Annotated in this window: 105 protein-coding genes and 1 tRNA gene (1 of these 106 running past the window's edge); 22 read left to right on the forward strand and 84 right to left on the reverse strand. The window is 71.3% G+C overall.

Going from position 1 to position 115343, the window contains the following annotated elements:
• Window positions 1-127 precede the first annotated feature (127 nt).
• Window positions 128-1294: an ROK family transcriptional regulator gene (locus tag AB0L37_RS15490; protein ID WP_365504680.1), complete on the reverse strand. Its 1167-nt coding sequence runs from the start codon at window positions 1292-1294 to the stop codon at window positions 128-130.
• 96 nt (window positions 1295-1390) lie between these two features.
• On the opposite strand from AB0L37_RS15490, the gene AB0L37_RS15495 reads away from it, so the two are divergent.
• Both AB0L37_RS15495 and AB0L37_RS15500 read left to right on the forward strand, forming a co-directional pair.
• On the forward strand, window positions 1391-2590 hold the full coding sequence (locus tag AB0L37_RS15495) for an MFS transporter (RefSeq protein ID WP_365504682.1): 1200 nt from the start codon (window positions 1391-1393) through the stop codon (window positions 2588-2590).
• Window positions 2591-2735: 145 nt separating this feature from the next.
• Window positions 2736-4127 (forward strand): solute carrier family 23 protein, encoded by a 1392-nt coding sequence (locus AB0L37_RS15500; protein WP_365504684.1) that lies wholly within the window; start codon window positions 2736-2738, stop codon window positions 4125-4127.
• On the opposite strand, the gene AB0L37_RS15505 is transcribed toward AB0L37_RS15500, so the two are convergent.
• The 9 genes from AB0L37_RS15505 to AB0L37_RS15545 all read right to left on the reverse strand — a co-directional run bounded on the left by AB0L37_RS15505 (window position 4128) and on the right by AB0L37_RS15545 (window position 15104).
• On the reverse strand, window positions 4128-4688 hold the full coding sequence (locus AB0L37_RS15505) for a UbiX family flavin prenyltransferase (protein ID WP_365504686.1): 561 nt from the start codon (window positions 4686-4688) through the stop codon (window positions 4128-4130).
• A complete protein-coding gene (locus AB0L37_RS15510) occupies window positions 4685-6061 on the reverse strand; it encodes a UbiD family decarboxylase (protein ID WP_365504688.1) in 1377 nt (458 codons plus the stop codon). Before AB0L37_RS15510 ends, AB0L37_RS15505 begins: the two co-directional genes overlap by 4 nt.
• Window positions 6048-6791, reverse strand: coding sequence for a hypothetical protein (locus AB0L37_RS15515; protein ID WP_365504690.1), 744 nt, complete (start codon window positions 6789-6791; stop codon window positions 6048-6050). Before AB0L37_RS15515 ends, AB0L37_RS15510 begins: the two co-directional genes overlap by 14 nt.
• 80 nt (window positions 6792-6871) lie before the next feature.
• Complete coding sequence (locus AB0L37_RS15520) at window positions 6872-7801, reverse strand: amidohydrolase family protein (protein ID WP_365504692.1); 930 nt, start codon at window positions 7799-7801, stop codon at window positions 6872-6874.
• A 75-nt stretch (window positions 7802-7876) separates the two neighbouring features.
• Window positions 7877-10144, reverse strand: a complete 2268-nt coding sequence (locus tag AB0L37_RS15525; RefSeq protein WP_365504694.1) for a molybdopterin cofactor-binding domain-containing protein — start codon at window positions 10142-10144, stop codon at window positions 7877-7879.
• Between the two features lie 58 nt (window positions 10145-10202).
• On the reverse strand, window positions 10203-10916 hold the full coding sequence (locus tag AB0L37_RS15530; RefSeq protein WP_365504696.1) for a GntR family transcriptional regulator: 714 nt from the start codon (window positions 10914-10916) through the stop codon (window positions 10203-10205).
• Window positions 10917-10929: 13 nt separating this feature from the next.
• Window positions 10930-12372 (reverse strand): nucleobase:cation symporter-2 family protein, encoded by a 1443-nt coding sequence (locus tag AB0L37_RS15535; protein ID WP_365504698.1) that lies wholly within the window; start codon window positions 12370-12372, stop codon window positions 10930-10932.
• 87 nt (window positions 12373-12459) lie between these two features.
• Window positions 12460-13863, reverse strand: a complete 1404-nt coding sequence (locus AB0L37_RS15540; RefSeq protein ID WP_365504700.1) for an amidohydrolase — start codon at window positions 13861-13863, stop codon at window positions 12460-12462.
• Window positions 13864-13979: 116 nt separating this feature from the next.
• Window positions 13980-15104, reverse strand: coding sequence for a glycoside hydrolase family 6 protein (locus AB0L37_RS15545; protein ID WP_365505077.1), 1125 nt, complete (start codon window positions 15102-15104; stop codon window positions 13980-13982).
• A gap of 170 nt (window positions 15105-15274) precedes the next feature.
• Between AB0L37_RS15545 and AB0L37_RS15550 the strand changes: the two genes are divergently transcribed.
• The gene (locus AB0L37_RS15550) at window positions 15275-15991 is read left to right on the forward strand and encodes a DUF5995 family protein (protein ID WP_365504702.1); all 717 of its coding nucleotides are present in this window, start codon (window positions 15275-15277) and stop codon (window positions 15989-15991) included.
• Between the two features lie 119 nt (window positions 15992-16110).
• Window positions 16111-17040: an LLM class F420-dependent oxidoreductase gene (locus AB0L37_RS15555; RefSeq protein WP_365504703.1), complete on the forward strand. Its 930-nt coding sequence runs from the start codon at window positions 16111-16113 to the stop codon at window positions 17038-17040.
• An 11-nt stretch (window positions 17041-17051) separates the two neighbouring features.
• On the opposite strand, the gene AB0L37_RS15560 is transcribed toward AB0L37_RS15555, so the two are convergent.
• From AB0L37_RS15560 to AB0L37_RS15575, 4 genes are all read right to left on the reverse strand, one after another.
• Window positions 17052-18746: an NAD(P)/FAD-dependent oxidoreductase gene (locus AB0L37_RS15560; RefSeq protein ID WP_365504705.1), complete on the reverse strand. Its 1695-nt coding sequence runs from the start codon at window positions 18744-18746 to the stop codon at window positions 17052-17054.
• A gap of 58 nt (window positions 18747-18804) precedes the next feature.
• The gene (locus AB0L37_RS15565; RefSeq protein ID WP_365504707.1) at window positions 18805-19608 is read right to left on the reverse strand and encodes a carbon-nitrogen hydrolase family protein; all 804 of its coding nucleotides are present in this window, start codon (window positions 19606-19608) and stop codon (window positions 18805-18807) included.
• A gap of 176 nt (window positions 19609-19784) precedes the next feature.
• Window positions 19785-20237, reverse strand: coding sequence for an Lrp/AsnC family transcriptional regulator (locus tag AB0L37_RS15570; protein WP_338694364.1), 453 nt, complete (start codon window positions 20235-20237; stop codon window positions 19785-19787).
• A 10-nt stretch (window positions 20238-20247) separates the two neighbouring features.
• Entirely contained in the window at window positions 20248-21729 is a 1482-nt protein-coding gene (locus tag AB0L37_RS15575; protein WP_365504709.1) for an amino acid permease, read from the reverse strand.
• A 413-nt stretch (window positions 21730-22142) separates the two neighbouring features.
• On the opposite strand from AB0L37_RS15575, the gene AB0L37_RS15580 reads away from it, so the two are divergent.
• From AB0L37_RS15580 to AB0L37_RS15610, 7 genes are read left to right on the forward strand one after another with little or no spacing between them, the layout of a single operon-like run.
• Window positions 22143-23027, forward strand: a complete 885-nt coding sequence (locus tag AB0L37_RS15580) for an STAS domain-containing protein (protein ID WP_365504711.1) — start codon at window positions 22143-22145, stop codon at window positions 23025-23027.
• Window positions 23024-23425 carry an STAS domain-containing protein gene (locus AB0L37_RS15585; protein WP_365504713.1) on the forward strand — a complete coding sequence of 134 codons (402 nt, stop codon included), beginning with the start codon at window positions 23024-23026 and terminating at the stop codon, window positions 23423-23425. The genes AB0L37_RS15580 and AB0L37_RS15585 overlap by 4 nt, the downstream gene beginning before the upstream one ends.
• Before the next feature lie 28 nt (window positions 23426-23453).
• Entirely contained in the window at window positions 23454-23867 is a 414-nt protein-coding gene (locus tag AB0L37_RS15590) for an ATP-binding protein (protein WP_365505079.1), read from the forward strand.
• A complete protein-coding gene (locus AB0L37_RS15595) occupies window positions 23864-24877 on the forward strand; it encodes a SpoIIE family protein phosphatase (protein ID WP_365504715.1) in 1014 nt (337 codons plus the stop codon). The genes AB0L37_RS15590 and AB0L37_RS15595 overlap by 4 nt, the downstream gene beginning before the upstream one ends.
• Complete coding sequence (locus tag AB0L37_RS15600) at window positions 24874-26124, forward strand: PP2C family protein-serine/threonine phosphatase (RefSeq protein WP_365504717.1); 1251 nt, start codon at window positions 24874-24876, stop codon at window positions 26122-26124. The genes AB0L37_RS15595 and AB0L37_RS15600 overlap by 4 nt, the downstream gene beginning before the upstream one ends.
• A complete protein-coding gene (locus AB0L37_RS15605; RefSeq protein WP_365504719.1) occupies window positions 26121-26525 on the forward strand; it encodes an STAS domain-containing protein in 405 nt (134 codons plus the stop codon). Before AB0L37_RS15600 ends, AB0L37_RS15605 begins: the two co-directional genes overlap by 4 nt.
• 33 nt (window positions 26526-26558) lie before the next feature.
• On the forward strand, window positions 26559-26900 hold the full coding sequence (locus AB0L37_RS15610) for an ATP-binding protein (protein ID WP_365504721.1): 342 nt from the start codon (window positions 26559-26561) through the stop codon (window positions 26898-26900).
• Between the two features lie 19 nt (window positions 26901-26919).
• Here the strand turns inward: AB0L37_RS15610 and AB0L37_RS15615 are convergent, their stop codons facing one another.
• The 6 genes from AB0L37_RS15615 to rpe form a co-directional block, all read right to left on the reverse strand.
• Window positions 26920-27228 (reverse strand): hypothetical protein, encoded by a 309-nt coding sequence (locus AB0L37_RS15615; protein ID WP_365504723.1) that lies wholly within the window; start codon window positions 27226-27228, stop codon window positions 26920-26922.
• Between the two features lie 88 nt (window positions 27229-27316).
• Window positions 27317-28759: a GuaB1 family IMP dehydrogenase-related protein gene (locus AB0L37_RS15620; protein WP_365504725.1), complete on the reverse strand. Its 1443-nt coding sequence runs from the start codon at window positions 28757-28759 to the stop codon at window positions 27317-27319.
• A gap of 154 nt (window positions 28760-28913) precedes the next feature.
• The gene (locus AB0L37_RS15625; RefSeq protein WP_365504727.1) at window positions 28914-29258 is read right to left on the reverse strand and encodes a barstar family protein; all 345 of its coding nucleotides are present in this window, start codon (window positions 29256-29258) and stop codon (window positions 28914-28916) included.
• Window positions 29255-29608 carry a ribonuclease domain-containing protein gene (locus tag AB0L37_RS15630; RefSeq protein ID WP_365505081.1) on the reverse strand — a complete coding sequence of 118 codons (354 nt, stop codon included), beginning with the start codon at window positions 29606-29608 and terminating at the stop codon, window positions 29255-29257. Before AB0L37_RS15630 ends, AB0L37_RS15625 begins: the two co-directional genes overlap by 4 nt.
• 70 nt (window positions 29609-29678) lie before the next feature.
• Window positions 29679-30659 (reverse strand): sugar-binding domain-containing protein, encoded by a 981-nt coding sequence (locus tag AB0L37_RS15635; RefSeq protein ID WP_365505083.1) that lies wholly within the window; start codon window positions 30657-30659, stop codon window positions 29679-29681.
• A gap of 157 nt (window positions 30660-30816) precedes the next feature.
• Window positions 30817-31503, reverse strand: a complete 687-nt coding sequence (gene rpe / locus AB0L37_RS15640) for a ribulose-phosphate 3-epimerase (RefSeq protein WP_365504729.1) — start codon at window positions 31501-31503, stop codon at window positions 30817-30819.
• Between the two features lie 149 nt (window positions 31504-31652).
• Here rpe and AB0L37_RS15645 point away from each other — a divergent pair, with 149 nt between their 5' ends.
• Window positions 31653-33815, forward strand: a complete 2163-nt coding sequence (locus AB0L37_RS15645; protein ID WP_365504731.1) for an MMPL family transporter — start codon at window positions 31653-31655, stop codon at window positions 33813-33815.
• Here the strand turns inward: AB0L37_RS15645 and AB0L37_RS15650 are convergent.
• Together AB0L37_RS15650 and fmt are read right to left on the reverse strand one after the other, a co-directional pair.
• Window positions 33789-35246: a transcription antitermination factor NusB gene (locus AB0L37_RS15650; protein ID WP_365504733.1), complete on the reverse strand. Its 1458-nt coding sequence runs from the start codon at window positions 35244-35246 to the stop codon at window positions 33789-33791. The genes AB0L37_RS15645 and AB0L37_RS15650 overlap by 27 nt on opposite strands.
• A 118-nt stretch (window positions 35247-35364) precedes the next feature.
• A complete protein-coding gene (fmt, locus tag AB0L37_RS15655; protein ID WP_365504735.1) occupies window positions 35365-36294 on the reverse strand; it encodes a methionyl-tRNA formyltransferase in 930 nt (309 codons plus the stop codon).
• Between the two features lie 268 nt (window positions 36295-36562).
• On the opposite strand from fmt, the gene AB0L37_RS15660 reads away from it, so the two are divergent.
• Window positions 36563-37129 carry a hypothetical protein gene (locus AB0L37_RS15660; protein ID WP_365504736.1) on the forward strand — a complete coding sequence of 189 codons (567 nt, stop codon included), beginning with the start codon at window positions 36563-36565 and terminating at the stop codon, window positions 37127-37129.
• Window positions 37130-37240: 111 nt separating this feature from the next.
• Here the strand turns inward: AB0L37_RS15660 and AB0L37_RS15665 are convergent, their stop codons facing one another.
• The 14 genes from AB0L37_RS15665 to pyrR all read right to left on the reverse strand — a co-directional run bounded on the left by AB0L37_RS15665 (window position 37241) and on the right by pyrR (window position 53816).
• Window positions 37241-39394: a primosomal protein N' gene (locus AB0L37_RS15665; protein ID WP_365504738.1), complete on the reverse strand. Its 2154-nt coding sequence runs from the start codon at window positions 39392-39394 to the stop codon at window positions 37241-37243.
• A 102-nt stretch (window positions 39395-39496) separates the two neighbouring features.
• A complete protein-coding gene (gene metK, locus AB0L37_RS15670; RefSeq protein ID WP_365504740.1) occupies window positions 39497-40705 on the reverse strand; it encodes a methionine adenosyltransferase in 1209 nt (402 codons plus the stop codon).
• Window positions 40706-40956: 251 nt separating this feature from the next.
• A complete protein-coding gene (gene coaBC, locus AB0L37_RS15675) occupies window positions 40957-42156 on the reverse strand; it encodes a bifunctional phosphopantothenoylcysteine decarboxylase/phosphopantothenate--cysteine ligase CoaBC (protein WP_365504742.1) in 1200 nt (399 codons plus the stop codon).
• 105 nt (window positions 42157-42261) lie between these two features.
• Entirely contained in the window at window positions 42262-42534 is a 273-nt protein-coding gene (rpoZ, locus tag AB0L37_RS15680; protein WP_005319902.1) for a DNA-directed RNA polymerase subunit omega, read from the reverse strand.
• A gap of 53 nt (window positions 42535-42587) precedes the next feature.
• Window positions 42588-43145: a guanylate kinase gene (gmk, locus tag AB0L37_RS15685; RefSeq protein ID WP_365504744.1), complete on the reverse strand. Its 558-nt coding sequence runs from the start codon at window positions 43143-43145 to the stop codon at window positions 42588-42590.
• A gap of 61 nt (window positions 43146-43206) precedes the next feature.
• Entirely contained in the window at window positions 43207-43530 is a 324-nt protein-coding gene (locus AB0L37_RS15690) for an integration host factor (protein WP_026246651.1), read from the reverse strand.
• Window positions 43531-43827: 297 nt separating this feature from the next.
• Entirely contained in the window at window positions 43828-44676 is an 849-nt protein-coding gene (gene pyrF / locus AB0L37_RS15695; RefSeq protein WP_365504746.1) for an orotidine-5'-phosphate decarboxylase, read from the reverse strand.
• A complete protein-coding gene (locus AB0L37_RS15700) occupies window positions 44673-45776 on the reverse strand; it encodes a quinone-dependent dihydroorotate dehydrogenase (RefSeq protein ID WP_365505085.1) in 1104 nt (367 codons plus the stop codon). Before AB0L37_RS15700 ends, pyrF begins: the two co-directional genes overlap by 4 nt.
• A gap of 68 nt (window positions 45777-45844) precedes the next feature.
• Window positions 45845-49153, reverse strand: coding sequence for a carbamoyl-phosphate synthase large subunit (gene carB / locus AB0L37_RS15705; protein WP_365504748.1), 3309 nt, complete (start codon window positions 49151-49153; stop codon window positions 45845-45847).
• Window positions 49146-50288, reverse strand: a complete 1143-nt coding sequence (gene carA, locus AB0L37_RS15710; protein WP_365504750.1) for a glutamine-hydrolyzing carbamoyl-phosphate synthase small subunit — start codon at window positions 50286-50288, stop codon at window positions 49146-49148. The genes carB and carA overlap by 8 nt, the downstream gene beginning before the upstream one ends.
• Entirely contained in the window at window positions 50285-50857 is a 573-nt protein-coding gene (locus tag AB0L37_RS15715) for a hypothetical protein (RefSeq protein WP_365504752.1), read from the reverse strand. Before AB0L37_RS15715 ends, carA begins: the two co-directional genes overlap by 4 nt.
• Window positions 50854-52143 (reverse strand): dihydroorotase, encoded by a 1290-nt coding sequence (locus AB0L37_RS15720; protein WP_365505087.1) that lies wholly within the window; start codon window positions 52141-52143, stop codon window positions 50854-50856. The genes AB0L37_RS15715 and AB0L37_RS15720 overlap by 4 nt, the downstream gene beginning before the upstream one ends.
• 11 nt (window positions 52144-52154) lie before the next feature.
• The gene (locus tag AB0L37_RS15725; protein ID WP_365504754.1) at window positions 52155-53144 is read right to left on the reverse strand and encodes an aspartate carbamoyltransferase catalytic subunit; all 990 of its coding nucleotides are present in this window, start codon (window positions 53142-53144) and stop codon (window positions 52155-52157) included.
• Window positions 53145-53243: 99 nt separating this feature from the next.
• A complete protein-coding gene (gene pyrR / locus AB0L37_RS15730; RefSeq protein ID WP_365504756.1) occupies window positions 53244-53816 on the reverse strand; it encodes a bifunctional pyr operon transcriptional regulator/uracil phosphoribosyltransferase PyrR in 573 nt (190 codons plus the stop codon).
• Window positions 53817-54059: 243 nt separating this feature from the next.
• Here pyrR and bldD point away from each other — a divergent pair, with 243 nt between their 5' ends.
• A complete protein-coding gene (bldD, locus tag AB0L37_RS15735) occupies window positions 54060-54560 on the forward strand; it encodes a transcriptional regulator BldD (RefSeq protein WP_338694408.1) in 501 nt (166 codons plus the stop codon).
• Window positions 54561-54639: 79 nt separating this feature from the next.
• On the opposite strand, the gene AB0L37_RS15740 is transcribed toward bldD, so the two are convergent.
• The 15 genes from AB0L37_RS15740 to AB0L37_RS15810 form a co-directional block, all read right to left on the reverse strand.
• Window positions 54640-56085 (reverse strand): aspartate aminotransferase family protein, encoded by a 1446-nt coding sequence (locus tag AB0L37_RS15740; protein WP_365504759.1) that lies wholly within the window; start codon window positions 56083-56085, stop codon window positions 54640-54642.
• Window positions 56082-57464, reverse strand: a complete 1383-nt coding sequence (locus AB0L37_RS15745; protein WP_365504761.1) for an MFS transporter — start codon at window positions 57462-57464, stop codon at window positions 56082-56084. The genes AB0L37_RS15740 and AB0L37_RS15745 overlap by 4 nt, the downstream gene beginning before the upstream one ends.
• 111 nt (window positions 57465-57575) lie before the next feature.
• The gene (gene nusB, locus AB0L37_RS15750; protein WP_365504763.1) at window positions 57576-58010 is read right to left on the reverse strand and encodes a transcription antitermination factor NusB; all 435 of its coding nucleotides are present in this window, start codon (window positions 58008-58010) and stop codon (window positions 57576-57578) included.
• Window positions 58011-58012: 2 nt separating this feature from the next.
• Complete coding sequence (efp, locus tag AB0L37_RS15755; RefSeq protein ID WP_365504765.1) at window positions 58013-58579, reverse strand: elongation factor P; 567 nt, start codon at window positions 58577-58579, stop codon at window positions 58013-58015.
• A 60-nt stretch (window positions 58580-58639) separates the two neighbouring features.
• A complete protein-coding gene (locus AB0L37_RS15760) occupies window positions 58640-59758 on the reverse strand; it encodes an aminopeptidase P family protein (protein ID WP_365504767.1) in 1119 nt (372 codons plus the stop codon).
• A gap of 85 nt (window positions 59759-59843) precedes the next feature.
• Window positions 59844-60668: a Pro-rich N-terminal domain-containing protein gene (locus AB0L37_RS15765; protein ID WP_365504768.1), complete on the reverse strand. Its 825-nt coding sequence runs from the start codon at window positions 60666-60668 to the stop codon at window positions 59844-59846.
• Between the two features lie 134 nt (window positions 60669-60802).
• The gene (aroB, locus tag AB0L37_RS15770) at window positions 60803-61894 is read right to left on the reverse strand and encodes a 3-dehydroquinate synthase (protein WP_365504769.1); all 1092 of its coding nucleotides are present in this window, start codon (window positions 61892-61894) and stop codon (window positions 60803-60805) included.
• Window positions 61891-62409, reverse strand: coding sequence for a shikimate kinase (locus AB0L37_RS15775; protein ID WP_365504771.1), 519 nt, complete (start codon window positions 62407-62409; stop codon window positions 61891-61893). The genes aroB and AB0L37_RS15775 overlap by 4 nt, the downstream gene beginning before the upstream one ends.
• Window positions 62406-63590 carry a chorismate synthase gene (aroC, locus tag AB0L37_RS15780; RefSeq protein WP_365504773.1) on the reverse strand — a complete coding sequence of 395 codons (1185 nt, stop codon included), beginning with the start codon at window positions 63588-63590 and terminating at the stop codon, window positions 62406-62408. Before aroC ends, AB0L37_RS15775 begins: the two co-directional genes overlap by 4 nt.
• A 164-nt stretch (window positions 63591-63754) precedes the next feature.
• Window positions 63755-64585 carry a shikimate dehydrogenase gene (locus AB0L37_RS15785; protein ID WP_365504775.1) on the reverse strand — a complete coding sequence of 277 codons (831 nt, stop codon included), beginning with the start codon at window positions 64583-64585 and terminating at the stop codon, window positions 63755-63757.
• Window positions 64566-66203, reverse strand: coding sequence for an endolytic transglycosylase MltG (mltG, locus tag AB0L37_RS15790; RefSeq protein ID WP_365504777.1), 1638 nt, complete (start codon window positions 66201-66203; stop codon window positions 64566-64568). The genes AB0L37_RS15785 and mltG overlap by 20 nt, the downstream gene beginning before the upstream one ends.
• Before the next feature lie 128 nt (window positions 66204-66331).
• Window positions 66332-66796: a Holliday junction resolvase RuvX gene (gene ruvX / locus AB0L37_RS15795; RefSeq protein WP_365504779.1), complete on the reverse strand. Its 465-nt coding sequence runs from the start codon at window positions 66794-66796 to the stop codon at window positions 66332-66334.
• Window positions 66796-69468, reverse strand: coding sequence for an alanine--tRNA ligase (gene alaS, locus AB0L37_RS15800; protein WP_365504781.1), 2673 nt, complete (start codon window positions 69466-69468; stop codon window positions 66796-66798). Before alaS ends, ruvX begins: the two co-directional genes overlap by 1 nt.
• Window positions 69468-69803, reverse strand: a complete 336-nt coding sequence (locus AB0L37_RS15805; protein WP_365504783.1) for a DUF6167 family protein — start codon at window positions 69801-69803, stop codon at window positions 69468-69470. Before AB0L37_RS15805 ends, alaS begins: the two co-directional genes overlap by 1 nt.
• Window positions 69804-69811: 8 nt before the next feature.
• On the reverse strand, window positions 69812-70267 hold the full coding sequence (locus AB0L37_RS15810; RefSeq protein WP_365504785.1) for a DUF948 domain-containing protein: 456 nt from the start codon (window positions 70265-70267) through the stop codon (window positions 69812-69814).
• A 171-nt stretch (window positions 70268-70438) separates the two neighbouring features.
• On the opposite strand from AB0L37_RS15810, the gene AB0L37_RS15815 reads away from it, so the two are divergent.
• A complete protein-coding gene (locus AB0L37_RS15815; protein ID WP_365504787.1) occupies window positions 70439-72670 on the forward strand; it encodes an AAA family ATPase in 2232 nt (743 codons plus the stop codon).
• 53 nt (window positions 72671-72723) lie between these two features.
• Here the strand turns inward: AB0L37_RS15815 and rpsD are convergent, their stop codons facing one another.
• The 6 genes from rpsD to AB0L37_RS15845 form a co-directional block, all read right to left on the reverse strand.
• Complete coding sequence (gene rpsD, locus AB0L37_RS15820; protein ID WP_365504789.1) at window positions 72724-73338, reverse strand: 30S ribosomal protein S4; 615 nt, start codon at window positions 73336-73338, stop codon at window positions 72724-72726.
• A 326-nt stretch (window positions 73339-73664) separates the two neighbouring features.
• Window positions 73665-74387: an HNH endonuclease family protein gene (locus AB0L37_RS15825; RefSeq protein ID WP_365504791.1), complete on the reverse strand. Its 723-nt coding sequence runs from the start codon at window positions 74385-74387 to the stop codon at window positions 73665-73667.
• Between the two features lie 218 nt (window positions 74388-74605).
• Window positions 74606-75970 carry a replication-associated recombination protein A gene (locus AB0L37_RS15830; protein ID WP_365504793.1) on the reverse strand — a complete coding sequence of 455 codons (1365 nt, stop codon included), beginning with the start codon at window positions 75968-75970 and terminating at the stop codon, window positions 74606-74608.
• 45 nt (window positions 75971-76015) lie between these two features.
• Window positions 76016-76669 (reverse strand): vitamin K epoxide reductase family protein, encoded by a 654-nt coding sequence (locus AB0L37_RS15835; protein WP_365504795.1) that lies wholly within the window; start codon window positions 76667-76669, stop codon window positions 76016-76018.
• A 507-nt stretch (window positions 76670-77176) separates the two neighbouring features.
• On the reverse strand, window positions 77177-78439 hold the full coding sequence (gene hisS, locus AB0L37_RS15840; protein ID WP_365504797.1) for a histidine--tRNA ligase: 1263 nt from the start codon (window positions 78437-78439) through the stop codon (window positions 77177-77179).
• A 13-nt stretch (window positions 78440-78452) separates the two neighbouring features.
• Window positions 78453-79166, reverse strand: coding sequence for an MBL fold metallo-hydrolase (locus AB0L37_RS15845; protein ID WP_365504799.1), 714 nt, complete (start codon window positions 79164-79166; stop codon window positions 78453-78455).
• A 148-nt stretch (window positions 79167-79314) separates the two neighbouring features.
• Between AB0L37_RS15845 and AB0L37_RS15850 the strand changes: the two genes are divergently transcribed.
• Both AB0L37_RS15850 and AB0L37_RS15855 read left to right on the forward strand, forming a co-directional pair.
• Window positions 79315-80112, forward strand: a complete 798-nt coding sequence (locus AB0L37_RS15850) for a peptidylprolyl isomerase (protein ID WP_365504801.1) — start codon at window positions 79315-79317, stop codon at window positions 80110-80112.
• Between the two features lie 151 nt (window positions 80113-80263).
• Complete coding sequence (locus tag AB0L37_RS15855; RefSeq protein ID WP_365504803.1) at window positions 80264-81496, forward strand: DUF349 domain-containing protein; 1233 nt, start codon at window positions 80264-80266, stop codon at window positions 81494-81496.
• Window positions 81497-81607: 111 nt separating this feature from the next.
• On the opposite strand, the gene AB0L37_RS15860 is transcribed toward AB0L37_RS15855, so the two are convergent.
• From AB0L37_RS15860 to pgsA, 15 genes are all read right to left on the reverse strand, one after another.
• Window positions 81608-84130, reverse strand: a complete 2523-nt coding sequence (locus AB0L37_RS15860; protein ID WP_365504805.1) for a RelA/SpoT family protein — start codon at window positions 84128-84130, stop codon at window positions 81608-81610.
• A gap of 169 nt (window positions 84131-84299) precedes the next feature.
• Complete coding sequence (locus AB0L37_RS15865; RefSeq protein ID WP_365504807.1) at window positions 84300-84839, reverse strand: adenine phosphoribosyltransferase; 540 nt, start codon at window positions 84837-84839, stop codon at window positions 84300-84302.
• Window positions 84840-84979: 140 nt separating this feature from the next.
• Complete coding sequence (secF, locus tag AB0L37_RS15870) at window positions 84980-86098, reverse strand: protein translocase subunit SecF (RefSeq protein WP_365504809.1); 1119 nt, start codon at window positions 86096-86098, stop codon at window positions 84980-84982.
• A gap of 1 nt (window position 86099) precedes the next feature.
• Window positions 86100-87869: a protein translocase subunit SecD gene (secD, locus tag AB0L37_RS15875; RefSeq protein ID WP_365504811.1), complete on the reverse strand. Its 1770-nt coding sequence runs from the start codon at window positions 87867-87869 to the stop codon at window positions 86100-86102.
• Window positions 87870-88006: 137 nt separating this feature from the next.
• Window positions 88007-88471, reverse strand: a complete 465-nt coding sequence (gene yajC, locus AB0L37_RS15880; protein WP_365504813.1) for a preprotein translocase subunit YajC — start codon at window positions 88469-88471, stop codon at window positions 88007-88009.
• Between the two features lie 173 nt (window positions 88472-88644).
• Window positions 88645-89724 carry a Holliday junction branch migration DNA helicase RuvB gene (gene ruvB / locus AB0L37_RS15885; RefSeq protein WP_365504815.1) on the reverse strand — a complete coding sequence of 360 codons (1080 nt, stop codon included), beginning with the start codon at window positions 89722-89724 and terminating at the stop codon, window positions 88645-88647.
• Window positions 89725-89769: 45 nt separating this feature from the next.
• Window positions 89770-90381 (reverse strand): Holliday junction branch migration protein RuvA, encoded by a 612-nt coding sequence (gene ruvA / locus AB0L37_RS15890; protein ID WP_365504817.1) that lies wholly within the window; start codon window positions 90379-90381, stop codon window positions 89770-89772.
• Entirely contained in the window at window positions 90378-90926 is a 549-nt protein-coding gene (gene ruvC / locus AB0L37_RS15895; RefSeq protein WP_365504819.1) for a crossover junction endodeoxyribonuclease RuvC, read from the reverse strand. The genes ruvA and ruvC overlap by 4 nt, the downstream gene beginning before the upstream one ends.
• Before the next feature lie 113 nt (window positions 90927-91039).
• The gene (locus tag AB0L37_RS15900) at window positions 91040-91792 is read right to left on the reverse strand and encodes a YebC/PmpR family DNA-binding transcriptional regulator (RefSeq protein ID WP_365504821.1); all 753 of its coding nucleotides are present in this window, start codon (window positions 91790-91792) and stop codon (window positions 91040-91042) included.
• Between the two features lie 52 nt (window positions 91793-91844).
• The gene (pdxT, locus tag AB0L37_RS15905; RefSeq protein WP_365504823.1) at window positions 91845-92450 is read right to left on the reverse strand and encodes a pyridoxal 5'-phosphate synthase glutaminase subunit PdxT; all 606 of its coding nucleotides are present in this window, start codon (window positions 92448-92450) and stop codon (window positions 91845-91847) included.
• A gap of 8 nt (window positions 92451-92458) precedes the next feature.
• Window positions 92459-93376 (reverse strand): pyridoxal 5'-phosphate synthase lyase subunit PdxS, encoded by a 918-nt coding sequence (pdxS, locus tag AB0L37_RS15910; RefSeq protein WP_365504825.1) that lies wholly within the window; start codon window positions 93374-93376, stop codon window positions 92459-92461.
• 162 nt (window positions 93377-93538) lie between these two features.
• Window positions 93539-94084, reverse strand: a complete 546-nt coding sequence (locus AB0L37_RS15915) for a hypothetical protein (RefSeq protein WP_365504827.1) — start codon at window positions 94082-94084, stop codon at window positions 93539-93541.
• A 72-nt stretch (window positions 94085-94156) separates the two neighbouring features.
• A complete protein-coding gene (locus AB0L37_RS15920; RefSeq protein WP_365504829.1) occupies window positions 94157-95365 on the reverse strand; it encodes a glycosyltransferase family 4 protein in 1209 nt (402 codons plus the stop codon).
• Window positions 95362-96276 (reverse strand): phosphatidylinositol mannoside acyltransferase, encoded by a 915-nt coding sequence (locus AB0L37_RS15925; protein WP_365504831.1) that lies wholly within the window; start codon window positions 96274-96276, stop codon window positions 95362-95364. The genes AB0L37_RS15920 and AB0L37_RS15925 overlap by 4 nt, the downstream gene beginning before the upstream one ends.
• Window positions 96273-96941 (reverse strand): phosphatidylinositol phosphate synthase, encoded by a 669-nt coding sequence (gene pgsA, locus AB0L37_RS15930; protein WP_365504833.1) that lies wholly within the window; start codon window positions 96939-96941, stop codon window positions 96273-96275. Before pgsA ends, AB0L37_RS15925 begins: the two co-directional genes overlap by 4 nt.
• 247 nt (window positions 96942-97188) lie before the next feature.
• Here pgsA and AB0L37_RS15935 point away from each other — a divergent pair, with 247 nt between their 5' ends.
• Window positions 97189-99393 (forward strand): elongation factor G-like protein EF-G2, encoded by a 2205-nt coding sequence (locus AB0L37_RS15935; RefSeq protein WP_365504835.1) that lies wholly within the window; start codon window positions 97189-97191, stop codon window positions 99391-99393.
• Window positions 99394-99573: 180 nt separating this feature from the next.
• Window positions 99574-101334, forward strand: coding sequence for a hypothetical protein (locus tag AB0L37_RS15940; protein WP_365504837.1), 1761 nt, complete (start codon window positions 99574-99576; stop codon window positions 101332-101334).
• Here AB0L37_RS15940 and AB0L37_RS15945 read toward each other — a convergent pair.
• Window positions 101279-101959, reverse strand: a complete 681-nt coding sequence (locus tag AB0L37_RS15945; protein ID WP_365504839.1) for a hypothetical protein — start codon at window positions 101957-101959, stop codon at window positions 101279-101281. The two genes, AB0L37_RS15940 and AB0L37_RS15945, sit on opposite strands and share 56 nt — an antisense overlap.
• Before the next feature lie 108 nt (window positions 101960-102067).
• Between AB0L37_RS15945 and AB0L37_RS15950 the strand changes: the two genes are divergently transcribed.
• Complete coding sequence (locus AB0L37_RS15950; protein ID WP_365504841.1) at window positions 102068-103534, forward strand: PLP-dependent aminotransferase family protein; 1467 nt, start codon at window positions 102068-102070, stop codon at window positions 103532-103534.
• On the opposite strand, the gene AB0L37_RS15955 is transcribed toward AB0L37_RS15950, so the two are convergent.
• A complete protein-coding gene (locus tag AB0L37_RS15955; protein WP_365504843.1) occupies window positions 103505-104026 on the reverse strand; it encodes a hypothetical protein in 522 nt (173 codons plus the stop codon). The genes AB0L37_RS15950 and AB0L37_RS15955 overlap by 30 nt on opposite strands.
• Window positions 104011-104574, reverse strand: coding sequence for an HIT domain-containing protein (locus AB0L37_RS15960; RefSeq protein ID WP_365504845.1), 564 nt, complete (start codon window positions 104572-104574; stop codon window positions 104011-104013). Before AB0L37_RS15960 ends, AB0L37_RS15955 begins: the two co-directional genes overlap by 16 nt.
• Window positions 104575-104641: 67 nt before the next feature.
• Here AB0L37_RS15960 and AB0L37_RS15965 point away from each other — a divergent pair, with 67 nt between their 5' ends.
• On the forward strand, window positions 104642-105346 hold the full coding sequence (locus tag AB0L37_RS15965) for a potassium channel family protein (RefSeq protein WP_365504847.1): 705 nt from the start codon (window positions 104642-104644) through the stop codon (window positions 105344-105346).
• A 10-nt stretch (window positions 105347-105356) separates the two neighbouring features.
• Here the strand turns inward: AB0L37_RS15965 and thrS are convergent, their stop codons facing one another.
• The 3 genes from thrS to AB0L37_RS15980 all read right to left on the reverse strand — a co-directional run bounded on the left by thrS (window position 105357) and on the right by AB0L37_RS15980 (window position 109287).
• Window positions 105357-107336 (reverse strand): threonine--tRNA ligase, encoded by a 1980-nt coding sequence (gene thrS, locus AB0L37_RS15970; protein WP_365504849.1) that lies wholly within the window; start codon window positions 107334-107336, stop codon window positions 105357-105359.
• 133 nt (window positions 107337-107469) lie between these two features.
• Entirely contained in the window at window positions 107470-108684 is a 1215-nt protein-coding gene (locus AB0L37_RS15975; protein WP_365504851.1) for a hypothetical protein, read from the reverse strand.
• Between the two features lie 36 nt (window positions 108685-108720).
• Window positions 108721-109287 (reverse strand): DUF4365 domain-containing protein, encoded by a 567-nt coding sequence (locus tag AB0L37_RS15980; RefSeq protein ID WP_338694485.1) that lies wholly within the window; start codon window positions 109285-109287, stop codon window positions 108721-108723.
• A 214-nt stretch (window positions 109288-109501) separates the two neighbouring features.
• On the opposite strand from AB0L37_RS15980, the gene AB0L37_RS15985 reads away from it, so the two are divergent.
• Entirely contained in the window at window positions 109502-110227 is a 726-nt protein-coding gene (locus tag AB0L37_RS15985) for a 3'-5' exonuclease (RefSeq protein WP_365504853.1), read from the forward strand.
• A 79-nt stretch (window positions 110228-110306) separates the two neighbouring features.
• On the opposite strand, the gene AB0L37_RS15990 is transcribed toward AB0L37_RS15985, so the two are convergent.
• From AB0L37_RS15990 to AB0L37_RS16015, 6 genes are all read right to left on the reverse strand, one after another.
• A tRNA-Val gene (locus AB0L37_RS15990) sits at window positions 110307-110378 on the reverse strand.
• A gap of 39 nt (window positions 110379-110417) precedes the next feature.
• The gene (locus AB0L37_RS15995; protein WP_365504855.1) at window positions 110418-110876 is read right to left on the reverse strand and encodes an SRPBCC family protein; all 459 of its coding nucleotides are present in this window, start codon (window positions 110874-110876) and stop codon (window positions 110418-110420) included.
• A 40-nt stretch (window positions 110877-110916) separates the two neighbouring features.
• A complete protein-coding gene (locus AB0L37_RS16000) occupies window positions 110917-113661 on the reverse strand; it encodes a Tat pathway signal sequence domain protein (RefSeq protein ID WP_365504857.1) in 2745 nt (914 codons plus the stop codon).
• Between the two features lie 73 nt (window positions 113662-113734).
• Window positions 113735-114298: a hypothetical protein gene (locus AB0L37_RS16005; RefSeq protein WP_365505089.1), complete on the reverse strand. Its 564-nt coding sequence runs from the start codon at window positions 114296-114298 to the stop codon at window positions 113735-113737.
• A gap of 11 nt (window positions 114299-114309) precedes the next feature.
• Window positions 114310-115182 (reverse strand): carbohydrate ABC transporter permease, encoded by an 873-nt coding sequence (locus AB0L37_RS16010; protein WP_365504859.1) that lies wholly within the window; start codon window positions 115180-115182, stop codon window positions 114310-114312.
• Window positions 115179-115343 carry the end of a sugar ABC transporter permease gene (locus AB0L37_RS16015; protein ID WP_365504861.1) on the reverse strand. It continues 804 nt past the right edge of the window, so the window shows 165 of its 969 coding nt (coding positions 805-969); the start codon falls outside the window, past its right edge — the gene reads right to left on this strand; its stop codon occupies window positions 115179-115181. The genes AB0L37_RS16010 and AB0L37_RS16015 overlap by 4 nt, the downstream gene beginning before the upstream one ends.

A 115343-nucleotide genomic window follows, 5' to 3' on the forward strand; every position in this document is an offset into this window, starting at 1 on the left:
CCCCGCGCCCCTGAAGGCATGCGCTGCGCGCAGCCTTTACAGGGGAAATGCGACGCGAAGCGTCCGCATCTCAGGGGCGCGGGGAACTGCGCGACCAGCCACGACGAAAGCCGCACCCGACCACGGCCTAACCCGCCCCGAACACATCCTCCTGCGCCGCGCCCCGCGCCATGAGCAGGGCACCGCCCAACACCGCACCCCCGCCGAGCTCCCCCGCCCGCACCTCCGTCGGCAGCGGGGACATCCCGGCCAACCGGTCGGAGACCCGGCGCGCGAGGTCGTCGCCGCCGGCCCTCCCGACCTCCCCGGCCAGGACGACGCAGCCGGGGTCGAGCACCGCCACCACCGCGGCGGCGCCGAGGACGACCCGGTCGGCCAGGGCGTCGAGGAACGCGTCCGCGCCGGACGCCACCGCCTCCCGTACGACGGCCGCCGCCCGCTCCACCGGCGCGCCGGGTCCCACCAGGCCGTGTCCGACGGCGAGTTGGAGGATGGCGCCCGAACCGGCCAGGGAGTGGAAGCCCCCGTCGCACCCGGTCGCGGACGGCAGCGCGCCCGTGCCCGGCACCGGCAGGAAGCCCACCTCCCCCGTCCCGCCGGAGGCACCCCGGCGCAGTTTCCCGTCCAGGACGACCGCCGCGCCGATGCCGAGCCCCAGCCAGAGCAGCACGAACGTGTCGCGGTCGCGGGTGGCGCCGTCGCGCTGTTCGGCGAGGGCTGCGAGGTTCGTCTCGTTCTCCACGAGGACCCGTGCGGGCAGCCGCTCCTGGAGCACGGCGACCAGGCGGCGGTGCCATTCGGGCAGCCCCGTGGAGTCGCGCAGTTCGCCGGTGGCCGGGTCGATCAGGCCGGGCGCGCCGACGCCGACCGTGTGCAGCCGCTCGGCCCCCGCCTCCTTCGCCGTACGTTCGAGGAGGGCGACGGCGCGCTCGACGGCGTCGCCCGTGCTCTCGCCGGGTTCGACGGGCGCGGACGCCTCGGCGAGGACGGTGCCGAGCAGGTCGGCGACGACGAGCCGGACGCCTTCGGTGCGCACGTCGAGCGCGGCGAGGTGGGCGCGGTCGGCGACGATCCCGTAGAGCCGGGCGTTCGGTCCGCGGCGCTCGGCGCCCGCCTCCCCCACGACGGCGATCAGGCCGGAGGCCGTGAGGCGCTCGACGAGGTCGGCGACGCTGGGCCGGGACAGGCCGGTGAGCTGCTTCAACTGCCCGGCGGTGAGCGGTCCTTCCTCCTGGAGGAGGCGGAGCGCGAGCCGGTCGTTGATGGCGCGGGCGGTCCTCGGCGATGCGGGCATGGCGGGATCCTACGCGGAAATCCTCTAACTATCAGGCAGGGTTCCTGATAGTTTACGGCGGCACGCTCACGGGACACATGGGGAGGGCCCGACACGATGGCTCAGGCGACCGCCGGCGGCATCGGCATATCGACGGAAGTGAAGCGGGCGCGGTACGCCGTGGCCGCGGTCTTCTGCATCCACGGATCGGTGACGGGGTCCTTCGCGACCCGGGTGCCGCGGATCCAGGACCACACGGGGGTGAGCGCCGGTCAGCTCGGCTTCGCGCTCGCCTTCACGGCGTTCGGCGCGGCGTGCGCGATGCCGCTGGCCGGGAGCGTGACGCACCGGTTCGGCAGCCGGACGGCGCTGCGCGGACTGCTCGCGCTGTGGACGCTGGCGCTCGTCCTGCCGGCGCTCGCGCCGAGCCTGTGGACGCTGTGCCTGGCGATGTTCACGTACGGCGCCACGTCGGGCATGGCCGATGTCGCGATGAACGCCCTGGGTGTGGAGGTCGAGCAGCGGCTCGGCCGGTCGATCATGTCCAGCCTGCACGGCATGTGGAGCGCGGGGGCGCTGATCGGTTCGGCGGCCGGCACGCTCGCCGCGCATCTGGGTTCGGACGCGCGGGTGCACCATGCCCTGGCCGCGCTGGTCCTGACCGCGCTGGGCCTCGTGGCCTGTCAGTGGGTGCTCGACCTGCGGCCCACGGAGGACGAGGAGCCGCCGCCGCGGTTCGCGCTGCCGCCGCGTTCGGCGCTGCTCATCGGCGCGGTCGGCTTCTGCGCGGTGTTCGCGGAGGGCGCGAGCCTGGACTGGTCGGCCGTCTATCTGCGCGACCAGCTCGACACGTCGGCGGGGCTCGCCGCGGCCTGCACCACCGGGTTCATGCTGACGATGGCGGTGGCCCGGCTCGCCGGGGACATCACGGTGAACCGGTTCGGGGCGGTGCGCACGGTGCGGGCGGGCGGTGCGCTGGCCGCGGTCGGCGGCCTCCTGATCGTGGCGGCGGGGAACCCTGCCGTGGCGATGGGCGGGTTCGCGCTGATGGGGCTCGGCATCGCGGTGGTCGTCCCGCTCTGCTTCGCGGCCGCCGGGCACAGCGGGCCGAACCCGAGCCAGGCGATCGCGGGCGTCGCCACTGTCACGTACACCTCGGGGCTGGTCGCGCCGAGCCTGATCGGCGGGGTCGCCCAGGCGACGAGCCTGATGGTCTCGTTCGGCGTGGTGACGGTGCTGGCCTGCGGTCTGGTCGTGTTCGCCGGGGTGCTCCGGCCGGGCGAGCGGTCGCGGGCGGCGTCCGGGCCCGCGGACTGAACCGTCCGCCCGGGCGGTGCGGGTGGTGCGGGCGGCCGGGTCTCGGTCCGCCGCTCGCACTTACGTCGCATTAACATGAGGCGATCGATTTGAGCCACACCCTCACCACCGGCACCCCCGGCACCACAGAAAGCAGAGTGCGCGCATGGACCTCGGCGTCCGCTGGAAACTTCACGGCGACGGGCGCACCCCGGCGCCCGGTGCCGTCGTCCGTCCCGACGAGCGGCTGTCGTGGCCGCGCACCATCGGGCTCGGCGCCCAGCACGTGGTCGCCATGTTCGGCGCAAGCTTCGTCGCGCCCGTTCTGATGGGTCTGGACCCGAATCTCGCCATCATGATGTCCGGCGTCGCGACGGTCATCTTCCTGCTGGCCACGCGCGGCCGGGTGCCCAGCTATCTGGGCTGTTCGCTCTCGTTCGTGGGCGTCGCGGCGGTCATCCGGGCCTCGGGCGGCGACAGCGCGACGGTCACCGGCGCGGTCTTCGTCGTCGGTGTCGTGCTCTTCCTCGTCGGTCTCGCGGTGCAGAAGTTCGGGGCGCGGATCATCCACGCCGCGATGCCGCCGATCGTGACCGGCGCGGTGGTCATGCTGATCGGCTTCAACCTGGCGCCGGTGACCGCCTCCACCTACTGGCCGACCGACCAGTGGACCGCTCTGCTCGTCATGCTCTTCACCGGTTTGGCCGTCGTGTGCCTGCGCGGTTTCTGGTCCCGCATCGCGATCTTCCTCGGCCTGATCTTCGGTTACGCGATCTCGTGGGTCTTCGACCAGGTCTTCGGCAAGATCCACTCGACGAACGGCGGCGCCGAGGCCGTCGACCACTGGCGGCTCGACCTCTCCGGTGTCGGCTCGGCGGACTGGATCGGCCTGCCCTCCTTCCACGCGCCGTCCTTCGAGTGGTCGGCGATCCTCGTCGCGCTGCCCGTCGTCATCGCGCTGATCGCGGAGAACGCCGGACACGTCAAGGCCGTCGGCGAGATGACCGGCGACAACCTCGACGACAAGCTCGGCACCGCGATCTCCGCGGACGGCGCCGCGTCCATGCTGTCCACCGCGGTCGGCGGCCCGCCGAACACCACGTACTCCGAGAACATCGGCGTGATGGCCGCGACCCGCGTCTACTCGACCGCGGCCTACTGGGCGGCGGCCGGCTTCGCCCTCCTCTTCGGCCTGTGCCCGAAGTTCGGCGCGATCGTCGCCGCGATCCCGGGCGGCGTCCTCGGCGGCATCACCGTCATCCTGTACGGCATGATCGGCCTGCTCGGCGCGCAGATCTGGATCAACGCCAAGGTGGACCTGCGCAACCCGCTGAACCTCGTGCCGGCCGCCGCGGGCATCATCATCGGCGTCGGCAACGTCTCCCTGAAGTTCACCGACAACTTCTCGCTCAGCGGCATCGCCCTCGGCACGATCGTCGTCATCACGGGTTACCACGCGCTGCGGGCGATGGCCCCCGCGCACCTCAAGTCGCAGGAGCCGCTGCTCGACGCGGGCACGTCGACGTACGACGAGAGCACCGGGGCCGCGAAGAAGTAGCTAGCCGCCCGCCCACCGGTCCACCGCCGGTCCCGGCAGGGCGAGTTGATCGAGGACCCGGGCGACCGTGTGGTCGACCAGGTCCTCGATCGTTTTCGGCCGCTGGTAGAACGCGGGCGCCGGCGGCATGATGCGGACGCCCATGCGGGCCAGGGCCAGCATGTTCTCCAGATGGATCTCGTGGAGCGGGCTCTCGCGCGGCACGAGGACGAGCGGACGGCCCTCCTTGAGGGTCACGTCGGCGGCCCGTCCGACGAGACCGTCCGCGTATCCGGCCCGGATCCCCGCCAGCGTCTTCATGCTGCACGGCGCGATCACCATGCCGTCGGTGCGGAACGAGCCGGAGGAGACCGCCGCCGCCTGGTCGCCGGGGCGATGGACGACGTCGGCGAGTTTGAGTACGTCGCCGACGCCGAGGTCCGTCTCGGTCTCGATGGTCGTCCGCGCCCAGCGGGTGAGGATCAGATGGGTCTCCACGGCGGGCACGGCGCGCAGGGCCTCCAGAAGGCGGATGCCGTAGACGGCGCCGGTCGCCCCGGTGATCCCGACGACCAGCCTCACCGGGCATCGAGCAGCGCGCGGGCCCGGGCCGTGCGCGCCGGGTCGGTGCGGATGCGGACGGCGTCGAAGTGCGGGCCGCGCGTGGCGTCCAGGCCCATCCGGGACGTGGTGCCGTCGGGTGTGGCGGACGGGTCGAGGGGGCTGCCGGGCAGCCCGTCGACCATGAACACGTCGGCGTGCGGCTGGAGATGGGTCGCGAGGGCCCACAGCACCTCGTCGTCCCGGGTCACGTCCACGTCGTCGTCCACCGCCACCACCGTCTTCAGGTACGGGTCCCAGCCGAGCAGCGCGAGCAGGATCTGCCGCGCCTGCCCCGGGCGGGCCCGGCGCAGGGCCACGTAGGCGTGGAAATGGGTGCCCGATGTCGGGTAGTGCAGTGCGGTGACCTCGGGGAATCGGGCCATGAGCTGCTCGGCCATCTCCGACTCGCGCGGGATGCGGGCCAGGTTGAGGTGCTCGGCGCTGTTGCCGCCGACCACGTCGAGCAGGACCGCGTCGCGGCGGCGCAGCACGCTGTGCACGGTGAGGACGTTGTTCGTGGAGCGGTCCGAGGAGTAGCCGGAGAACTCGCCGAAGGGACCTTCGGGGGCGCTGCGGGCCGGGTCGATGACGCCTTCGAGGACGAGTTCGGCCTGCGCGGGTACGCGGATGCCGTGCCGTGGCGTGCGGACGACGTCGAGGGGTGCGCCCAACAGGCCGCCCGCCAGGGTGCGTTCGTCGATGTCGGGGGCGACGCGGGCGGACGCGGCGAGCTGGAACAGCGGGTGGGCGCCGACGACCATCGCGACGGGCAGGACCTCGCCGCGCTCCTCGGCCATCCGCAGCACCTGCCACAGATGGCCCCGGGAGTGCAGGCTCGTGGCGAGTTCGGTGCGGCTGTGGACGAGGGCGCGGTGGTAGCTGAGGTTGCCGGCACGGCCGGGGACGCCCTGCGGCGCTTCGGCCGTGATGACACCGCTGGTCAGGTACGGGCCCCGGTCGGAGTCGAAGTGCCGGAGCAGCGGCAGGGCGGTCAGGTCGACGTCGTCGCCCTCGGCGACCGTGTCCAGGACCGGTCCCGTGGCGACGAGCCGTGGTTCGGTCCGGCGGGCGGCGGCCTGCTGGTACGCGCGGTGCAGTCCGGCCGGGTCGGTGCCGAGGAGCCGGGCGATCCGGCGCCGGGATGCGAACAGGTTCGTGACCAGGGTGGTGCCGCCGAGCCCCTTCACGTGCGGGCAGACGACGACCTCGGCGCGACCGCGCGCCGCCAACTCGGCCACGAGGGCCGCCACTTCAGGGCCTTCGAGTTCGTCGCCGACCGTCAGTACGTCGTCGGGGTGCTCGGTGGCGTACCGGCGCAGCCATGCGCGTACACCCGGGTCAGTGGCTGTCACAGCACACCCCCGCGTGCACGCCGCCCGTGAACAGGGCGCCCCACGACGGCGCTTCGACGTCGAGGCCGAGCAGGTCGAGGCCGGTACGCACCGCGACCCGCGCCCCGTCGTGCACGGGCTTGCCCACCTCCCTTTCCACCAGCGCCGCGACAGGTGCGACGGGCAGTTCGGTGCCGGCCACGACGAGGCACTGGGCGTCGGCCGTGTCGGCGTCGAGGAGCACGCGGCGCACCTTCGCCACAGGGAGTTCGGCGGCCTCGCGCGGCGTGGCGAGGCCCAGCGCGGTGACGGACGCGATGCGCAGTCCGGCCGCGAGGTAGGTGTCGGCGAGGCGGCCGGCGGCGCGTTCCGATCCTGCCGTGATGAGGGCCAGCGAGTGGATTCCTTCGCGGGCGAGCAGGTCGAGCTGACCGAGGGTGACGGTGGAGGCGCGCACCCCGGCCGTCCGCTCGATGACGCGGGCGACGGCGCGGGCGTGCGCGGCGCCGTCGAGCCCGGCGGAGGTGCCGTGCCAGACGATCCCGTCGACACCGGCCTGCGCCAACTGGTCGGCGCCGCGCTCCAGTTCGACGGTGTGGGAAGGGGCGAGCCCGGGACCGTACTGGATCTCGGGCAGGGACGCGCGGGCGCCCGGGTGGGCGGTCTCGACCTGGACGGGCGCGCAGATCTGCGCGGTCCAGCGGTCGGCGCCGAGCGAGGTGGCGGGCAGGAGGTGGCCGATGCGCTGCATGAGGACTCCGCTCTGGGTGGCGGCCGAAGAGGGGGCGGGGTGGCCGGTCCCCCGAACCGGCCACCCCGAGGCGCGAGAACTCAGCTGCGCGCGACCGTGTCGAGGGACGCGTATGTGTCCTTCAGGCGCAGCTGCGCCTCTTCCTGGTTGCGCGGCGGCGGGGTCGGCTTCAGGCCGAGGAGCTTGGCCATGTTGTTGCCGAGGTAGCCCTCCAGGTCCTCCTCGGACAGGTGCATGCCCTGCGGCGGCGGGCCGCACAGCACCTCCAACTCCCGTGCCCACATGCCCGGTTCGTTCGGCGGGGAGTCCGTGCCGAAGACGAGCTGGTGCCGCTCCATCTGCTGCGCGAACTCGACGATGCGCGACTGGAGGAGCCAGCCGGACTCGCCGTACACGTTCGGCGAGTCGAGGATCATGTAGAGCGCCTCGAAGCAGTAGACGCCGCCGGTCTGCACGCCGAAGTGGGCGAGGATGAAGTTGACGTCCTTGAACTCGCGGATGATCGGATAGAACTGCGTCGGGATCGAGTACGGCCCGTCGCCGGTGTGGATGAGGACGACGACACCCAGTTCGTCGCAGACCCGCAGGACCGGGCGGAGCCAGTCGAGGGCACGGTCGGGACGGTACGCGTGCATGTTGGCATGCAGCTTGACCATCTTGTAGCCGTACTCCTTGACGTGGAACTCCAGCTCCTTCGCGCCGTTCTCGGGCCCGAAGCGCGGGTTGTACATGAAGTTCCCGATGAACCGGTCGGGGTACTGCTGGACCAGTTCGGTGATGTACGCCATGTAGTCGCGGATGCCCTCGCGGCCGGTGCGCATCCCGTCCTGCCAGACGGAGTTGCCGGGCGGCGGCATGATGCAGCCGTAGTCGATGCGGCGGGGCTTTCCGTTGATCATGTACGGGCCGTTCATCATCTCCAGCGTGCGCTCACCGGTGAACGGGGAGCCGTCGTGCCGCCACGCCTGGTCGACGATGTTCGTCGGGTGCATATGGGTGTCGATGATCAAGGTGCTGTTTCCTTCCCAGCTGGTGCCAACCGTGTTTCTTGGTGGACCGTTTGGGGACCCAGGGCAGGGCCCGCCTCACCTCCTCTCGTCGTCGTCGAGGCCACCGGAGCCGGAGCCGGTTCCGGTGATGTCTTCGGGGCGCACCGGCACCCTGGTCAGCTCCCGCCCGGTCGCGTCGCGCAGCGCGTTCGCGATGGCCGGGGTCGAGGAGAGGGTGGGCGGTTCGCCGACGCCGTTGAGGCCGTACGGGGAATCCGGGTGCGGGAGTTCGAGCAGGTCGATGGGGACGTGCGGCATGTCGGCGATGGTCGGGATCAGGTAGTCGGTGAAGGACGGGTTGCGCACCCGTCCGTTCTCGACGCGGAGTTCCTCCATCACGGCGAGGCCGAGCCCCTGGGCGCTGCCGCCCTCGATCTGGCCCTCGACGGCGAGGGGGTTCATGGCCTTGCCGACGTCCTGCGCGGTGGCCAGCTCCACCACCTTCACCAGGCCGAGGTCGGTGTCCACGTCGACGACGGCGCGGTGCGCGGCGAACGCGAAGGCGATGTGGGCGTCGCCCTGGCCGCGTTCGGCGTCGATGGGGTGGGTGCGGCGGTGCGCGTACTCGTACTCCTCCTCCAACGGGCCGTGTGCGGCCAGGAGTTCGGCGAGCGTTCCCTCGCCCAGGGCTGTGAGGCGCTCACGCAGCGCCTGACACGCGCCCTGCACCGCTCCCCCGCTCATCCACGTGATGCGCGACGCCGAGGACGATCCGGCGTCGCCGACCCGGGTGTCGGCGGGCAGGACGACGACCCGCTCGACGCCGAGTTCGGTGCGGACGATCTGCGCCTGCACGGTGACGATGCCCTGGCCGCACTCGGCGGCGGCGGTGTGCACCTCGGCGACCGGTTCGCCGCCGGTGAGCGAGAGCCGGACGCGGGCCACGGAGCGGTCGTCGACGCCGCCGGAGAAGCCGATGGCCTTGACGCCGATCGCGTAGCCGACGCCGCGCCGGACGCCTTCGCCGTGGCTGGTGTTGTTGAGGCCGCCGGGATTGCCGAAGGGGCCTTCGCCGGCCGGGGGCAGCGGGCGGGCGCGGAGCCGTTCGAGGAGTTCGGCCGCGGGGGCCGGGCCGTCGACCGCCTGCCCGGTCGGCAGGACGGTGCCCGTCGTCATGGCGTTGCGCAGCCTCAACTCGACCGGTTCGAGGCCGAGTTCGCGGGCGAGCTTGTCGAGGTTGGACTCGACGCCGTAGCAGGACTGGACGGCGCCGAAGCCGCGCATCGCCCCGCACGGCGGGTTGTTGGTGAACACGGAGAAGCCGTCGATCTCGGCGTGCGGCACCTCGTAGGCGCCGGCCGCGAAGTAGGAGCCGTTGGCGATGACGACCTGGGAGGTGGAGGTGTAGGCGCCGCCGTCGAAGAGGAGTCGCGCCTTCACGTACACGAGCTTCCCGTCGCGCGTCGCCCCGTGCTCGAACCGCATGCGGGCCGGATGGCGGTGCACGTGCCCGAAGAAGGACTCCTCCCGGTCGTAGCTCATCTTCACGGGCCGGCCGGTGCGCAGGGCGAGCAGCGCCGCGTGGATCTGCACGGAGACGTCCTCGCGCCCGCCGAACGCGCCGCCCACGCCGGAGAGCGTCAGACGCACCTTCTCCGGGGGCAGGCCGAGCGCCGCGCACATCTGGTGCTGGTCGTCGTGGAGCCACTGGGTGGAGACGTACACGTCGACGCCGCCGTCCTCGGCGGGGAGGGCGAGGCCGGACTCGGGGCCGAGGAACGCCTGGTCCTGCATGCCCACTTCGTACGTGCCGGTGACGATCACGTCGGCCTCGCGGCGGGCCCGCGCCAGGTCGCCGTGGCGGATGCGGACGTGGCGTACGACGTTGCCGTGCTTGCCGTCGGCCCGGTGCTCGTGGACGAGCGGGCCGACGCCACGGACGGCGTCCTCCGGGTCGGTGAGCGCGGGCAGTTCCTCGTACGCGACGTCGATGAGGGCGAGGGCGCGGCGGCAGGTCTCGGGGTGGTCGGCGGCGACGAGGGCCACCGGTTCGCCCTGGTAGCGGACGACGTCGGAGGCGAGGACGGGCTGGTCGGCGACCTTCATCCCGTACGTCGGCCGCCCGGGGACGTCCTCGTGGGTGAGCACCGCCACCACACCGGGCAGCCGCAGGGCCGCCGTGGTGTCGAGCCGGACGATCCGGGCGCTGGGGTGCGGGGAGCGCAGGGTCGCGCCCCACACCATGCCCTCGGCCCGCAGGTCGGAGGAGTACGCGAAGTCCCCCCTGACCTTCAGGCGGCCGTCGGGACGCGGAGTGCTGGTGCCGACGCCGTCACGGGTGGCGGCTCGGGTGGCGGTACTCACGGTCGTTCACTTCCCTTCTGCCTTGCGACGTACGGGAGTTGAGCGTGGCTGCGCTGGTTCAGTCGACGGGGCGGACGTGCCCCGGGCCGGCGGCCGGGCCGGGTGCGACCGCCTGGGAGAGGCGGATGCGGAGCCTGCGGATGTGGTCGCGGGCCGCGAGGTCGGCGGCGTCCGGGTCGCCGGACGTCATCGCCTCGAAGATCCGGCGGTGTTCGGCGACCGCGAGCCGGGGTGCCTCCTGGCCGCGCCACAGCTGGTGCAGGGCGAGGTGGGCCTTGCCCTGGATGGTGTCGAGGGCGGCGGTGAGGTGGGCGTTTCCCGCCACTTCGCGGATGGTGCGGTGGTAGGCCATGTCCATCTCGATGTGGGTGCGCTCGTCGACACCGGTGCCGACCTCGCGCTCGTGGCGCTCCAGGAGGTCGCGGAGTTCGGCGACCCGGGAGGCGTCGAGGCGCTCGGTGGCCAGGCGTGCGGCCAGGCCCTCCATCACCTCGCGGACGACGTACAACTGGCGCACGTCCTCCACGTCGACGGTGGCGACGACGGCACCCTTGTGCGGGACGTGCGTGGCGAGGCCGTCGTGGATGAGGCGCTGCACCGCTTCCCGTACGGGGCTGCGGCTGATGTTCATCTGCACCGCGAGGGCGGGTACGGAGAGGGCGTCGCCGGGGCGGAGCCGGTTGGCGAGGACGGCGCCCTTGAGTTCCTCGTAGGCCCGGTCCGCCAGGAGGCTGCCGGCCGCGACCGGGTTGACCGCTCGCTCTGCGCTCATCGTCAACTCCCCCTCACCGCTTGCCCGTTGGAGTTACATGTTGCATGTAATGTTCGGGCGGGTCAATGGATGCGGCAGAGTTCGCGCGACCCTCCCGGCGGCGTCCGGGGATGCGCAGGTGGTGGAAGAAGAGGTTGAGCAGCACTGCCGTGATCGTGCCGAGGATGATGCCGCTCTCGAACAGCGCGTGCAGTTGCCGGCCCGGCATCTGCTCGGCGAACTGCGGGAACGCCGTGGGCAGGAAGCCGACACCCATGCTCGCGGCGACGAGGATCGTGTTGCGCTGGTCGGTGAGGTCGGCCTGGACGAGGATCTGCACGCCGACGACCGCGATCGTGGAGAACAGGACGATCGTCGCGCCGCCGAGCACCGAGGACGGCATGGCGGCCACGATCGCCCCGACCTTCGGTACGAGCCCGAGCACCATCATGATCACGCCGGACGCGGCGACGATCCACCGGGACTTGACGCGGGTCAGCCTGATCAGGCCGATGTTCTGCGAATACACCGTGCTGGGAAAGGAGTTGAAGACGCCGGCCAGCGCCGTCGCGAGCCCGTCGGCGCGCAGGGCGCGGGTGACGTGCCGGCCCTGGACCTCGCGTCCGACGATCTCGCCGACCGCGAAGAACTGCCCGATGGACTCCACCGCGATGATTACCATCACGAGGACGATCGACAGCACGGCGATGACGTCGAAGCGCGGCGCTCCGTAGTGCAGCGGCGCGGCCGTGCCGAGCCAGGGCGCCGACCCGATCCGCGAGAAGTCGGTGAATCCGGCCATCGCCGCGACGACGGTCCCCACCACGAGTCCGGCGAGCACCGCGACCGTGGCGACGAAGCCCCGCGACAGCTTGTGCAGGAGCAGGATGACCACCAGCGTGACGGCGGCGAGCCCCAGGTGCGCGGGCGAGCCGAACGACCCCTTGCTCGGGTCCCCGCCGCCCACCTGACGTGCGGCGACGGCGAGCAGGGTGATCCCGACGACGGTCACGATGGTGCCGGTGACCAGCGGCGGGAAGAACCGGACCAGCTTGCTGAAGACGGGCGCCACGACGAACAGGGCGAGCCCGGCGGCGATCACCGCCCCGAACACCGTCGGCAGCCCGGCCTGCGCGCCGCCCGCCGCGAGCCCCACCGACACCAGCGAGGGCACGGCCGTGGTCGAGGTGCCCTGCACCACGGGCAGCCGGATGCCGATGCCGGGCAGGCCGACGGACTGGAGCAGCGTGGCGAGGCCGCAGGTCAGCAGCGAGGCGTTGACGAGCAGCGCGATGTCGTCGCCCTTCATGCCGATGCCCTCGGCGACCAGCAGCGGCATGACCACCGCGCCGGCGTAGAAGGCGAGCACGTGCTGGAATCCGTAGACCACGAGCCGCCACAGCGACGGCACCGTCTCCACGGGGTCCTGGGGTGCGGCCGTCGGCTCGGCCCCGTCCTGAACTTCCTTGTCGGACATGTGCGTTCTCCCTCCACCCGCCGAACGGGTGTTGTTCTCGTGCGCACTTACCGGGGCCGTGGACGGACGGCCGGGACCCGACGGCTCTCAGTGCAGCCAGGGGGTGACGAGCGGGCCGAACCCGGCCCGCCGGACGAGGCGTTCGGCCCGCTCCTGGGCCTCTTCCATGAGCGCCTCCTCGTCGACGAGGGTGCAGCGCCCGTGCTCCACGACGACGCGCCCGCCGACCACCGTCATCTCGACGTCGCCGCCGCGCGCGGAGTACACGAGGGCGGACACGGCCCGGTGCAGCGGCCGCAGGTGGGGCCGGTCGAGCGCGACGACGGCGAGGTCGGCGGGGGCGCCCGGGGCGAGCACTCCGGCGCCCGAGCCGACGTAGCGGCCGCCCTCCCGCGTGGCGAGCTCCAGGGCCTCCTCGCAGCGCGCGACCGCCGGGTCGAGGGTGTCGAGGCGCTGTGCGAACAGGGTCTGCTTCATCACCTCGAACATGTCCTGCCGGTGCCCGGCGCTCGGCCCGTCGGTGCCGAGCGCCACCACGGCCCCGGCGTCGCGCAGCCGGCGCAGCGGCATGACGCCGGAGGCCAGGTAGGCGTTGGAGGACGGGTTGTGCGAGACACCGGCGCCGCGCCCGCCGACCGCCTTGACCTCCTCGTCGTCGAGCCAGATCGCGTGCGCGAGGGTGGCCCGCTCGTCCAGCAGCCCTTCGTGCGCGAGCCAGGTGACGGGCCTGATCCCGTACGCGTCCAGGTAGCTCGCCGGGTCCTTGGCGCCCTCGCTGCAATGGGTGTGCCACTTGGTGTCGTGCGTACGCGCCAACTCGGCCGCGCCGCGCACCAGGTCCTGGTCGACGTAGCTGAGGTTGAGCGGCGCGGGCCAGATCTGGACGGGCGAGCCGGCCGGCCTGGCCCGCATGCAGTCCCGGGTGAGGTCGAGCTCGTCGGCGACGGAGTGGCGGAACAGGGCGTCGGGCAGGCCTCGCGCGGCGGCGACCTGCGTCTTGTGGCCGAGCATGCCGCGGGCGACGACACCGCGCAGGCCGGTGGCCTCGATGGCGGAGGCCACCGAGAGAACCGTTTCCGCGTCGGTCGGCGCGTAGTGGTGGTCGACGACGCTCGTGATGCCCGCCCGCAGCGCCTCCGCGGCGCCGAGCGTGACCGCGACCCGGGCGTCCTCGGCGTCCACGGCGATCGAGTACGGCCACATGAACGCGCAGAGCCAGGGCCAGATCGACTGCCCCTCCCCCAGGCCCCTGGCCAGCGTCTGGAAGAGGTGGCTGTGCCCGTCGACGAAGCCGGGCAGGACGGCCCGGCCCCGGCAGTCGACGGTCCGCTCCGCCCGCCAGGCGGCTTCGATGTCGGCCGCGGGTCCCACGGCGGCGATCCGCCCGCCGGTCACGGCGACCGCGCCGGGCTCGTACACGGTGCGGGCGTCGTCGACGGTGACCACGTGGCCGCCGGTGAGCAGGAGATCACAGGTGCGCGGGGAGTCCATGGAGCCTCCAAGGGGTCGGCCGGACTTCATATTGCATGCAACATATTCTGGCCAGTTGAACTGTCAACCCCTCGCGCTGCCAAGGGACTTGCGGTCTCGCTACGGGAGTCGCCGGATCACTCGGCCAACTCGTACGCGTAGTCGGGTGTGAACGTCCCCGGCTGCCCCTTGCAGCCGTCCGACTCGCCGGGCAGTTTCACCCACAGATACGCGTCGATCGCGGACTCCCCGGTGCGCAGCGTCGGCGCCCGGCCGATCTTGCGGCCGTCCGGGTCGCACCATTCGCCGTCCGCCGGGGCGCCGTTGCCGTTGCGACTGGTGTCGATGACGGCGCCGAGGCCGCTCGGGCCGCCCATCGCGGCGAGCACCCGGCGGGCGTACGCGATCTCGTTCCCGGTGCTGTTGAAGTTCGAGACGTTGGTGAAGACGCCGTCGGAGGAGGCGGCCGACGCGGCGCCCGCCGCCCGCAGCCGCTCCGCCTGGGTGCCGGCCGGGTTCCAGTCGGAGTGCCCGGCGTCGTAGTAGACCCGGGCCCGCGGGTTCGCGGCCTTCATGACCCGCCCGGCGCGCGCCAGCGCGGCGTACCGTGCGGACCGTTGGGACCCGCTGAGGCACTCCGTCTGGGAGAGCGCGTCGGGCTCCAGGATCACGATGACCTCGCGGGAGCCGAGCCCCGCGGCGAACTTGTCGATCCAGTCGTCGTACGCGGCGATGTCGGGCGCCCCGCCGTCCGAGTAGCCGCCGCAGTCCCGCGCGGGGATCGCGTACGGGACCACCACCGGGACCTGCCCGGCGCCCGCCGCGCCGGAGGTCACCGCGCGCACCCGGGACGTGATGGTGGCGGGCGTGAAGTCGGCGAACCAGACGGCGGCCGGCCGGTCCGCGATCCGGGACTCGATCAGCGGGCGCCGCGGGTCGGAGCGGTTGGCCCGCACCCAGTCCTGGACCTGGGAGTCGCCGTGCCGGTACAGCCCGGTGGGTGCCGGCGGCGCGGGCGCCTTCGCCGTCGGCTTCGGCCGGACCGGCGCGGACCTCTTCACCGCGGGCTTCTTCGAACTCTTCGAGCTCGTCGACGGGGACGGGGACGCGCTGGTCAGCGTCGGGGCGGGCAGCGGGACCATGCTGGGCGAATCGCTGACGACGGGCCGCGCCTCGTCGCCGCCGTCCGGACCGCTGTCCAGCGCGGAGACCAGACCCGCGACCGTCCCGACGGCCACCACCGCCGATGCGGCCGCGACCATCGCGCCGCGTCCCGCGGCCCTTCGCCGTGCGGCCCGCCGCTCGGCGAGCCGCCGCGCACGTAACCCTGGCACCGTGCTCTCCCCCTCGCCTCGGCCCGCCGTTCCCTCGTTCTGGGGAAGCCCCCGGCCAGCCGACACCCGCGCCAGCCTATGACTGCGATCCTGCGCGCATGGCGCAGTTGGAACGGATCACACAACCCCACGCACCCGCCGTCGACGGCGTCGACACGGTGCTCGCGAGGATGCGGGCGGTCGGCGCGGACCTGCCGCCGCGGGACGGCGTGGCGGTCTTCAACCGCGTCTACCTTGCGGTCACGGAGGCGCTCGACCGGGCCATCGACACCGGTCGCGCGGGCGGCTTCGCGGACCGCAGAGCCGCGGCCACGCTCGACGTCCGCTTCGCCGAGCGCTATCTCACGGCCGTCGACGCGGCGTCCCACGGGCTGCGCGCGCCCGCGTGCTGGCGTCCGCTGTTCCAGTTCCGGCGCCATCCGGGCGTACGTCCGTTGCAGTTCGCGCTCGCGGGCATCAATGCGCACATCGGCCACGATCTCGCGCTGGCCGTCATGGACACCTGTCGTACGCTCGGCTGCGAACCGACCGCCGTGGAGGACGAGTTCGAGCGCGTGGGCGACATCCTCGTGACACTGGAGGAGCGCATCCGCGAGGAGCTGATGCCGGGCCCCGACCTGCTCCAGGTCGCCGATCCGCTCACCCATCTGCTGGGCTCCTGGACCCTGGAGCGCGCCCGCGACGGTGCGTGGGCGGCGGCCCAGGCGCTGTGGGCCCTCCGTGAACTGCCCGCCCTCTCCGCCGAGTTCGGCCACCGCCTCGACGCCTCCGTGGGCCTGGTGAGCCGCATGCTCCTCACGCCTCTCCCTGACTGAAACCGGCCGCGCCGCACCCGGAACTCCCGTGCTTTCTCTGTACGTTGAGTCGGCGATCACGATCACGATCACGACCGCGCCGGCTACGACGACAGTGAACGAACGCGAAGGAGCACCGCATGGCGACCCGACTCGGCCTGAGCCTCCCGCAGATGAAGCAGTACGACATCGGCCGCGACATCCCCGACGTGGCGCGCGCCGCGGAGGCGACCGGTTACGAGAGCCTGTGGGTCTTCGAGCGGATCCTGTTCCCGGACCCCGCGACGCAGGGGCTCTACGGGGTTCCGGGTCTCCCCTGGCCCGAGCAGTACCGCTCGGTGGCCGACCCGCTGGTCTCGCTCACCCTCGCCGCGGCGGCCACGTCCCGGGCCAGGCTCGGCACCAGCGTCCTGGTGGCTCCGCTGCACGTCCCGTTCCAACTCGCCCGCTCGCTGGCCTCGTTGGACGCGGCGAGCGGCGGCCGGGTCGTCGCGGGGATCGGCACGGGCTGGTCGCACGACGAGTACGCGGCGGCCTCGGTGGCGCCGTTCGCGCAGCGCGGCAAGGTCCTGGACGAGCTGATCGACGTATGCCGTGCGGTGTGGGGCCCCGACCCGGTCGCGTACGAGGGGACGCTGACCACGATCGCCCCGTCCGAGGTCGGGCCGAAGCCCGCCGGGCCGCTGCCGATCCTGCTCCCGGCGAACAGCCCGAAGGCCGCGCGCCGGCTCGTCGACCGGGCGGACGGCTGGATGCCGGCGGCGATGGGCGCCGAGCAGCTCAAGCAGCAGTGGGCGGACCTCCAGGCCCTGGCCGAGGAGCGCGGGCGCACGGCCCCGCTCCAGAGCGTGCTGCGCGTGAACACGACGTACACGAGCGAGGCGTACACCGGCGACGACCGCAGGCCGTTCCAGGGCAGCGTCGACCAGATCGTGGAGGATCTGGTCGCGCACGACGAGGTGGGCCTGGAGGAGATCCTCGTCGACCTCCAGGGCTCGGTGCGCGACGCGCAGGAGCTGAAGGCGGTGGCGGCGGAGGTCTACGAGAAGGCCCGCGCCGCCGGCATCTAGCCCAACGTCCTCTAGTCCTCCGGCAGTTCGACCGGAGCGATCTCGTCGTAGACGTCACCGGGGCCGGGGTTGGCCGCGTCGGTCGCCCCGCCCAGGTGGTGCATGACGCCCCACACGGCGTTCAGCGCGGTCTGCACGGCGCCCTCGGCCCAGCCGGCCGTCCACGAGATGTCGTCACCGGCGAGGAAGATGCCGCGCCGGTCGGCCGGCAGGTCCTCCTGCATGAAGTGGGTGAACAGGCGGCGCTGGTAGCGGTAGTGGCCGGGCAGGTTCGCCTTGAACGCGCCCATGAAGTAGGGCTCGTTCTCCCAGGACACGGTCACCGGGTTGCCGATGATGTGCTTGCGGATGTCGACCTTCGGGTAGATCTCGCCGAGCGACTTCAGCATGACTTCGAGGCGCTCGTTGGCCGACAGCGGCAGCCACTTCAGGCTGTCGTCGCACCAGGTGTAGGAGAGGCAGATGACGGCGGGCTTGTCCGGGCCGTCATCGAGCAGATAGGTCCCCCGGGTCATCCGGTCGGTGAGCGTCATCGACATGACGTCGCGGCCGGTCTCCTCGTCCTTGTCCAGCCAGAAGGGCCGGTCGACGGGGACGAAGAGCTTCGAGCTCTCCATGTAGTGGGTGCGCTCGATGGCGGTCCAGTGGTCGATCGGGAACAGCTCGTCGTCGCACGCCACCTTGGAGAGCAGCATCCAGGACTGCGCGGTGAAGATCGCGGCCTTGTACGTACGGATGTCGCCGTCGGCGTCCGTGACGGTGATCCGGTTCCCTGCCGTGCGGGCGAGCCGGGTCACGGCCGGGCGCGGATCGCCCTGCGGGTGAAGGGACTTGAGCGAGGTCCCGTACGCCCAGTGCACGATCTTCTCGGGCTCGCGCTCCCACAGGCGCAGCGGCAGCTGCTGCGAGCCGCCGACGATGCCGCGGTGGTGGTCGTCGGCCTCGGTGTAGACGACGCGCAGGATCTCCAGGATGGAGTTGGGGAAGTCGGTGTCCCAGCCGCCGGTGCCGAAGCCGACCTGGCCGAAGATCTCGCGGTGCCGGAACGACTTGAACGCCTCGGACTCGCACAGGAACCCGTAGAAGGTCTGGTTGTCGAGCTTCTCGACGAGCTTGGACCAGATCTCCCGGATGCGCGGCACGTCGCGCTCGCGCATCGCCTGGTTCATGTCGGAGAAGTCGGCGCCCTCGTCGAGGCACTTGTTCCAGGCGGCGGCGACGTCGCGGTAGACCTGCGGCAGGTCGTCGATCGTCTCGGCGTAGTGCGACTCGCCCTTGAGGTCGACGACCGTCGAAGGGGTGGACTCCGCGAGGGGGTTGGGGAACGGGCGGGTCTTCAGGCCCACCAGGTCGATGTAGTGCTGGAGCGCCGTCGACGACGGCGGGAAGCGCATCGCGCCCATCTCGGCGGTCAGCGACGGGTCGCAGCCGTCGAAGCCGACCGTGCGCAGCCGGCCGCCGATCTCGTCGGCCTCGTAGACGACGGGCTTGAGGCCCATCTTCATCAGTTCGTACGCGGCGACGATGCCGGACAGGCCGCCGCCGATGACGGCGATCTCGGTGCCGTGCTCGGTCGCGGGTATCTGGCCGAGGCCCGCCGGGTGGGCGAGGAAGTCGTCGTACGCGTACGGGAAGTCCGGCCCGAACATGGTGATCGGGGGCTGCGCGTCGGTGTGCTGGACGGCGGTGGGCACCGTGGACGTCATGGGGTGCGGACTCCTTGCGGATACGGGGCAGTTGAGGCGGAAGGTGCGGGGGCGGACGTCACGTGAGGGACGTGTACAGACCCGGTCGGCGGTCGGTGAGGTACGGGTTCGCGGCGCGCGAGGCGGCGAGCAGGGCCGGGTCGACGTCGCCGGTGATCAGCTCGTCGGCGCGTCCGGCGCGGGCCCGCGCGACGCCGTCGGGACCGGCGAGCACGGAGAGCCCGACGAAGTCGAACTCCCCTTCCCGGCCGGCCCTGTTGGCGTAGGCGACGTACATCTGGTTCTCGAAGGCGCGCACCGGCACGACGGACTCGGCGACGAACTCGAAGGGGTGCATCTGCGCGGTCGGCACGAGGAGCAGGTCGGTGCCGGCGAGGGCGTGGGCGCGGACGTTCTCGGGGAACTCCACGTCGTAGCAGATCATGATCCCGACCCGTACGCCGTCCAACTCGGCCTGCACGACCGCCTGTTGACCGGCACTGAAGTGGGCCCGCTCGAAGTCTCCGAAGAGGTGGGTCTTGCGGTAGCCGGCGAGGCGGCTGCCGTCGGGGCCGATCAGCTGGGCGGAGTTGAAGACATCGGCGCCGTCGCGCTCGGGCCATCCGTAGGCGACGGCGAGGCCGTGCCGTACGGCGATCCGGGCGACGGCGTCGTACGAGGGGCCGTCGGCGGGCTCGGCGAGGCGGCCGAGGCCGTCGCCGATCGCATACCCGGTGAGGAACATCTCCGGCGCCACGAGCAGCCGGGCCCCCGACGCGGCGGCGCGGCCCGCGGCCGCGTCGAGCGCCGCGAGATTCTCGGCGACGACACCGGGGCGGCCCGAGCTCTGGAGCAGGGCGGTGCGCAGCGGCAACGACGGCATGACGGTCCTCGGAGTCGTCCAAAGGGGTGGGAGGGATCCAGACGACGGTACGTTTCCGCTGGTCGGCGGGACAAGAGCCGACCGTTGCGTCTCAGCGTGCGATCCGTTGCGTCCCGGGGGCCGCCGACGGCGATTCGTTGCGCGCTCGCGTGACCTCTCGGTCGCGGTGCGTACGGTCAGGCGGGCGAGCCCGAGGTGAAGCGGCGCATCAGCGGGGAGAGGACGAGGACGGACTTGGTCCGCTCGACGAACGGCTCCCCCGCGATCCGCTCCAGGACCCGCTCGAAGTGCCGCATGTCGGAGGCGAAGACCTGGACGAGGGCGTCCGCCTCACCGGTGACGGTGGAGGCGGACGCGACCTCGGGGTAGCGCTCCAGACCGCGCCGGATCGAGTCCGGCGAGGTGTTGCGGCGGCAGTAGATCTCGATGAACCCCTCGGTCTCCCAGCCGAGCGCGGCCGGGTCGACCCGCACGGTGAACCCGGTGATCGCGCCGGTGGCGCGCAGCCGGTCCACGCGCCGCTTCACGGCGGGCGCGGACAGGCCGACGAGCTGCCCGATGTCGGCGTAGGAGCGGCGGGCGTCCTCCGCGAGGGCGTGCACGATGCGTTCGTCGAGATCGTTCAGCAAGGCAGGCGGTTCACTTCTGTGCGGGCACGGGTGCCGCGGGAGCGGCGAGACGGGAGCGACGCATCCCGTAGCAGAAGTAGAACACGAGCCCCACGACCATCCAGGCACCGAAGACGATCCAGGTGATCGCGGACAGACTGCCCATCATCCAGACGCAGAGTGCGAAGCCGATCACGGGCAGGACCGGCGACAACGGCACACGGAAAGTCCGCTTCATGTCGGGGCGGGTGCGGCGCAGCACGATCACGGCGATGTTGACCAGGGCGAACGCGAAGAGCGTGCCGATGCTGGTGGCGTCGGCGAGCTGGCCAAGCGGGATCGCCGCGGCGAGCACGCCGCAGAACAGGGAGACGATGACGGTGTTGGCGCGCGGAGCGCCCGTCTTCGGGTGGACCTTGGAGAACACCTTGGGCACGAGCCCGTCGCGGGACATCGCGAAGAGGATGCGGGTCTGGCCGTACAGGACGGTCAGCACGACGGACGCGATGGCGATGACGGCCCCTGCGGCGAGCAGCGTCGCCCAGAACGACTGGCCGGTGACGTCCTTCATGATCCCGGCGAGCGCGGCCTCCGAGTCGGTGAACTGCTTCCAGGGCTTGGCCCCCACGGCGACCGCGGCGACGAGCACGTACAGCGCGGTGACGATGACGAGCGAGAGCATGATGGCGCGCGGCAGGTCGCGCTGCGCGTTCTTGGCCTCCTCACCGGCGGTGGAGGCGGCGTCGAACCCGATGTACGAGAAGAAGAGCGTGGCGCCCGCGGCGCTGACGCCCGCCATGCCGAGCGGCATGAAGTGCTCGTAGTTGCCGGACTGGAAGCCCTTGATGCCGATGGCGCAGAAGAGCAGCAGGGCCGCGATCTTCACGACGACCATGATCGTGTTGGCGCGGGCCGACTCCTTGGCGCCGCCCAGCAGGAACACCATGGCGAGCAGGACCACTATCAGGGCGGGCAGGTTGAAGATCCCGCCGTCGCCGGGCGGCGCGGAGAGCGCGTCCGGGATAGTGACGCCGATCGTGCCGTCGAGCAGTTCGTTGAGGTACTCGCCCCAGCCGACCGCCACCGCGGCGACCGAGACGCCGTACTCCAGGACCAGACACCAGCCGCACACCCAGGCGATCAGCTCACCCATCGTTGCGTATGCGTACGAGTACGAGGACCCGGCGACCGGGATGGTGCCGGCCAGCTCTGCGTACGAGAGGGCCGAGAAGAGCGCGGTGAGTCCGGCGATCACGAAGGACAGCGTGACCGCGGGACCGGCCTTGGGGACGGCCTCGCCGAGGACCACGAAGATGCCGGTGCCGAGGGTGGCGCCGATGCTGATCATCGTCAGCTGCCAGAGGCCGAGGGAGCGCCGCAGCGTGCCGCCCTCGCCCTGGCCACCCTCGGCGACCAGGCGTTCCACCGGCTTGCGCCGCATCAGCCGGGTACCGAACCCGGGGGTCACGGGGTCGACGGGTGGGGTGCGCGGGGGTGCGCCGTGATCGAGCACGGGTCGGCTCCTTCATCGCTGCCGGTTGAGGCTGCGGGGAACGAGACGGCCCACGCCCTGACCGGGGGACCGCCGAGCAGGCCGTCCCCCGCCACGCCACGTACAGCGGATGACTCTAAGGGAGATGGCTTCCCGGCTGTAATGCAGCAACCTTGCGCACCGCCGCATGATCGTTGCGCGGATCGCCGTGCGACGCACGTTCGTTGCGGTGCCCGTTTCGTCTGTTGCGCACGCCGTGACGGGAGTCACACCTCACGCGCGGGAGTGAAACCTTCGTCCCGGGGTATTCGTTGGGGCCGTCCCGGCCGTTGATCCCGGGACGGTCTGCTGTCGACACGGCAGGGGGAGCGGCACTTCGACCTGTGCATCATGGGCAGGACGCATATGCCGGAGACGGACGATGAGAGGGGCATGTGAGTACCAGCGAGACCGACATCCGCAATCTGCTGCTCGAGGCGCTGCGGGACCAGGAGGAGCAGATCGCCGACCGCTGGACGACGCTCCAGCTGGAACAGGCTGCGCTCGGCACGGACATGAGCGAGGGTGAGCTGCGCGAGGAGGCGCTGCTGCTCATCGACGCCCTGACCGAGGCGCTCGCCAGTGACACCCCGGCGGGACGCCTGGTGACGTCGCACCACAATCTGCGTACGACGGTCACCGAGCTGTCGCTGCGCCGGGTGCGGGCCGGGGCCACCCCCACCGACACCGCGCTCGCCGTGCTCTCCCTCAAGGAGGCGCTGCTCGCCGCGGTGCAGCACACGACGCGCGACACGAGCGAGCTGTTCTCGGCGGCCGTCCTGGTCAACCGGATGCTCGACGCGGCCGGCGCGCTCTCCTTCGAGACGTACGTCGAGGGCCGCGAGGAGATCATCCAGCGGCAGAGCCGTCAGCTGATGGAACTGTCCACGCCCGTCGTGCGGCTGTGGAAGCACGTCCTCGCGGTGCCGCTCATCGGCACCCTGGACACGGCCCGCACCCAGATCGTCATGGAGTCGCTGCTCCAGGCGATCCAGGACCACGAGGCCAAGGTTGCCATCATCGACATCACCGGGGTGCTCACGGTCGACACGGCCGTCGCCCAGCACCTCATGCACACCGTCAACGCGGTCCGGCTGATGGGCGCGGACTGCGTCATCAGCGGCATCCGGCCGCCCATCGCCCAGACCATCGCTCAGTTGGGGATCGACCTGTCCACCATCCTGACCCGGGCCACCCTCGCGGACGCCCTCACCGCGGCGGTCAAACTCACCGACCAGCCCGCGGTCGGTCTCGCCGTCGCCGAGTCGGCACCGCGGTGAACTCGCCGCGCCCGACGGGCGTACCCATCCTGCGGCTCGGCGACGTCCTGGTGACAGGGCTGCTCAACGAGCTGGACGACCGGTCGGCGGTGGCCTTCACCGACGAGCTGACCGAGCGCATCGCGGCCGACGGTGCCCGCGGCGTACTGATCGACATCTCCCGCCTGGAGATCATCGACTCGTTCGTGGCCCGTACGCTGATGGAACTCACCACGATGTCAAGGCTGTTGGGGGCCAGGGTGATCGTCGCGGGCATGCGGCCCGCCGTCGCGATCACGCTGGTGGAGCTCGGCATCCAGCTGACCGGCGTGGAGACCGCTCTCAACGCGGAGCAGGGTCTCATCGCGCTCGGCTGGCAGCGGACACCGGAGGGCCCAGGCCGTGACCATGTCCGATGAGCGCACCCTGCACCAGCCGCGGTCGGGCATGGCGCAGGTGACCGTCCGACGCAGCTACGACGTACGGTCCGACGACGATCTGCTGACGGTGCGTCATGCCGTGCGCGCCGCCACGGTCGAATGCGGCTTCGGCCTCGTCGACCAGACCCGCGTGGTGACCGCGGCCAGCGAACTCGCCCGCAACGCCTACATCCACGGCGGGGGCGGCACGCTCAGCGTGGAGCTGCTGACCCGGCCCGGCGCCGCCGGCATCCGCCTCGTCATACAGGACGAGGGCCCCGGCATCCCGGACATCGCGGCGGCCATGACGGACGGCTGGACCTCGGGCAACGGCCTCGGCCACGGCCTGGGCGGCGCCCGGCGCCTGATGGAGGAGTTCCACCTGGACACCCGGCCCGGCGCCGGCACGACGGTGACCGCGACCCGCTGGACCACGCCATGAGGCCACCGATCGACACCGCCGTCACCTCGCAGGTGATCGTCGACCACAGCAGCGCGGTGCACCACGCCGCCGCGCTGGCCCGGGCCGCCGCGCTCGCGGGCGGCCTCGGCATCGCCGTCGCCGAGCGGACCGCGGTGCTCACCAGCGAGCTCGCCGGGAACCTGCTGCGGCACGCGGTGGGCGGCGCCGTCTACGTGCAGCGCCTCCCGCAGGGCGGCGGCCTCGACGTGGTCGCCGTCGACCGGGGGCCCGGCATGGCGCAGCCGGACCGGGCGATGGTCGACGGGTTCAGCACGGCCGGGTCGCTCGGCTCCGGCATGGGCGCGGCACGGCGGCTCGCGGACGAGCTGGCGCTGCGCACCCTGCCCGGCGTGGGCACCCTGATCTGCGCCCGGTTCCACGCGCCGGGCAGCACTCCCCCGCGCTCCGACATCGGCCTGCTGTGCCTGCCCGTGCGCGGCGAGGACGAGTGCGGGGACAGCGCGGCGGTGGCGGACGCGCCGGGCGGCCGCACCGTCGCCGTGGTGGACGGGCTCGGGCACGGCGCCGAGGCCGCCGAGGCGAGCGCGGCCGCCGTGGCCGCGTTCCGCGCGGAGCCCGACCGGCCGCTGCCCGACCTGCTCGCGGCGATGGACCGGGCCCTGCGCGCGAGCCGCGGCGCGGCCGTCGGCCTGCTGCGACTGCGGCCGGGCACGGCGGAGCACTGCGGCATCGGCAACGTACGGCTGCTGCTCGTCGCGCACGACGGCGTACGGGCCCGGGCCGCGGGCCAGCCGGGCGTGGTCGGCTGGAACATGCCGCGGCCGCTGCCCCGTACGCTGCCGATGCCCGACGAGTGCGCGGCGGTCCTGCACAGCGACGGCATCGCGACGCGCTGGCCGGACACCGCCACCCCCTTCCTGCTGGGGCTGCCGCCCCGGCTGCTCGCCGCGGCCCTCGGGCACGGCCATCGCTCGGCACGCGACGACGCGACTGCCCTGGTCACCGGGGCCGCCAGGAGGAGTTCATGACGGATCAGGCCGCGGCGTCGCGGCACGTGGGGCCCGAGGGCCCGCGCCGCACCACCCACCGCTCACTGCCCGAACTGCGGGCCACTGTACGGTCGTTGGCGGCTTCGCTGCGACTGCCCGCCGAGCTGCGGACGAGGCTGACCCTGTCGGTGACGCGGGTCGCCGAGCCCGAACTGCGGGCGGGACGGCTCGTCACGCTGGAGTCGGCCCCCGAACAGGGCGCGCGGGAGGGGCGGTTGACGCTGCGACTGCACGCGCCGTACGCGCCGTGGCCCGCCCCCGTGCACGGGCTGCCGCTGCCGGCGCAGCGCGAGGCGGACACGACGGTGTGGCATCTGCCGCTCCCCGAGCGCCAGGACATCGCGACGGGGGCCCCGGACCCCACGGAACTCCTGGAGGAGGAGCTGCGGGTGGCCGTCGCCCGCGCCGAGTCCCTGGAGGCCGACCGGCGCCGCCTCACCCATGAACTCGACGAGACGAACAGCGGAGTGCTCGCCCTGTACGTCCAGTTGGAGGAGCGCGACGAGCAACTGCGGCGCGCGCACGGGCAGATGCTGCGCGAGCTGGAGGACGCGCTGCGCCCCGGCCCGATGAAGGTGGACGGCCTGGAACTGGCCATCCACTACGCGCCCGCCGGCACCGACGCCCCCACCGGCGGCGACCTGTACGACTGGTTCCAACTGCCTGACGGCACCGTGCACATCACCGTCGTCGACGCCCTCGGCCATGGCCTGACCTCCACCCGCAGCGCCCTGAACGTGACGCACGCCGTGCGCACCCTCGCCCTGGAGGGCCACCCCCTGGAGACCGTCGTGGCCCGCACCGACGAGATCCTGATGCCGTACGACCGCGAGCTGATGGCGACGGTCCTGCTGGCCCGGATCGACCCGGTCTCCGGCGACCTCACCCTCGCCAACGGCAGCCACCCGCCGCCCCTGCTCGTCTCCGAGGACGGCACCGCCCGCTTCCTCGAAGTGCGCGGCAGGGGCATCGGTTACCCGATGGCGGGCAGTGAACGACTGTGGCACGAAAAGCTCGCCCCCGGCGATCTGCTCGTCCTGTACACGGACGGCCTCACCGAGAGCCGCCGCGACCCCTACGAGGGCGAGCGCCGGCTCACGTCGGCGACCGTCCGCCACCGGCACCGCCCGACCGAAGAGATCCCCGGCGCCCTCGCGGAGGAGATGCACACCGTGATCCTGCATCCGGACGACACCCTGGCCCTGACCGTACGGAGAACGCGATGAACCCCGCGGCGGCCGGATACATACCCGACGACGCCCCCGAACCGGCGCACGGCACCCTGGACGTCGCCACGGCGGCGGGCCCCACCGGGCCCGTCGTCTCGCTGAGCGGCGACCTCGACTACGAGAGCGGGCCGGAGCTGCTCACCGCCGTGAACGCGCTGTCCGCCCCGGCCGGCTCCACCGTGACCCTCGACCTCTCGGGCGTACGGTTCTTCGACTCGGGCGGCATCAACGCCCTGCTGCGGGCCCGCAGCAGGCTCCAGGAACGCGGCGCCGAGCTGCGGGTCCGCAGGCTCTCGCCGGTCGTGGAGCGCATCTTCCGGATCACGGGCCTGGACGCGGTGCTCGCACCGGACGCTCCCCACCCGTATGGGGGCGATGAAGATCCGGCAGCGGGGTAGCCGGTACCCATGGACATCGTGGTGGATGGTCCCGTGACGGGGACACAGGCCCGACGCACCGCCGCTCGCTTCCTGGCCGAGCACTGCCCCTGGGCCGACGCGGACGCGGTCCTGCTGGTCGTCACCGAGCTGGTCACGAACGCGGCCCGGCACACCGGCGCGCTCGCCCGGCTGCGACTGCACGTCGACGCGGCCGGTCTCGCCGTGTCGGTGGAGGACGACGACCCGCGCGCCCCGGTCCCCCGCGCCCCGGACTTCGGCGGGGGCGGAGGGTTCGGCTGGCCGATGGTCGAGCGCCTCGCGGAGCGGCTCGCGGTGCACCCGGCACCCGGCGGCAAGTGCATCGAGGCGGCCTGGGCGGCCCCGGCTCTCTGAACCTCAGCTCCCGCAAGCGTCACTCCTGTTCGGCGAGCCAGCGCTCATGGGCCTCCCAGGCGGCCTGCTTGCTGGTGCCGAGGGCGGCGCCGACCTGCGCCCAGGAGGCGCCCGCCGCCCGCGCCGACCGGACCGTCAACTGCCGCCCGTAGGCGGCCTTTCGGGCCACGACCTCCATGAGCGCGAGCAGTTCGAGCAGCTCCGCCCGGTCGAGGGCTTCCTGGTCGCTGCCGGCCCCGGCGAGCGAGTCCCGCGACCGCAGCTCGTCGAGACGGGCGACGGCGGTGCGCAGCGTGTGTTCCGCTTCGATTCCCTCAGGTGTCGTCATACGCGGAACGTCGCGTCGGATCCCCGTACCGTCAAGGGAATCTGACGCGACGTCAGCCAACAGCGAACGCGCTCCCGCGCGGCCGGCATCAGCTCCAGCTGGCGTGCAGCGGCTTGCCCTCCGCGTAACCGGCGGCGGACTGGATCCCGACGACGGCCTTCTCCTCGAACTCGGCGAGCGAGTTGGCGCCGGCGTAGGTGCAGGAGGAGCGGACGCCCGCGATGATCGAGTCGATCAGGTCCTCGACGCCCGGACGCTGCGGGTCCAGGAACATCCGCGACGTGGAGATGCCCTCCTCGAAGAGCGCCTTGCGGGCGCGGTCGTAGGCGGACTCGTCGCTCGTACGGTTCTTCACGGCGCGGGCCGAGGCCATGCCGAAGGACTCCTTGTACGCGCGGCCCTGGGCGTCGTGCTGAAGGTCGCCCGGCGACTCGTACGTGCCCGCGAACCACGACCCGATCATGACGTTGGAGGCTCCGGCGGCGAGCGCCATGGCGACGTCGCGCGGGTGCCGGACGCCACCGTCGGCCCACACGTGCTTGCCGTACTTCTTGGCCTCGGCGGCGCACTCCAGGACGGCGGAGAACTGCGGCCGGCCGACGCCGGTCATCATGCGGGTGGTGCACATGGCGCCGGGTCCGACACCGACCTTGATGATGTCGGCGCCGGCCTCGATGAGGTCCTTGACGCCCTCGGCGGCGACGATGTTGCCCGCGACGATCGGCACCTGCGGGTCGAGCGCGCGCACGGTCCTGATGGCGCTGATCATCGACTCCTGGTGCCCGTGGGCGGTGTCGATGACGAGCGTGTCGACGCCGGCGTCGAGCAGCTGCTTGGCCTTGCCGGCCACGTCGCCGTTGATGCCGACGGCGGCGGCGATGCGCAGCTTGCCCTCGGCGTCGGTGGCCGGGGTGTACAGCGTGGCGCGCAGGGCGCCGGTGCGGGTGAGGATGCCCGCGAGCTTGCCGTCCTTGTCGACGGCCGGGGCGTAGCGGCGGTTGGCGCCGTCCAGCTTGTTGAAGGCGTCGCGCGGGTCGATGTCCGCGTCGAGCAGGAGCAGATCCTTGGCCATGACCTCGGACAGCTGGGTGAAGCGGTCGACGCCGGTCAGGTCCTGGTCGGTGACGACACCGACGGGGCGCTGCTCGCCGTCCACGACGACACCGGCGTTGTGCGCGCGCTTGTTGAGCAGCGCGAGCGCGTCGGCGACGGTCTGCGTCGGGGCGAGCACGATCGGGGTGTCGAGGACGTGGTGGCGGGTCTTCACCCAGGAGATGACCTCGGTGACGACCTCGATCGGGATGTCCTGCGGGATGACGACGAGGCCGCCGCGGCGGGCGACCGTCTCGGCCATCCGGCGGCCGGCGATCGCGGTCATGTTGGCGACGACCAGCGGGATCGTGGTGCCCGTGCCGTCCGGCGACGAGAGGTCCACGGCCTGGCGGGAGCCGACGGCGCTCCGGCTCGGCACCATGAAGACGTCGTCGTACGTCAGGTCGTACGCGGGCTTGATGTCATTGAGGAAACGCACGTGCGGACATCCCAGTCGGTAGAAGGGGGCCCCGGAAGAGTGCCACCGGAGCACAAAGCACGTACTTCATTTTCCCATGCGCCCGACAGATCCGTCTCCGGGCCGAACGTCCCAAGGTCAGGGGGCCGATCTTGGACGATCAGCCAAAGTTCCCCTACCGCAGACCCAGCAGCACGACCAGGGCGGTGTCGCCGTCGCGGCGCCGCTCGACGGCCTCCTCGAAGACCTCGCGGGCGGTCTCCCACTCCACGGAGCGCCGCCCGCCGAAATCCGCCCAGCCGGTCACGACGACCACGAGCCCGGCCGTCGCGGACTTCGGCCACACGCCCGGATCGCTGAGCACGTCGGCCAGCGCGTCCCAGTTCCGTCCGAACCAGCCCGGCAACTGGAGCGCGGCGGCGAAGCGGTCCATGAAGGCGCCCTTGTCGGCGGCCCCTTCGAGATCGACGACCCGTACGGCCCACCCGTCCCCGGCGACGGCCTCGTACATCCGGCTCATCTCAGCACCACCCTGAACGATTCGTAGTGGTCATCGGTGTAGTACGTCTCGCCGCCCCGCCCGGTGACGATGCGCCGCGCCCCGCGGCCGCGCTCCCCCGGCGTGCGCACCGTGTACTCGCGGTAGTACCCGCGCGCTTCCTTCGGCAGCTCCCCCTCGAAGTTCGAGAAGACGCTCCCGTCCTTCTCGTACGGGAACGGCCCCCCGGCGTCGATCAGCTCCAGGGTCCGCCGCGCTTCGACGGGCAACTGAGCCACCCGCACGGTGGCCATGCCGTCGTCACTGCTCGCACACCCGGCGACCAGCAACCCGAGACAGACCAGCAGCACACGCAACAAGCGCACCACAATCAAGCCCCTCCGCAGTTCGAGGAGCGGGGTCCGGGGCGGAGCCCCGTGGCCTCGGCCGAGGCGCCGCAGCTCAGTCGTCCGGGTCAGCCCGTTGCAGCGCAGGCCGGGGCGCGTTCCCCGCAGTCAGCAGAAAATCAGCCGCAGCGGTATCGGTGACCAGGCTGGTCACGAGCCCCGACCGCAGCACCGCGTCGATGGCGGCAGCCTTCCGCTGCCCACCGGCGATCGCCACGACCTCAGGTATCCGCCGGAGGCGGTCCGCCTCGACGGTGATGCACCGCTCCCCCAGATCCCGCCCGACCCGGCGCCCCTGCGCGTCGAAGAGGTGCGCGGACATCTCGGCGGCGACACCGAGCGAGGCGTAGTGCGCCCGCTCCTCGTCGCTCAGCATGTCGTGCACGGTCGAGATCCCCGGCTCCCACGAGCCGATCGACACGCACGCCACGGTGACCTTGTCGAAGTACTCGAAGGCGCGGGCGATACCGGTCTGGTTGCGCAGCGCGGCCGCGGTGGCGGCGTCGGGCAGCAGCATCGGGGCGTAGATGGGGTGCGCGTCGCCGCCGGAGACCTGGGCGGCACGGCGCACGGCCTCGACGGAGCCGCGCTCCGCGGTCCCCGCGTCGTACACGCCGGTCAGCTGCACGACGGTGCACGGCGGCAGCCGGTCGAGGGCGGCGGCCATGTGGATGGTGGAGCGGCCCCACGCGAGGCCGAGCACATCGCCTTCGGTGACGAGCTCGCCGAGCAGGTCGGCGGCGACCTCGCCGAGGTTCTCGGGGTCGGGCGACTCCTCGGCCTCGGCCGGCGACTCGACGACGACCGCGTGCCGCAGGCCGTAGCGGGCGCGCAGCGCGTCGGAGCGCTCGGCGTCCAGCTCGGCCGGGACCCGGATCTCGATACGCACGAGATCCCGCTCGAGGGCGGTCTCCAGGACCCGGGCCACCTTGAAGCGGCTCACGCCGAACTCCTCGGCGATCTGGATCTTGGACTTGCCCTCGAGGTAGAAGCGACGGGCCATGGCCGCCGCCTGCACCAGCTCCGCGGGTCCCATCCGCAGGGCTGCCCGTCCCGCCGATGATGCGGACACGGCGATCTCCTCACTTCTCTTCTGCACGACTCACTGCGTTCACAACCTGGATACGCCGTTCATCCTTGCAGATCCGGCGGGCTTGATCAGCCCTGATGGACGGCGTTCACGTATCCGTGGCTCAGTGGTCGCACGCCCAGGACGCACCGGACGTGGCCTGCGCCGCTTGGGTGCGCAGTGCACGTACCGCTTCGGCCGGGTCGTTCGCCCCGTATACGGCCGAACCGGCGACGAACACGTCGGCCCCGGCCTCGGCGCACCGCTCGATCGTCGCGGCGGAGACTCCGCCGTCGACCTGGAGCCAGAGCTCCAGACCGTGCTTCGAGATCAGCTCCCGCGTCCGGCGGATCTTGGGCAGCATGATGTCGAGGAACGCCTGCCCGCCGAAGCCCGGCTCAACCGTCATGATCAGGAGCATGTCGAGCTCGGGGAGCAGATCCTCGTACGGCTCGATGGGCGTCGCCGGCTTGAGGGCCATGGAGGCGCGGGCGCCCTTGGCTCGGATCTCGCGGGCGAGCCGGACCGGGGCGGCCGCGGCCTCCGCGTGGAAGGTGACGGACCCGGCACCCGCTTCGACGTACTGGGGAGCCCACCGATCGGGGTTCTCGATCATCAGATGGCAGTCCAGGGGGGTGTCCGTCGCACGCGCCAGCGACTCTACGACCGGAACCCCCAGGGTCAGGTTCGGTACGAAGTGGTTGTCCATGACGTCGACATGGAGCCAGTCGGCGCCTTCGACGGCCCGTGCCTCGTCGGCAAGGCGGGCGAAGTCCGCGGAGAGGATGCTGGGGTTGATCTGAACGGCCATGCCCCAAGCCTGCCATGTCCGCGGCCCGTTGCCCGCCCCGGTCCGGACCAGTACCCGATACCGATGCCGAGCCGTGCCCTCCCGTGCCATTCTGGGCGGCCCACAGCAGGCCGACAGGATTCACCGCGCGCGACGCAGCGGGGGGCGCCATGGCGGACGTACGGAGCGAGGACGACGTACGGGGTACAGCACCGGAACCGGGACGGCGGCGCGGAGTCGCGTGGCTGGTGTGCGGACGGCGCAGCAAGTGGCTGGTGCTGCTGCTGTGGCTGGTGATCATCGTGGGGGTCGCACCGCTCGCCCAGAAGCTGACCGACGCGCAGGACAACGACGCGCAGTCCTGGCTGCCCGGTTCCGCGGAGTCGACCCAAGTCCTCGACATCTCCAAGGACTTCAGGCCCGAGACGATCCCGGCCGTGGTCGTCTACGCCCGCGACGGCGGCCTCACCGTGGCCGACCGCGCCCGGATCGCCCAGGACGTACGACAGATCAAGTGGCTCAGCGACCACGGTCTGCGCGGCGCAGAGGCACGCGGCCCGGTCTTCGACAAGAAGGCGGGCGCCTCGGCGGCGCAGATCTACGTGCCGTTGACGATGGACGAGAAGGGCTGGCAGGAGATCGCGCCCGCCGTCGACTCCATCCGGGACCGCACCGGCGCGTCGACGGGCGGGCTCGCCATCCACATCACGGGCCCGGGCGGCACCTCGGCGGACTTCTCCGAGGCGTTCGAGGGCATCGACTCGACGCTGCTCCTGTCCGCGCTCGGCATCGTGATCGTGATCCTGCTGTTCACGTACCGCAGTCCGTCGCTGCTCCTGGTGCCCGTCCTGAGCGTGGTGGCGGCCCTGTTCACCGCGCAGGCCCTGATCTATCTCCTGGCCCGGCACGCGGGCCTGACCGTCAACGGGCAGAGCGCGGGCATCCTCACGGTGCTCGTGTTCGGCGCGGGGACGGACTACGCGCTGCTCCTCGTCGCCCGCTACCGGGAGGAGCTGCGCCGGCACGACGACCGGCACGAGGCGATGGCGCTCGCCCTGCACCGGGCGGGCCCCGCCGTCCTCGCGTCCGGCGCGACGGTCGTGCTGAGCATGCTGATGCTGCTGACGGCCGACATGAACTCGACGCGCGGCCTCGGCCCGGTCGCCGCGATCGGCGTCGCGGTCGCCCTGCTCGCGATGCTCACCCTCTTCCCCGCCCTCCTCGTCGTCTTCGGGCGGTGGATGTTCTGGCCCGTCGTCCCTCACGTGGGCAGCCCCGAGCCGACCGAGCGCGGGGTGTGGGCGCGGACCGGGCGCGGGATCGCCCGCCGCCCGCGCACGGTGTGGCTCGTGACGGCGCTGGTCCTCGCGGCGTGCTCGCTCGGCCTGATCCAGCTGAAGGCGGCGGGCATCAGCAACGCCGACTCGTTCACGGACAAGCCGGACTCGATCGTCGGCCAGGAGATCTCGGCGAAGCACTTCCCCGCGGGCAGCGGCGACCCGCTGGTCATCGTGGCGAACAGCGCGCAGGGCGACGCGGTGACGAGCGCCGTCGCCGGGACGAAGGGCGTGGTCGGGCAGAGCATCGGCGTGCCCCCGAACACCGCGCCCGAGCACGGCGGCAAGGTGCTCTTCGAGGCGACGACCACCGCACCGTCCGACAGCCAGGCGGCACGGGACACCGTGGAGCGGGTGCGCGACGCGGTGCGCGAGGTGGACGGCGCGGACGCCAAGGTGGGCGGCGGTCCCGCGGCCCTGCTCGACATGGACCGCGCGACGGCCCACGACAACAAACTCGTGATCCCGCTGGTCCTGGTGGTCGTCCTGCTGATCCTGGGGCTGCTGCTGCGCGCGCTGATCGCGCCGCTGATCCTGATCGGGACGGTCGTCCTGTCGTTCGCCGCGGCCCTCGGCCTGAGCGCGCTCGCCTTCCGCCATCTCTTCGACTACGCGGGCGAGTCCACGGACTTCCCGCTGTTCGTCTTCGTGTTCCTGGTCGCGCTCGGTATCGACTACAACATCTTCCTCACGACCCGCATCCGTGAGGAGGCCATCCGCCAGGGCACGCGGCCGGGCGTCGTCACGGGCCTCGCCGCGACCGGCGCGGTGATCACGTCGGCGGGCCTGGTGCTCGCGGGCACGTTCGCGGCGCTCGGCACCCTGCCGATGGTGGCGTTCGCGGAGATCGGCTTCGCGGTCGCGCTCGGCGTGCTCCTGGACACGTTCGTGGTCCGCTCGGTCCTGGTGACGTCGCTGTTCCTGGACGTGGGGCCACGGGTGTGGTGGCCCCACGCACTGTCGAGGAGCTCAGGCGGTACGCCGAATCAGCGCTAGGTACATCGCGTCCGTGCCGTGCAGATGCGGCCACAGCTGGACGTCGGGGCCTTCGCCGAGCGCGGGCACGCCCTCCAGCAGGGGCCGTGCGTCGATGAGTTCGGCCCCGTCGAAGGACTTCATGACGTCGTCGACGACGGCCCGCGTCTCGGCCATGTGCGGCGAGCAGGTCGCGTAGCCGACGACACCGCCGACGCGCACGGACTCAAGTGCCGTGCGCAGCAAGGAGCGTTGCAGCGGCCCGAACCCGTCGAGGTCCTCGGGGCGGCGCCGCCAGCGCGCCTCGGGCCGACGCCGCAGGGCGCCAAGTCCCGTACAGGGCACGTCCATCAGGATGCGGTCGAAGGTCTCGGGACCCCACGGCGGGCGGGTGCCGTCCGCGGCGATCACCTGGTACGGGCCCGGGTTCCCGGCGAGCGCCTTCGCGACGAGCCCGGCGCGGTGCGGCTGCTTCTCGGAGGCGAGCAGCGTCGCCCCGCGCTGCGCGGCGAGCCCGGCGAGCATCGCGGCCTTGCCGCCGGGGCCCGCGCACCCGTCGAGCCACTTCTCGTCGCGCCCCTCGACCGGAGCGTTCGCCAGTGCGATCGCGACGAGCTGGCTGCCCTCGTCCTGCACGCCGGCGCGCCCGGTCCGCACGACGTCGAACGCGCCCGGCTCCCCGCCCTCCGCGAGCCGCACGGCGTACGGGGACCAGCGCCCCGGAAGCCCGGAGTCCTCGCCGACCTCCTGGAGCACGGCCTCGGCGGTGGTCCGCCCCGGGCGGGCGACGAGCGTGACCTCGGGCCGTTCGTTGTCGGCTTCCAGGAGGTCCTCGATCCCGGCGCGGCCACCGCCCAGCGAGTCCCAGAGCGCGGACACGACCCATCGCGGATGCGAATGCACCACGGCGAGATGGTCCTCGGGGTCCTCGTCGTAGGGCGGTGCGACCTTCTCCAGCCACGCGTCCAGATCGTGCTGCGAGACCTTCCGCAGCACGGCGTTGACGAACTTGGCCCGCCCATCACCGAGCACCACCCGCGCCAGCTCCACCGACGCGGAGACGGCGGCGTGCGTCGGGATCCGCGTCCCGAGCAGCTGGTGCACACCGAGGTTCAGCACATCGAGAACCGGCGGATCGACCTCGCGCAGCGGCCGGTCGATGCAGGCCGCCACGATCGCGTCGTACGTGCCCTGCCGGCGCAGCGTCCCGTACACGAGCTCGGTCGCGAGCGCCGCGTCCCGCCCGTCGAACTTGTCGGGGCCCTCCTTCTCGCGCGCCTTGCGCAGCAGCGGCGGCAGCACGAGGTTCGCGTAGGCGTCCCGCTCGTCGACGGCCCGCAGCGCCTGGAAGGCGAGGATGCGGACGGGGTCCTTCTTCGGACGGCGATGGGGCTTGCCCGGCCCGCCGGGCTTACGGGGGCCGCGGTTCGACGAGGTCGGCTGGTCGCTCAAAGGTGCTCCGCTGGTGGGATCGTACGGGCGCTACGCACGGGTCGTACGCCGGGATGAACCCTCCCAGGGTACGTCCCGCCAGGGTCCGCGGGCCGAGCGGGCCTTGGGGTGCGGGCGCTCAGCCCAGCCGCTCCCCCGCGGCGATCCGCACGCCGCGCGCCCAGTCCGCCGCCGCCATCGGCTTCTTGCCCTGGGCCTGCACCCACAGCAGCTCCACGGCGTGCGAACCGGTGCCCACGTACAGGTTCTTCTTGCCGGCGCCGATCTCGCCCGGGGCCAGGTCGGTGCGGTCAGGCGCGAGCACCGCCGTGCGCACCTTGAGCCGCTCGCCGCGGAACTCGGTCCAGGCGCCGGGCGCGGGCGTGCAGCCCCGCACGACGCGGTCGACCCGCAGCGCGGGCGCGTTCCAGTCGATCCGGGCGTCCTCGACGGTGATCTTCGGAGCGAGGGAGACGCCGTCCGCGGGCTGCGGCACCGCCTGGAGCGAGCCGTCCTCGATGCCGTCCATCGTCGCGACGAGCAGTCCGGCGCCCGCGAACGCGAGCCGGGTCAGGAGGTCGCCGCTGGTGTCGGTGGCCCGGACGGCCTCGGTCACCGTGCCGTAGACGGGGCCGGAGTCGAGCCCCTCCTCGATGAGGAAGGTGGACGCGCCGGTGATCTCGTCGCCCGCCATGACCGCGTGCTGCACCGGCGCGGCCCCGCGCCAGGCGGGCAGCAGCGAGAAGTGCAGGTTGACCCAGCCGCGGGCCGGCACGTCGAGCGCGATCTTCGGGAGCAGCGCCCCGTACGCGACGACCGGGCAGCAGTCGGGGCCGATCTCGCGCAGCCGGGCGAGGAACTCCTCGTCGCGCGGCTTGGCGGGCTTGAGCACCTCGATGCCGGCCTCCTCGGCGCGCTCCGCGACCGGGCTCGCGACGAGGCGACGGCCGCGCCCCGCGGGGGCGTCGGGCCGGGTGACGACCGCGGCGACCTCGTGCTTGTCGGAGGCGATCAGGGCGTCCAGAGCGGGAACGGCGACCTCGGGGGTGCCTGCGAAGACGAGCTTCATCGGTGGCTTACGGCCTCTCGGGGCAGGGTCAAGGGCAGCGCACCAGTCTATGGGGGCGCCGCGCCCGGCACACATGGGGCGCACGCCGTGACGCGCGCCCCGCGCATATGCGGATACGCCGGAACAGCGTGACCCCTCACCGTATGGCGCGTTGGTCAAGAAAGAGTTGACCACCCCAAGGGCCGCGATCGCTCCTTCGTCACCGGATTCCGCCGGTCGGCGCGAGCGCGACCCCATCCTTTACATCGCCGGTTCGAGAGGCTTGTTCATGGCCGACCACGCAACCCACGACGCCCAGGCACGGGCCAGCCTGCACCTCCTGGTGCGGGACATCGAGCGGGTCCGGCGGCAGGTGGACGCGCTGCGCACCCTCACCGCGCAGCTCGGCAACGTCTACCGCCCGCGCCGCTCCGGCCCCTCCGCGGGCTTCGTCGTCTACGGAAGGGCCCCCGCACCGACCGTCCGTCTCGCCCAGGAGCTGCGGGACAGCGTCGAGACCCTGGTGACCGCCGCCGTGGACTTCGACCGTTCGCTGGGCTTCTCGTGGGACGCGGTGGGCTCCGCGCTCGGAGTCACCAAGCAGGCGGTGCACCGCCGTTACGGGGCCCGCAGGGCCGCCGCCCAGGCGGCAGCCGACGCCGAGCGCGGTGCGGAGACCCCCACGTCCCCCGCCACGGTGACGTCGACGGCCCCGCGTCCCGCCCTGCCGGTGGGTGCGGGTCCGCTCCCCTCGGTGCCCGCCGCCCGCTCCATGCCCACCCAGCCGACCGCGGGCAGCACGGGCCTGCGGGAGGAAGTCCGCCCCGGCGCCTTCCCCGGCCCGCGCAACGGCTGAGCACCGCCGAGCGGCGCCCGCGCGCCCGCACCACCTCTGCCTCCCCGTACACCAGGTACGGGGAGGCGGTGTCATGTTGACGCCCGGCTGTCAGGCCGGCTTGACGCCGGGTCAGCCGATGTCCGGCGGGTCCACTCGCACCCGTACGGGCTCGACGCCACCGCGGGCCATACGCGCCGCCTGCGCCTGCTTGAGGGCGGCGGCCAGCGCGGCGCCGCTGCCGGGCGGCACCCGCACGAGCGCCCGCTCCCACTGCTCCCCGACCGGCGGCGCCCCCGGCCGCCGGGCACCCCCCGGCGCCGGCGCGGGCACCGGGACGGGCCCCAACACCTCGGCGTCCGCGGGCAGTTCGACCGCGCCGAGAAACCCCGCGAGGGCCTCGACCGTGCCGCTCACCGACGCCATCCGGGACACCGGCGGGAAGCCCAGCTCGGCCCGGTCGGCGAGTTCGCGCACCGCGTGCCCCACGGGGTCCCAGCGGACCAGCGCCTGCACGGGGCGCAGCGTCGGCTCGGCCATGATGACGACGGTGCCGCCGGCTTCCTGGGGGCGGACGAGAGCGGCCGCTCCGATCCAGCGGCGCAGCGCGTCCTCCCCGGCCCGCAGGTCGGGCCGCCCGAGCATCGCCCACCCGTCGAGCAGCAGCGCGGCCGCGTACCCGCCCTCGGCGACCGGCTCGGCGCCGGGTGTGCTGACGACGAGCGCGGGCTCCCCCGAGACGGTGTCGAGCACCTGCTCCCGGCCGGACGTCCGCACCGGCACGGCGGGGAAGGCCCGCCCCAGCTCCTCGGCCGTGCGCCGGGCCCCGACGACCTGCGCCCGCAGACGGACGCCGCCGCACTCACCGCACTGCCAGTTCGCCTCCTCGCGCCCGCACCAGCCGCAGGCGAGCACACCGGTGGCCTCCCGCGCCTCCAGTGGTCCCGCGCAGTGCCGGCAGCGGGCGGGCTCGCGGCACCGCTGGCACGCGAGCCGGGGCACGTACCCGCGCCGCGGCACCTGCACCAGGACGGGCCCGGTCCGCAGCGCGTCCCGTGCGACGTCCCACGCGATGCTCGGCAGGCGCGCGGCCCGGGCCGCCTCGTCCCTGGCCAGGTCCAGGTCGCCGACGGTCCGCACGCGCGGAGCGACCCGCCGCACGGCCTCCCGCGGAGCGGCCACGGCGGCGGCCCACCCGCTGCGCACCAACTGCGCGGCCTCGACCGTGCACCCCCAACTCCCCAGCAGAAAGGCGCACTTGTCCCGCGTGGCCCGCAGTTCGAGAACCTCCCGTACATGCGGGAACGGCGCGTGGTCGTCGCTGTGGTGCCCGTCCCCGTCGTCCCACACCACGACGAGTCCCAGGTCCCGTACGGGCGCGAACATGGCGGCCCGCGTCCCCACCACCGCCCGCACGGCGCCGCGCCGCACGGCGAGCCACTCCTCGTAGCGCCGCTGCTGTCCCGCCTCGGCGGTGAGCAGCGCGTGCTGCCCCTCCCCCAACGTCTCCCGCAGCGCGGCATCGACCCGGGCCGCGAGCCGCACGGTGGGTACGACCACCAGGGCCCCGCGCCCGGACGCCAGCGTCGCCTGCACGGCGAGCGCGATCTCGACGGCCCACTCCGGGCCGGGCAGCGCGGTCCACACGGCACGCGGCGCGCCCCCCGCGGCCAGCGAGGCCACCAGGTCGGCCCCCCGCTCGTACCGCTGCCACGAGCCGGGTCCCGGCGGCGCGGGCGGCACCGGCGGCGCGGGGAACTCCTTGGCCTCGGCCTTGGCGTGCCGCGGCGGAACCGCGAGCTGCAACACATCGGCGAGGCTCCCCGCGTACCGGTCGGCGACGGCCCGGGTCAGCCCGAGCAGTTCGGGCCCGAGCACCGGCTCAGGCGAGACGACCTGGGCCAGTGCGGCGAGCGGCCCCTGATACTCGGCCTCGGCAACCCGCTCCACCAGAAACCCGTCGATCAGCCCACCCCCCTCGCGCCGCCCGTCCCGCACATTCCTGCTCCCGGCCCCGAACCGCACCCGCACCCGCACGCCGGGCCGGGCGACGGCGTCCAGCTCCTCCGGCACCGCGTACTCGAAGTACCGGTCGAGATGCAGCACACCCTTGTCGACGAGCACCCGCGCGACGGGCAGCTCCTTGGCCAGCGGAGCCCCCCGCCACGTCCGCGGCTTGGCCTTGGGCGCCTTGGCCTTCGCCTTGCGCACGCTCTCCCGAATCAACGCAAGCTGCTCCGGCTCGCCTCCATCGGGCTGCGCGGGGGTGTCGTTCTCGCTGCTCACACGTGCATTCCTACCAGAGGGCACCGACAGTCGAACTCCCGGGAAAACAGCGGGGCCCGGCCCTCCCGAAGGAAGGCCGGGCCCGTGCGGGTGCTCGGGGACCTACAGGCCCGCGGCCTTCCGCAGCGCGTCCACGCGGTCGGTCCGCTCCCACGTGAAGTCGGGCAGCGCGCGCCCGAAGTGGCCGTAGGCGGCCGTCTGGGAGTAGATCGGGCGGAGCAGGTCGAGGTCGCGGATGATCGCGGCCGGTCGGAGGTCGAAGACCTCGGAGATCGCGGCCTCGATCTTGTCGGTGTCGACCGTGTTCGTGCCGAAGGTCTCGACGAACAGACCCACCGGCTCGGCCTTGCCGATCGCGTACGCGACCTGGACCTCGCAGCGCGCGGCGAGACCCGCGGCCACGACGTTCTTGGCGACCCAGCGCATGGCGTAGGCGGCCGAGCGGTCGACCTTCGACGGGTCCTTGCCCGAGAAGGCGCCGCCGCCGTGGCGGGCGTAGCCGCCGTACGTGTCGATGATGATCTTGCGGCCGGTGAGGCCGGCGTCGCCCATCGGGCCGCCGATCTCGAAGCGCCCGGTCGGGTTCACCAGCAGGCGGTAGCCGTCGGTCTCCAGCTTGATGCCGTCGTCGAGGAGCGCCTTGAGCTCCGGCTCGACGACGAACTCGCGGATGTCGGGGGCGAGGAGGGAGTCCAGGTCGATGTCGCTCGCGTGCTGCGACGAGACGACGACGGTGTCGAGACGGACGGCCTTGTCGCCGTCGTACTCGATGGTGACCTGGGTCTTGCCGTCGGGACGGAGGTAAGGGATCGTGCCGTTCTTGCGGACCTCGGACAGGCGGCGCGACAGGCGGTGCGCGAGGTGGATCGGGAGCGGCATCAGCTCCGGCGTCTCGTCGCACGCGTAGCCGAACATCAGGCCCTGGTCGCCCGCGCCCTGCTTGTCGAGCTCGTCGTCATCGCCCTCGACGCGCTTCTCGTACGCGGTGTCGACGCCCTGCGCGATGTCGGGCGACTGCGAGCCGATGGAGACCGAGACGCCGCAGGACGCGCCGTCGAAGCCCTTCTTCGACGAGTCGTAACCGATCTCGAGGATCTTGTCGCGCACGAGCTGCGCGATCGGCGCGTACGCCTTGGTGGTGACCTCGCCGGCCACGTGCACGAGGCCCGTGGTGATCAGCGTCTCGACGGCCACGCGGGACGTGGGGTCCTCGCGGAGCAGGGCATCGAGAATGGTGTCGCTGATCTGGTCAGCGATCTTGTCGGGGTGACCCTCGGTCACGGACTCCGAGGTGAACAGGCGACGGGACACAACGCTCCCTGTGGTTGCAGCGGCTGCTGGCTGATCATTGACGGACGGTACGGGGGCTGCGCCCGACGACATCCGGGAACAGTTTATCGGTCGTGCTCGGCCGCCGGACCACGCGTCTCGCTGGTTGGGAGCGCTGTGACCTGCGACACCGCATTCTGCGATACGACCATCGGCTTCCGGAAGAGTACCGGGCGCCCGGAATTCCCGTGTTTTTGGGGTTTCGGGGCGCCCGAAGGGGCGAATGTGGATTTTCACCCGAGCCGCAGAACCTCGTCCCAGATCCGGTCGGCGAGTACGTCCTTCGGTCCGTACGGCACGGGGGTCTCGCTGCCGTCGGCGCCGAGGATCACGGCCTCGTTCTCCTCGGAGCCGAAGGTCTTGCGCTCCCCGACCTCGTTGACGACGAGCAGGTCACAGCCCTTGCGCGCGAGCTTGGCGCGGCCGTTGGCGAGGACGTCGTCGGTCTCCGCGGCGAAGCCGACGACGACCTGGCCGGGGCGCGGCCGGTCGCCGGAGATCTCGGCGAGGATGTCCGGGTTGCGCACCAGCGCGATCGGCGCCGGCTCCTGGCCGTCCTTCTTCTTGATCTTCCCGGCGGCGTACGTCTCGGGGCGGAAGTCGGCGACCGCCGCGGCCATGACGACGGCGTCGGCGTCGGCGGCGGCCTTGAGTACGGCCTCGCGCAGCTGCATAGCCGTCCCCACGTGGACGACGTCGACGCCCGCCGGGTCGGGCAGGGCGGCGTTCGCGGAGAGCAGCGTGACGCGGGCGCCGCGCGCCGCGGCGGTACGGGCCAGGGCGTAGCCCTGCTTGCCGGAGGAGCGGTTGCCGAGGAAGCGGACCGGGTCGAGGGGTTCGCGGGTGCCGCCGGCGCTGACGACGACGTGCTTGCCGACGAGGTCCGTCTCGCCGCCGCCCGCGAGGACCCGGCGTACGTAGTCGAAGATCTCGACCGGGTCGGGGAAGCGGCCCTTGCCGGTGTCGACGCCGGTCAGCCGGCCGACGGCCGGCTCGATGACGAGGGCGCCGCGGCGGCGCAGCGTGGCGACGTTCTCCTGGGTGGCCGGGTGCTCCCACATCTCGGTGTGCATGGCGGGCGCGAAGACGACCGGACACCGGGCGGTGAGCAGGGTGTTGGTCAGGAGGTCGTCGGCGAGACCGTGGGCGGCCTTGGCGAGCATGTCCGCCGTGGCCGGGGCGACGACGACGATGTCGGCGTGCTGGCCGATGCGCACGTGCGGCACCTCGTGGACGGAGTCCCAGACCTCCGTGGAGACCGGGTTGCCGGACAGTGCGGACCAGGTCGCGGCGCCGACGAAGTGCAGCGCCGAGTCGGTGGGGACGACGCGGACGTCGTGACCGGACTCCGTCAGCCTGCGCAGCAGTTCGCACGCCTTGTAGGCGGCGATCCCACCACTGACTCCCAGTACGACCTTCGGCTTCGACGGCACCGGCTCTCCCCTGATTCGACTGCGTACGACTCCATGACACACCACAGGCCCGGCAGTCGCGCTGCCGGGCCTGTGATGACGTAGAAAACTGCGAGACGACGGGTGTTACTGCGCCGGGCCCTCGATGGCCTCGGACGTCAGCAGACCCGCGTTGATCTCGCGGAGCGCGATCGAGAGCGGCTTCTCGTGGACGTGGGTGTCCACCAGCGGGCCGACGTACTCGAGCAGGCCCTCACCGAGCTGCGAGTAGTACGCGTTGATCTGACGCGCGCGCTTGGCGGCGTAGATGACCAGGCTGTACTTCGAGTCGGTGGCCTCAAGCAGCTCATCAATCGGCGGGTTGATGATGCCCTCGGGCGCGGTGATGGAAGAGGACACGCTCTGCCTTCCGATGGGGATCGGGACCGGAGAGGCCCCGACAGGGGTAAAGATCAAAGAACTTTCATCAAGGCTAGCAGCTCACGCGCCACGTCCTCGACGGAGGTGTTGACCAGGGTCGTGTCGAACTCGGACTCGGCCGCCAGCTCCACCTTCGCGGCCTCGAGCCGGCGCTCGATGACCTCCGGTGCCTCGGTGCCGCGCCCGGTGAGCCGGCGGACCAGCTCGTCCCAGCTCGGCGGGGCGAGGAAGACCAGCTGCGCCTCGGGCATCGACTCCCGGACCAGGCGGGCGCCCTGGAGGTCGATCTCGAGGAGCACCGGCTCACCCGCTTCGAGGCGGTCGAGCACGGCACGCCGCGGGGTGCCGTAGCGGTTCCCCGCGAACTCGGCCCACTCGAGGAGCTCACCGTTGGCGATCAGCTTGTCCATCTCGTCGTCGGTGACGAAGAAGTACTGGACACCGTGCTTCTCGCCGGGGCGCGGCTTGCGAGTCGTCGCCGACACCGAGAGCCATACCTCGGGGTGTTCCTTGCGCATATGAGCGACGACCGTGCTCTTGCCGACTCCAGAGGGGCCGGAGAGCACGGTCAGCCGCGGACGTTCACTCATGCAGCGATTATTCCAGTTGTTCCGGAGTGCCCGGACCAGTCTCGCGACCGGCCGCGGTCACTCAGGCGCCGGTGCTGCCGAACTCGCGCTCCAGGGAGGCGATCTGGTTGGAACCGAGACCGCGCACCCGGCGGGATTCGGAGATCCCGAGACGCTCCATGATCTGCTTGGCGCGGACCTTGCCCACGCCCGGCAGGGACTCGAGCAGGGCGGAGACCTTCATCTTGCCGATGACATCGTTCTCCTGGCCCTGCTTGATGACCTCGTGAAGGGAGGCGCCGGAGTGCTTGAGTCGATTCTTGACCTCGGCCCGCTCCCGGCGAGCCGCGGCGGCCTTTTCGAGCGCGGCTGCGCGCTGTTCAGGGGTAAGGGGCGGAAGAGCCACGCCTACGTCACCTCGGATGTCGAACTGTCGGATACGGACCGGTGAGGAACCTAGTCGCCCCACACCTGGGGAGCAACGAGCAACGCGATTGCCCGCGCTGGCCCTTCGCTCTCGTCGGAGACTAGCGGCCAAGGCCGTCTGAGTCAGCGAGAACAGAGGAAAAGTCCTGGTCAGCCTCTGTCGAGCTATACATTTCGGACAAATCGACCGGTAAATCGGTCAGGATTCGGACGCCTGGCCAAAGGTCGGCACGGAGTGCCACCCCCGCGCCGACCTCATGTCACCCCCGAAGTCCGCTCAGCGGACCCCCGCGACCGCTTCCCGCACCTCGTCGGCGAACCGGACGGCGGCGTCGCGCAGGGCGTCCACCGAGGGACCCGCCTTGAGGACGCCACGGCTCACGTTCGGTACGACGTTGCGCGCGGCGGCGCCGAACACCGTCGGGAGATCGGCGGCCGTCGCACCCTGTGCCCCGATGCCGGGCGCGAGCAGCGGACCGTTGATGTCGAGCTCGTACGAGGACAGGTCCCCGAGCGTGGCACCCACGACGGCGCCGAAGGAGCCCATCGGGGTCTGGCCTGCGTTCTCCTCGGCGAGGTGCGCGAGCATCGTCGCGCCGACGTCGCGGCCGTCGGCGCGCACCGCGTGCTGGACCTCGCCGCCCTCGGGGTTGGAGGTGAGGGCGAGCACGAAGAGGCCCGCGCCCGACTCGCGCGCGAGATCGACGGCGGGCTTCAGCGACCCGTAGCCGAGGTACGGGGAGACCGTCAGGGCGTCCGAGAACAGCGGGGAGTCCTTGTGCAGGAAGGTCTCCGCGTACGCGGCCATGGTCGAGCCGATGTCGCCGCGCTTGGCGTCCATGACGACGAGGGTGCCCGCGGCGCGCAGGTCCGCGACGGCCTTCTCCAGGACGGCGATGCCGCGCGAGCCGAACCGCTCGAAGAACGCGATCTGCGGCTTGACCACGGCGACCGTGTCGGCCAGCGCCTCGACGGTCGTGCGCGTGAAGGACTCCAGGCCCGCGATGTCGTCGTTCAGGCCCCAGGAGGAGAGCAGGGCGGCGTGCGGGTCGATGCCGACGCAGAGCGGGCCGCGCTCGTCCATGACACGGCGCAGGCGGGCACCGAAGGGTTCGAGGACGGTCATGCGGACACCTTCTTCACATCGGCGCCGACCGCGTCGGCGAGGGTGGCGTACGGGCTCGTACGGAGGCGGGCGGCGAGGCCCTTGTGGATCGCGCGGGCGTAGCACGGGCCCTCGTAGATGAAGGCCGAGTAGCCCTGGATGAGGGTCGCGCCGGCGAGGATGCGCTGCCAGGCGTCCTCGGCGTTCTCGATGCCGCCGACACCCACGAGGGTGATCCGGTCGCCCACGCGCGCGTAGAGGCGCCTGAGGACCTCCAGGGAGCGTTCCTTGAGGGGAGCCCCGGACAGGCCGCCCGTCTCGTTCACGACGTCGCCCCGGGTCGTCAGGCCCTCGCGGGAGATCGTCGTGTTCGTGGCGATGATGCCGTCCAGGCCCAGCTCGACGGCGAGGTCGGCGACCGCGTCGACGTCCTCGTCGGCCAGGTCGGGCGCGATCTTCACCAGGAGCGGGACGCGGCGGGAGCGCACGGTGCGGTCGGCGGCCTCACGCACGGCGGTCAGGAGCGGGCGCAGCGCCTCCGTGGCCTGGAGGTTGCGCAGGCCAGGGGTGTTCGGGGACGACACGTTCACGACGAGGTAGTCGGCGAAGGCGGCGAGGCGCTCGGTGGACTTCACGTAGTCCGCGGCGGCGTCCGCCTCCGGCACGACCTTGGTCTTGCCGATGTTGACGCCGACCGTGGTCCTGAAGACGGGGTTGCGGGAGGCCAGCCGGGCCGCGACGGCCAGCGAGCCCTCGTTGTTGAAGCCCATGCGGTTGATGAGCGCGCGGTCCGGGACGAGGCGGAACAGGCGCTTCTTGGGGTTGCCCGGCTGGGCCTCGCCCGTGACGGTGCCGATCTCGATGTGGTCGAAGCCGAGCATGGCCATGCCGTCGATCGCGATGGCGTTCTTGTCGAAGCCGGCGGCGAGGCCGAAGGGACCGTGCATACGGAGACCGAGGGCTTCGGTACGCAGCTCCTTGTAGCGCGGCGCGAGAGCGGCCGCCACGAAGGTGCGCAGGACGGGGGTGCGGGCCGCGAGGCGGATCCAGCGGAAGGCCAGGTAGTGGGCCTTCTCGGGGTCCATGCGCTTGAAGACGAGGTTGAAGAACAGCTTGTACATGGTGGGTGCCCTCTTGATGAGCCTCATGAAGAGGGGGACACCGTTTCCGATGTCCCCCTCGTGGGTTGCTAGTCGCGGGCCGCGGTCAGGTGTTCCGCGTGTTCCTGCAGTGAACGCACGCCCACGTCACCGTGGTTGAGGGCGTCGATGCCCTGGACGGCGGCCGCGAGGGCCTGGACCGTGGTCAGGCAGGGCACGGAGCGGGCGACCGCCGCCGTGCGGATCTCGTAGCCGTCGAGACGGCCGCCGGTGCCGTACGGGGTGTTGACGATGAGGTCGACGCCGCCGTCGTGGATCAGCTGGACGATCGTCTTCTCGCCGTTGGGCCCCTCGCCCTCGGACTGCTTGCGCACGATGGTGGCGTTGATGCCGTTGCGCTTGAGCACCTCGGCCGTGCCGGACGTGGCGAGCAGCTCGAAGCCGTGGGCGACCAGCTCGCGCGCCGGGAAGATCATCGAGCGCTTGTCGCGGTTGGCGACGGAGATGAACGCGCGGCCCTTGGTGGGCAGCGGCCCGTAGGCACCCGCCTGCGACTTGGCGTACGCCGTGCCGAAGACGGAGTCGATGCCCATGACCTCGCCGGTGGAGCGCATCTCCGGGCCGAGGACCGTGTCGACGCCGCGGCCGTGGATGTCGCGGAAGCGCGACCACGGCATGACGGCCTCCTTGACGGAGATCGGCGCGTCCAGCGGCAGGGTGCCGCCGTCGCCGGTCTTCGGGAGCAGGCCCTCGGCGCGCAGCTCGGCGACGGTGGCGCCCAGCGAGATGCGGGCGGCGGCCTTCGCGAGCGGCACCGCGGTCGCCTTCGAGGTGAAGGGGACGGTGCGCGAGGCGCGCGGGTTGGCCTCCAGGACGTAGAGGATGTCACCCGCCATCGCGAACTGGATGTTGATCAGGCCGCGGACGCCGACGCCCTTGGCGATGGCCTCGGTGGAGGCGCGCAGCCGCTTGATGTCGAAGCCGCCGAGCGTGATCGGGGGCAGGGCGCACGCCGAGTCGCCGGAGTGGATGCCGGCCTCCTCGATGTGCTCCATGACGCCGCCGAGGTAGAGCTCCTCGCCGTCGTACAGGGCGTCCACGTCGATCTCGATCGCGTCGTCCAGGAAGCGGTCGACGAGGACCGGGCGGGACGGGCTGATCTCGGTGGACTCCTCGATGTACGAGGACAGGCGGGTCTCGTCGTAGACGATCTCCATGCCGCGGCCGCCGAGCACGTAGGACGGGCGGACGAGGACCGGGTAGCCGATCTCGTCGGCGATCGCCTTCGCTTCCGCGAACGTGGTGGCGGTGCCGTGCTTCGGGGCCGGGAGGCCGGCCTCGGCGAGGACGCGGCCGAAGGCGCCGCGGTCCTCGGCGGCGTGGATCGCCTCGGGCGGGGTGCCCACGACCGGGACGCCGTTGTCCTTGAGCGCCTGCGCCAGGCCCAGCGGGGTCTGCCCGCCGAGCTGGACGACGACACCGGCGATCGGGCCCGCGAGGGACTCGGCGTGCACGATCTCCAGGACGTCTTCCAGCGTCAGCGGCTCGAAGTAGAGGCGGTCGGACGTGTCGTAGTCCGTGGAGACCGTCTCCGGGTTGCAGTTGACCATCACGGTCTCGTAGCCCGCGTCGCTGAGCGCGAAGGAAGCGTGGACGCAGGAGTAGTCGAACTCGATGCCCTGGCCGATGCGGTTCGGGCCCGAGCCCAGGATGATCACCGCGGGCTTGGTCCGGGAAGCGACCTCGGTCTCCTCGTCGTACGAGGAGTAGAAGTACGGCGTCTTGGCGGCGAACTCGGCGGCGCAGGTGTCGACCGTCTTGTAGACCGGGCGGACACCGAGGGCGTGCCGGACCTCGCGCACGACGTCCTCGCGCAGACCGCGGATCTCGGCGATCTGCTGGTCGGAGAAGCCGTGGCGCTTGGCCTCCGCGATCAGCTCGCGCGTCAGCTCGGGGGCCTGCGCGAGCTCGTCGGCGGTCTCCTTGATCAGGAAGAGCTGGTCCACGAACCACGGGTCGATCTTCGTGTAGTCGAAGATCTCCTGCGGCGTGGCACCGGCCCGGATCGCCTCCATGACGGTGTTGATCCGGCCGTCGGTCGGGCGGACCGAGGCCTCCAGGAGTTCCTTCTTGTCGCCGGTCTCGCCGACGAAGGTGAACTGCGAGCCCTTCTTCTCCAGGGAGCGCAGCGCCTTCTGGAACGCCTCGGTGAAGTTGCGGCCGATCGCCATGGCCTCGCCGACCGACTTCATGGTCGTGGTCAGCGTGGAGTCCGCGGACGGGAACTTCTCGAACGCGAAGCGCGGGGCCTTCACGACCACGTAGTCGAGCGTCGGCTCGAAGGAGGCCGGCGTCTTCTCGGTGATGTCGTTCGGGATCTCGTCGAGCGTGTAGCCGACGGCCAGCTTCGCGGCGATCTTCGCGATCGGGAAGCCGGTGGCCTTCGACGCGAGGGCCGAGGAGCGCGACACGCGCGGGTTCATCTCGATGACGATGATGCGGCCGTCATCGGGGTTGATCGCGAACTGGATGTTGCAGCCGCCGGTGTCGACACCGACCTCGCGGATGATCGCGATGCCGATGTCGCGCAGCCGCTGGTACTCGCGGTCGGTCAGCGTCATCGAGGGCGCGACGGTGATCGAGTCGCCGGTGTGCACGCCCATCGGGTCGAAGTTCTCGATGGAGCAGACGACCACGACGTTGTCGGCCTTGTCGCGCATCAGCTCCAGCTCGTACTCCTTCCAGCCGAGGATGGACTCCTCAAGGAGCACCTCGGTGGTCGGGGAGAGCGTCAGGCCCTGACCGGCGATGCGGCGCAGCTCCTCCTCGTCGTGCGCGAAGCCGGAACCGGCGCCGCCCATGGTGAAGGAGGGGCGGACGACGACGGGGTAACCGCCGAGCGTGTCGACGCCCTTGAGCACGTCGTCCATGGAGTGGCAGATGACCGAGCGGGCGGACTCGCCGTGCCCGATCTTCTTGCGGACCTCCTCCACGACGCCCTTGAAGAGGTCGCGGTCCTCGCCCTTGTTGATCGCCTCGACGTTGGCGCCGATGAGCTCGACGCCGTACTTCTCGAGGACGCCCTGCTCGTGCATGGAGATGGCCGTGTTGAGGGCCGTCTGACCACCGAGGGTCGGGAGCAGCGCGTCGGGGCGCTCCTTCGCGATGATCTTCTCGACGAACTCGGGGGTGATCGGCTCCACGTACGTGGCGTCGGCGATCTCGGGGTCGGTCATGATCGTCGCCGGGTTGGAGTTCACGAGGATGACCCGCAGGCCCTCGGACTTCAGGACCCGGCACGCCTGGGTGCCGGAGTAGTCGAACTCGGCGGCCTGGCCGATGACGATCGGGCCCGAGCCGATGACCAGGACGGACTGGATATCGGAGCGCTTAGGCACGCTGGCCCTCCATCAGGGAGACGAAACGGTCGAACAGGTAGGCGGCGTCGTGCGGACCTGCCGCCGCCTCCGGGTGGTACTGGACGGAGAAGGCCGGCTGGTCGAGCAGCTGGAGGCCTTCGACGACCTGGTCGTTCAGGCAGACGTGGGAGACCTCGGCGCGGCCGAAGGGGGTCTCGCTCACCTTGTCGAGGGGCGCGTCGACGGCGAAGCCGTGGTTGTGCGCGGTGACCTCGACCTTGCCGGTGGTGCGGTCCTGCACCGGCTGGTTGATGCCGCGGTGGCCGTACTTCAGCTTGTACGTGCCGAAGCCGAGGGCGCGGCCGAGGATCTGGTTGCCGAAGCAGATGCCGAACAGCGGCGTCCTGCGCGCCAGGACGGCGGTCATCAGCGCGACCGGGCCCTCGGCGGTGGCCGGGTCGCCCGGGCCGTTGGAGAAGAAGACGCCGTCGGGGTTGACGGCGTAGACGTCGTCCTCGGTCGCCGTCGCGGGGAGCACGTGCACCTCGATGCCGCGCTCGGCCATGCGGTGCGGGGTCATGCCCTTGATGCCGAGGTCGATCGCGGCGACGGTGAACTTCTTGGTGCCGACCGCGGGGACGACGTAGGCCTCCTTGGTGGCGACCTCCTCGTACAGCGACGCGCCCTTCATCTGCGGCTGCGCCTGGACCTTGGCGACCAGGTCGGCCTCCGAGGGCAGCGTCTCGCCGGAGAAGATGCCGGAGCGCATGGAGCCGCGCTCGCGCAGGTGGCGGGTGAGCGCGCGGGTGTCGATGCCGCTGATGCCCACGATGTTCTGGGCGACCAGCTCGTCGTCGAGCGAACGCTCGGCGCGCCAGTTCGAGGGGATGCGGGCGGGGTCGCGCACGACGTAGCCGGAGACCCAGATGCGGCTCGACTCGTCGTCCTCGTCGTTCCAGCCCGTGTTGCCGATCTGCGGGGCGGTGGCGACCACGATCTGGCGGTCGTACGACGGGTCGGTGAGGGTCTCCTGGTAGCCGGTCATGCCGGTGGAGAACACGGCCTCGCCGAAGGTCTCCCCCACGGCCCCGTAGGCGCGGCCGCGGAACACCCGGCCGTCCTCCAGGACGAGAACGGCGGGAACCTTCGTGGCTCCCCTGGTGGAGGTGGTCATCGTGCGGTGCCTTCCGTCGTGATGGTCGTGTTGATCATGTCGTTGATGGCGGTGACCCAGTCGGCCTGCTCGGCGGCGTGGTCGGAGCGGAACCCGGAGTCGATCAGCTTGTCCCCGTGCTCCCAGGTGACGATCAGCAGACCGCCCTCCGTGAGGACCTTGCCGGCGATGCCCTTGTCGAGCCGGGCCTCGCGCACCGCGGCCAGCGGGATGAAGAAGTCGGCCGCTGCGGGGCGTACGACGTCGAGTCCCGCGTCCGTCAGCGTCAGCTCGACGCGGCTGCGGGTACCGAGGCCGTGCGCCACGATGCGGTCGAGCCACTGCCCCGCGGTGGTGGAGCCGTGGTACCGGCCGCTCAGCTCAAGTTTCGCCGGGCCGCGCTCGTCCGGCGCGCTGGGCAGCGGCGGCAGGTCGCCCTGGAGCGTGCCGCGCCACTTCCAGCCCTGACGCATCAGCCAGTAGACGAGGGCGATGAAGAGCAGCAGTCCGACGATCCAGCCGATCCGGTCGGGCCAGTCCGTCACGTCCGCCGACTTCTGTTCGGCGGCGAGGTACAGCAGTGAGGTCACGCGAGCTTCCCGTCGGCGAGGGTGGCCTTGCCCCGCAGCCAGGTGTGGGTGACGCGCCCCGGCAGCTCACGGCCCTCGTACGGGGTGTTGCGGCTGCGGGAGGCGAAGCCCGCGGGGTCAACGGCTCCACGGTAGTCGGCGTCGACGAGGACGAGGTTGGCAGGCTCACCTACCGAGATGGGGCGTCCATGGCCCTTGGCCTGGCCGATCGCGGCGGGCTTGAAGGACATCCGGTCGGCGACGCCGGCCCAGTCGAGCAGGCCCGTCTCGACCATCGTCTGCTGGACCACGCTGAGCGCGGTCTCCAGGCCCACCATGCCCATGGCGGCGGCGGCCCACTCGCAGTCCTTGTCCTCGTGCGGGTGCGGGGCGTGGTCGGTGGCGACGATGTCGATCGTGCCGTCGGCGAGCGCCTCGCGCAGCGCCATGACGTCCTTCTCGGTGCGCAGCGGCGGGTTCACCTTGTAGACCGGGTTGTACGAGCGGACCAGCTCGTCGGTGAGGAGCAGGTGGTGCGGGGTGACCTCGGCGGTGACGTCGATGCCGCGGGACTTGGCCCAGCGCACGATCTCCACCGACCCGGCGGTCGACAGGTGGCAGATGTGGACCCGCGAGCCCACGTGCTCGGCGAGCAGCACGTCGCGGGCGATGATCGACTCCTCGGCGACGGCCGGCCAGCCGCCCAGGCCCAGCTCGGCGGAGACGGTCCCCTCGTTCATCTGGGCGCCCTCGGTGAGGCGGGGCTCCTGAGCGTGCTGCGCGACCACACCACCAAAAGCCTTCACGTACTCCAGCGCGCGGCGCATGATCACGGCGTCGTGGACGCACTTGCCGTCGTCGGAGAAGACCGTGACACCGGCGGCGGACTCGTGCATGGCGCCGAGCTCGGCGAGCTTCTGCCCTTCGAGGCCGACGGTGACGGCGCCGATGGGCTGCACGTCGCAGTAGCCGTGCTCCTGACCGAGCCGGTAGACCTGCTCGACGACGCCGGCGGTGTCGGCGACGGGGAAGGTGTTGGCCATGGCGAACACGTTGGTGTAGCCACCGGAGGCGGCGGCCTGCGTGCCGGTGAGGACGGTCTCGGAGTCCTCGCGGCCGGGCTCGCGCAGGTGGGTGTGGAGGTCGACCAGGCCCGGCAGGAGGATCTTGCCCGTGGCCTCGACGACGACGCGGATGCCGTCGCTCCACAGCTGGGGCCCGATCTCGGTGATGACGCCGCCGTCGATCACCACGTCCTGCGACTCGCCGCCCAGGACCTTCGCTCCACGGATCAGCGTCTTCTTCAGCTCGCTCATGACTACTTGCTCTCCTCGGAACCGGTGGGGCGGGTGTGGCTGACGGCGGGCTCGTTGCCGCCCAGAAGCAGATAGAGGACGGCCATCCGGGTGTGGACGCCGTTGGCGACCTGCTCGATGACCGTGCAGCGCTCGGAGTCGGCGACCTCGGCGGTGATCTCCATGCCGCGGACCATCGGGCCCGGGTGCATGACGATGGCGTGCTCCGGCATCTTCGCCATGCGGTCGCCGTCGAGGCCGTAGCGGCGCGAGTACTCGCGCTCGGTGGGGAAGAACGCGGCGTTCATCCGCTCGCGCTGCACCCGGAGCATCATCACGGCGTCGGACTTGGTGAGCGTGGAGTCGAGGTCGTACGAGACCTCGCACGGCCAGGACTCGACGCCGACCGGCACCAGCGTCGGCGGCGCGACGAGGGTGACCTCGGCGCCGAGCGTGTGCAGCAGGTCCACGTTGGAGCGGGCGACGCGGCTGTGCAGGACGTCGCCGACGATCGTGACGCGCTTGCCGTCGAGGCCCTTGCCGATCCCGGCGTCCCGGCCGACGAGGCGGCGGCGCATGGTGAAGGCGTCGAGCAGCGCCTGCGTGGGGTGCTGGTGGGTGCCGTCACCGGCGTTGATGACGGGGGCGTCGATCCAGCCGGAGGTCGCGAGGCGGTACGGGGCGCCGGACGCGCCGTGCCGGATGACGACGGCGTCGACGCCCATCGCCTCCAGGGTCTGCGCGGTGTCCTTCAGGGACTCGCCCTTGGAGACGCTGGAGCCCTTGGCGGCGAAGTTGATGACGTCGGCGGACAGGCGCTTCTCGGCGGCCTCGAAGGAGATCCGGGTCCGCGTCGAGTCCTCGAAGAAGAGGTTGCAGATGGTCCGCCCGCGCAGCGCGGGCAGCTTCTTGATGGGCCGGTCGGCGACGCGGGCCATCTCCTCGGCGGTGTCGAGGATGAGTACGGCGTCGTCGCGGGTGAGGTCGGCGGCCGAGATGAGGTGTCGCATCATCGGAGTGCTCCGTAAGGAAGTTCAGGAGATTTCGGGGCAATTGGGCGCGCGAGGGCACACCTGCGGACCGCACGGCGCGAGGCCTGCGGCGCGGGAGTGCTACTGCTCGGCTGCCTTGGCGTCCGGCTTGGCACCGAGCAGCACGGCGTCGCGGCCGTCCTCCTCGGCGAGCTGGACCTTGACCGTCTCCCGCAGCGACGTGGGGAGGTTCTTGCCGACGTAGTCGGCACGGATGGGAAGTTCGCGGTGGCCGCGGTCGACGAGGACCGCGAGCTGCACGGCGCGCGGGCGCCCGATGTCGTTCAGGGCGTCGAGCGCGGCGCGGATGGTGCGGCCGGAGAAGAGCACGTCGTCGACGAGGACGACGAGGCGGCCGTCGATGCCGTCACCCGGGATCTCGGTGCGGGCGAGCGCGCGCGGCGGGTGCATGCGCAGGTCGTCGCGGTACATCGTGATGTCGAGCGAGCCGACGGGGATGGCGCGGCCGGTGATCTCTTCGAGCTTCTCGGCCAGCCGGCGGGCGAGGAAGACGCCGCGCGTGGGAATGCCCAGGAGAACCACGTCCTCGGCGCCCTTGGCGCGCTCGACGATCTCGTGGGCGATACGGGTCAGTACCCGTGCGATGTCAGGTCCTTCGAGAACGGACCTGGCCTCGGAATTCTGCGTGTCCATAAGAAACGGACCCCCTTCTCCGCCTCACGGGACGGACCTTAAAGGACGTCGGAATTGCGCCACCCAGGTTACCAGGCCCCCAACATCGCTGATCACCCCCCTGAAGGTGCGAGAACGCCGGTTTCGGGAGATGGTCGGTACGGACCATTCGGCTTGACGCGGCCAAGTAACGCTGCGTAACCTCACAGTGAGTTACCAGCCACGCGGCGGAGCCGCACAGTGATGCAGTGTCCGGGGAGCTATATGTCCAGCGAATACGCCAAACAGCTCGGGGCGAAGCTCCGTGCGATCCGCACCCAGCAGGGCCTTTCCCTCCACGGCGTCGAGGAGAAGTCCCAGGGACGCTGGAAGGCGGTCGTGGTCGGGTCGTACGAGCGCGGCGACCGTGCCGTGACCGTGCAGCGCCTCGCCGAGCTGGCGGACTTCTACGGAGTGCCGGTGCAGGAGCTGCTGCCGGGCACCACCCCGGGCGGCGCCGCCGAGCCGCCGCCGAAGCTCGTGCTCGACCTGGAGCGCCTGGCCCACGTGCCGCCGGAGAAGGCGGGCCCGCTGCAGCGCTACGCCGCGACGATCCAGTCGCAGCGCGGTGACTACAACGGCAAGGTGCTCTCCATCCGCCAGGACGACCTGCGCACCCTCGCGGTCATCTACGACCAGTCGCCCTCGGTGCTGACCGAGCAGCTGATCAGCTGGGGCGTCCTCGACGCGGACGCGCGGCGCGCGGTGGCGCACGAAGAGGTCTGAGCGAGCACCCAGCGCAGAAACGTCACACCCCAAGGGGCGGAGCCGTACGGCTCCGCCCCTTGGGCGTTCCCGTGTCGCGTCAGACCCGGTAGAGCCGCCCGATGACCTCGGGCAACAGCCGTTCGCTCAGCCGCGGTGGCAGCGCCTGGAGGACGGCGAGCACCGGCGCCATCCGCTCCGGCAGCCGGCCGCCCTCGCCGACACCGGCGAGGGCAAGCGCCACCTCGACCTCTTCCGGGGTCAGCGCCTCCGGGTCGAGCCCGGCCGCGACCTCCACGATCGCCGGGTCGACGCGCACGGGCCCGGCCGCACGCGCCCGCCCCACGGCCTTCTCCAGCTCGTCGAGCAGCAGCCGTACGGCCTCCTCGCCGGCGACGGCCGCGGTCACCGTCAGATGCAGGTTGGCCGGGGACGCGCCGAACGCGGGCTGCGGTTGCAGATACCAGCCGCTCCCCCGCATCTCGTCCGCCACGACGAAGACGTCCAGATCAGGGTCGTCCGAGGCGACCGCGAGCAGTGACGCCCCGGGGTCGGCGAGCAGCCGAAGTCCCTCGATCCGCCGGACACCCTCGGCGAGCGCGCGGGTCGCCCGGTGTACGCGCGTCGACAGCGCCGCGTAACCCTCGGAGCCGACGCGCTCCGTGACGGCCCAGGCCGCCGCGAGCGGTCCGGCCGACTTGGTGCCCTGGAGCGTGGAGTTGACGACGGGGTATCCCGGCCAGGAAGCGTGCGCGAACCAGCCGTGGCGGCGCAGCTCGCCGTCCCGGAAGAGCAGGAGCGAGGCGCCTTTCGCGGTGTAGCCGTACTTGTGGAGGTCCACGGAGAGGGAGGTGACACCGGGGACGGACAGGTCGAACTCCGGTATCTCCGGCGCGTCCTGGGCAAAAGCCTCGCCGCTCATCCGCAGATGGCCGAGATACCAGCCCCCGATGCACGCGTCGACATGGCAGAGCACCCCGCGCCGCGCCGCCTCGGCCGCCACCTCCCGCACCGGGTCGATGACGCCGTGCGCGTACGAGGGCGCGGAGACCACGACGAGCGCGGTGCGGTCGGTGATCGCCGCGGCCATGGCCTCGGGGTCGGCCTTGAAGGTGGCGGGGTCCACGGGCACGGACACGACCCGCAGGCCGAAGAGTTCGGCGGCCTTGTGGAACGCGGCGTGCGCGGTCTCGGGCAGGACCAGCTCGGGTTCGCTCACGCCGCCTACCCCGCGCGCATGCTGACGGGCCGTCAGGACCGCGAGGAGGCAGCTCTCGGTGCCGCCGCTGGTGAAGGTCCCCGCGGTGCCGCCGAGGAGCGCGGTCGCCCGCCGCACCAGGTCGTTCTCCAGCTCCACCACGCTCGGGAACGCGGTCATGTCGAGTCCGTTGACCCCGGCGAAGGCGGCCTGTGCGGCGCTCGCCAGCTCTTCGAGTCCGTCGAGCCCGGAGTCGTACACGTAGGCCATGGTGCGTCCGCCGCGCACCGGCAGATCGCCCTCGCGCAGGGCGGCCAGGCGCTGGAGGATCGGGTCGTCGCTCGTCATACGGATTCCTCGTCTCGCTCGGTGAACTCGTGGCGCAGCCCGACCAGTTCGGCCTCGGTGAGGCGGTAGCGGGCCAGCAGCGGAATGCTCAGGACCAGCAGCAGCGCAGGCAGGGCGCCGAAGCCCACGACGATCGCGGTGAGCGCCGATTCGGGCTGGGCGACCCGCTCGTCGGCGTCGGAGGACACGAAGTCGCCGAGGGCGAGCACGAGCCCGAACAGGCCGGGCCCGAGGGCGAGGCCGAGCGTCTCGCCCGCGGTCCACAGCCCGGTGAAGACACCGGCCCTGCGCCGTCCGCTCCGGTAGGCGTCGGCGGCGATCGCGTCGCCCAGCATCGCCATCGGCAGCATCTGCATGCCCGCGTACCCGACACCGGCCAGGGCCACGGCGACGTACACGAGCGCGGGCGGCAGCTCCCGGCCCGCCGCCGCGCCCAGCGCCCCGGCCAGGAAGCACAGGGAGGCTCCGACGGCCGCGTTCCGCTTGCCCGTGCGGCGCCCGACGGCGAGCCAGAGCGGCATCGCGAGCAGCGACGGGACGATGAGGCAGGCGAACAGCCAGGTCGTGGCGGACGGCCGGTCGAGGATGTACGTGGCGAAGTACTGGGTGCCCGCGAGCATCAGGCCGGTCGCGGCGGCCTGCACGACGAAGGCGCCGAGCAGCCAGGCGAAGGGCGCGTTGCCGCGGGCGGCGCGCAGCTGGGCCCGCAGACTCGGCTCGCTCGTGGTCCGTACGACGCTCTTCGCCCCGGCCGTCGCGACGACGGCGGCGCACATGCCGAGCGCGAGCACGGCGCCGATGACCACGCCCATCAGCCGGTAGCCGCCCGCGCTCCCCCGGTCGTCGGCGCCGGAGCCGGCCCCGGCGAGCAGCGGCGCGAGCGCACCGGAGAGCAGGATCGCCAGCCCCAGGAAGGCCACCCGCCAGGACATGACGCGGGCGCGCTCGTCCGGATCGGCGGTGAGTTCCGCGGGCAGGGCCACGTACGGCACCTGGAAGCAGGCGTACGCGGAGGCCGTGAGCAGGAAGAGGACGGCGACGTACGCGGCGGCGGGGCCGCCGTCGAGGCCGGCGGGCGCCGCGAACATGGCGGCGAAGCAGAGCGGCAGGGTGAGCGCCCCGAGCAGCATCCAGGAGCGGCGCGGGCCGAGGCGGGTCCGGGTGCTGCGGTCGGAGAGGCTGCCTATCCACGGGTTGAGCAGCACGTCCCACGCCTTGGGCAGGAACACGAGCAGACCCGCGACGCCCGCGCCCACCCCGAGGACGTCGGTGAGGTAGTAGAGCAGCAGCAGGCCGGGGACGGTGCCGAAGGTGCCGGTGGCGAAGGAGCCGAGGCCGTAGCCGATCCGCACCCGCGCCGGGAGACCTGTTGGGGACATGGCCAGAACTTAGTGAAGATCCCCGGGAACGCACCAGGCCCGAAGCAGAACATTGTTCAAGTTCTGCCTCGGGCCTGCGAGGTGGTGCGAAGGTGCTGGTGGGCGGGAGGCTCAGGCCTCGTCGCGGCGCAGCGAGGGCTTCAGGTCCTTGAAGCGGGCCAGAAGTCCGTTGATGAACGCCGGAGAATCGTCGGTGGAGAACTCCTTGGCCAGCGAGACGGCCTCGTCGATCACCACGGCGTCCGGGGTCCCGTCGACCCAGATCAGCTCATAGGCGCCGATCCGCACGATGTTGCGGTCCACGACCGGCATCCGGTCGAGGGTCCACCCGACGGCGTACTGCGAGATGAGGTCGTCGATGCGGCGCGCCTTGCCGGCGTACCCCTCGACGAGCTCCATCGTGTACTCGCTGACGGGCGGCTGCCGCGTGTCGCTGCGGGAATGCCGGATCCAGTCCGCGAGGACGACGTCGACGGACTCGCCGCGCTGGTCGGCCTCGAAGAGGATCTGGAAGGCGCGCTTGCGGGCCGTATTACGGGCAGCCACGGTTAGCTGTTCACCCGGCCGAGGTAGCTGCTGTCACGGGTGTCGACCTTGATCTTCTCGCCCGTGGTGATGAAGAGCGGGACCTGGATCTGGTGGCCGGTCTCCAGGGTGGCCGGCTTGGTGCCGCCGGTGGAGCGGTCGCCCTGGACGCCCGGCTCGGTCTCCTGGATGACGAGCTCGACGGCGGCCGGCAGCTCGACGAAGAGCACCTCGCCCTCGTGCTGCGCCACGGAGGCGTTGAAGCCCTCGATCAGGAAGTTGGCGGCGTCACCGACAGCCTTCTTGTCGACGTGCAGCTGGTCGTAGGTCTCCATGTCCATGAAGACGAAGTAATCGCCGTCCATGTACGAGAACTGCATGTCGCGCTTGTCGATCGTGGCCGTCTCGACCTTGACGCCGGCGTTGAACGTCTTGTCGACGACCTTGCCGGAGAGCACGTTCTTCAGCTTGGTGCGCACGAAGGCCGGGCCCTTGCCGGGCTTGACGTGCTGGAACTCGACGACGGACCAGAGCTGGCCGCCTTCGAGCTTGAGCACCAGGCCGTTCTTGAGGTCGTTCGTGGAAGCCACGGTTGCGGAATCTCCTGGACTGACGTGGACGACCCCGGGGGCACGCGAGCAGCCCGAAGGCTAGAGCGCGAGCAGCTCCTTGGTCGTGATGGTGAGTAGCTCGGGTCCGCCGTCCGCCTCGGGGCGGACGACGAGCGTGTCATCGATCCGGACGCCGCCCCGGCCCGGGAGGTGGACCCCCGGTTCGACGGTGACCGGCACACAAGCGTCAAGTTTACCCATGGCGGCGGGGGCCAACTGCGGGTCCTCGTCGATTTCGAGTCCCACCCCGTGCCCGGTGAGCTGTGGCAGACCGTCACCGTACCCCGCGGAGTCCAGTACGTGACGGGCGGCCCGGTCCACCTCGCGGCACTCCGCGCCGGGCGCCAGGGCCTCACGACCGGCCCGCTGAGCTGCGAAGACGAGGTCGTACAGCTCGATCTGCCAGCCGGCGGGCGAGGTCCCGATGACGAAGGTGCGGCCGATCTCGCAGCGGTATCCGCGGTACGTGGCGCCCAGGCAGACGGACAGGAAGTCGCCTTCCTCGACGCGGCGGTCGCTGGGCCGGTGCGCGGACCGCCCGGAGTTCGGTCCCGTCCCCACGGACGTCGGGAAGGCGGGCCCGTCCGCGCCGTGGTCGACAAGTCGACGTTCCAGCTCCAGGGCGAGATGCCGCTCGGTACGGCCGACGAGGATCGACTCCAGGAGTTCGCCCAGGGCCTGGTCGGCGATCTCGGCCGCGATCCGCAGACACGAGATCTCGTCCTCGTCCTTGACGAGCCTCAGCTGCTCGACGGCGTTGTTCAGGTCGGTGAGGCGCAGCCGCGGCGCGACGGAGCCGAGCGCGCGATGCCGGGCCACCGTCAGATGGTGCTCCTCGACGGCGAGCGAGTCGATGCCCTGGGCCGCGGCCACGTCGGCCGCGGCGACGGCCGGGTCACCGGCGGACCCGGCGAGCAGCTGCACCCGCAGCTCCTCGTCGGCCCGGCCCTCGTCGGTCTGGCCGCTGGGCGGGCGCGCGCACAGCAGTACATCGCCGCTGCCGCCGGTCTCCCGGCCGAGCAGCAGGACCGCGCCGTGCGGAGCCGCACCGGCGAGATAGCGGACGTTGGCGGGCCGCGACACGAGGGCGGCCGCACTGCCACCCGCCGTCGCGCGCTCTCTCAGCCGGTCCCGTCGGGCCGCGTACTCCTCTGACATGAGGCCGAGCGTACGAGCGGGCGGGGCAACCGGCCGGTTCAGCGCGTCCGGACGGGCGGCGGTGCCTTCGTCTCCCGGGGTGTGGTCACCACTGGGGCGGACTGGCGATGGCCCGGGCGAGGACCTCGTCGAGGACCTGGGCGGTGCCGGGCACGTCGAGGCCCGAGTTGTCGATGATGGGCAGCCCCGAGCCGTACCAGCCCGCCATGCGGCCGTGGATACGAGCGACTTCCTCGTCGGTGAGGCGGCGGTTGCCGCTGCGCTGTGCGTTGCGCTCGAGGACGACTTCGAGGCCGGGCAGCAGTACGACCGGCAGCAGCCCGGGTCCCACGTGCCGCTTCCAGCCCCCGAGCCCGACCACGGGCCGGTCGGGGAAGACGGCGTCGTCGAGGATGCAGGAGATGCCGTTCGCCAGGAAGTTCCGGGCGGCGAAGCCGCAGGTGCGGCGGGCGAGACGGTACTGCGCCTCGCTGTTGTCGTTCCACCCCGTCTGCGGGTCGGCGAACCCCGAGCGGACCCATTCGCGTACGTCGTCGAGGCTGATGTGGGCCGTCGGGACACGGCGGCGGTCGGCCCAGAACTTGGCGACGCTCGTCTTGCCTGCTCCGGCGGGGCCGATGAGCAGCACGGCGAGGGTGGTCGCCGTCGGGTCGGCGGGGGCCTGCGCGAGCGGCGGGCTCGGCACGGCGACGGGGCCGCCGGGCGGGAGCTGGACGTGGCCCGTGGTGTCCCGGGCCGGGGGCGCCGGGTGCGGGTGGGCGTGCGGCGGGACCGGGGGGTGGTGCGGTGTGCCGTTGAAACCCGGGGCGCCGGGAGGCTGCTGCGCCTGGTGCGCCGCGGTCCACGGGGCGCCGGGGCCGTGCCCGGGCCGATGGGGCGGTGGCAGCGGAGACCCCACTGCGTGCTGCATCCGGTGCCACTCCGTCTCGTACATCCGTCGCTGGGGCGCCGACGAACAGGGCGCTACCGAACGGTACCGTCCCCGGCCGACGTTGTGTGAACGGCCGGGGCGGCCGCAAAGTGCCCGTAGCTGAACGAGCAGTGCTATTCGGCCACTTCGCCGTACGCGGCGAGCAGGACGGCCGGGTCGGGGCCCTCCAGGACGGTCGGCTTGCCGAGGCCGTCGAGGACGATGAAGCGCAGCAGGTCGCCGCGCGACTTCTTGTCGACCTTCATGGTCTCCAGGAGCTTGGGCCACTGGTCGTAGCGGTACGACAGGGGCAGCCCGACCGACTCCAGGACGGTGCGGTGCCGGTCGGCGGTCGCGTCGTCCAACCGGCCTGCCAGGCGGCCGAGTTCGGCGGCGAAGTGCATGCCGACGGAGACGGCGGCGCCGTGGCGCCACTTGTAGCGCTCGTTCTTCTCGATGGCGTGGGCGAGGGTGTGCCCGTAGTTGAGGATCTCGCGCAGCCCGGCTTCCTTGAGGTCGCCGGAGACGACCTCGGCCTTGACCTTGATGGACCGCTCGATCAGCTCGGCGGTGTGCGGGCCCGCGGGCGTGCGGGCCGCCTGCGGGTCCTCCTCGATGAGTTCGAGGATCCTCGGGTCGGCGATGAATCCGGCCTTGATGATCTCGGCGAGACCGGACACGTAGTCGTTGACCGGCAGCGAGTCGAGGGCGGCCAGGTCGCAGAGCACGCCGGCCGGCGGATGGAAGGCGCCGACGAGGTTCTTGCCCTCGGCGGTGTTGATGCCGGTCTTCCCGCCGACGGCCGCGTCCACCATGGCGAGCACGGTGGTGGGGATGGCGATCCAGCGCACGCCGCGCAGCCAGGTCGCCGCGACGAACCCGGCGAGGTCCGTGCTGGCGCCGCCGCCGACACCGACGATGACGTCGGAGCGCGTGAAGTTGGACTGTCCGAGCGCCTTCCAGCAGTAGGCGGCGACCTCGGCGGTCTTGGCCTCCTCGGCGTTCGGGATCTGGATGGCGACGGCCTCGTAGCCCTGGTCGGCGAGGTCCGCGCGGAGCGCCTCACCGGTCTCGGCGAGCGCCTCGGGGTGGACGACGGCGACCCGCTTGGCCTTGTCGCCGATCAACGAGCCGAGTTCACCCAGGAGTTGACGCCCCACCAGGACCTCGTACGGGTCGGTGCCCGCGGTGCCGCCGACGTGGATGCGCGTGACGTTCTCGCTCATGCCTGCTTCAACTCCAGTGCGTCGAGGACGGCTTGGGCGACCTCGTCGGGGGTGCGGTCGTCGGTGGCCACGACCACCGATGCGACCTCGGTGTACAGATGCCGACGCGCCTCCATCAACTCCCGCCACTGCTTACGGGGGTTGACGGCGAGGAGGGGGCGGGCCGCGTTCAGGCCGGTCCGCTTGGCCGCCTCCTCGACATCCATCGACAGATAGACGACGTGCTGCCCGGCGAGCAGCTCACGGGTACCGGCGTCGAGGATCGCGCCGCCGCCGAGCGCGAGGACGCCGTCGTGCTCGGCGACGGCGGCCGCCACCGCGGCCTTCTCCAGCGCACGGAAGTGCGCCTCGCCCTCGTCGACGAAGATGTCCGCGATGGCCCGGCCCTGGGCGGCCACGATGTCGCCGTCGGTGTCCCGGAAGGCGCAGCCGAGCCGCTCCGCGAGCAGTTCGCCCACGGTCGACTTGCCCACGCCCATCGGGCCCACGAGGACGACCTGGGGTCCGCCGCTCACCGGATCTGCAGGTTCTCGAGGTACGAGGTGACGTTGCGCCGGGTCTCCGGCACGCTGTCGCCCCCGAACTTCTCGGCGACCGCGTCCGCGAGGACGAGGGCGACCATCGCCTCGGCGACGATGCCGGCGGCCGGCACCGCGGAGACGTCCGAGCGCTGGTGGTGCGCCTGCGCCGCCTCACCCGTGGTCACGTCCACCGTCTTCAGCGCGCGCGGCACGGTCGCGATCGGCTTCATCGCGGCGCGCACGCGCAGCAGCTCACCGGTGGTGAGCCCGCCCTCGGTACCGCCCGCGCGCCCGGAGACGCGGCGGATGCCCTCGGGGGTGTTCACGATCTCGTCGTGCGCCTTCGACCCCGGCACGCGGGCCAGCTCGAAGCCGTCACCGATCTCGACGCCCTTGATGGCCTGGATGCCCATGAGCGCACCGGCGAGACGGGCGTCCAGCTTGCGGTCCCAGTGCACGTGCGAGCCGAGCCCCACCGGGACGCCGTACGCGAGCACCTCGACGACGCCGCCCAGGGTGTCGCCGTCCTTGTGGGCCTGGTCGACCTCGGCCACCATCTGCTTCGACGCGTCCGCGTCCAGGCAGCGCAGCGGGTCCGCGTCCAGCTTCTCCACGTCGGCCGGCGTCGGGTACACGCCCTGCGGCGCCTTCACCGAACACAGCTCGACGACGTGCGAGACGATCTCGATCCCGGCCGTCTCCTTCAGGTACGACCGCGCGATCGCGCCGAGCGCCACCCGCGCCGCCGTCTCCCGCGCCGAGGCCCGCTCCAGGACCGGCCGCGCCTCGTCGAACCCGTACTTCTGCATGCCCGCCAGATCGGCGTGACCGGGACGGGGCCGGGTCAGCGGCGCGTTGCGCGCGAGGCCCGCGAGCACCTCCGGGTCGACGGGGTCGGCCGACATGACCTGCTCCCACTTCGGCCACTCGGTGTTGCCCACCATGACCGCGACCGGCGAACCCATGGTCAGCCCGTGCCGGACGCCGCCCAGGAAGGTGACCTGGTCCTGCTCGAACTTCATCCGCGCTCCGCGGCCATAGCCGAGGCGCCGCCGGGCCAGGTGGTCCGCCACCATCTCCGTGGTGATCGGAACGCCGGCGGGAAGTCCCTCCAGCGTCGCGACGAGTGCGGGGCCGTGCGACTCCCCCGCGGTCAGCCAGCGCAACCTGCTCAACGGTGCTCCTCATGCTCGCGCTCTGTACGGCTCGGCGGGCGCGGCTACGGGTGCGCGGCCCGGCCCACCGTGTATCCCCTGATCCTCCCATGCCGCGCCGCGGGGCCGTCGCGCTGTCCGATGTGCGGACGTGCGCTGAGACGGGGAACACGCGCGAGGCGTGCTCAGAGCGCCTTCAGGCCCGCTTCGCGCATCGCGGCGAGCACCGGCCGGGTGTCGCCGGTGAACTGCTCGAACTGGAAGACCGCCTGGTGCACGAGCAGGTCGAGCCCGCTGAGCACCGAGCCGCCGCGCTCCTGCCAGGCGGCGGCGAGCGGCGTCGGCCAGGGGTCGTAGACCACGTCGAAAAGCGTGCCCGTCCTGGCGGGTACCTCGCCGACCAGGTGGTCCGTGCCGCCCTTGGGCGTCGTGGAGATCACCAGCGGGGCGTCGAAGGCCCGCGCCGCGTCGGACCAGTCCGCCGTACGCACCTGCACACCGAGCCGCTCACCCCAGCCGCGCATCTCGTCGGCCCGCTGTTCGCTGCGTACGTACGCGACGACCTCGCCGGTGCAGATCCGCGCGAGGGCGGCGAGCGCCGAGGACGCGGTGGCGCCCGCGCCGAGGATCGCGGCGGACTCGACCTTCTCGACGCCCTGCTCGTGCAGAGCGGCGACGAGCCCGGGGATGTCCGTGTTGTCGCCGGTCCTGCGCCCGTCGGGGTGGAACACCACGGTGTTCACGGCCTCGACGGACGCGGCGGTGTCCGTGATCCCGTCGAGCAGCGGGATCACCGCCCGCTTGAGCGGCATCGTCAGCGAGAGCCCGGCCCACTCCGGCCCGAGCCCGGCGAAGAACCCGGGCAGCGCGGCCTCGTCGACGTCGAAGCGGTCGTACGTCCAGTCGCCGAGGCCGAGCGCCCGGTACGCCGCCCGGTGCAGCTGCGGCGAGAGCGAGTGAGCGATCGGGGAACCGAGAACTGCCGCCCGGTGGGCGTCAGTTGCCCTGGCTGTCATTGAATTTGTCCTTCAGCCTCTCGAACTCGGCGAGGGTCTTCGCGAATTCGGTCTTGTGCATGCCGTCCGTCGCCACGAAGTACATCCAGCCGTCGCTCGTCGGGTTGAGCGTCGCGGCGAGCGCCTCGTCACCGGGGTTGCCGATCGGGCCCGGCGGAAGGCCCTTGTGGTAGTAGGTGTTGTACGGGTCCGGGTTGCTGTTGATCTCGGACTCGCTGATGTTGATCTTGCTCTGGCCCTTGAGGTAGTTGAACGTCGAGTCGAACTGGAGCTTCTGGTTCGTCTCGGTGTTGTCGGGCTTGAGGCGGTTGTAGACGACCTCGGCCATCTTCCGGAAGTCGTCGTGCGTCTTGCCCTCGGCCTGCACGAGGCTCGCGACGGCCAGCACCTGCCACGGGTTGTCGAGCTTGAGCTTCCTGGCCTGGCCCTGGAGGTCGAGTTCCTCGTACTTCGTACTGGCCCGCTCGACCATCTGCTTGAGCACGTCCTCGGGCTTCATGCCCTTGGCGACCGCGTAGCTCGACGGGTAGAGGAAGCCTTCCAGCGGGTCCTTCAGCTTGCCGTGGTTCAGAGCCCAGTCCGGCAGCCCCAGGTCCTTGTACTCCGTCTTGGCGACCTTGGCGGTCGTCCCCTCGGAGACCTTGAGCTTCTCGTCGATCTTCTTGTAGACCTCGGCGTTGCGCGCACCCTCACGGATGATCATGTTGGCGTGGCTCTTCGGGCTCAGCATGAGCTCGACGGCGCTCGCCGACGACATCTTCTTCTCCAGGACGTACGCACCGGCCTGGATGGACTTCGCCTTGTCGTTGGCCGAGTAGGCGGCGATGAACCCGTCCACGCTCTGGACGACGCCGGCCTCCTTGAGCTGCTGGCCGATCGCGGAACCGCCCGAGCCCTTCTCGATGAGGACGCTGACCGTCTCGCCGTTGCCGTCGCCGGAGTAGTCCGGCGCCGAGCCGAAACGATCCTGGTAGAACTGGTAACCGAAGTACCCGACCCCGCCGACACCGCCCGCGAAGATCACCGTGAGCACCAGGCAGGCGCAGCCACTGCGACGCTTCTTCGGCTTCTTGCCGCCACGGCCGCGACGGCCACCCCGGCCCTCGTCCTCGTCGCCGTCGTCCCCGCCGCCGCTGAAGAACGCGTGCTCGCCCTGGTCGGGGCCCGCGTCCCACTCCGTCTGCTCCGGCTCGGGCGCGCGGCGCCGGCCCGGCGGCTCGGGCGGCGGGTAGGCGCCGGGGGTGTGGTAGTAGTCCGGCTGTTCGCCGTTGTACGCGGCGTTCTGTCCGGTGTTGTAGGGGTCCATGGGGTCGGTGCCGTAGGGGACCTGGCCGTGCGCACCGGTGTTGTCCCAGCCGCCCTGGCCCTGCTGTCCGCCGTACGACTGCTGCCCGTACCCCTGGTCCTGACCATGGCCGGGGTCCTGTCCGTAGCCGGGCTGCTGCCCCGTGCCCCAGTCACCGCCGTAGGCCTGCTGCGGCTGCTGCGGGTCGTACTGCCCCTGGCCGCCGTAGGCATGCTGGCCGTGCCCGGCCTGCTGCCCCCACCCCTGGTCCCCGTACAACGGGTCCTGAGGGTGCCACGGTTCGGAGCCTTCGCCCCGGCCATACTCAGTCATCGGTCCCCTACAAGCCGCGAGGCGGGGCAGAGCCCGTGTCCGATCGGGAGGGCAACCGTTCCGCCTCTTGATGCTGTGCGGCGGCTGTTCGAACGCCGCCGATCGCGCGGAACGTTACCGTATCGCGATCAGACAACCACTTCGACGCCCTCGCCGGGGGCATTTCCTGACGCCCGTTCGGACTCCAATGCCTGCTGGAGGATGATGACGGCGGCCGCCTGGTCGATGACAGACCGGCCCTTTTTGGACTTAACACCACTGGCGCGCAGGCCCTGACTGGCCGTCACTGTGGTCATCCTCTCGTCCAGGAGTCTCACCGGAACGGGTGCGATGCCCCGCGCAAGCTCCTGGGCGAAACCGCGGACCTTGACGGCCGCCGGGCCCTCGCCCCCCTTGAGGGAGCGAGGGAGCCCGACGACGACCTCGATCGGCTCGTACTCCTCGACGATCTGCTTCAGCCGCCGGTGGGCGGCCGGGACGTCGCGTCCCGGCACGGTCTCCACCGGCGTCGCGAGGATCCCGTCGGGGTCGCAGGACGCGACCCCGATCCGGGCGTCCCCGACGTCGATCGCCAACCGGCGGCCTCGGCGCATCAGTTGGCCGTCTCGCCGACGAGGCGCTCGACCGCGTCGATGGCCTCGCCGATCGCGGCCGGGTTCTGGCCGCCGCCCTGCGCGACGTCCGGCTTGCCGCCGCCACCGCCGCCGAGGGTCTTGGCGGCCGTACGGACCAGGTCGCCGGCCTTGAGGCCGCGGTCGCGGGCGGCGTCGTTGGTGGCGATGACCGTGAGCGGCTTGCCGTTGACGGTGGTGAAGAGGGCCACGACGGCAGCGCGGCCGCCCTGGATGCGGCCCCGCACGTCGAGGACCAGCTTGCGCAGGTCGTCGGCGCCCGTGCCGTCCGGCACCTGGCCGGTGACGAGGGCGACGCCGCGGACGTCCTTGGCGGAGTCGGCGAGCCCGGCGGCGGCCTGGAGGACCTTCTCCGCGCGGAACTTCTCGATCTCCTTCTCGGCGTCCTTCAGCTTGCCGAGCATCGCCGAGATCTTCTCGGGCAGCTCCTCGCTGCGGCCCTTGACCAGCTCCTGGAGCTGGGCGACGACCGTGTGCTCCTTGGCGAGGAAGTTGTACGCGTCGACGCCGACCAGGGCCTCGATGCGCCGCACGCCGGAGCCGATGGACGACTCGCCGAGCAGCTTCACCAGGCCGAGCTGGGCGGTGTTGTGCACGTGCGTGCCGCCGCACAGCTCCTTGGAGAAGTCGCCGATGGTGACGACGCGGACGCGCTCTCCGTACTTCTCGCCGAACTCGGCGATGGCGCCCTGCTTCTTGGCCTCGTCGATCGACATGACCTCGGCCTGCACGTCCAGCTCGCGCGAGAGGACCTCGTTGATCTTCTGCTCGACGTCCGTCATCACGGCCGTGGGCACGGCGGACGGCGAACCGAAGTCGAAGCGGAAGCGGCCCGGCTGGTTCTCCGAACCGGCCTGCGCGGCCGTCGGGCCGAGCGCGTCGCGCAGCGCCTGGTGCGTGAGGTGCGTGGCCGAGTGCGCGCGGGCGATGGCGCGGCGGCGGGTGACGTCGATGATCGCCTGGGCCGGGGCGCCGACCGTGACCTCGCCGACCTGGACGACGCCCTTGTGGACGTAGACGCCGGGGACGGGCTTCTGGCAGTCGCGGACCTCGACGATCGCGCCGTTGTCCAGCTTGATGCGGCCGGTGTCGCCGATCTGGCCGCCGCCCTCGGCGTAGAAGGGGGTGCGGTCGAGGACGACCTCGACCTCGTCGCCCTCGGTGGCGGCCGGCGAGGAGACGCCGTTGACGAGAAGGCCGACGACGGTCGACTCGCTGTCCGTCGACGTGTAGCCGATGAAGTCGGTGGCACCGGCGGCGTCGGCGATCTCGCGGTACGCGCCGACGTTGGCGTGGCCGGTCTTCTTGGCCTGGGCGTCCGCCTTGGCGCGCTCCCGCTGCTCCTTCATCAGGCGCCGGAAGCCGTCCTCGTCCACGGACAGGCCCTGCTCGGCGGCCATTTCGAGGGTGAGGTCGATCGGGAAGCCCCACGTGTCGTGGAGCAGGAACGCCTTGTCGCCGGAGAGGACCGACTTGCCGGCGGCCTTCGTCTCGGTGACGGCGGTGTCGAGGATGTTCGTGCCGCCCTTGAGGGCCTTGAGGAACGCGGCCTCCTCGGCGAGCGCGACCGTCTCGATGCGCTTGCGGTCGGAGATCAGCTCCGGGTACTGCAGGCCCATCGTGTCGATGACGACGTCGAGCAGCTCCTGCACGACCGGTCCGGTGGCGCCGAGGATGCGCATGTTGCGGATGGCGCGGCGCATGATGCGGCGCAGCACGTAGCCGCGGCCCTCGTTGCCGGGCGTGACGCCGTCGCCGATGAGCATCGTCGACGTACGCATGTGGTCGGCGACGACGCGCAGCGAGACGTCCGAGTCGTGCTTGGCGCCGTACTGCACGCCGGTCAGCTCGGTGGCCTTGTCGATGACGACGCGCAGGGTGTCCGTCTCGTACATGTTCTGCACGCCCTGGAGGATCATCGCGAGACGCTCGAGGCCGAGACCCGTGTCGATGTTCTTCGACGGCAGGTCGCCGAGGATCTCGAAGTCCTCCTTGCCGATGCCCTGGCCGCGCTCGTACTGCATGAAGACCAGGTTCCAGATCTCCACGTAGCGCTCGTCGTTGACCGCCGGGCCGCCCTCTTCGCCGAACTCGGGGCCGCGGTCGTAGTTGATCTCGGAGCACGGGCCGCAGGGGCCCGGGACGCCCATGGACCAGAAGTTGTCCTTCTTGCCCAGGCGCTGGATGCGCTCCTTCGGGACGCCGACGACCTCGTGCCAGATGCGCTCGGCCTCGTCGTCGTCCAGGTACACGGTGATCCAGAGCTTCTCCGGCTCCAGGCCGTAACCGCCGTCCGCCACGGAGCTGGTGAGCAGCTCCCAGGCGTACTTGATGGCGCCTTCCTTGAAGTAGTCGCCGAAGGAGAAGTTGCCGCACATCTGGAAGAACGTGCCGTGGCGGGTCGTCTTGCCGACCTCTTCGATGTCCGGCGTGCGCACGCACTTCTGCACCGAAGTGGCGCGCGGCGCGGGCGGCTTGACCTCGCCGAGGAAGTACGGCTTGAACGGGACCATGCCTGCCGGGACGAGCAGCAGAGTCGGGTCGTCCGCGATGAGCGACGCCGAGGGCACGACCTTGTGGCCACGCTCCTCGAAGAAGCTCAGCCAGCGGCGACGGATTTCAGCCGACTCCATCAGTGGTCCTCATTCCGGTTGTTGTACTCGATGTACGTGGGTTGCTTGGCGGTGAAGGTGTTCTCGATGGCCGCGAGGCGGCGCTGCGCGGGGAGTTCGCGGTCCACCGGCTCGTTCAGGCCCAGCGCGTCGCCGAGTTGGGCCTCGCGCTCGGCCATGTTGTCGCGGACGTCGAGCGCGAAGTCCTTGAGCTTGTGGCCCGCTTCGACCGCCTTGGTGGCGGCCTGCGCGGCGAGGCTCTCCGGGGTCAGCTGCTTGAGCTTGCGATTGACCTTGGTGGTGGCCCATACGCCGGCGGCTGCGCCCGCGGTGAACCAGAACATACGGCGGAACATCGCTGGGTTCAGTCCCTCTTATTCCGGTCGGCCCCGCCGTTCCGCTTCGCGCGGCGCGACTGCGGGACCGAGCGGCCCACGATCACGGTACGACGGGTCTGCTTGGCGGGCACGTCCTTGCCCCGGCCGCCGATGGCCCGGCGCACGCCGTAGCCGAAGGCGGCCACCTTGACCAGGGGGCCGCCGAAGGTGGAGGCGACGGTGGAGGACAGCGCCGACGCGTTCGACGTGACTTCCTGGACGTCCGAGGCGATGGCGTCGACGCGGTCGATCTGGGTCTGCGCGGAGCGCACCGCGTCGGAGGCGTCGGCGAGGAGCGGGACGGCCTGTTCGGTCACGTCCGCGACCAGCTTGGTGGTCGCCCTGAGCGTCTGGGCCAGCCTCGCGAGCGCCACCGCGAGGAAGGAGACCAGGATCGCCCAGAAGACAGCCACCAGGATCCCGGCCACCTCTCCACCGGACACTTGGCACCGCTCCCTGTTCTTGCCGATTCACGCCTGTCGACCATCGAAAAGTCGTCCCCCGAGCCTATCGCGCCCGGCCCCGCGCTTCTTACCGCATTCTGCTTGCGCGCGGGCGCACTTCGACCGGAGCGATTGTACGGAGTGCGTACGGATGGGTACGCTCCGTACCTCATGCGACGCTCTTTGCGCCCCGGCACCCCCCACGACGATCCGCACGCGGCCCCGACCGGGCCTCCCCGGCCCGGCAACCTCCCCCATGAACTGAACCGTTTCGTCGGCCGTGCCGCCGAACTCACCGAGCTGGCCGGCTCGCTCGGCTCCGCCCGGCTGATCACGGTCACGGGGGCCGGCGGCGTCGGCAAGTCGCGCTTCGCGGCGCACGCCGCCGCCCGTGTCCCCGCCGACCTGCGCCGTGACGGCGTCTGGCGGGTCGAGTTGTCGACGGTGCGTCAGCCGGAGCTCGTCGAGCACACCCTCGTGGAGTCGCTCGGCCTCACCGACCACACCACGCGCCCGCCGCGCCAGATCCTGGTCGACCATCTCGCCGAGCGTCAACTCGTCCTCGTCCTCGACGGGTTCGAGCATCTCCTCGACGCCTGCGCCGCTCTCGTACGCGACCTGCTGCGCGCGGCGCCGGGCCTGCGGGTCGTCGCCGTGGGCCGCAGGCCGCTGACGCTCGACGGCGAGCGGCTGTTCCCGCTGGCCCCGCTGCCGGTGGCCGACGCGGCCGAGCTGTTCGCGGACCGGGCGGCGGCCCTGCTACCCGGCTTCCGGCTGAACGGCGACAACCTGGTCGACGTCCTTGAGGTGTGCCGGCGCCTGGACGGGCTGCCGCTCGCGGTGGAGCTGGCGGCGGCGCGGCTGCGGGCCCTGTCGCCGGGGCAGCTGGTGGAGCGGCTCGACGACCGGTTCCGGCTGCTCAGGGGCGGGGTGCGGGACGCGCTGCCGCGCCATCAGACGCTGCGTACGGCGATCGGCTGGAGCCATGAGCTGTGCACGGCGCAGGAGCGGCTGCTGTGGGCGCGGCTCTCGGTCTTCTCCGGCCGGTTCGACCTGGAGGCGGCCGAGTACATCTGCGGCGGCGAGGGTCTGCACGCGGACGAGGTCCTCGACGTCCTGCACGAGCTGCTCGCGCAGTCCGTGCTGATCCGTGAGGAGTCGGCCGCCGGGGTGCGCTACCGGATGCTGGACACGGTGCGCGCGTACGGCGCGGAGTGGCTGGACAGCGTCGGCGACACGGAGCGGATGCGGCGCCGGCACCGGGACTGGTACATGGGGCTCGCCACCTGGTGCGAGCTGGACTGGTTCTCGTCGCGGCAGACCGAGGTCGCGGCCCGGATCGACGCGGAGCTGCCGAATCTGCGCGCGGCCCTCGAGTACTGCCTGACGGAGCCGGGCGAGACGCATCTGGGCCAGTACCTGGCAGGCACGCTGTGGTTCTACTGGGCCGGCTGCGGGCGGCTCGCGGAGGGCCGGCACTGGCTGGACCGCAGCATCGGCCTGGACGGCGAGCTCCTGGACACGGGCGAGCCCGGCGAGTACGCGGACTCCCGCTTCAAGGCGCTGTGGGTGCTCGGCTACGTGGCGATCCTCCAGGGCGACACCGTGCCCGCGCTCGCCGCGCTCCAGGAGTGCCACGACGAGGCGGAGCGCACCGGGAACGCGACGGCGCTGGCGTACGCCGTGCACCGCACCGGCTGTCTGGCCCTGGTCACCGACGACATGCCGCGCGCCGAGCAGCTGCTGCGGGACGCCCTCGCCCGCTACCGCGAGATCGGCGAGCTCAACAGCAATGTGCTGATGGGGCAGGTGGAGCTGGCGATGGCCGTCGCGTTCCAGGGCGATCTGACGGAGGCCGTGGCGCTGTGCGAGGACGTACGGCAGGTGTGCGAGGACCACGGGGAGCGCTGGACCCGGGCGTACGCGCTGTACGTCCTGGCCTACGCGGCGTGGGCCGACGACGATCTCGCGCGGGCGCGCGTGCTCCTGGAGGAGTGCCTGGCCATCGGGCACGAGTTCCACGATCTGCTGGGCACGGTCCTCGCCGTCGAACTGCTCGCGCTGGTGACGACCGGGGAGGGCGACGCCGCGGAGGCGGCGGTGCTCCAGGGCGCGGCGGGCGGGATCTGGCCCGCGGTGGGGCTGCCGCTGTTCGGCTCGGTCTACTACAACGTGCCGCACGAGCGGTGCGAGGAGCGCGCCCGCGAGGATCTGGGCGACGCCCGCTTCGACGAACTGGCGCGCACCGGCGAGCGGTTGGGGCACGACGAGGCCGTGGCCCGCGCGCTGGGCCGCGGCAGGCGGCAGCACACGGCGAAGGTGCCGCGGCCGGCCCGGCCCGCCGCGGCGGAAAAACGCGAACCCGCCGCCTCCCCCACCAAGGGCGGGGAGACGACGGGCTGAAACGCAGGTGAGAATACGTCCGCCTCCGGTGAAGGAGACTCCGGTGAGGGAGATCAGCGGGCGTAGTACTCGACGACGAGCTGCTCGTCGCAGATCACGGGGATCTCCTTGCGGTTCGGGTCACGGTCCAGGCGGAAGGCCAGGGCCTTCAGGTTCACCTGGAGGTAACGCGGGGTCTCACCCTCGGGGGCGAAGCCACCCTCACGCGCGACCTGGAACAGCGGCTTGTTGCGGCTGCGCTCGCGCACCATCACGACGTCGTCGGGGCGGACACGGAACGACGGCTTGTCGACCTTCGTGCCGTTGACCTCGATGTGGCCGTGGACGACCATCTGGCGCGACTGGTAGATCGTGCGGGCGATGCCCGAACGCAGCAGCAGCGCGTCCAGACGACGCTCGAGCTCGATGACCAGGGCCTCGCCGGTCTTGCCTTCGGCCTTCTTGGCGCGGTCGTAGGCGCGGGCCATCTGCTTCTCGCTGATGTCGTACTGCGCGCGCAGACGCTGCTTCTCGAGCAGACGGACCTTGTAGTCCGAGTTCTGCTTGCGGCCGCGACCGTGCTCACCCGGCGGGTAGGGGCGGGCCTCGAAGTACTTGACGGCCTTCGGGGTCAGCGCGATGCCGAGGGCACGCGACTTCTTGACCTTGGGGCGGGACTGGTTCGCCATGAACCAAACACCTCATATTTCTGATGCGAATACGGCTTCACCAGGGTTTGGGAGGTCGCATCCGCAGCCCGGGAAACCCACCGAGGTGGGCAGCCGCTCCCGGATCTGGGCACATACGTGCAGCACGCGAGTGGCCCACCGACCTGTACCCGGGAACCGGGAGGGTGGTGGGCTGCCCGCGACACCTTCGAAGGTGCGCGACGCTCCTGGATCCCCTGTGCCTTGCGGTTCGGGGGATCCGGCTGAATGATCCGCTCTGGTGACGCCCCGCATCCCTTTCGGGAGGCCGGGCACGGATCACAGCACTTCGCGGAAGTCTACCGGATCTATCGGGGGCAGGTCGCCAGCAGGTCCTGGAGGGCCAGCTTCTCGGGGGCCGTGACCGTGAGCCCGTACTTGTGCTTGATGCCGGTCCAGCGGCGCCCGTACTCGCACCAGTATCCGTGGTTCGACGGCTTCCACTTGTCCGGCGTCCGGCTGCTCTTCTCGTAGTTGGCCGTCTTGTCGGCGGCGAGCAGGACGTCGAGGTCGTTGGCGTACGTGAGCCGCCGCTCGGGCGTCCAGGCCCAGGCCCCGGCCCGCCAGGCGGCACCGAGCGCGACGACGTGGTCGCTCTGGATCTGGGAGGCGCGGCGGTAGTAGTACGGCAGGTCCTTGCCGGTGTACGGGTCGTGCAGCGTGCCCGAGATCACCACGCACGGGTTGCGGTCGCCCTCGCGCAGGTCGCTGAGGTCGCGGCGCAGGACGTCGTCGCGGGTGTCACAGCCGTTGCGCCCGCCCGGGGCGTCCACGTCGTCGCTCCACCCGTCACCGAATGCGCTCCGCTTGTACGTCTGCCAGTTCTTGCCCCAGGCGACGGTGAGGCCGGCGAGCTGGTCCCGGGCGGTGGCGGCGTCGGGCGGGAACCCTTTACTGGCGAGCGTCCGCGGGGTCGCGGTGCTGCTCGTGCTCGGGGGTGCGGTGCGGTCCAGCTGGGGCGGGGTGCACGCCGCGGCGACGACCATGACGACCAGGCCCCCGGCGACCCGTACGGCCCGCGACGCACCCATGGCCCGAGCGTAGGCCTGCGGCGCTGGGCCCGCATTCCGTCCGACCGCCCGGCGGGGGCCGGCCGCGCAGTTCCCCGCGCCCCTGGGGCAGCGGCCTCGCCGCCTGGCCTTCATCGAGGAAATGCGACGCGAAGCGTCTGCATTTCAGGGGCGCGGGGAACTGCGCGACCAGCCACACACAACCCGCACCCGGCAACGCACACTCACCCGGCAGCCGATCAGCCGCCCCCGCCCCCCTCACCCCGCAACCTCTCCCGCACCCGCTCCACCACATCCGCATACCGCGCCTCCGCGCCATACCGCGTCGGCTCGTAATACCGCCGCCCCGCAATCGCGTCCGGCGCGTACTGCTGCGCCGCGATCCCCCCGGGGACATCGTGCGGATAGACGTACCCCTGCGCATGGCCGAGCTTGGCGGCGCCCTTGTAGTGGCCGTCGCGCAGATGGGGCGGAACCGGGCCGGCGAGGCCCTTGCGTACGTCTTCCATGGCGGCGCCGATGGCCGTCGTCGCCGCGTTCGACTTCGGGGCGAGGGCGAGGGCGATCGTGGCGTGGCTCAGGGTGAGGGCCGCCTCGGGGAAGCCGATCATCGCGACGGCCTGGGCCGCGGCGACCGCGGTGGGCAGGGCCGTGGGGTCGGCGAGGCCGATGTCCTCGCTCGCGGAGATCATCAGGCGGCGGGCGATGAAGCGCGGGTCCTCGCCGGCCTCGATCATGCGGGCCAGATAGTGCAGGGCCGCGTCCACGTCCGAGCCGCGGATGGACTTGATGAGGGCGCTGGCGACGTCGTAGTGCTGGTCCCCGTCGCGGTCGTACTTCACCGCCGCGCGGTTGACCGACTCCTCGACGCTTTCGAGGCTGATGGACGCCTCACCCTTGTCGAAGGCCGCGCCGGCCGCGGCCTCCAGGGCGGTGAGGGCCCGGCGGGCGTCGCCTCCTGCCACGCGCAGCAGGTGCTCCTCCGCGTCCGCGTCGAGCACCAGGGCGCCGCCCAGGCCGCGCTCCTCGGCGAGCGCCCGCGCGAGCAGGCCGCGCAGGTCGTCGTCCGTGAGCGGTTCGAGGGTCAGCAGGAGGGAGCGGGACAGGAGCGGGGAGATCACCGAGAAGTACGGGTTCTCCGTCGTGGCCGCGATCAGCGTCACCCAGCGGTTCTCCACCGCGGGCAGCAGTGAGTCCTGCTGGGCCTTGCTGAAGCGGTGGATCTCGTCGAGGAAGAGGACGGTGTCCTTGCCGTGGCCGCCGAGCGCGCGCCGGGCGCCCTCGATGACGGCGCGGACTTCCTTCACGCCCGCGGTGATCGCGGACAGCTCCACGAATCTCTTGTTCGTGGCCTTGGAGACCACGTAGGCAAGTGTCGTCTTTCCGATGCCGGGCGGGCCCCACAGGATCACCGACGAGGCGCCCGCCGGGCCGGAGTCCCCCTGGCCGACGAGGCGGCGCAGCGGCGATCCCGGCTTCAGCAGGTGCTGCTGCCCCACCACTTCGTCGAGGGTGCGCGGGCGCATCCGTACGGCCAGGGGGCTCGCGGACGGGTCCTTCTCCTGGCGTTCTTCGGCTGCGGCGGTGAACAGATCGGGTTCCACGTACGAAACCCTAAGACACCCCACTGACAACGCCGCGGGCGCAGGTCAGGCCCAGAGGGCGTCGCCCCAGCGCGTGAAGATCAGTACGGCGATGATGCCGATGTGTACCACGGGCAGAGCCCAGGTGAAGTCCTCGAAGAACGTCTTGCCGGGCCGCGGCACCGGCAGGAAGTCGTTGCGGATGTTGAACGACGTGACGTACCAGAACATCAGGATCGTGGCGACCCAGGCCAGGCAGCACCACAGGCACAGCGCGTTGATGCGGTACAGGGACTGGAACATCAGCCAGGTCACGAAGCCGACGCCGAACAGGCAGCCCGCGTTGAAGGTGAGCCAGTACCAGCGCGGGAAGCGGGCGCGGGCAAGGAGGCTCATGCCGACGCAGATCACGATGCCGTAGCAGACCAGGCCGAGCATCGGGTTCGGGAAGCCGAAGGCGGCGGCCTGCTTGCTCTCCATGATGCTGCCGCAGGAGATGACCGGGTTGATGCTGCACCCGGGCGTGAAGGTCTTCCCCTCGACCTTGTATTCAAGGATCTTGAACTTGTCGAGCGTGATGACCCACGCGGCGAGCAGCCCCGCCGCTCCGGTGATCACCATGAGCAGCCCGAACGCGCGGCTCCCGCCGACGGTACGGGGGCCGTCGTCGCTCCCGGTGTCGCGGGACAGGCTGTCGCTTGCTGTCGTCGTCTTGCTCATCACGCCGATCCGTCGCTGAGAGGGCCTTGGGCATCGTCATTCTGCCGTACGGGCACGGGTGTCCACCCGTTCGATCGACATAAGGATGTTCGCCCGGAGATCCCGGAACGTTCGGTCCCCTCCGGCTCACCGGACAGGAGAACCCGCGATGACGACGGCACTCCCCCGCGCCACGGCCCGTAAGCCCGAACGCCTGCCCGGGGCCCGGCAGTTGGGGCTCCGCCGGGGCGTGATCGAGCGCAAGCGGTTCTTCTGCCGGACGGTCGCTCTGACGACGTACGCGACGGACCGCGACGTCCTGCGGGCCGTCGAGGAAGGCGCCGAGGGTGTGTCGACGACGGGTGCGGATTCGGTGGGAGCTGGTCGCGCAGGTCCCCGCGTCCCTAGAAGGCATGCGCCGCGCGCAGCCTTCATAGGGGAAATGCGGCGCGCAGCGCCTGCATTTCAGGGGCGCGGGGAACTGCGCGACCAGCCACGACGCACAGGTCAGAAGACCACGTACCGCACCTAGCCCAGCTTCGCCCGGAGCACCTCGACGACCTGCTCCACCGCGACAGCGTCCTGCTCCCCGGACTCCATGTCCTTGAGCTGCACGACCCCCTCGGAAAGATCCCGCTCACCGGCGACGAGCGTGAACCGCGCCCCGCTCCGGTTCGCGTTCTTCATCGCGCCCTTCAGGCCCTTCCCGCCGAACGAGAAGTCCGCCGAGATCCCGGCCCGCCGCAGCTCCGTCACCTTGGAGAACAGCACGCGCCGCGCCTCGTCACCGAGCGGCACGGCGAACACGCTGGTCGTGGGCGGGAGTTCCAGCTCCACACCCTCGGCCTGCAGCGCGAGCACCGTACGGTCGACGCCGAGCGCCCAGCCCACCGACGGCAGCGACGGGCCGCCGATCATCTCGGAGAGACCGTCGTAGCGGCCGCCGCCGCCCACCGCGGACTGCGAGCCGAGACCGTCGTGGACGAACTCGAAGGTCGTACGCGTGTAGTAGTCGAGGCCGCGGACCAGCTTCTCGTCGTCCTCGAAGACGACGCCCTCGGCGACGAGCAGCTCACGCACCTGCTCGTGGTACGCCTTGCACGCGTCGCACAGGTAGTCGCGCAGCGAGGGCGCGCCGACGAGCTGCTTCTGCACGTCGGGCCGCTTGTCGTCGAGGACGCGCAGCGGGTTGATCTCCGCGCGGCGCAGTGTCTCCTCGTCGAGGTCGAGCCCGCGCAGGAAGTCCTGGAGGGCGGCCCGGTAGACGGGACGGCACTCCTTGTCGCCCAGCGAGTTGAGCAGGATGCGGAAGTCGCGCAGCCCCAGCGAGCGGTACGCCTGGTCGGCCAGGATGATCAGCTCGGCGTCGAGGGCCGGGTCCTCGGCACCGATCGCCTCGGCGCCGACCTGCGAGAAGTGGCGGTAGCGGCCCTTCTGCGGGCGCTCGTAGCGGTAGTACGAGCCCGAGTACCAGAGCTTGACCGGGAGGTTGCCCGCCTTGTGCAGGTTGGCCTCCAGGGCCGCGCGGAGCACGGACGCGGTGCCTTCGGGGCGCAGCGCGAGCTTGTCGCCGCCCTTGGTCTCGAAGGCGTACATCTCCTTGGTCACGATGTCGGTGGACTCACCGACACCGCGCGCGAACAGTTCGACGTTCTCGAAGCCGGGCGTCTCGACGTAGCCGTAGCCGGAGTTGCGCAGCGGCGTGGAGATCGCGTCACGCACCGCGAGGTACGTCGCCGAGTCGGGCGGCAGCAGGTCGTACGTGCCCTTGGGGGCCTGAAAGGTGCTCACGGAACTTGTCTCTTCACATTCCTCGTCGGGGGGCCCTGGGCGAGTCCCCCTGGCCGGTGGCGGCCACCTGCCGCAGATACGGGTTGGTGGCGCGCTCCTGGCCGATGGTCGTCTGGGAGCCGTGTCCGGACAGGACCACGGTCGAGTCGTCGAGCGGCAGGCACACGCGCGCCAGCGATTCGAGCATGTCGTCCATGGAGCCGCCCGGGAGGTCGGTGCGTCCGATGGAGCCGGCGAACAGCAGGTCGCCCGAGAAGAAGACGGACGGGATGTCCGACGCCTCGGGCATCCGGAAGGTCACCGACCCCTTGGTATGGCCGGGCGCGTGCGCGACGGAGAAGTCGAGCCCGGCGAGCTTCAGCGCGGCGCCGTCGGACAGCTCCCGTACGTCGTCGGGCTCCCCCACGGTCAGTTCGCCCATGAGCGGCATCCCGATGGAGCGGCCGAGCGCCTTCTCCGGGTCGCTCATCATGTAGCGGTCCTCGGGGTGGATCCACGCCGGCACGTCGTGCGCTCCGCAGACCGGGACGACCGAGGCGACATGGTCGATGTGCCCGTGCGTGAGAACGACCGCGACCGGCTTGAGCCGGTGCTTCCTGAGTGCTTCCTCGACTCCCTCGGCGGCCTGGTGGCCCGGGTCGATGATCACGCACTCCTCACCCGCGGCGGGGGCGACCAGATAACAATTGGTGCCCCAGGCCCCTGCGGGGAACCCGGCAATCAGCACGATCGTCCTTCGTATGTCGTCGTAACAGTGGAATGCGGCAGATCAGAGCCTACCGGCGCTGCCGATTCCACAGCGAACCCATATACGGTACGGGGCACCAACAGACGGCCCGCACACGAGGTCACGAGACGTACGAGGAGAACAACCGGTGGTCAGCAAGGATCAGCGGCAGCGTCAGCTCGCCCGGGAGAAGTTCCTGCGCCAGCAGCAGCGGCGCGAGGCCGCGCGCAGCAAGGCGCGCACCCGCAACATCGTGATCGCCTCGGTGCTCGCGGTCGCCGTCCTGGGCTCGGGCGCCGCGTACGCCGCCGGCGCCTTCAAGAGCGACGACTCGTCGAGCAAGGCCGGCGCCGACGCGAGCGCCAGCCCGAGCCCGAGCGCTTCGTCCACGGAGAAGCCCGAGCCGAAGATGACCGTCGACAAGAAGGCGAAGTACACCTTCACGCTCAAGACGAACCGTGGCGCCATGGCGATCGCCATGGACGCGGCCAAGACGCCGCACACGGTCAACTCGTTCAAGCACCTCGCCGACAAGGGCTTCTTCGACAAGACGAAGTGCCACCGCCTCACCACCCAGGGCATCTACGTCCTTCAGTGCGGCGACCCCGAGGGCACCGGCGCGGGCGGCCCGGGCTACACGATCCCGGACGAGAACCTGAAGGGCCTCGGCAAGGCCGGCAAGGACGGCTCGGTGACGTACCCGGCCGGCACCGTCGCCATGGCGAACACCGGCCAGCCGCACACCGGCGGAAGCCAGTTCTTCCTGGTCTACAAGGACAGCAAGCTGCCGCCGTCGTACACGCCGTTCGGCACGCTGGACGACGCCGGTCTCAAGGCGGTCCAGGACGTCGCGAAGGCGGGCGTGGCCGCCGGCGGTCAGAGCGCGTCCGACGGCGCCCCGAAGAAGGGCGTCACCATCACGACCGCGACCGTGACCAAGAACTGACGTGACCGAGAACTGACCTGCCCGCTGCCAAACTTCGGTCGCGCGGGATGCGGACAGCCGCCCCGCCGGTCGCCTATGTTGGCGGTGACGAAACTGTGGACGATGCCCGGGGGCCACGAGCCGCCCGCAGGCATCATGTGGAGGAGGCGCTGTGAGCAGCGACCCGTGGGGCCGCGTCGACGAGACGGGGACCGTGTACGTGCGTTCGGCCGACGGCACTGAGCGTGAAGTCGGTTCGTGGAAGGCTGGTTCGCCCGACGAGGCTCTTGCCTACTTCAAGCGCAAGTACGACGGTCTGGTCGTCGAGATCGGGCTCCTCGAGCGCCGGGTGCAGACGACCGACCTGTCGTCCAAGGACGCCATGACCGCGATCGGGCACCTGCGGGACCAGGTGACCGACGCACACGCCATCGGCGACCTGGACGCGCTCGGCAAGCGGCTCGACAAGCTGGTGGAGACCGTCGAGTCGCGGCGTGAGGAGCGCAAGGTCCAGAAGGCCAAGCAGTCCGACGAGGCGCGGCACGCCAAGGAGGCGCTCGTCGTCGAGGCGGAGGAGCTGGCCCAGTCCGAGCAGTGGCGGGCGGCCGGCGAGCGGCTGCGCGCCCTGGTGGACACCTGGAAGGGCCTGCCGCGGCTCGACCGCAAGTCGGACGATGAGCTGTGGCACCGCTTCTCGCACGCCCGCTCCGCGTTCTCCAAGCGCCGCAAGGCGCACTTCGCGTCGCTCGACGCGCAGCGCGAGGAGGCCCGCAAGGCCAAGGAGAAGCTGGTCGCCGAGGCCGAGGCGCTGTCGAACTCGCAGGACTGGGGCGCCACCGCGGCCCGGTACCGCGAGCTGATGACGGACTGGAAGGCGGCGGGCCGCGCCCAGCGCGAGTTCGAGGACGACCTGTGGAACCGCTTCCGCGGCGCCCAGGACGTCTTCTTCGCGGCGCGCAGCGCGGTCTTCGCCGAGCGCGACGCCGAGCAGGGCGAGAACCTGAAGCTCAAGGAGGAGCTGGCCGACGAGGCCGAGAAGCTCCTGCCGATCGGGGACCTGAAGACGGCCCGCGCCGCCTTCCGCTCGATCAATGAGCGGTGGGAGGCCATCGGCCACGTCCCGCGCGACGCCCGGCCGAAGGTCGAGGGCCGGATGCAGGCCGTCGAGCGCGCCCTCCAGGAGTCCGAGGAGGCCGAGTGGCGCCGGACGAACCCGGAGGCGCGCGCGCGTGCCGCGGGTCTGACCGGTCAGCTCCAGGCCGCCGTCGACAAGCTCAAGGGCCAGATCGAGCAGGCCCGCGCGCAGGGCAACAACGCGAAGGCGGACAAGCTCCAGCGCGAGCTGGACGGCCGTCAGGCGCTGCTCGACTCCGCGCTGAAGGGGCTTGAGGAGTTCGGCGGCTGACCGCCCTCTCCCGTGCATGAGGAAGGCCCCCGAGCATCGTGCTCGGGGGCCTTCCTCATGCCTCGGGGCTCCGCCCCGGCCCCCGCTGCTCAACCGCCGCAGGGGCTCGAATCACGGCCGTCGCGCCGACGTCACCCGGTACACGTCGTACACGCCCTCGACACCGCGCACCGCCTTCAGGACGTGACCGAGGTGCTTCGGGTCGCCCATCTCGAAGGTGAAGCGGGACGTGGCGACCCGGTCGCGGGACGTCTGGACGGCCGCGGACAGGATGTTCACGTGCTGGTCCGACAGGACCCGGGTCACGTCGGACAGGAGCCGCGAGCGGTCCAGGGCCTCGACCTGGATGGCGACCAGGAAGACCGAGGACTGGGTGGGCGCCCATTCGACCTCGAGGATGCGCTCGGGCTCACGGGAGAGCGAGTCCACGTTGACGCAGTCGCTGCGGTGAACCGATACGCCGCTGCCGCGCGTGACGAAGCCGATGATGGGGTCGCCGGGTACGGGCGTGCAGCAGCGGGCCAGCTTCACCCACACGTCCTCGACGCCCTTGACGACGACGCCCGGATCGGCGCTGGAGCGTCGCTTCGAGCGGCCGCGGGAGGGCGGTGTGCTCTCGGCGATGTCCTCGTTGGCGGCCTCTTCGCCACCGAGCGCCTGGACGAGCTTCTGCACGACGGACTGTGCCGTGACATGGCCCTCGCCGATGGCGGCGTACAGCGACGAGATGTCGGGGTAGCGCATCTCGTGCGCGAGCGTCACGAGCGAGTCGCCGGTGAGGATCCGCTGGATCGGCAGGTTCTGCTTGCGCATGGCGCGGACGATGGCGTCCTTGCCCTGTTCGATCGCCTCGTCGCGGCGCTCCTTGGAGAACCATGCGCGGATCTTGTTGCGCGCACGCGGCGACTTGACGAAGCCGAGCCAGTCGCGGGACGGGCCCGCGCCCTCGGCCTTGGAGGTGAAGACCTCCACCAAGTCGCCATTGTCCAGGGTGGATTCGAGGGGCACGAGGCGTCCGTTGACGCGTGCTCCTATGGTCCGGTGGCCGACCTCCGTATGGACCGCGTACGAGAAGTCCACCGGTGTCGCCCCGGCCGGGAGCGCTATGACGTCGCCCTTCGGGGTGAACACGAAGACCTCGTTGCGCGACAGGTCGAAGCGCAGGGACTCCAGGAACTCGCCCGGGTCCTCCGTCTCCTTCTGCCAGTCGAGCAGCTGGCGCAGCCACGCCATGTCGTTGAGGTGGTCGTCCTTGCCGGTCGACCTGGGGGCGTCGGAGCGCACCTTGGAGGCGCCGGCGACGGCCTCCTGCTTGTACTTCCAGTGCGCGGCGATGCCGTACTCGGCGCGGCGGTGCATGTCGAACGTACGGATCTGGAGCTCGACGGGCTTGCCGTTGGGCCCGATGACCGTCGTGTGCAGCGACTGGTACATGTTGAACTTGGGCATCGCGATGTAGTCCTTGAACCGCCCCGGAACCGGGTTCCAGCGGGCGTGGACGGTGCCCAGTGCCGCGTAGCAGTCGCGGACCGTGTCGACGAGGACGCGGATGCCCACCAGGTCGTAGATCTCGGCGAAGTCGCGGCCTCGCACGATCATCTTCTGGTAGACGCTGTAGTAGTGCTTCGGGCGTCCGGTGACGGTGGCCTTGATACGGGCCGCGCGCAGGTCCGACTGCACCTCGTCGGTCACTATGGCCAGGTACTCGTCGCGCTTGGGCGCGCGCTCGGCCACGAGCCGCACGATCTCGTCGTACATCTTGGGGTAGAGGATCGCGAACGCGAGGTCCTCCAGCTCCCACTTGATGGTGTTCATGCCCAGGCGGTGCGCCAGCGGAGCGTAGATCTCCAGCGTCTCGCGGGCCTTCTTCTCCTGCTTCTCGCGCTTGAGGTAGCGCATGGTGCGCATGTTGTGCAGGCGGTCGGCGAGCTTGATGACCAGGACGCGGGGGTCCTTGGCCATGGCGACGACCATCTTGCGCACGGTCTCGGCCTGCGCCGCCTCGCCGAACTTGACCTTGTCCAGCTTGGTCACGCCGTCGACGAGCAGGGCGACCTGGTCGCCGAAGTCGCGGCGCAGGGTGTCCAGGCCGTACTCGGTGTCCTCGACGGTGTCGTGCAGGAGCCCTGCCATCAGCGTCGCCGGGTCCATGCCGAGCTCGGCGAGGATCGTCGTCACGGCGAGCGGGTGCGTGATGTACGGGTCGCCGCTCTTGCGCTTCTGCCCGCGGTGCCAGCGCTCGGCGACCTGGTAGGCGCGCTCGATCTGGCGCAGCGTGGACGTCTCGATCTTCGGGTCGTTGCTGCGCACTATCCGCAGCAGCGGCTCCAGAACCGGGTTGTACGGGTTCGAGCGCTGCACGCCGAGCCGGGCGAGCCGGGCGCGGACGCGGTTGGAGGAGCCGGAGCGTGCGGCCGGCTGGTTCGCGGCGGCACGGATCGCGGGCGGCGGCGTGGCGCGCGCCGGGTCGGGCGCAGGCTTCTCGGCGGAGGGCTTGGGCCGTGGCTGCTCGGCCGCCTTGCCGCTCGGCGGGGCCGGCTGCGCCTTCTTCGCGGGCGCGCCGGAGGGAGCCGCGGCCGGGGCGGCCTGCTGGTCGGGCTTGGCGGCGGTGAGTGGCTTGGCCTCGTCTGGCAACGGCGCTCCTCGTGCGCGTCGGGTCCCCGTGCAGGTCCCGGAGAGCCCATGGTATCGATCCGGCGCCCGGGAGCCGTATTCGGCCGGTGAGACGCCTTCGTACAGAAGAAACACCAGAGGCGGGCGCCGGATTCCTCCGGGCCCGCCGTCACGGTGGTGAGCTGGTGCTTTACACCACAAGCAGCGCGTCGAGCGGTGCGCCCTGAAGTGCCGGCTCCAGGCGGGCCCGGCCCGGCAGGAAGCCCAGTTCCATCAGGACGGCGACGCCCGCGACCTGGGCGCCGGCCCGGCGGATCAGGTGCAGGGCTGCCTCGGCGGTGCCGCCGGTGGCCAGCACGTCGTCGATGACCATCACACGGTCGTCGGCGCTGAGGTCCTCGGCGTGCACCTCGATCTCGGCGGACCCGTACTCCAGCTCGTACGACTGCGCGAGCGTGGCTCCGGGGAGCTTGCCCGCCTTGCGTACGGGGATGAAGCCGAGGCCCGCGCGGACGGCGACGGGGGCGCCGAGGATGAAGCCGCGCGCCTCCAGGCCGACGACCTTGGTGGCACCGTGCCGGACACACAGCTCCGCGAGGGTGTCGGTGAGGGCCGTGAAGGCCGCCGGGTCCGCGAGGAGCGGCGTGATGTCCTTGAAGAGGACACCGGGCTCCGGGTAGTCCTGGACGTCGCGGATGCGGCTGAGGAGCAGCTCCTTGATGTCTGTCATTCCTGCACCTCAGCGTGTGTCTCGGTGAAATTTTGAAGGGGCTCGCGCGGTCGTCAACCCTAGCAGCAGGGGCGGTGACGCAACGACGCGGGCGCCAGGGCCTCGACGGCTCCTGGCGCCCGCGCGCGTGTCGTTCCGGGTCAGTGACGCTTGCCCGAGGGGCGGCCGCGACCACGGTTGCGGGCCGGCTGGTTGCGCGGACCCGCGCCCGCCGGGGCGGCGTCCTCCGGCTCGTCCTGCTGCGTGCCGGCCTGGTGGCCGACGACCGCGGGCGCCGTGTCGGCCTGGGCGGCAGCGGCGGCCCGCTTGGCGAGCACCCGCTTCTTGAGCGCCTTCATCTTCGGGTCGCGCTCCTTGAGGTCGGCGACCAGCGGAGTGGCGATGAAGATCGAGGAGTACGCACCCGCGGCGAGGCCGACGAAGAGCGACAGCGAGATGTCGTTCAGCATGCCGGCGCCGAGGAAGCCGCCGCCGATGAACAGCAGGCCCGCCACCGGCAGGAGCGCCACGACCGTGGTGTTGATCGAGCGGACCAGGGTGGAGTTGATCGAGCGGTTGGCGATGTCGCTGTATGTCCAGCGGGTCTGCTTCTCGATGCCCTTCGTCTGCTCCTTGAGGGAGTCGAAGACGACGACCGTGTCGTAGAGCGAGTAACCGAGGATCGTGAGCAGACCGATCACCGTGCCCTGGGTGACCTCGAAGCCCACCAGGGCGTAGATACCGACGGTGATCGTGATGTCGTGGATGAGCGCGACCAGGGCCGCGAGGGCCATCCGCCACTCGAAGGCGATCGCCAGGTAGATCACGACCAGGACCATGAAGATGGCCAGGCCCTGCCATGCCTTGTTGGCGATCGACTGGCCCCAACTGGGGCCCACCAGTTCGGCGTTGATCTTGTCGGCGGGGATGCCCATCTCCTGGGACAGCTCAGCCTTGATCTTGTCCGACTCGCCGGTGTCGATGCCGGCGACCTGGATGCGCAGGCCGCCCGTGCCGAGCTCCTGCACGGTCGCCGCGTGGCCCGACGCCTCCGTGGCGTACTCCTCCGCCTTCTCGGCGGAGACGCTGGTCTTGGGCGTCGTGAAGGTCGCGCCGCCCTCGAACTCGATGCCCATGTTCAGGCCGCGCACCGACAGGCCGAGGATGGCCGTGATGGTGATCAGGATCGAGACGCCGTACCAGATCTTGCGCTTGCCGATGAAGTCGTAGCCGACCTCACCGCGGTACAGCCTGGCGCCGAGATTGCCGAGCTTCGACATCTCAGGCCTCCTTCGGGTCGACGGGAGCGGAGGCGCGGCGGGTACGACGCAGCGGGGGCTGCACGCCGAGGCGCTTGGGGTCGAGACCGGACCACTTGTGGCCGCTCGTGAAGAACTTCGTACGGGCGAGCAGCGTCATCAGCGGCTTCGTGAAGAGGAAGACGACGACGACGTCGAGCAGGGTGGTCAGGCCGAGCGTGAACGCGAAGCCCTGCACCTTGCCGACCGTCACGATGTAGAGCACCGCGGCCGCCAGGAACGACACGAAGTCGGAGACCAGGATGGTGCGCCGGGCACGCGGCCAGGCACGCTCCACCGCGGGCCGCACGGACCGGCCCTCGCGGACCTCGTCCCGGATCCGCTCGAAGTACACGATGAACGAGTCCGCGGTGATACCGATGGCCACGATCGCACCACAGACGGCCGGCAGGTTCAGCGCGAAGCCGATGGCCGGGCCGAGCAGCGTCATCAGCGTGTACGTGAGGATGCCGGAGGTGAGCAGCGAGGCGAGGGCGATGAGCGACAGGCCCCGGTAGTAGACCACCAGGTAGATGACGACCAGCGCGAGACCGATGGCACCGGCGATCAGACCGGCGTGCAGCTGCTCACCGCCGAGCGTGGCGGTCACCGAGGTGACGCTCTGCTCGTGGAAGGTCAGCGGGAGGGCACCGTACGAGAGCACGTTGGCCAGGTCCTTGGCGGACTCCTGGTTGAAGCTGCCGGAGATCTCGGCGCTCTGGCTCAGGGTGGAGCTGACGCTGGGGGCCGAGACCACGTCGCCGTCGAGCACGATGGCGAACTGGTTCATCGGCGACTGCTGGTCCTTGAGCTTGCTGGTCGTCGCGGCGAACTTCTTCGAGCCGGAGCCCGTGAAGTCCATGTTGACGACCCACTGGCCGGACTGCTGGTTGATGCCCGCGGCGGCCTTCTTGACGTCCTTGCCGTTCACCTCGGACGGACCGAGGATGTACTTCTCCCACGCGCCGGACGAGTCCTTGCCGCAGGCGACGATGGTGTCGGTCTCCTTGGCGCCCTCGTTGACCGCCGTACGGGCCTTCGAGTCGGTGCAGTCCAGAGCCGTGAACTTCTTCTCCAGCGCCGCCGTGGCCGGGTCCGCGGAGGCCGAGGCGCTCGCGGACGGCGTCGGGGACGCCTTGGCGTCGGCACTGGCGCTCGCGGACGCGCTCGGGGACGCGTCGTCCTTGAGGCTGTCGGTGACGGCGCGGCCCTGCGAGGTGGCGGAGGCGGACGGCGTGGCGGACGACGACGCCTTGTCGGTCGCCTTGTCCGTGGCCTTGTCGGTCGCCTTGCTGCTGGACGAGGCGCTCGGCGACGGGCTCGTGGAGGGGTTCGCCGTCGGCGCACCGGCGGCCACCGTCAGCACCGGGCGGAAGTAGAGCTGCGCGGTCGTACCGACCTGGTCGCGCGCCTGCTTCTGGTTCGTGCCCTTGGGGATGTTGACGATGATGTTGTTGTTGCCCTGCGTCTGGACCTCGGCCTCGGAGACACCCATGCCGTTGACACGGCGGTTGATGATGTCCGCCGCGGTGTCCATGTTGGTCTTGTTGATCGCGTTGGGCTTGCCCGGCTCGTTCTTGGCCTCCAGCGTGATGCTGGTGCCGCCCGCGAGGTCGATGCCCAGTCGCGGGGTGAACGTCCCGGAGATGAACATCCCACCGACGAGCGCCACCATGATGATCACGATGAGGCTCAGAGCACGGCCCGGCCTGCTCTGGGCACCTGCCCCTCGGCTCTTTTTAGGTGTGGCCACCTTCTCGTACTCCCTCTCCATCCGTCCGGCATCGGGGATTCGTGCTCGGACGGCCATGAAATGGTCGAGACTCCGCGCGGGTCACTCACGAGCGGGAACCGCGGGGACACAAGAGCCGCCCGCGGTTCCTGCCGTGACTACTTCGCGTCGGACTCGCCGTCGGTCTTCTTCGGCTCGGCGTCGTCGGCCTTCTCGGCCTCGTCGTCCTTCTTGCCGAGGTCGATGCGCGAGTCGTCAGCGGCGGTCTCGTCGGTCTCGGTGAGGGAGGACGCGTCGTCGGGGACGACGGCGTCGTCGGTCAGCTCGTCGTCGACGGCCTCCTCGCCGTGCACGATGCGGTTGTACTCGTCGTCGGAGAGCACGGCACCGATCGCGTTCTTCGCGAACATCAGGTGGACGCCGGGGCCGGCGTCGAGGAGGACCGCGTCGTCGTGGACCTCCTTGACCGTCGCGTACATGCCCCCGATCGTGCGGACGCCGGATCCGGGCTGCATTTCATTGCGCATCGTGGCGGCCTGCTGCTGCTTCTTCTTGGCAGACCGGGTCATCAGGAACATGGCCCCGATGAGCACGATGAACGGGAGGAGGGTCACGAGACTCACGGGTGGGAACTTCCTTCATACGACCGCGCCGGGGAGCGGCCTTGTTGGGTTCTGGGGGCGGCCGTCGACCGTAAACGGTAACGACGACGTCGGCGGAGTCTAAGCGAGTCCGCCATGTGGGAACAACGCTCAGCATGGCACCGGGGTTCCAGGCCCGGCGAGTACCCGCGCCGTCACGCCCCGAAGAGGTCCCCTTGTCCGCTTGCGCCCGTTCTCCCCTGGGGCGGGGTGAGGCCGAGATGTGCCCATGCGGCGGGAGTGGCGACGCGACCACGGGGGGTGCGCGCCAGCAGACCCTCGCGGACGAGGAAGGGCTCGGCCACCTCCTCGACGGTCTCGCGCTCCTCCCCGACGGCCACGGCGAGCGTGGACAGGCCCACCGGTCCCCCGCCGAACAGCTTGAGCAGCGCTTCCAGGACGGCGCGGTCGAGGCGGTCGAGGCCGCGGCCGTCCACCTCGTACACGGCGAGCGCGGCGGCGGAGATGTCACGGTCGATCCGGCCCTCGGCCTTGACCTGCGCGTAGTCACGTACCCGGCGGAGCAGGCGGTTGGCGATACGGGGCGTGCCGCGCGAGCGCCCGGCGATCTCGGCCGCGCCCGCCGTGTCGATCGCCACGTCGAGCAGGCTCGCCGAGCGGTGGATCACGCGCTCCAGCTCGGCCGGCTCGTAGAACTCCATGTGCGCGGTGAAACCGAAGCGGTCGCGCAGCGGGGGCGGCAGCAGGCCCGCGCGCGTGGTGGCGCCGACCAGGGTGAAGGGGGGCAGTTCGAGCGGGATGGCGGTGGCGCCGGGGCCCTTGCCGACGATGACGTCGACGCGGAAGTCCTCCATCGCCATGTAGAGCATCTCCTCGGCGGGCCGCGACATCCGGTGGATCTCGTCGAGGAAGAGGACCTCGCCCTCCTGGAGGGAGGAGAGGATCGCCGCGAGGTCGCCCGCGTGCTGGATGGCCGGGCCGCTGGTGATGCGGATCGGGGCGCCCATCTCGGCGGCGATGATCATGGAGAGGGTGGTCTTGCCGAGGCCGGGGGCGCCGGAGAGCAGGACGTGGTCGGCGGTGGCGCCGCGCGCGCGGGCGGCGCGCAGCACCAGGTCGAGCTGCTCCCTGACCTTCTCCTGGCCGATGAACTCGCCCAGGTCCTTGGGGCGCAGGGCCGCCTCGACGGCCTGGTCCTCGCCGTCGGCGGACGCACCGACGAGCCGGTCGGCGGCCTGGGGGGCGCCTTCGTCGGTCGTCTCGTCCCAGTTCATGTGGTGTGCCTCGCGTTACGGGTCTGAAGGATGGTCGGCGGCTGGCTAGCGGGTGCGGTTGAGGGTCTGGAGGGCTGCCTTGAGGAGCTGGCCCACCTGCGGGGTGCCCTCCATGGCCTCGGCCTGCGGGGCCACCGCCGAGACCGCCTCGTCGGCCTCCCGGGTCGCGTAGCCCAGGCCGATGAGCGCGGCGTGCAGCTGCTCGCGCCAGCCGCTGGTGACGGCGGTGCCGATGGCGGGGCCGCCGGTGCCGAGGGGCTCGCCGAGCCGGTCCTTCAGTTCGAGCAGAAGCTTCTGGGCACCCTTCTTGCCGATGCCGGGCACGGCGGTGAGCGCCTTCTCGTCGCCGGTGGAGACGGCACGGCGCAGCGCGTCGGGGCTGTGCACGGCGAGCATCGCCTGGGCGAGGCGCGGGCCGACGCCGCTCGCGGTCTGCAACAGCTCGAAGGTCTGCTTCTCGTCGTCGTCCGCGAAGCCGTACAGGGTGAGCGAGTCCTCCCGTACGACGAGGGAGGTGGCGAGCTTGGTCTGCTGGCCGACGCGGAGCGTGGACAGCGTGTTCGGCGTGCACTGGAGGGCCATGCCGATACCGCCGACCTCGACCACCGCGGCGTCGGGGGCGAGTGCGGCGACGGGGCCGCTGACGAAGGCGATCATGCGGTACGGCCTTTCAGTGCTGTGGATGCTTGAGCGGCGTGCAGCGCCACGGCTTGCTGGAGTCTGTTCTGCGCGGGGGCGCGCCAGATGTGGCAGATGGCGAGGGCGAGGGCGTCGGCCGCGTCGGCCGGCTTGGGCGGGGCGTCGAGCCGCAGGAGGCGGGTCACCATGGCGCCGACCTGCGCCTTGTCGGCGCGGCCGCTGCCGGTGACGGCGGCCTTGACCTCGCTGGGCGTGTGCAGCGCGACGGGAATGCCGCGGCGCGACGCGCACAGCATGGCCACGGCGCTGGCCTGGGCGGTGCCCATGACCGTACGTACATTGTGCTGGCTGAACACCCGCTCCACGGCGAGGACTTCGGGCTCGTGCTCGTCGAGCCACTGCTCGATGCCCTGCTCGATCGCGACGAGGCGGTGGCCCAACTCGGCGTCCGGCGGCGTCCGTACGACACCGACGCCGCGCATCGTCAGGGGACGGCCCGCGACCCCGTCGACCACGCCGACACCGCACCGGGTCAGACCCGGGTCCACACCCAGTACGCGCACGCCTCGCCCCCAACGTCGTTCACCTGTTTGTGCAGGGTATCGGGGACCTCTGACAAACAGACAAAGCGACGGGCCGACGGAGTGTGTCCCGTCGGCCCGTCGCTGAGGTGACGTCAGGCGTCGACCTTCTCCATGACCTCGTCGGAGACATCGAAGTTGGCGAAGACGTTCTGCACGTCGTCGCTGTCCTCGAGGGCGTCGATCAGCTTGAAGATCTTGCGCGCGCCCTCTTCGTCGAGCTCGACCTGCATGGTCGGGACGAAGTTGGCGTCGGCCGAGTCGTAGTCGATGCCGGCCTCCTGGAGCGCGGTGCGGACCGCGACCAGGTCGGTGGCCTCGGAGAGCACCTCGAAGGACTCGCCCAGGTCGTTGACCTCCTCGGCGCCCGCGTCGAGCACGGCACCCAGGACGTCGTCCTCGGTCAGCTCGCCCTTGGGGACGACGATGACGCCCTTGCGGTTGAACAGGTACGACACGGAGCCCGGGTCGGCCATGTTGCCGCCGTTGCGGGTCATGGCGACGCGCACGTCGGAGGCGGCGCGGTTGCGGTTGTCGGTGAGGCACTCGATGAGCACCGCGACGCCGTTCGGCCCGTAGCCCTCGTACATGATCGTCTCGTAGTCGGCGCCACCGGCTTCGAGACCGGCGCCGCGCTTGACCGCGGAGTCGATGTTCTTGTTCGGGACCGAGCTCTTCTTCGCCTTCTGGATGGCGTCGAACAGCGTGGGGTTACCGGCCGGGTCGGCGCCGCCCGTACGGGCCGCGACCTCGATGTTCTTGATCATCTTCGCGAAGAGCTTGCCGCGCTTGGCGTCGATCACGGCCTTCTTGTGCTTCGTCGTAGCCCATTTAGAGTGGCCGGACATCTGCCTGTCTCCTTCGCGTAACCAACCTCATGAAACGAACGCAGCGATCCTACTAGGATCCCGCCGCGCCCTTCTCACGGACCATGTCCACGAACAGGCCGTGAATGCGGTGGTCGCCCGTGAGCTCGGGGTGGAACGACGTCGCCAGGGCGCTGCCCTGCCGTACGGCGACGATGTGACCCTCGTGCTCGGCGAGCACCTCCACCGAGGCGCCCACGGACTCCACCCAGGGAGCGCGGATGAAGACGCCCTCTACAGGATCGCCCTCGACGCCCTGCACGTCGACCGCCGCTTCGAAGGACTCGTTCTGGCGGCCGAAGGCGTTGCGGCGCACGATCATGTCGATGCCGCCGACGGTCTCCTGGCCCGAGCGCGGGTCGAGGATCTTGTCGGCGAGCATGATCAGGCCCGCGCAGGTCCCGTAGACGGGCATTCCGGCGTGCACGCGGGCGCGGAGCGGCTCCATCAGGCCGAAGAGGTGGGCCAGCTTGGAGATGGTGGTCGACTCGCCGCCGGGGATGACCAGGCCGTCGACCTCGGCGAGTTCTTCGGGGCGCCGCACCGGCCTGGCCACGGCGTCGGCCGTGGCCAGGGCGATGAGGTGCTCCCGTACGTCGCCCTGGAGCGCCAGGACTCCGATGACGGGGGTGGAACTCATGGAGCGGGTCACCAGCCCCGGTTCGCGTAGCGCTCGGCCTCGGGCAGGGTGTCGCAGTTGATGCCGACCATGGCCTCGCCGAGGTTACGGGACGCGTCCGCGATGATCTTGGGGTCGTCGTAGAAGGTGGTGGCCTTCACGATGGCGGCGGCGCGCTTGGCCGGGTCGCCCGACTTGAAGATGCCGGAGCCGACGAAGACGCCCTCGGCGCCGAGCTGGCGCATGAGCGCGGCGTCGGCCGGCGTGGCGACGCCACCGGCGGAGAAGAGGACCACCGGCAGCTTGCCCAGCTCGGAGACCTCCTTGACGAGCTCGTACGGGGCGCGCAGCTCCTTGGCGGCGGCGTACAGCTCGTTGTTGTCGAAGCCGCGCAGCTTGGCGATCTCGTTCTTGATCTGGCGCAGGTGGCGCACGGCCTCCACGACGTTGCCGGTGCCGGCCTCGCCCTTGGAGCGGATCATGGCCGCGCCCTCGGCGATGCGGCGCAGGGCCTCGCCCAGGTTCGTGGCACCGCAGACGAAGGGCGTGGTGAACGCGAACTTGTCGCTGTGGTTGATCTCGTCGGCCGGGGTGAGGACCTCGGACTCGTCGATGTAGTCGACGCCGAGCGACTGGAGCACCTGGGCCTCGACGAAGTGGCCGATGCGGGACTTGGCCATGACCGGGATCGAGACGGCGCCGATGATCTCTTCGATCATGTTCGGGTCGGACATGCGCGCGACGCCGCCGTCCTTGCGGATGTCGGCCGGAACCCGCTCGAGGGCCATGACGGCGACCGCTCCCGCGTCCTCGGCGATCTTCGCCTGCTCGGCGTTGACGACGTCCATGATCACGCCGCCCTTGAGCTGCTCGGCCATGCCGCGCTTGACGCGGGCGGTGCCGGTGGCGGGAGCGGCGGACGACGTGGACTGGGTGCTGGTGGACACGGGTGACCTCACTCGGGGAAGAAGGCGTCTTGCAGCACGAGGAAACCTCTGGGGACCAGGCCACTACAAGGGCCAATGGGTAGCCGGTGGCTCCTTTTGCCCGTGCTGCGAGGTCGTGTCCTCGCGAAGAGGTCGTCCCCTCGCCAAGAGGTCGTGCCCGCGCTACGAGGTCGGCCGGTCGGCCAGGGCCGTCGGCGGCTCGTCGTCCATCTCGAAGGCCAGCGGGAACGGGGCGTGCCCGGCGAGCCGGAACCAGCGGACCGTGCGGTGCCTGCGCAGGGCGCGGGCCGCGCGGACGGCGTCGTTGTGGAAGCGGCGGGCCATGGGGACCCGGCGCACCGCCTGCGCCAGCTCCTCGGCGGCCTCCTCGCCACCGGGGGCCGCGCGGACGGCCTCGACCTGGTCGGGCTCGTTGAAGACCGCCCTGAGCGCCTGGCTGAGCTCGCTCTCGGCGACCTCGCGCTGCTCCTCCTCGGCCTGGCGCGCGGCGTGCGCGGCCTCGTACAGGACGATCGAGGCGGCCGGGTCGAGCACACCCGACGTGGCCAGTTCCTGGGCGACGGAGGCGCGGCGCAGGAGTTGGGCGTCGAGGGCGGCGCGGGCCGCGTCGATACGGGCGTGCAGGCGGTCGAGGCGGCCCGCGGTCCAGCTCAGGTAGAGCCCGATCGCGAAGAGGCCTACGGCGATCCAGATGAGGGTGACGGTCACGGGCGGCAAGGCTACCGTCGGCGGGGCCCGCTCCCGGTCAGCCGTCGATCACCCCGGGCCGGCCCCTCCCGGTCAGTCGCGCGCGAGGCCGAACCGCGCCCGCAGTCCCGTCCGTTCGTCGGCCGCGACGGCTGCCGCGCCCTGCGTCACCGTCTCGTACACGCTCAGGATGTCGGCGCCGACGGTCGACCAGTCGAAGCGGCGTACATGCTTGCTGCCGCGCTCGCGCAGCTCCGCGCGGCGCTCCGGGTCGCCGAGGAGGCGGATCGCCGCCGCGGCGAGGGCGTCCGCGTCCTCGTTCGTGAAGAGCTCGCCCGCGCCGCCCTGGTCGAGGACCTGGGCGAAGGCGTCCAGGTCCGAGGCGAGCACCGGGGCGCCCGCGGACATGGCCTCGACGAGGATGATGCCGAAGCTCTCGCCGCCGGTGTTCGGGGCGACGTACACGTCGACGCTCGCGAGGAAGCGGGCCTTGTCCTCGTCGCTGACCATGCCGAGGAACTCGACGCGCTCGCGCATCTCCTTGGGCAGCGAGGCGACGGCCTCCTTCTCGTCGCCGCGCCCGGCCACCAGGAGCCGCGTCCCCGGACGCTCGGCAAGGATGGCGGGCAGCGCCTTCATGAGGACCGGCAGGCCCTTGCGGGGCTCGTCGATGCGCCCGACGAAGCCGAGCGTCTCGCCCTCCCGTCCCCCACCACCGCCCTGAACCGAGCTTCGCGCCCCTTGCGATTGCCACTCGGGCTTGGGCTCGGCGCGGGCGAAGAAGTCGACGTCGACACCGTTCGGGATGACGACCGCGTCGCCGCCCAGGTGCTCGACCAACGTACGGCGGGCGTACTCGCTGACCGCGATGCGCGCGCTGATCTTCTCCAGGGCGGGCTGGAGGATCGGGTACGCGGCGATCATGGCGCGCGAGCGCGGGTTCGAGGTGTGGAACGTGGCCACGATCGGGCCCTGCGCCGCCCAGCACGCGAGGAGTCCGAGCGACGGCGACGCCGGCTCGTGGATGTGGATCACGTCGAACGTGCCGTCGTGCAGCCAGCGCCGCACCCGCGCGGCGCTCAGGAAGCCGAAGTTGAGGCGCGCGACCGAGCCGTTGTACGGAACGGGAACCGCGCGGCCCGCCGACACGACGTACGGCGGCAGGGGGGTCTCGTCGTCCGCAGGGGCGAGGACGGAGACCTCGTGCCCCAGCGCGATGAGGTGCTCCGCCAGATCGCGGATGTGGAACTGGACGCCGCCCGGCACGTCCCAGGAGTACGGGCAGACGATTCCGATCCTCACGCCGGCCGCTCCTCGAAGTTCTCCAGGTCGGACAACCACAAGCGCTGAAGCATGTGCCAGTCCTCCGGATGGTCGGCGATCCCCGTGGCGAAGGCATCGGCCAGCGCCTGCGTCATGACAGACGTCTTCTCGGCCCGCGTACCTGTCTCGGGGACGTCGATGGGCGGGTGGACGCGGCCTCGCATGATGGAGGACGAGTCGTACCAGAGCGTGACGGGCAGGAGCAACGCGCCGGTCTGCTGGGCGAGCATCGCGGGGCCCGCGGGCATCCGCGTGGTCTCGCCGAAGAACTTCACCTCGACGCCCGACGCCGACAGATCGCGGTCGGCGACCAGACACACGAGTCCGCCGGCCCGCAGCCGCCGCGCGAGCGTCCCGAAGGCGGCGCCGCCCGTGTGGGGCAGCACCTCCATGCCGAGACCCTCGCGGTAGGCGACGAAACGGTCGTACAGGGTCTCCGGCTTGAGCCGCTCGGCGACCGTCGTGAACGGGGTCTCCAGCTTGGCGGTGACCCAGGCGCCCGCGAGGTCGTAGTTGCCCATGTGGGGCAGGGCGAGGACGACGCCCTTACCGGAGGCGAGACCTTCGGTGAGGTAGTGGAGGTCCTTGGGCGTGAAGCCGTTCTTGATGCGCTCCTTGCTCCACGCGGGCAGCCGGAAGGACTCCATCCAGTAGCGCAGGTACGAGCGCATGCACGCCTTGGAGAGCCGTGCGAGCCGCTCGGGCGTGGCGTCGGGCACCACGCGCGCGAGGTTGGCCTCCAGGCGCAGCACGCCCTTGCCGCGCTTCTTCCAGGCGATGTCCGCGATGGTGCGGCCCAGGCGGTTCGCGACCGGCTCGGGCAGCTTCTTGACGCCGGCCCAGCCGAGTCCGTAGAGCGCGTCGGTGACCTTCTCCTGCGCGCCGCTCACGAGGCGGCCTCCTCCTGGGCGCCGGCCGCCGCGGCGGCGTCGGCCTCGGCGGACTCGCGGCGCACGGTCACCACGCGCTGGATCAGCGTGACGAGGCTGCCCACGGCGACGATCCACAGGGCGACGGGCAGCAGGTACTGGATGCCCGGCACGCCGAACTTGTGCAGTCCGGCGAAGCCCGCGGCGACCAGCGAGATGACGAGGCGCTCGGCGCGCTCCACGAGGCCGTTCACGGCGACGGGCAGGCCGATCGATTCTCCACGTGCCTTCGTGTACGACACGACCTGGCCGCTGGCGAGGCAGAAGATCGACACCGCGCACAGCACGTTGTCGTTCCCCGAACCCGCGTACCACAGGGCGAGGCCGCCGAAGATGGCGCTGTCCGCGACACGGTCGAGCGTGGAGTCGAGGAACGCGCCCCAGCGGCTCGTCCGGCCGAGCTGGCGCGCCATGTTGCCGTCCACGAGGTCCGAGAAGACGAACAGCGTGATGACGACGGTGCCCCAGAAGAACTCTCCGCGCGGGTAGAAGACCAGCGCTCCCGCCACGACTCCGGCGGTGCCCAGGAGCGTGACCGTGTCGGGGCTGACCCCGCGACGGATGAGAAACGCGGCGAACGGTGTGAGGACACGCGTGAAGAATGCACGCGCGTACTTGTTCAGCATGGCCTTCCCGAGGGTCGGTGCCGCGCGGCCCCTCTGGCCACCGGCTGGCCCATCGTAGCCACGCGCGCCCGGGAACGGCCGCCGGGCCACCACGCGCGCGTGCGATCCCGTACGACGTATGGACGCACAGTGACCTGAGTGGAAAGCTCGAAGACACCGCGGGCGTCGCCGAAGCCGCCTCCGCACGCGGATTCGCGTGTCCGCGCCCCCGAGGACCTCACCGAGCAATCAACCGGGAGGCACAGGCATGGGCGACAAGGCGAACACACACCCCGGAGCCGCCGGCAGGGCGACGGCGGCCGACCATCCCGCGTCCGTACGGAATGTGGTGCTGGTCGGCCACAGCGGATCGGGCAAGACGACCCTGGTGGAGGCCCTCGCGCTGACCGCGGGGGCGGTGAACCGGGCGGGCCGGGTCGAGGACGGCACCTCCGTCTCCGACTACGACGAGATCGAGCACCGCCGGCAGCGCTCGATCCAGCTCTCCCTCGTCCCGGTGGACTGGGGCGGCTGCAAGATCAATCTCCTGGACACCCCCGGCTACGCGGACTTCGTCGGGGAACTGAGGGCCGGTCTGCGCGCCGCGGACGCGGCCCTTTTCGTCGTCTCGGCAGCCGACGGAGTCGACGGGGCCACGCGCATGGTGTGGGAGGAGTGCGCGGCGGTCGGGATGCCACGGGCCATCGTGATCACGCATCTGGAGGCGGCCCGGTCCGACTTCGAGGAGATGACGCGGACCTGCGCGGCGGCCTTCGGGGGCGACGACCCCGATGCCGTGCTCCCGCTGTACCTGCCGCTGCACGGCGCGCAGGGGCCCGACGGGCACGCGCCCGTGACGGGCCTGGTGGGGCTGCTCTCGCAGCGCGTGTACGACTACGCCTCGGGCGAGCGCAAGGAGTCCGAGCCGGGCGCCGACCAGCTGCCGTCCATCGAGGACGCCCGCAACCGGCTCATCGAGGGGATCATCGCGGAGAGCGAGGACGAGACCCTCATGGACCGCTATCTCGGCGGCGAGGACATCGACTTCAAGACGCTCGTCGAGGACCTGGAGCGGGCGGTGGCGCGCGGCGTCTTCCACCCGGTGCTCGCGGCGGCCCCGGCGGCGGAGGGCGCGCGGCAGGGCATCGGCACGGTCGAGCTCCTGGAGCTGATCACGGGCGGGTTCCCCACCCCGCTGGAGCGCGCGGCGCCGGTCGTCGCCACACCCGACGGCACGGCGCGCGAGGTCAGGGCCTGCGATCCGGACGGCCCGCTGGTGGCCGAGGTGGTGAAGACGGCGTCCGACCCGTATGTCGGGCGTGTCTCTCTCGTACGGGTCTTCTCGGGCACCCTGCGACCCGACGAGACGGTGCACGTGTCGGGGCACGGGCTCGCGGACCGCGGGCACGAGGGCCGTCCCCTCCACGAAGCGGACGAGCGGATCGGCGCGCTGTCGGCCCCGTTCGGCAAGCACCAGCGGGCGCTGACGCACTGCATCGCGGGCGATCTCGCCTGCGTGGCGAAGCTCAACCGGGCGGAGACCGGCGACACCCTCTCCGCGAAGGACGATCCGCTCCTGATGGCGCCCTGGGACATGCCGGACCCGTTGCTCCCGCTGGCCATCCAGGCGCACAGCAAGGCCGACGAGGACAAGCTGTCGCAGGGGCTTTCGCGGCTGGTCGCCGAGGACCCGGCCATGCGGCTCGAACAGAACCAGGACACCCATCAGGTGGTCCTGTGGTGTCTGGGCGAGGCGCACGCGGACGTGGCGCTCGAGCGGCTGCGCAGCCGGTACGGGGTGCAGGTCGACGTCGTCGCGCACAAGGTCTCCCTTCGGGAGACGTTCGCGGCGAAGTCGGCGGGGCGCGGCCGGCACGTGAAGCAGTCCGGTGGCCACGGGCAGTACGCGATCTGCGAGATCGAGGTGGAGCCGCTGCCCGGCGGTTCGGGCATCGAGTTCGTGGACAAGGTCGTCGGCGGCGCGGTGCCGCGGCAGTTCATCCCGTCCGTGGAGAAGGGCGTACGGACGCAGGCGGCGCGCGGCGTCGCGGCCGGCTATCCGCTCATCGACGTGCGGGTGACGCTGCTCGACGGCAAGGCGCACTCGGTGGACTCGTCCGACGCCGCCTTCCAGACGGCGGGCGCGCTCGCGCTGCGGGATGCCTCCGCCGACGCGCGGATCCACCTCCTTGAGCCGGTGGCCGAGGTGCAGGTCCTGGTCGGCGACGACTATGTGGGCGCCGTGATGAGCGACCTGTCGGGACGGCGCGGCCGCGTCGTCGGCACCGAACAGGCCCCGGGCGGCCGCACGCTCGTACGGGCCGAGGTGCCGGAGATCGAGATCGGGCGGTACGCGGTGGATCTGCGGTCGCTGTCGCACGGCACCGCGCGGTTCAGCCGCAGGTACGCACGGCACGAGCCGATGCCGGCGCAGATCGGCGAGAGGATTCGCGAACAGGCGCGGGACGCCTAGCAGTTGAGGGCCGGCGGCCGCCCTCCCCGGCCGGGAGGGGCGGCTTCGGCCGTCCCGTGACGGATGTCGGTGGTGGCGGATACGCTGGTCGACGATCAGCGGGATCAGGACGATGAACTGATCAACAGGTGTGCGGGGCAGGGAAGTCGGGAAAAGCCGCAGCAGCGATGACGTGTGGCGATGGGGGCGGCAGTGGCGGACGGATTCGATTTCAGTCCCGGGGCTCAGGTCCCGTTGCAGGGGTCGGCGGGACAGACCGCGGCGACGTTCGCCATCGCCTCGGCCGCGTACCGGGACGACCCGGCCATCAAGATCCAGGACGCCAACAACGAGTGGCACAAGTCCGAGGTCAAAGAGCCGAAGTGGGCGCTGCTGGCGCCCAACCTCGGCGAGGCGTTCTCCCAGGCCGTGCAGCAGCGTGTCCTGGGCTCCGGGCGCAAGCCCCTCATCCAGTCGTTCGGCAGCGAGCCGCAGGTCATCGTGGAGCACTGCCTCGCGGCCAGCCGGATCCGCCGGCAGCGCGACAGCATGCTCAGCGTCCTGACCCTGGTCTTCGGTGTGCTGTTCCTTCCGGGGCTGCTGTTCTGGGCGGCCGTCTTCGAGATCCGCCGCAGGAACAACAACAAGGTGGCGAGGGCGGAGAAGCAGACCCAGGAAGCGATCGCGAAGAACAGGCCGGTCAAGGAGCAGGACGACGCCAAGAAGGCGGAGCGCGAGGCCCGCAGGACGGCCGCGCTGACGACGGCGATCATCGCCATCGCGGCCGTGGTCATCGTCGTCGTCCTGGTCCGGATGCCCCCCGCCGGTGGCTGGGCCTGGTATCTGCGGGCCTCGTTCGTGGCGCCCGTCGTCGGAGGCGTCTGGGCCCGGCAGATCTGCCTGCGCACGGCTGCCGACCTGCGGGACCGCTGGTCGGGGCTGCTGGCCGGCGGCGGGGTCGGCGCGAAGATCCCTGAGGCGGTGCCCGGCAGCCCCGGCGAGACCGCGGCCGAGCAACTGCGCCAGAACCTGGAGAGGCTGACCGCCGAGCAGCGGTCGAACTCGGTCTTCTACGCGGGCCCCAAAGGCATCCTGGGCATGGGCACGCGCTGGGGAAGCTGGCAGCTCGCCGAGGATCTTGAGCCGGCCGAGGAGGGCAAGGAGATCCACCCGTTCCGCAGCTGGACGGTGATACGCGCGATCCAGGACCAGTTGCGCATGCTGGAGCGCGGGCCGCTGCACACCGGCGGTTTCCCGAAGCCCTATGTGGACCACTGGATCGTCACGCCGATCGCCGAAGGGGCGAAGGCCGTGTCACGGCCTTCGGGCGAGAACGTGGACGCGTTCCGGATCAGGCCGCACGAGATAGAGCGGATCTGCAACGAGCAGCAGTTCGGCGGCGGCGACCGCCACTACCTGGGGGTCCAGTTCACCCTCTGGGACGGCCAGTTGGTCATCACCATGCTCATCACGGTGACGGTGCTGCACGAGACGCTGCGCATCGAGGTGACGGGTCATGCGCTGGGCCCCGTCAACTCGCTGTTCACCTCCAAGCCCGAGGCGAAGACCAAGGAGGTCTCCAAGCCCCTCGCGACCTGGGAGACCACGACGAAGAACCTCCCGCTGGTCGATGCGGACGAGGCCGTCCGTCTGGCGGTGCGCGCGCCCCTGACCATGTTCGGCATGGGCCGTTCCTACCTCGACGCCAAGGGCGGCAAGCTGGTCCTGCCCGAGCCGTTCGGCCTCCGGCACGCCTGGGCCGACCAGCCGTGGCGGCACCGCTTCATGGCGGACGACGCGCTGCGCACCGCGACACCGGTGCTGCGCGTGGTCCACGCGGCGGCGATCAAGGTCCTCGAGGAGCACAACGTGAACACGGAGAAGTTCGGCAACCGCTCGGGAGTGCTCAGCGGCCTGGTCCAGGACCCGTCGCCGCGGAAGGCCGACGTGTACGACGCGTAGGCCCAACGCGCTCACCCCTGGCCCGGTATCCGCACCACGGCAGGCAGTACTGCGTGATCGTGCCCACGGTCAGGGCGTACAGGACCGTGCCCGCGCCCACGGCGCCGCCGAGCAGCCAGCCCGCTGCCAGGACCGTGAGTTCGATGACGGTGCGGATCAGGCGCAGGGAGCGGCCCGTGGACGCCGTGAGGCCGGTCATCAGGCCGTCGCGGGGGCCCGGGCCGCAGCGGGCGCCCACATAGACGGCGATCGAGGCGCCGTTGAGGAGGATGCCGCCGAGCAACAGGGCGACGCGCAACGGCGGGCCCGGATGCGCCGGCAGGAGCCACAGGCCGAGGTCCGACGCCCAGCCGACCGTCGCGATGTTGGCGAACGTGCCGAGCGTCGGGCGCTGGCGCAGCGGGATCCACAGCAGCAGGACGCCCGCGCCGACCAGCGTCGTGAGCGTGCCGAAGCTGAGTGAAGTGTGCCGGGCGAGGCCCTCGTTGAGGACACTCCACGGGCTGAGGCCGAGGCCGGCCCGGACCATCAGCGCGAGGCTGAGGCCGTACAGGGCGAGGCCGCACAGGAGTTGCGGGATGCGGCGGGCGGGGCGTTCGCGCACGGAGACGTACGTGAGGGGCATGCGGTCGGATCTCCCGGAGCAGTACGGTCGGCCCGCGGTTTCGAGGCCAATACCGCCACTCTGTAGATTGACCGGCCCGTACTACATGGCCAATCCGAGGAGAATGGTGTGGTGGACGCCGACGGTCACCCCGACCGGACGCCGCGCACCGTGGGCAGCAGACAGCTCGCCGCGATGCTCCCCTCCCCCGCCGAGGCCCGTCCGGCGTACCGCCATCTCGCCCGCGCCATCGGGGAGTTGATCCTCGACGGACGGCTCGCCCTGCACGTACGGCTGCCCGCCGAGCGGGAGCTGGCCACCGCCCTCGGCACCAGCCGGACGACGGTGACGGCGCTGTACGACCTGCTGCGCCAGGACGGGTTCGCGCACAGCCGTCAGGGCTCCGGCACCTGGACGTCGCTGCCGCCGAGCCGCGCCGCCAAGGGCGTCAGCCGACTCGTCGATCCCGCCGACACCGCGATCGACCTGGCCCGGGCGGCCCCCGCCCTGCCCGACGGAGTCCTCGCCGCCGCGCTCACCGAGGTGACCCCACGCCTGGCCGCGTACGCCGAAGGCCCGGGCTACCACCCGTACGGGCTACCGGAGTTGAGGGCGGCGATCGCCACCCGTTTCACCGCGCGCGGACTCGCCACGACCCCCGAGCAGATCCTGGTGACGGCCGGCGCCCAGCACGCGCTCACCCTGGTCCTCGGCCTGCTCGCCGGGCCCGGTGACCGGATCATGGTCGAGAACCCGTCGTACCCGAACGCCCTGGAGGCGATGCGGCGGGCGCGGCTGCGTCCGGTCTCCGTGCCGGTGACGGACGACGAGGGCTGGGACATCGAGATCGTCGAGTCGACCCTGCGCCGCTCCGTGCCCCGGCTCGCCCATCTCATCCCCGACTTCCACAATCCGACGGGCGCGGTGATGCCCCCGGCGCAGCGGGCCCGGACGCTGCGCGCCGCGCACCGGGCGGGCACCTGGCTCGTGGTCGACGAGACCCTCGCCGAACTCGCCCTGGACGTACCGGCTCCGAAGCCGTTCGCCGCGCACGGCGAGGCCGGGCGCGTCATCACGATCGGCTCGATGAGCAAGACGCACTGGGCGGGTCTGCGGATCGGCTGGCTGCGCGCACCGGCCCGCCTGGTCGAGGAGTTCGCGGCGCAGCGGGTGGCGACCGACATGGGCGGTTCGGTCGTGGACCAGCTCCTGGCCCTGACACTGCTCAGGGACGCGGGCGGGCTGCTCGCCGACCGGCTCACCGCGCTACGGGCCGGCCGGGCTGCGCTCACCGAGGCGTTGACCCGGCACACCCCGCACTGGACCTGGCGGCCGCCGCCCGGCGGCCTCTCCCTCTGGGTCGACCTGGGCGCCCCGCGCGCCGCGGACCTGGCCGAACGCGCCCTGGCACACGGCGTACGCGTCGAGAGCGGCGGCTACTTCGCGACGGACCCGGGCCTGTTCGACCACCGCCTGCGCCTCCCGTACACCCTGCCCGCGCACACGCTGACGGAGGCGGTCCAGCGCCTGTCCCGCGCAGCGGCCGAGGGCCCGCCGGCGACCGTGTCAGAGCGCCGGGCGCACTGGATCGCGTAGCTCCGGAGGGTCGATGTTCCAGTGCAGGGGCAGGTCGGCGCCGCAGAACACGCACACGAAGTCGTCCTCCCGCACGATGGCGTGCTCCTGGCACCGCTCGCACCGGCGGAAGACGACGGGATGCGTGAAGCCGTCGGGCCGCGGGATCCCGGCGGCGTCGAGGGCCGCCGCGACCGCGGCCCAGGACGGCAGGTCCGGGCAGTAGCCGGTCGACTGGTTGCTCACCTCGCCGACCGACGGTCCTGCGGCCGTCACCACGAACCCGATCTCCCCCGCGGCGAGCACCGGTCCGCCTCCGGCGCAGGCCACATGCTCGCTGCGCCGCGGCGCGATCCGCAGCCGGCCCGCCGGATCGACCACGTACGTGAAGGGCTCCTCGCCGACGACGAGATCCGCACCGGAACGCACCACCCGCCCCTCGGTACCGGGCCGCACCGTCTCCAACAGCTCGGCGGGCCCGACGTACCGATAACTCCTCAGGCCGTCGGCCACGCCTTCGCCAGCATCGTGCGGGTGTCACCAAGCAGCTGCGGCAGCACCTTCGTGTGGCCGACGACCGGCATGAAGTTCGTGTCGCCGCCCCAGCGCGGGACGATGTGCTGGTGCAGGTGGGCCGCGATGCCGGCGCCGGCCACCGCGCCCTGGTTCATGCCGATGTTGAAGCCGTGCGCCCCGGACGCCGCGCGCAGCGCCGTCATCGCGCGCTTGGTGAGCAGCGCGAGTTCGGCGGTCTCTGCCTCGTCGAGGTCCGTGTAGTCGGCGACGTGCCGGTACGGCAGGACCATCATGTGCCCGCCGTTGTACGGGTACAGGTTGAGGATCGCGTAGACGTGCTCACCGCGGGCCACGATCAGCGCGTCCTCGTCGGACTTGCCGGGAGCGGAACAGAAGGGACAGCCGTCGTCGGCCCCGGGGCCCGTCGGTTTGCCCTCGCCCTGGATGTAGGCGATGCGGTGCGGGGTCCACAGACGCCCGAATCCGTCCGGCTCACCCACTGGACCGATCTGCTGCTCCGGCTCACTCGTCATGAAGTGCAGCATATGGCGTCACCTCGGCAGGGCGTGTCGGCGGGTACCGGCCCCGGTGGGCTCGGGCGATGCTGTCCGGATGACCGACAGCCCCCTCTCCCGCTGGGAACGTCACAACGGCGCCGCCCTCGCGGTCGCCTCCCTGCTGTATCTCGCCGCGTACGCGATCCGCGTCCTCGGGCACGGGCTCCCCGAGGCGATCCGTGACCTGTGTCTCGCGGTGACGCTCGCGGCCTGGGCGGTGTTCCTCGTGGACTACGTCGTCCGCCTGCGCCTGAGCGGCCAGCCCCTGCACCGCTTCCTGCGCACGCACTGGCTGGACACCCTGGTCCTGGTGCTGCCGCTGCTGCGTCCGGTGCGTGTCGTGCAGACCTACGAGACGGTGCAGCGCCATCACCACGAGCCGCTGCTCTCGCTGCACGCCCGGGTGATCACGTACGCGGGCCTGTCCGCCGGCCTGCTCGGCTTCGCGGCCTCGCTCACGGTGTACGCGTACGAGCACGGGGCGCCGGGCGCGAGCATCCGTACGTACGGCGACTCGGTGTGGTGGGCGTGCACGACACTGTCGACGGTCGGCTACGGGGACATGGCGCCGGTGACCCCGGTGGGGCGACTGGTGGCGGTGGGCCTGATGGGGTGCGGGCTCGCACTGCTCGGCGCGGTGACCGGCTCGTTCTCGTCGTGGCTGCTGCAGATCTTCGCGCGGGAGGGCGAGAACCCGTACCCGCCGGAGACGGAGAGGCCCCCGGGGAACTCCCCGGGGGCCTCAGGCCGGACGGACTGACGGGTCAGGATCAGACCTGCGCCCGCTCCTCCACGACCTTCACGATCTTCGCGATGGCCTCGTCGACCGGGATGCCGTTCTCCTGCGAGCCGTCGCGGTAGCGGAAGGACACCGAACCCGCGTTCATGTCCTCGTCGCCCGCGATGACCATGAAGGGCACCTTGGCCTTCTGCTGGTTGCGGATCTTCTTCTGCATCCGGTCGGAGGACGCGTCGACCTCGACCCGCAGACCCTGGGCGCGCGCCTTCTCGGCGAACTCCTGGAGGTACGGGATGTGCGCGTCGCCGATCGGGATGCCGACGGCCTGCACCGGGGCCAGCCACGCCGGGAACGCGCCCGCGTAGTGCTCCAGGAGCACACCGAAGAACCGCTCGATCGAGCCGAACAGCGCGCGGTGCAGCATGACCGGCTGCTGACGCGAGCCGTCGGCCGCGGTGTACTCGAGGCCGAACCGCTTGGGCTGGTTGAAGTCGACCTGGAGGGTCGACATCTGCCAGGAGCGGCCGATCGCGTCCTTGGCCTGCACGGAGATCTTCGGGCCGTAATACGCGGCGCCGCCCGGGTCCGGGACCAGCGGCAGGTTCTGCTTCTCGGCGGCGAGCCGCAGCGCCTCGGTGGCCTCGGCCCAGTCCTCGTCGGTGCCGATGAACTTGTCGGAGTCGTCGCGGGTGGACAGCTCCAGCTCGAACTCGGTCAGGCCGTAGTCGCGCAGCAGGTCGAGCACGAAGGTCAGGAGCGTGTCGAGCTCCTGCGGCATCTGCTCCTTGGTGCAGTAGATGTGCGAGTCGTCCTGGGTGAAGCCGCGCGAGCGGGTCAGGCCGTGCACGACGCCGGACTTCTCGTAGCGGTACACGGTGCCGAACTCGAAGAGCCGCAGCGGCAGTTCACGGTAGGAACGCCCGCGGGACTTGAAGATCAGGTTGTGCATCGGGCAGTTCATCGCCTTGAGGCGGTAGTTCTGCTCGTCGAACTGGATGGGCGGGAACATGCCGTCCGAGTAGTGCGGCAGGTGCCCCGAGATCTCGAAGAGGTGCTCCTTCGAGATGTGCGGGGTGTTCACGAACTCGTAGCCGGAGACCTCGTGGCGGCGCCGCGAGTAGTCCTCCATGACCTTGCGGACGACGCCGCCCTTGGGGTGGAACACGGCGAGGCCCGGGCCCAGCTCCTCCGGGAAGGAGAACAGGTCCAGCTCGGCGCCCAGCTTGCGGTGGTCGCGCTTCTCGGCCTCGACGAGGAAGTCGAGGTACGCCTTCAGCTCGTCCTTCGACGGCCACGCGGTGCCGTAGATCCGCTGGAGCTGCGGGTTCTTCTCGCTGCCGCGCCAGTAGGCGGCGGCCGAGCGCATCAGCTTGAACGCGGGGATGACGCGGGTGGTCGGCAGGTGGGGGCCCCGGCAGAGGTCCTTCCAGCACAGCTCGCCGGTCTTGGCGTCGAGGTTGTCGTAGATGGTCAGCTCGCCGCCGCCCACCTCCGCGTCCGCGCCGTCCGCGGCCTGCGCCGCGTTGCCCTTGAGGCCGATGAGTTCCAGCTTGTACGGCTCGTCGGCCAGCTCGACGCGCGCGTCGTCGTCGGTGGTCACGCGGCGCGAGAAGCGCTGCCCCCGCTTCTGGATCTCCTGCATCTTCTTCTCGATGCGCTTGATGTCCTCGGGGGTGAACGGCTCCTTGACGTCGAAGTCGTAGTAGAAGCCGTCCTTGATGGGCGGGCCGATGCCGAGCTTGGCGTCCGGGAACAGCTCCTGGACGGCCTGCGCCATCACGTGCGCGGTGGAGTGCCGCAGGATGTTGAGACCGTCCTCGGACGAGATCTCCACGGGTTCGACCTCTTCGCCGTCCTGGACGGCGTACGCGAGGTCCTTCAGCTCGCCGGCCACGCGGGCGGCGACGATGGTGCGCTCCCCGGCGAAGAGCTCGGCGGCCGTAGTGCCCGTCGCCACCACGCGTTCTTCCCGCTCGGAATCGCGTTGGATGATCACACGGACGTCAGACACCGGTCTTCTCCTACCTGAAGATGGAACGCCGCGCCATTACCTGTGACGCGCGCAAAGGCGATCGTACCGAGTCACGGGGGCCGCCCGCGAAACGGTTATCCCGCAGCACACAGCGGTGATCGTCCTCCAGGCCCTACTCGTCGCCGGCGCACGCCTCCTCGAAGAAGTCCAGGTTCTCCTGGAGCGACTTCATCAGGCGGTCCCGCTCGGCCTCCTCCACCTGTACGGGGACGACGCCGGACGCCCCGGTCAGGCGCCGGAAGCCGCCCCGGCTCTCCAGGCGCCCGTGCACCCGGATCGGCAGGCCCACGAGGTGCGCGTGCCCGGCGATCCGATACGCCTCCTCGTCCAGCGTCATGCGTACGTGGGGGATCTCGGCGCCCGCGATGACGTGCAGCCGCACCGTGCCCTCGCCGCGCGGGCCGCTGCGCCGCATCCGTACGACGGTCCCGGTGACGCGGACGGAGATCGCGGGTTCGGCGTGCAGGTAGCGGGCGCCGGCCTCCCGCAGGACGTCCAGGTCGCCGGGTGAGAACTCGACGGGGGCGTCCCCGTCGGTGCACTCGTCGGGCACCCCGGCGGCCGGCGCCCACGCGACGCCGATCCGCGCGCCCTCGGTGCCGCGCACCAGCGAGACCAGGGCTTCGGTCAGCTCATGGCTCACCCCGGCCCCGACCGCGCCGTCGAACGCGTCCATGCCGCCCGTGGCCCGCCGGTAGTCGATGGCCTCGCGGACCGCGTACAGCGCCTGGTGCAGCCGGACGGCGAGCATCCGGCCACCGGTGACGGGGACGAACGCGGTGAGCCTGCGGCCGCCGGGCGCGGACTGCACGAGGACGCTCTCCAGGGCCGCGGCGGCGGGCCGCCGGTACCGGGCGCCGTAGTACCCGGCGCGGCCGCGTGCGGCGAGCGCCCCGGCGAGCAGCATCCGCCGCGCGGCGGAGCGCAGTTGCTCCTCCGCGGTCCAGGTGGACGCACCGGCGGGCCCGGCGGGCACGTCCCGCCACCACCGGATCTCGTCGCTGGGCACGGCGAGCGAGACCAGCACCTCGCGCGCGGACTCGCTGCCGCTGCGCTCCAGTGCGATCAGCGCCTCGCCGAGCAGTTCCTCGCTGTCGGGGAAGGCCCGGCTCTCCGGCACGAGCAGGCTCGTACGGGCTCCGGGCCCCGGCAGGGTCCAGCGCGCGTACCGGCCCGCCGCGCCGCCGCGCCGCTCCCAGCCGTGACGGTCGAGCAGGGCGCTGAGGACGGCCGGGTCGACCTGTCCCGGTTCGGGTCCGGCGAGGTCGACGGGGTGGGCGCGGGCCGCGCTGAACGGTCCCCCGGGCGCGGGGCGGTGCTGCTGCATCGTGTAACTCCCTTCCGGGCCCGCCGCGTCGGCGGGTCAGGGCCGCCCACCCGTCCCGACGCGGGTCATGATCTCGCACAGGGCACGGTCGTCGAAGATCCGCGAGGTCGGGATGCGCACAGTGGTCCTGCGCCGGCCGGTGACCGGGACTCCGGCGAGGTTGGTCCAGTAACAGCAGTGCCGTAGATCGAGCCGGTCGTGACTCGCGCGCAGCCAGTCGTCCTGGGAGCGCGGTACGAGCATCACGACGAGGATCTTGTGCACCGAGACCGGGCTTCGGGCGAGCTTCTCCAGATGGGGGTTGTCGAGCGTGAAGGAGAAGAACGGCCCTGGTGGGTTCGGCGGAATCTGATAGGTCGCTTTGAGCTGCACTTTGATGGTGACTTCGTCGTCGACCGTGTGCCCTGGGGCACTGTGGCTGACGTGCCAGTCGATGCCGTTGTCGGGAAAGGGCTGCGAGAGCGAGCATCCGGCGGCGGCGGCCACGGCGTGCAGATAGGCCACCTGCAAGGTCTCCATGCAGGCGGTGGTGGCGAGTGTGCCGCGCGACGGTGCGAACCGCTCGGGCAGCAGCCCGCCCTGTTCGGGCTGCGCGAGCGCCATGGTCCAACTGGCCTTTCGGAACTGTGAATCCCCGCGGAGATCAAGATTTTGATCAACCCCGAGTCAATGGCACCCCGCTGAACTGCCATGACTCGTACCTGTGTTGTCACCGCTCGGCGTACGACGCAAACGGCCCGGGTATCACGGAATCGGGGCGGGACACAAGGGCTGATGGGACGTCATCCGCCGTGCCTGAACGAGGAGTTGCATTGTCATGACGTGCTGGTACGAGGGCCCTCTGGCCGCCTTCGACACAGAGACCACGGGCGTGGACGTGGAGAACGACCGCATCGTCTCGGCGGCGATCGTGGTGCAGGACGCCGCGGGCACGCGCCCCCGGGTGACGCGCTGGCTGGTGAACCCGGGGGTTCCCGTGCCGGCCGGAGCCACGGAGATCCACGGGCTCACCGACGAACACGTGCAGCGCAACGGCCGCTGGCCCGCGCCCGTCATGGAGGAGATAGGCCGTGAGCTGGCCGAACAGGCGGCGGGCGGGCGGCCGTTGGTGGTGATGAACGCGCCCTTCGATCTGACGCTCCTGGACCGCGAGTTGAAGCGTCACCGCAATTCGTCGCTGTCGCGCTATCTGGAGGCGTCGCCGCTGAACGTCCTCGACCCCCGGGTCCTGGACAAGCACCTGGACCGCTACCGCAAGGGCCGGCGCACCCTGACGGACCTGTGTGCGCACTACGAGGTGGAGCTGACGGGCGCGCACGACGCGGGCGCGGACGCGCAGGCGTCGCTCGACGTGGTCCGCGCGATCGGCCGCCGCTTCGCGACGCGTCTGGAGCGGCTGTCCCCCGCGGAGCTGCACACGCTCCAGGCGGTGTGGCACGCGGCGCAGGCCCGCGGTCTCCAGGCCTGGTTCGCCCGCAGCGGTACGCCGGAGACGGTGGACCCTTCGTGGCCGCTGCGCCCGGAACTCCCGGCGGCGGCTTGATCGTTCCCCCGCCGGGGGCTCTGAGAGGCAGAAACGAAAAACCGGCCCGCCTCATCTGGCGGACCGGTCATTCTCCGGGTGGGCGATACTGGGTTCGAACCAGTGACCTCTTCGGTGTGAACGAAGCGCTCTCCCACTGAGCTAATCGCCCGGGAACGGGTTGAACAATACAGGTCGTGGCGCCCTGTGTTCAAACCGGTTGCAGTCGGGCCGCGAGGCCGCGCCGCCCGCCGCGCATCATCCACGCGTGGTTGGCGAGGAACACGAGCCGGCCGGGCACGGCGAAGCGCCGCATCAGCGGCCTGCGCACCTCGACCTCCTGGTCGTAGACGGCGCGTGTGCCGCCGCCCCCTCGCGCCCGCAGGGTCCAGCGCGCCCAGCCGTCGAGGTCCCCGCTCATCGCGATCTCGAGGACGCCGGCGGCCGGGTCGCGGCGCTTCTCGCGTGCGGTGACCGTGAGCTCGTACGGCAGGAAGGACCGGAAGACGGCGACGCCGCTGGTGTCGTCCAGCGGCGTCACCGCGCGTACCTGCGGCCACCACGCCGGGTACTCCTCCGCCCGTTCGAGGACGGCGAAGACCGCGGCGGGTGGCGCGGGCAGGTTCCACACGCTGCGGAACCGGTAGTGACTCCAGGCGCTGAGGTCCATGGCCCGAGTCTGCCCGCGGAGGGGCCGGTTCCCTCGGAGGTCAGGGCATCTTGTCGCCGACGAGCGCCAGGTTCTCGATGGCGGCGAGACCGTAGAGGGCGGTGTCGTTGGTGTAGACCCAGTTGGCCTCGGTGCCCGCGACCAGTGTCACCGGGCCGCTGACCTTCTCCGTCTTCCACGGCGAGGACTCGGTGTAGCCGTCGCTCTTGTAGAACTTCTGCCACGCGCGGGCCGCGAGCTTGTCGTCGCCGGTCTTCACGGCGGCGTACGCGTCGAGGCGCGAGTGCCCCTGGAAGAGGAGCAGGGTGCCGAAGTTGGTCCCGTAGCGTGCCGCCTGTTCGGCCTTGGTGGCGTTGAAGTAGCGGCAGTAGTCGTAGTACGCCTCCTCGAACTTCGGCATGTCGACGAGGTCGATGAGTTCGGCGCACAGTTCGTTGAGGCCGAAGACGGCCGACAGGTGGGAGACGCCGACGGCCGGCTTGTCGGCGATGGCGAACTTGCCGGTGTCGAGGTCGTAGAGGCCGCTGCCCTGCACGAACCCGTTGGGCTGTGCGGCGATGGTCTCCATGGTCGACAGGACGCGGGCCTTGGCCTTCTCCCACTTGGGCCCGCGCCGCTCCCACTCGGTGAGCCACGCCGACACCAGGCCGCTCCAGTCGGTGCCGAAGCCGATGGACAGGGCGTTGCGGTCGGGCACGTAGTCCGGGTCGGGGCGGACCTTGCGCTGCGGGTCGAGCACGAGGAACGTCTCGTCGGAGTCGACGTTGGCGTGCATGAGGTCGCCGACGCGCTCGTCGCCGGTGAGGAAGTAGTAGTAGCGGCGGTACGTGGTGTTGGCGATGCGCTGCTGCTTCGCGGAGTCCGCGTAGTGCTGGACGCCGTGCCGGGTGCCGAGTCCGGCCCACTTGCCGAGGTGGTAGACGTCGACCTCGCCGGTGTGGCGGGTCATGGCCTCGGCGAAGCGGAAGATGTCGGCGCGGCCCGAGCGCAGATAGGCCATCCACAGCCAGATGTCGGGCGACAGTTCGGAGTTGTCCCAGGCGTAGCCGCCGACGTCGTAGCGCCACTGGTGGCGTACGGGGTCGTAGGAGTGCATGACGTCGCCGTAGTCCCAGAAGCCGTACCAGCGCCGCATCTCCACCTGGTCCTTGTAATAGGTGAAGAGGAAGTCGAGGTGGTCCTCGATCTTGGCCTTGGCGGGGGTGGAGCGGTCCGGCTCGGAGTAGAGGCCGGGGCCGAAGACGCCTGCCTTGATCAACTGCTTGGGCGGGGCGGCGAGTTGGGGCAGCACGCGGACGGCCTCGACCTGCTGGGCGAGCGTTTCGGGCTTCGGGGTCGCGGCGTTCGCCCAGAACATCAGCTCGCTGGTGCGGGCGATGCCGTACGGGGTGCCGAACTCGGGCTCGTAGTCCTCGTACGTGATGTTGAGGCCTTCGAGCTGTTCGGCGAACGTGTCCTGGCCCATGCCGTCGTGGTAGAAGCGCAGGTCCATGGGCTGCGCCTCCGGGGACCAGAGCCACAGGGTGACCTCGGCCTCGTCCGTATGGGCGTTACGGATGTCGAGGCCGGCCGGGTGCTTCTCCCAGAAGTCGCGCAGGCCGAAGGAGAATCCGCCGCTCGGTCCGCCGAGGTAGCCGAACCCGCTGGCCCGGCGGCCGCCGCCCGCGGCGATCCAGCCGTGCCCCTTCTTCGTGCGCTTGCGCAGGGTGAAGCCGTCGGCGGAGAGCTGGGAGAGGGTGTAGTCGCCCCACTCGGGGATGTACTGGAGGCGGGTGGTGACGCGCTGGTCCCAGGTGGAGGGGTCGGCCAGCTTCTCGCCGGCGAACTGGGCGGCCTGGACGGAGGCCCCGGGGTCGCGGCGCAGGCCGGTGATGCCCTTGACGGCTTCCCGGATCATGCCGGTGTCCTCGCCGCCGATGCGGACGTGACGGTCGTACGAGGCGTCGCGCATCGGCACGGTGAAGCGCACGCCGAGGCCGCGGATGAAGTCGCCGGACGCCTTGCCGGGTTCCTGCGTGCCGTCGAACGTGATGGTGTGCACCATGCGGAACGCCTCGGCGCCCGCGTAGAAGTAGAGGCGGATGGAGAAGGGCAGCCAACTCCGGTCGCCCTTACGGTGTTTGCCGTCGATGCGGACGACGGCGCGCACGGGTCCGTCCTGCTCCACGACGGTCTCGGAGATGGCGCTCTCGAACCGCTCGTACTTCTGGGTGCCCTGGTCGCCGTCCTCCAGCTCGCCCTGGCGCAGCAGGACGAGCTTGCCGTTCTTGGCGATCTCGGTGGAGCCGCGGGTGACGGTCTTGACGAGGGTGGATCCGCTCTTGCCGAGCTTGGCGACGATGACGCCGGTGTCGACGGTGACGGTGCCGCCGTCCGTCGAGACGCTCACCTTCTTCTCGGGTGCGGCGGCGCTGCCCGCGGCGAGCGTGAGCTTCCCCTCCCCCGCGCCGGGGCCGACGGCGTGCGCGGTCCACTTCAGCGAGCCGTCCGGCCACTGGGCGAGCGGCCAGGTCTGGACGGGGACCTGCTTGCCGTCGGCGTCGGTGAGGGCGAACTCCTGGCCCTTGTCGTACGCGCCCTTCGGCCAGGGCACGCCGACGGTGGAGCCGGGGGCGGCGCCGAGGCCGCCGTCCTCCAGCCAGTTCAGGGTGACGGGCGAGGCCTCGGCGGTGTCGGCGGTGGACGCCGCCTGCGCGTTCGTGCTGCCGAGGGCCCAGCTGAACTGGGCGGCGGCGCCGGCGACCGCGGCGGCCTTCAGGAGGGATCTGCGGGGAATGGGGGACATCGTCGTTCCTTTCCGAGCATGCCAAACGTGCCGTACGAGAAGGGAGTTGGGGGAAGCAGGGGAGGTACGGGGGTCAGCGGCCCCGGCCGCGCTCCTCCACGGCGACGGCCGCGGCGGCGAGGATGCCGAGGACCGGCACGGCGAGCGGCGTCAGGAATTCGGCGCTGAGCGCCACGAGCGCGAGCCCGCACACGAGGAGCAGGGATCCGGCGGGGGCGCGGACGGTGCGCCGGGCGGCGTCGGTGAGCAGCGCACGCCAGGACGCGCCGGGCGTCCACACGGTGGCGGCCCGCAGGACGGTGACAGCGGCGGCGATCAGCGCGAACAGGCCGATGGCGGCGGCGAGTTGGCCTCCGGGCAGTCCGGCGCGGGCCACGCGGACGTCGACCAGGACGGCGACGAACCCGAAGAGCCCGCCCAGGCCCACCAGCCAGCCGCGCCGCACCGCGCCGCGGAAGTCGGCGAGGCACGCGCGCCAGCCGCCGCTCTGTCCCGACAGGTGGCGGCGCAGGTGCCGGGCCCCGGCCGCGAAGGCGGCCGGAGCGGTGACGACGGGTACGGACAGGACGGCGATCCACACCCCGGTCAGCAGGCACTCGGCGAAGACGCCGAACCCGACCCGGCGCCGCGACTCCATCGGGGCGCTCGTCACTTGAGCCCCGAGGTGGCCATGCCGTCGATCAGGTAGCGCTGGAAGGCCATGAAGAAGGCGATCACCGGGATGAGCGCCACCATCGCCATGGCGATCTGGCCGCCGTAGTCGGAGATGCCCTGCTGGTCGCGGAACATCATCAGGCCGAGCGAGACGGTGTACTTGGAGGGCTCGTTGAGGTAGATCAGCGGGCCCATGAAGTCGTTCCAGGCGTTGATGAAGGTGAAGATGGCGCTGGTGATGAGCGCGGGCCGGCTCAGCGGCAGCACGATCGACCAGTAGGTGCGCAGGTGCCCGCAGCCGTCGAGCTTGGCGGCCTCGTCGAGTTCGCGGGGCAGGCCGCGCATGAACTGCACCATCAGGAAGACGAAGAACGCCTCGGTGGCCAGGAACTTGCCGGCGAGCAGCGGCACGTACGTGTTGATGAGGTCCAGCTTCTGGAACATCACGTACTGCGGGATGAGCAGCACGTGGTACGGCAGCAGCAGGGTGCCGATCATCATCGCGAAGAAGAACTTGCGCCCCTTGAAGGGGATCTTCGAGAAGGCGTACGCGGTCAGCGAGCTGGAGATGACGACGCCGACGACGGCCATGCCCGCGTAGAACAGGGAGTTGAGGAAGAACGAGCTGATGGAGATGCCCGCGATGCCGTCGCCGAGGCCCTTGATGTTGTCGAGGATCGGCGAGGTCGGGAAGAGCTGGGCGGAGCCGACGATCGTCTTGCCGGGCTTGAAGGCGGCGCCGATCACCCAGACGACCGGGTAGAGGACGACGCAGAGCACGGCGATCGCGAAGACGTGCCAGACGATGGATCCGGTGCGCTTGCGCGGGTCGGCGCTCGGGCGCGCCTGCTGGGTCACGGTGGTCACTTGACGTCCTCCTCGTAGTGCACCCACTTCTTCTGGGACCAGAAAAGGACGGCGGTGACGAGGGCCACGGCGAGCAGCAGCATCCAGGCCATCGCGGAGGCGAAGCCCATCTGCGACTGCTGGAAGCCCTTCTGGTACAGGTAGCAGGTGTAGACGAGCGT

The sequence above is a fragment of the Streptomyces sp. NPDC052225 genome, from assembly GCF_040679615.1.
Taxonomy (GTDB): Bacteria; Actinomycetota; Actinomycetes; order Streptomycetales; family Streptomycetaceae; genus Streptomyces.

Coding starts and splice junctions, on each gene's coding strand:
- AB0L37_RS15740 (WP_365504759.1), bottom strand. CDS start 56,085: ATGACGAGCGACGACCCGATCCTCCAGCGCCTGGCCGCCCTGCGCGAG.
- AB0L37_RS15945 (WP_365504839.1), bottom strand. CDS start 101,959: ATGCCCCTCACGTACGTCTCCGTGCGCGAACGCCCCGCCCGCCGCATC.
- AB0L37_RS15540 (WP_365504700.1), bottom strand. CDS start 13,863: ATGGACTCCCCGCGCACCTGTGATCTCCTGCTCACCGGCGGCCACGTG.
- AB0L37_RS15700 (WP_365505085.1), bottom strand. CDS start 45,776: ATGTACAAGCTGTTCTTCAACCTCGTCTTCAAGCGCATGGACCCCGAG.
- rpsD (WP_365504789.1), bottom strand. CDS start 73,338: ATGGCGAACCAGTCCCGCCCCAAGGTCAAGAAGTCGCGTGCCCTCGGC.
- bldD (WP_338694408.1), top strand. CDS start 54,060: ATGTCCAGCGAATACGCCAAACAGCTCGGGGCGAAGCTCCGTGCGATC.
- AB0L37_RS15725 (WP_365504754.1), bottom strand. CDS start 53,144: ATGATGCGACACCTCATCTCGGCCGCCGACCTCACCCGCGACGACGCC.
- alaS (WP_365504781.1), bottom strand. CDS start 69,468: ATGGAGTCGGCTGAAATCCGTCGCCGCTGGCTGAGCTTCTTCGAGGAG.
- AB0L37_RS15835 (WP_365504795.1), bottom strand. CDS start 76,669: ATGAGCAAGACGACGACAGCAAGCGACAGCCTGTCCCGCGACACCGGG.
- rpe (WP_365504729.1), bottom strand. CDS start 31,503: ATGGCCGTTCAGATCAACCCCAGCATCCTCTCCGCGGACTTCGCCCGC.
- AB0L37_RS16005 (WP_365505089.1), bottom strand. CDS start 114,298: ATGGAGTCGCGGCGCCGGGTCGGGTTCGGCGTCTTCGCCGAGTGCCTG.
- AB0L37_RS15985 (WP_365504853.1), top strand. CDS start 109,502: ATGACGTGCTGGTACGAGGGCCCTCTGGCCGCCTTCGACACAGAGACC.
- AB0L37_RS15900 (WP_365504821.1), bottom strand. CDS start 91,792: ATGTCCGGCCACTCTAAATGGGCTACGACGAAGCACAAGAAGGCCGTG.
- secF (WP_365504809.1), bottom strand. CDS start 86,098: ATGTCGAAGCTCGGCAATCTCGGCGCCAGGCTGTACCGCGGTGAGGTC.
- AB0L37_RS15815 (WP_365504787.1), top strand. CDS start 70,439: ATGCGACGCTCTTTGCGCCCCGGCACCCCCCACGACGATCCGCACGCG.
- ruvB (WP_365504815.1), bottom strand. CDS start 89,724: ATGAACTGGGACGAGACGACCGACGAAGGCGCCCCCCAGGCCGCCGAC.
- AB0L37_RS15980 (WP_338694485.1), bottom strand. CDS start 109,287: ATGGCGCTCGCGCAGCCCGAACAGGGCGGGCTGCTGCCCGAGCGGTTC.
- pyrR (WP_365504756.1), bottom strand. CDS start 53,816: ATGGACACGCAGAATTCCGAGGCCAGGTCCGTTCTCGAAGGACCTGAC.
- AB0L37_RS15745 (WP_365504761.1), bottom strand. CDS start 57,464: ATGTCCCCAACAGGTCTCCCGGCGCGGGTGCGGATCGGCTACGGCCTC.
- AB0L37_RS15595 (WP_365504715.1), top strand. CDS start 23,864: ATGAGGCCACCGATCGACACCGCCGTCACCTCGCAGGTGATCGTCGAC.
- AB0L37_RS15565 (WP_365504707.1), bottom strand. CDS start 19,608: ATGCCGTCGTTGCCGCTGCGCACCGCCCTGCTCCAGAGCTCGGGCCGC.
- AB0L37_RS15940 (WP_365504837.1), top strand. CDS start 99,574: ATGGGGGCGGCAGTGGCGGACGGATTCGATTTCAGTCCCGGGGCTCAG.
- AB0L37_RS15495 (WP_365504682.1), top strand. CDS start 1,391: ATGGCTCAGGCGACCGCCGGCGGCATCGGCATATCGACGGAAGTGAAG.
- AB0L37_RS15660 (WP_365504736.1), top strand. CDS start 36,563: ATGGCCGACCACGCAACCCACGACGCCCAGGCACGGGCCAGCCTGCAC.
- mltG (WP_365504777.1), bottom strand. CDS start 66,203: ATGACTGAGTATGGCCGGGGCGAAGGCTCCGAACCGTGGCACCCTCAG.
- AB0L37_RS15825 (WP_365504791.1), bottom strand. CDS start 74,387: ATGGGTGCGTCGCGGGCCGTACGGGTCGCCGGGGGCCTGGTCGTCATG.
- AB0L37_RS15760 (WP_365504767.1), bottom strand. CDS start 59,758: ATGTCAGAGGAGTACGCGGCCCGACGGGACCGGCTGAGAGAGCGCGCG.
- ruvX (WP_365504779.1), bottom strand. CDS start 66,796: ATGCGCCGAGGCCGCCGGTTGGCGATCGACGTCGGGGACGCCCGGATC.
- AB0L37_RS15625 (WP_365504727.1), bottom strand. CDS start 29,258: ATGAGCCGGATGTACGAGGCCGTCGCCGGGGACGGGTGGGCCGTACGG.
- AB0L37_RS15865 (WP_365504807.1), bottom strand. CDS start 84,839: ATGACAGACATCAAGGAGCTGCTCCTCAGCCGCATCCGCGACGTCCAG.
- AB0L37_RS15960 (WP_365504845.1), bottom strand. CDS start 104,574: ATGCTGCACTTCATGACGAGTGAGCCGGAGCAGCAGATCGGTCCAGTG.
- AB0L37_RS15765 (WP_365504768.1), bottom strand. CDS start 60,668: ATGCAGCACGCAGTGGGGTCTCCGCTGCCACCGCCCCATCGGCCCGGG.
- AB0L37_RS15530 (WP_365504696.1), bottom strand. CDS start 10,916: ATGAGCGCAGAGCGAGCGGTCAACCCGGTCGCGGCCGGCAGCCTCCTG.
- AB0L37_RS15645 (WP_365504731.1), top strand. CDS start 31,653: ATGGCGGACGTACGGAGCGAGGACGACGTACGGGGTACAGCACCGGAA.
- gmk (WP_365504744.1), bottom strand. CDS start 43,145: ATGAGTGAACGTCCGCGGCTGACCGTGCTCTCCGGCCCCTCTGGAGTC.
- fmt (WP_365504735.1), bottom strand. CDS start 36,294: ATGAAGCTCGTCTTCGCAGGCACCCCCGAGGTCGCCGTTCCCGCTCTG.
- AB0L37_RS15535 (WP_365504698.1), bottom strand. CDS start 12,372: ATGTCCGACAAGGAAGTTCAGGACGGGGCCGAGCCGACGGCCGCACCC.
- ruvA (WP_365504817.1), bottom strand. CDS start 90,381: ATGATCGCCTTCGTCAGCGGCCCCGTCGCCGCACTCGCCCCCGACGCC.
- AB0L37_RS15615 (WP_365504723.1), bottom strand. CDS start 27,228: ATGACGACACCTGAGGGAATCGAAGCGGAACACACGCTGCGCACCGCC.
- AB0L37_RS15515 (WP_365504690.1), bottom strand. CDS start 6,791: ATGCAGCGCATCGGCCACCTCCTGCCCGCCACCTCGCTCGGCGCCGAC.
- AB0L37_RS15965 (WP_365504847.1), top strand. CDS start 104,642: ATGACCGACAGCCCCCTCTCCCGCTGGGAACGTCACAACGGCGCCGCC.
- AB0L37_RS15935 (WP_365504835.1), top strand. CDS start 97,189: ATGGGCGACAAGGCGAACACACACCCCGGAGCCGCCGGCAGGGCGACG.
- aroB (WP_365504769.1), bottom strand. CDS start 61,894: ATGAGCGAGAACGTCACGCGCATCCACGTCGGCGGCACCGCGGGCACC.
- pgsA (WP_365504833.1), bottom strand. CDS start 96,941: ATGCTGAACAAGTACGCGCGTGCATTCTTCACGCGTGTCCTCACACCG.
- AB0L37_RS15600 (WP_365504717.1), top strand. CDS start 24,874: ATGACGGATCAGGCCGCGGCGTCGCGGCACGTGGGGCCCGAGGGCCCG.
- AB0L37_RS15605 (WP_365504719.1), top strand. CDS start 26,121: ATGAACCCCGCGGCGGCCGGATACATACCCGACGACGCCCCCGAACCG.
- AB0L37_RS15560 (WP_365504705.1), bottom strand. CDS start 18,746: ATGACGTCCACGGTGCCCACCGCCGTCCAGCACACCGACGCGCAGCCC.
- AB0L37_RS16000 (WP_365504857.1), bottom strand. CDS start 113,661: ATGTCCCCCATTCCCCGCAGATCCCTCCTGAAGGCCGCCGCGGTCGCC.
- AB0L37_RS15490 (WP_365504680.1), bottom strand. CDS start 1,294: ATGCCCGCATCGCCGAGGACCGCCCGCGCCATCAACGACCGGCTCGCG.
- AB0L37_RS15550 (WP_365504702.1), top strand. CDS start 15,275: ATGGCGCAGTTGGAACGGATCACACAACCCCACGCACCCGCCGTCGAC.
- AB0L37_RS15995 (WP_365504855.1), bottom strand. CDS start 110,876: ATGGACCTCAGCGCCTGGAGTCACTACCGGTTCCGCAGCGTGTGGAAC.
- AB0L37_RS15590 (WP_365505079.1), top strand. CDS start 23,454: ATGGCGCAGGTGACCGTCCGACGCAGCTACGACGTACGGTCCGACGAC.
- pdxT (WP_365504823.1), bottom strand. CDS start 92,450: ATGAGTTCCACCCCCGTCATCGGAGTCCTGGCGCTCCAGGGCGACGTA.
- AB0L37_RS15635 (WP_365505083.1), bottom strand. CDS start 30,659: ATGGGACCCGCGGAGCTGGTGCAGGCGGCGGCCATGGCCCGTCGCTTC.
- AB0L37_RS15975 (WP_365504851.1), bottom strand. CDS start 108,684: ATGCAGCAGCACCGCCCCGCGCCCGGGGGACCGTTCAGCGCGGCCCGC.
- pyrF (WP_365504746.1), bottom strand. CDS start 44,676: ATGACCGTCCTCGAACCCTTCGGTGCCCGCCTGCGCCGTGTCATGGAC.
- AB0L37_RS15500 (WP_365504684.1), top strand. CDS start 2,736: ATGGACCTCGGCGTCCGCTGGAAACTTCACGGCGACGGGCGCACCCCG.
- AB0L37_RS15545 (WP_365505077.1), bottom strand. CDS start 15,104: ATGGTCGCGGCCGCATCGGCGGTGGTGGCCGTCGGGACGGTCGCGGGT.
- AB0L37_RS15805 (WP_365504783.1), bottom strand. CDS start 69,803: ATGTTCCGCCGTATGTTCTGGTTCACCGCGGGCGCAGCCGCCGGCGTA.
- AB0L37_RS15785 (WP_365504775.1), bottom strand. CDS start 64,585: ATGACAGCCAGGGCAACTGACGCCCACCGGGCGGCAGTTCTCGGTTCC.
- AB0L37_RS15555 (WP_365504703.1), top strand. CDS start 16,111: ATGGCGACCCGACTCGGCCTGAGCCTCCCGCAGATGAAGCAGTACGAC.
- carA (WP_365504750.1), bottom strand. CDS start 50,288: ATGACCACCTCCACCAGGGGAGCCACGAAGGTTCCCGCCGTTCTCGTC.